General features: G+C 73.4%; 106 protein-coding genes (2 of these 106 only partly in view). 64 read left to right on the top strand and 42 right to left on the bottom strand.

The features are described from left to right. From RM445_RS18000 to RM445_RS17980, 5 genes are all read left to right on the top strand, one after another. On the top strand, positions 1-556 hold the 3' portion of the coding sequence (locus RM445_RS18000; protein WP_311557729.1) for a hypothetical protein. It extends 179 nt beyond the left edge of the window; only the last 556 of its 735 coding nucleotides appear in the window; its start codon lies off the left edge, out of view; its stop codon occupies positions 554-556. An 87-nt stretch (positions 557-643) separates the two neighbouring features. Further along, a complete protein-coding gene (locus RM445_RS17995; protein WP_311557727.1) occupies positions 644-2,032 on the top strand; it encodes an ABC transporter substrate-binding protein in 1,389 nt (462 codons plus the stop codon). Next, positions 2,029-3,006 carry a carbohydrate ABC transporter permease gene (locus RM445_RS17990; protein ID WP_311557725.1) on the top strand — a complete coding sequence of 326 codons (978 nt, stop codon included), beginning with the start codon at positions 2,029-2,031 and terminating at the stop codon, positions 3,004-3,006. The genes RM445_RS17995 and RM445_RS17990 overlap by 4 nt, the downstream gene beginning before the upstream one ends. Then, complete coding sequence (locus tag RM445_RS17985) at positions 3,003-3,878, top strand: carbohydrate ABC transporter permease (RefSeq protein ID WP_311557723.1); 876 nt, start codon at positions 3,003-3,005, stop codon at positions 3,876-3,878. Before RM445_RS17990 ends, RM445_RS17985 begins: the two co-directional genes overlap by 4 nt. A gap of 31 nt (positions 3,879-3,909) precedes the next feature. Continuing rightward, positions 3,910-4,371: a cupin domain-containing protein gene (locus RM445_RS17980; RefSeq protein ID WP_311557721.1), complete on the top strand. Its 462-nt coding sequence runs from the start codon at positions 3,910-3,912 to the stop codon at positions 4,369-4,371. A gap of 244 nt (positions 4,372-4,615) precedes the next feature. On the opposite strand, the gene RM445_RS17975 is transcribed toward RM445_RS17980, so the two are convergent. Continuing rightward, positions 4,616-7,450, bottom strand: coding sequence for an aconitate hydratase (locus RM445_RS17975; protein WP_311557720.1), 2,835 nt, complete (start codon positions 7,448-7,450; stop codon positions 4,616-4,618). A gap of 315 nt (positions 7,451-7,765) precedes the next feature. Here RM445_RS17975 and RM445_RS17970 point away from each other — a divergent pair, with 315 nt between their 5' ends. Next, complete coding sequence (locus tag RM445_RS17970; protein WP_311557719.1) at positions 7,766-9,100, top strand: NlpC/P60 family protein; 1,335 nt, start codon at positions 7,766-7,768, stop codon at positions 9,098-9,100. A gap of 58 nt (positions 9,101-9,158) precedes the next feature. Here the strand turns inward: RM445_RS17970 and RM445_RS17965 are convergent, their stop codons facing one another. Further along, positions 9,159-10,565 (bottom strand): FAD-binding oxidoreductase, encoded by a 1,407-nt coding sequence (locus RM445_RS17965; RefSeq protein WP_311557717.1) that lies wholly within the window; start codon positions 10,563-10,565, stop codon positions 9,159-9,161. Between the two features lie 245 nt (positions 10,566-10,810). On the opposite strand from RM445_RS17965, the gene RM445_RS17960 reads away from it, so the two are divergent. The 7 genes from RM445_RS17960 to bktB all read left to right on the top strand — a co-directional run bounded on the left by RM445_RS17960 (position 10,811) and on the right by bktB (position 17,924). Beyond that, entirely contained in the window at positions 10,811-11,851 is a 1,041-nt protein-coding gene (locus RM445_RS17960) for an AAA family ATPase (RefSeq protein ID WP_397469344.1), read from the top strand. After that, entirely contained in the window at positions 11,848-12,870 is a 1,023-nt protein-coding gene (locus RM445_RS17955; RefSeq protein WP_311557713.1) for a DUF58 domain-containing protein, read from the top strand. Before RM445_RS17960 ends, RM445_RS17955 begins: the two co-directional genes overlap by 4 nt. A gap of 4 nt (positions 12,871-12,874) precedes the next feature. After that, positions 12,875-13,855: a VWA domain-containing protein gene (locus tag RM445_RS17950; protein WP_311557712.1), complete on the top strand. Its 981-nt coding sequence runs from the start codon at positions 12,875-12,877 to the stop codon at positions 13,853-13,855. 71 nt (positions 13,856-13,926) lie between these two features. Continuing rightward, the gene (gene fabG / locus RM445_RS17945; RefSeq protein ID WP_311557711.1) at positions 13,927-14,655 is read left to right on the top strand and encodes a 3-oxoacyl-ACP reductase FabG; all 729 of its coding nucleotides are present in this window, start codon (positions 13,927-13,929) and stop codon (positions 14,653-14,655) included. A 34-nt stretch (positions 14,656-14,689) separates the two neighbouring features. Beyond that, a complete protein-coding gene (fabI, locus tag RM445_RS17940; protein ID WP_311557709.1) occupies positions 14,690-15,466 on the top strand; it encodes an enoyl-ACP reductase FabI in 777 nt (258 codons plus the stop codon). Positions 15,467-15,512: 46 nt separating this feature from the next. Beyond that, positions 15,513-16,625, top strand: coding sequence for a ferrochelatase (locus RM445_RS17935; protein ID WP_311557707.1), 1,113 nt, complete (start codon positions 15,513-15,515; stop codon positions 16,623-16,625). Between the two features lie 111 nt (positions 16,626-16,736). Then, entirely contained in the window at positions 16,737-17,924 is a 1,188-nt protein-coding gene (gene bktB / locus RM445_RS17930) for a beta-ketothiolase BktB (RefSeq protein WP_311557705.1), read from the top strand. 122 nt (positions 17,925-18,046) lie between these two features. Here the strand turns inward: bktB and RM445_RS17925 are convergent, their stop codons facing one another. From RM445_RS17925 to RM445_RS17910, 4 genes are all read right to left on the bottom strand, one after another. Next, positions 18,047-18,361, bottom strand: coding sequence for a MerR family transcriptional regulator (locus RM445_RS17925; RefSeq protein ID WP_397469343.1), 315 nt, complete (start codon positions 18,359-18,361; stop codon positions 18,047-18,049). A gap of 176 nt (positions 18,362-18,537) precedes the next feature. Then, positions 18,538-19,782, bottom strand: coding sequence for a tyrosine-type recombinase/integrase (locus tag RM445_RS17920; RefSeq protein WP_311557703.1), 1,245 nt, complete (start codon positions 19,780-19,782; stop codon positions 18,538-18,540). Positions 19,783-19,830: 48 nt separating this feature from the next. Then, the gene (locus RM445_RS17915) at positions 19,831-20,325 is read right to left on the bottom strand and encodes a DUF427 domain-containing protein (protein WP_311557701.1); all 495 of its coding nucleotides are present in this window, start codon (positions 20,323-20,325) and stop codon (positions 19,831-19,833) included. A 1-nt stretch (position 20,326) separates the two neighbouring features. Beyond that, on the bottom strand, positions 20,327-20,977 hold the full coding sequence (locus RM445_RS17910; RefSeq protein ID WP_311557700.1) for a DUF4383 domain-containing protein: 651 nt from the start codon (positions 20,975-20,977) through the stop codon (positions 20,327-20,329). A gap of 795 nt (positions 20,978-21,772) precedes the next feature. Between RM445_RS17910 and RM445_RS17905 the strand changes: the two genes are divergently transcribed. The 14 genes from RM445_RS17905 to RM445_RS17840 all read left to right on the top strand — a co-directional run bounded on the left by RM445_RS17905 (position 21,773) and on the right by RM445_RS17840 (position 40,220). Next, positions 21,773-23,968 carry an ATP-binding protein gene (locus RM445_RS17905; protein WP_311557699.1) on the top strand — a complete coding sequence of 732 codons (2,196 nt, stop codon included), beginning with the start codon at positions 21,773-21,775 and terminating at the stop codon, positions 23,966-23,968. A 15-nt stretch (positions 23,969-23,983) separates the two neighbouring features. Continuing rightward, positions 23,984-24,613 (top strand): DUF1326 domain-containing protein, encoded by a 630-nt coding sequence (locus RM445_RS17900; protein ID WP_311557698.1) that lies wholly within the window; start codon positions 23,984-23,986, stop codon positions 24,611-24,613. 1 nt (position 24,614) lies between these two features. Beyond that, positions 24,615-25,634, top strand: coding sequence for a DUF2182 domain-containing protein (locus RM445_RS17895; RefSeq protein ID WP_311557697.1), 1,020 nt, complete (start codon positions 24,615-24,617; stop codon positions 25,632-25,634). Positions 25,635-25,644: 10 nt separating this feature from the next. Then, the gene (gene sbnA, locus RM445_RS17890; RefSeq protein ID WP_311557695.1) at positions 25,645-26,664 is read left to right on the top strand and encodes a 2,3-diaminopropionate biosynthesis protein SbnA; all 1,020 of its coding nucleotides are present in this window, start codon (positions 25,645-25,647) and stop codon (positions 26,662-26,664) included. Positions 26,665-26,794: 130 nt separating this feature from the next. Beyond that, the gene (locus RM445_RS17885; RefSeq protein WP_311557694.1) at positions 26,795-29,923 is read left to right on the top strand and encodes a Pls/PosA family non-ribosomal peptide synthetase; all 3,129 of its coding nucleotides are present in this window, start codon (positions 26,795-26,797) and stop codon (positions 29,921-29,923) included. Positions 29,924-29,958: 35 nt separating this feature from the next. Then, positions 29,959-32,496, top strand: a complete 2,538-nt coding sequence (locus tag RM445_RS17880) for a non-ribosomal peptide synthetase (protein ID WP_311557693.1) — start codon at positions 29,959-29,961, stop codon at positions 32,494-32,496. 12 nt (positions 32,497-32,508) lie between these two features. Further along, positions 32,509-33,513, top strand: coding sequence for a TauD/TfdA family dioxygenase (locus tag RM445_RS17875; RefSeq protein ID WP_311557692.1), 1,005 nt, complete (start codon positions 32,509-32,511; stop codon positions 33,511-33,513). A 103-nt stretch (positions 33,514-33,616) separates the two neighbouring features. Then, positions 33,617-35,212 carry an acyl-CoA ligase (AMP-forming), exosortase A system-associated gene (locus RM445_RS17870; RefSeq protein WP_311557690.1) on the top strand — a complete coding sequence of 532 codons (1,596 nt, stop codon included), beginning with the start codon at positions 33,617-33,619 and terminating at the stop codon, positions 35,210-35,212. Between the two features lie 185 nt (positions 35,213-35,397). Beyond that, positions 35,398-35,718 carry an acyl carrier protein gene (locus RM445_RS17865; protein ID WP_311557688.1) on the top strand — a complete coding sequence of 107 codons (321 nt, stop codon included), beginning with the start codon at positions 35,398-35,400 and terminating at the stop codon, positions 35,716-35,718. After that, complete coding sequence (locus RM445_RS17860) at positions 35,715-35,918, top strand: hypothetical protein (RefSeq protein ID WP_311557687.1); 204 nt, start codon at positions 35,715-35,717, stop codon at positions 35,916-35,918. The genes RM445_RS17865 and RM445_RS17860 overlap by 4 nt, the downstream gene beginning before the upstream one ends. A gap of 23 nt (positions 35,919-35,941) precedes the next feature. Next, entirely contained in the window at positions 35,942-36,937 is a 996-nt protein-coding gene (locus RM445_RS17855; RefSeq protein WP_311557685.1) for a TauD/TfdA family dioxygenase, read from the top strand. Then, complete coding sequence (sbnB, locus tag RM445_RS17850; RefSeq protein WP_311557683.1) at positions 36,937-37,968, top strand: 2,3-diaminopropionate biosynthesis protein SbnB; 1,032 nt, start codon at positions 36,937-36,939, stop codon at positions 37,966-37,968. The genes RM445_RS17855 and sbnB overlap by 1 nt, the downstream gene beginning before the upstream one ends. A gap of 105 nt (positions 37,969-38,073) precedes the next feature. Beyond that, positions 38,074-38,799 carry a response regulator transcription factor gene (locus tag RM445_RS17845; RefSeq protein WP_311557682.1) on the top strand — a complete coding sequence of 242 codons (726 nt, stop codon included), beginning with the start codon at positions 38,074-38,076 and terminating at the stop codon, positions 38,797-38,799. Between the two features lie 11 nt (positions 38,800-38,810). Continuing rightward, complete coding sequence (locus RM445_RS17840) at positions 38,811-40,220, top strand: sensor histidine kinase (RefSeq protein ID WP_311557680.1); 1,410 nt, start codon at positions 38,811-38,813, stop codon at positions 40,218-40,220. Here the strand turns inward: RM445_RS17840 and RM445_RS17835 are convergent. Beyond that, positions 40,118-40,588, bottom strand: coding sequence for a hypothetical protein (locus RM445_RS17835; protein WP_311557678.1), 471 nt, complete (start codon positions 40,586-40,588; stop codon positions 40,118-40,120). The genes RM445_RS17840 and RM445_RS17835 overlap by 103 nt on opposite strands. Before the next feature lie 395 nt (positions 40,589-40,983). On the opposite strand from RM445_RS17835, the gene RM445_RS17830 reads away from it, so the two are divergent. Then, complete coding sequence (locus tag RM445_RS17830) at positions 40,984-41,238, top strand: hypothetical protein (protein ID WP_311557676.1); 255 nt, start codon at positions 40,984-40,986, stop codon at positions 41,236-41,238. On the opposite strand, the gene RM445_RS17825 is transcribed toward RM445_RS17830, so the two are convergent. Beyond that, positions 41,235-42,530, bottom strand: coding sequence for a M23 family metallopeptidase (locus RM445_RS17825; RefSeq protein ID WP_311557674.1), 1,296 nt, complete (start codon positions 42,528-42,530; stop codon positions 41,235-41,237). The two genes, RM445_RS17830 and RM445_RS17825, sit on opposite strands and share 4 nt — an antisense overlap. 167 nt (positions 42,531-42,697) lie before the next feature. On the opposite strand from RM445_RS17825, the gene RM445_RS17820 reads away from it, so the two are divergent. The 3 genes from RM445_RS17820 (at position 42,698) to RM445_RS17810 (ending at position 47,185) form a co-directional block, all read left to right on the top strand. Continuing rightward, a complete protein-coding gene (locus RM445_RS17820; protein ID WP_311557672.1) occupies positions 42,698-45,541 on the top strand; it encodes an ATP-binding protein in 2,844 nt (947 codons plus the stop codon). A gap of 82 nt (positions 45,542-45,623) precedes the next feature. Continuing rightward, positions 45,624-45,812 (top strand): hypothetical protein, encoded by a 189-nt coding sequence (locus RM445_RS17815; RefSeq protein ID WP_311557671.1) that lies wholly within the window; start codon positions 45,624-45,626, stop codon positions 45,810-45,812. A 437-nt stretch (positions 45,813-46,249) separates the two neighbouring features. Continuing rightward, a complete protein-coding gene (locus tag RM445_RS17810; protein ID WP_311557670.1) occupies positions 46,250-47,185 on the top strand; it encodes a coiled-coil domain-containing protein in 936 nt (311 codons plus the stop codon). Between the two features lie 154 nt (positions 47,186-47,339). Here RM445_RS17810 and RM445_RS17805 read toward each other — a convergent pair whose 3' ends face one another. Continuing rightward, complete coding sequence (locus RM445_RS17805) at positions 47,340-48,149, bottom strand: hypothetical protein (protein WP_311557668.1); 810 nt, start codon at positions 48,147-48,149, stop codon at positions 47,340-47,342. A 140-nt stretch (positions 48,150-48,289) separates the two neighbouring features. On the opposite strand from RM445_RS17805, the gene RM445_RS17800 reads away from it, so the two are divergent. The 3 genes from RM445_RS17800 (at position 48,290) to RM445_RS17790 (ending at position 51,110) form a co-directional block, all read left to right on the top strand. Then, complete coding sequence (locus tag RM445_RS17800; protein WP_311557666.1) at positions 48,290-49,144, top strand: DUF3097 domain-containing protein; 855 nt, start codon at positions 48,290-48,292, stop codon at positions 49,142-49,144. 64 nt (positions 49,145-49,208) lie between these two features. Next, positions 49,209-49,652 (top strand): NfeD family protein, encoded by a 444-nt coding sequence (locus RM445_RS17795; RefSeq protein ID WP_311557665.1) that lies wholly within the window; start codon positions 49,209-49,211, stop codon positions 49,650-49,652. Positions 49,653-49,679: 27 nt separating this feature from the next. Then, positions 49,680-51,110, top strand: coding sequence for an SPFH domain-containing protein (locus RM445_RS17790; protein ID WP_311557663.1), 1,431 nt, complete (start codon positions 49,680-49,682; stop codon positions 51,108-51,110). A 7-nt stretch (positions 51,111-51,117) separates the two neighbouring features. On the opposite strand, the gene RM445_RS17785 is transcribed toward RM445_RS17790, so the two are convergent. From RM445_RS17785 to RM445_RS17765, 5 genes are all read right to left on the bottom strand, one after another. Continuing rightward, positions 51,118-51,906: an energy-coupling factor ABC transporter ATP-binding protein gene (locus RM445_RS17785; protein ID WP_397469351.1), complete on the bottom strand. Its 789-nt coding sequence runs from the start codon at positions 51,904-51,906 to the stop codon at positions 51,118-51,120. Positions 51,907-51,908: 2 nt separating this feature from the next. Next, entirely contained in the window at positions 51,909-52,673 is a 765-nt protein-coding gene (gene cbiQ / locus RM445_RS17780; RefSeq protein ID WP_311557660.1) for a cobalt ECF transporter T component CbiQ, read from the bottom strand. 6 nt (positions 52,674-52,679) lie between these two features. After that, entirely contained in the window at positions 52,680-53,048 is a 369-nt protein-coding gene (locus RM445_RS17775; protein ID WP_311557658.1) for a PDGLE domain-containing protein, read from the bottom strand. Then, on the bottom strand, positions 53,045-53,734 hold the full coding sequence (locus RM445_RS17770; RefSeq protein ID WP_311557774.1) for an energy-coupling factor ABC transporter permease: 690 nt from the start codon (positions 53,732-53,734) through the stop codon (positions 53,045-53,047). The genes RM445_RS17775 and RM445_RS17770 overlap by 4 nt, the downstream gene beginning before the upstream one ends. 189 nt (positions 53,735-53,923) lie before the next feature. Then, positions 53,924-54,787, bottom strand: coding sequence for a glycosyltransferase family 2 protein (locus RM445_RS17765; protein WP_311557657.1), 864 nt, complete (start codon positions 54,785-54,787; stop codon positions 53,924-53,926). 441 nt (positions 54,788-55,228) lie between these two features. Here RM445_RS17765 and RM445_RS17760 point away from each other — a divergent pair, with 441 nt between their 5' ends. The 5 genes from RM445_RS17760 to RM445_RS17740 all read left to right on the top strand — a co-directional run bounded on the left by RM445_RS17760 (position 55,229) and on the right by RM445_RS17740 (position 60,807). After that, positions 55,229-56,317 carry a glycosyltransferase family 2 protein gene (locus RM445_RS17760; protein ID WP_311557656.1) on the top strand — a complete coding sequence of 363 codons (1,089 nt, stop codon included), beginning with the start codon at positions 55,229-55,231 and terminating at the stop codon, positions 56,315-56,317. Positions 56,318-56,386: 69 nt separating this feature from the next. Next, positions 56,387-56,764, top strand: coding sequence for a hypothetical protein (locus tag RM445_RS17755; RefSeq protein WP_311557655.1), 378 nt, complete (start codon positions 56,387-56,389; stop codon positions 56,762-56,764). A gap of 122 nt (positions 56,765-56,886) precedes the next feature. After that, a complete protein-coding gene (locus RM445_RS17750; protein WP_311557654.1) occupies positions 56,887-58,272 on the top strand; it encodes a hypothetical protein in 1,386 nt (461 codons plus the stop codon). Next, positions 58,269-60,464 carry a hypothetical protein gene (locus tag RM445_RS17745; protein ID WP_311557653.1) on the top strand — a complete coding sequence of 732 codons (2,196 nt, stop codon included), beginning with the start codon at positions 58,269-58,271 and terminating at the stop codon, positions 60,462-60,464. The genes RM445_RS17750 and RM445_RS17745 overlap by 4 nt, the downstream gene beginning before the upstream one ends. 1 nt (position 60,465) lies before the next feature. Then, positions 60,466-60,807, top strand: coding sequence for a hypothetical protein (locus tag RM445_RS17740; protein WP_311557652.1), 342 nt, complete (start codon positions 60,466-60,468; stop codon positions 60,805-60,807). A 19-nt stretch (positions 60,808-60,826) separates the two neighbouring features. Here the strand turns inward: RM445_RS17740 and RM445_RS17735 are convergent, their stop codons facing one another. After that, the gene (locus RM445_RS17735; RefSeq protein ID WP_311557650.1) at positions 60,827-62,302 is read right to left on the bottom strand and encodes an NAD-dependent succinate-semialdehyde dehydrogenase; all 1,476 of its coding nucleotides are present in this window, start codon (positions 62,300-62,302) and stop codon (positions 60,827-60,829) included. A gap of 58 nt (positions 62,303-62,360) precedes the next feature. On the opposite strand from RM445_RS17735, the gene RM445_RS17730 reads away from it, so the two are divergent. Then, the gene (locus RM445_RS17730; RefSeq protein WP_311557648.1) at positions 62,361-63,689 is read left to right on the top strand and encodes a lipopolysaccharide biosynthesis protein; all 1,329 of its coding nucleotides are present in this window, start codon (positions 62,361-62,363) and stop codon (positions 63,687-63,689) included. Positions 63,690-63,787: 98 nt separating this feature from the next. Here the strand turns inward: RM445_RS17730 and RM445_RS17725 are convergent, their stop codons facing one another. Further along, the gene (locus RM445_RS17725; protein WP_311557647.1) at positions 63,788-65,026 is read right to left on the bottom strand and encodes an FAD-dependent monooxygenase; all 1,239 of its coding nucleotides are present in this window, start codon (positions 65,024-65,026) and stop codon (positions 63,788-63,790) included. Between the two features lie 71 nt (positions 65,027-65,097). On the opposite strand from RM445_RS17725, the gene RM445_RS17720 reads away from it, so the two are divergent. Beyond that, positions 65,098-65,703: a TetR/AcrR family transcriptional regulator gene (locus RM445_RS17720; RefSeq protein WP_311557646.1), complete on the top strand. Its 606-nt coding sequence runs from the start codon at positions 65,098-65,100 to the stop codon at positions 65,701-65,703. Positions 65,704-65,813: 110 nt separating this feature from the next. Here RM445_RS17720 and RM445_RS17715 read toward each other — a convergent pair whose 3' ends face one another. Continuing rightward, the gene (locus tag RM445_RS17715) at positions 65,814-67,370 is read right to left on the bottom strand and encodes an FAD-dependent oxidoreductase (RefSeq protein ID WP_311557644.1); all 1,557 of its coding nucleotides are present in this window, start codon (positions 67,368-67,370) and stop codon (positions 65,814-65,816) included. Between the two features lie 184 nt (positions 67,371-67,554). On the opposite strand from RM445_RS17715, the gene RM445_RS17710 reads away from it, so the two are divergent. Next, complete coding sequence (locus tag RM445_RS17710; RefSeq protein ID WP_311557642.1) at positions 67,555-68,394, top strand: LLM class F420-dependent oxidoreductase; 840 nt, start codon at positions 67,555-67,557, stop codon at positions 68,392-68,394. Here the strand turns inward: RM445_RS17710 and RM445_RS17705 are convergent. Then, positions 68,391-69,848 (bottom strand): MFS transporter, encoded by a 1,458-nt coding sequence (locus RM445_RS17705; protein WP_397469350.1) that lies wholly within the window; start codon positions 69,846-69,848, stop codon positions 68,391-68,393. The genes RM445_RS17710 and RM445_RS17705 overlap by 4 nt on opposite strands. Before the next feature lie 81 nt (positions 69,849-69,929). On the opposite strand from RM445_RS17705, the gene RM445_RS17700 reads away from it, so the two are divergent. From RM445_RS17700 to RM445_RS17680, 5 genes are all read left to right on the top strand, one after another. After that, a complete protein-coding gene (locus RM445_RS17700) occupies positions 69,930-70,301 on the top strand; it encodes a hypothetical protein (protein ID WP_311557639.1) in 372 nt (123 codons plus the stop codon). Between the two features lie 103 nt (positions 70,302-70,404). Continuing rightward, positions 70,405-70,953 (top strand): L,D-transpeptidase, encoded by a 549-nt coding sequence (locus RM445_RS17695; RefSeq protein WP_311557637.1) that lies wholly within the window; start codon positions 70,405-70,407, stop codon positions 70,951-70,953. A gap of 51 nt (positions 70,954-71,004) precedes the next feature. Further along, a complete protein-coding gene (locus RM445_RS17690; RefSeq protein ID WP_311557636.1) occupies positions 71,005-71,343 on the top strand; it encodes a BlaI/MecI/CopY family transcriptional regulator in 339 nt (112 codons plus the stop codon). Between the two features lie 41 nt (positions 71,344-71,384). Beyond that, positions 71,385-72,281, top strand: a complete 897-nt coding sequence (locus RM445_RS17685; RefSeq protein WP_311557635.1) for a M56 family metallopeptidase — start codon at positions 71,385-71,387, stop codon at positions 72,279-72,281. Between the two features lie 75 nt (positions 72,282-72,356). Then, positions 72,357-73,265: an SDR family oxidoreductase gene (locus RM445_RS17680; RefSeq protein ID WP_311557634.1), complete on the top strand. Its 909-nt coding sequence runs from the start codon at positions 72,357-72,359 to the stop codon at positions 73,263-73,265. On the opposite strand, the gene RM445_RS17675 is transcribed toward RM445_RS17680, so the two are convergent. Next, on the bottom strand, positions 73,266-74,585 hold the full coding sequence (locus RM445_RS17675) for an MFS transporter (RefSeq protein WP_311557633.1): 1,320 nt from the start codon (positions 74,583-74,585) through the stop codon (positions 73,266-73,268). It lies immediately after the preceding gene. Positions 74,586-74,623: 38 nt separating this feature from the next. Further along, on the bottom strand, positions 74,624-75,505 hold the full coding sequence (locus RM445_RS17670) for an NAD-dependent epimerase/dehydratase family protein (RefSeq protein ID WP_311557632.1): 882 nt from the start codon (positions 75,503-75,505) through the stop codon (positions 74,624-74,626). Positions 75,506-75,601: 96 nt separating this feature from the next. On the opposite strand from RM445_RS17670, the gene RM445_RS17665 reads away from it, so the two are divergent. After that, positions 75,602-77,002 (top strand): ATP-binding protein, encoded by a 1,401-nt coding sequence (locus RM445_RS17665; RefSeq protein ID WP_311557631.1) that lies wholly within the window; start codon positions 75,602-75,604, stop codon positions 77,000-77,002. Positions 77,003-77,047: 45 nt separating this feature from the next. Here the strand turns inward: RM445_RS17665 and RM445_RS17660 are convergent, their stop codons facing one another. Further along, complete coding sequence (locus RM445_RS17660) at positions 77,048-77,500, bottom strand: DUF6069 family protein (RefSeq protein ID WP_311557629.1); 453 nt, start codon at positions 77,498-77,500, stop codon at positions 77,048-77,050. A 62-nt stretch (positions 77,501-77,562) separates the two neighbouring features. Between RM445_RS17660 and RM445_RS17655 the strand changes: the two genes are divergently transcribed. Beyond that, positions 77,563-79,263 carry a YncE family protein gene (locus RM445_RS17655; protein WP_311557628.1) on the top strand — a complete coding sequence of 567 codons (1,701 nt, stop codon included), beginning with the start codon at positions 77,563-77,565 and terminating at the stop codon, positions 79,261-79,263. A 27-nt stretch (positions 79,264-79,290) separates the two neighbouring features. Beyond that, positions 79,291-81,252 carry a VWA domain-containing protein gene (locus RM445_RS17650; protein ID WP_311557626.1) on the top strand — a complete coding sequence of 654 codons (1,962 nt, stop codon included), beginning with the start codon at positions 79,291-79,293 and terminating at the stop codon, positions 81,250-81,252. 5 nt (positions 81,253-81,257) lie between these two features. Here RM445_RS17650 and RM445_RS17645 read toward each other — a convergent pair whose 3' ends face one another. Beyond that, positions 81,258-81,830 (bottom strand): PadR family transcriptional regulator, encoded by a 573-nt coding sequence (locus tag RM445_RS17645; RefSeq protein ID WP_311557624.1) that lies wholly within the window; start codon positions 81,828-81,830, stop codon positions 81,258-81,260. An 89-nt stretch (positions 81,831-81,919) separates the two neighbouring features. Here RM445_RS17645 and RM445_RS17640 point away from each other — a divergent pair, with 89 nt between their 5' ends. The 5 genes from RM445_RS17640 to RM445_RS17620 all read left to right on the top strand — a co-directional run bounded on the left by RM445_RS17640 (position 81,920) and on the right by RM445_RS17620 (position 85,135). Beyond that, the gene (locus RM445_RS17640) at positions 81,920-82,519 is read left to right on the top strand and encodes a DUF4232 domain-containing protein (protein WP_311557623.1); all 600 of its coding nucleotides are present in this window, start codon (positions 81,920-81,922) and stop codon (positions 82,517-82,519) included. 55 nt (positions 82,520-82,574) lie between these two features. Further along, a complete protein-coding gene (gene mgrA, locus RM445_RS17635; protein ID WP_311557621.1) occupies positions 82,575-83,627 on the top strand; it encodes an L-glyceraldehyde 3-phosphate reductase in 1,053 nt (350 codons plus the stop codon). 114 nt (positions 83,628-83,741) lie between these two features. Continuing rightward, complete coding sequence (locus tag RM445_RS17630) at positions 83,742-83,939, top strand: hypothetical protein (RefSeq protein WP_311557620.1); 198 nt, start codon at positions 83,742-83,744, stop codon at positions 83,937-83,939. Next, on the top strand, positions 83,936-84,328 hold the full coding sequence (locus RM445_RS17625) for a hypothetical protein (protein ID WP_311557618.1): 393 nt from the start codon (positions 83,936-83,938) through the stop codon (positions 84,326-84,328). The genes RM445_RS17630 and RM445_RS17625 overlap by 4 nt, the downstream gene beginning before the upstream one ends. A 252-nt stretch (positions 84,329-84,580) precedes the next feature. Then, positions 84,581-85,135, top strand: coding sequence for an ester cyclase (locus RM445_RS17620; protein ID WP_311557617.1), 555 nt, complete (start codon positions 84,581-84,583; stop codon positions 85,133-85,135). 160 nt (positions 85,136-85,295) lie between these two features. Here RM445_RS17620 and RM445_RS17615 read toward each other — a convergent pair whose 3' ends face one another. Genes RM445_RS17615 through RM445_RS17605 form a run of 3 tightly spaced genes read right to left on the bottom strand, consistent with a single transcriptional unit; the run spans position 85,296 to position 88,640 of the window. Next, on the bottom strand, positions 85,296-87,728 hold the full coding sequence (locus RM445_RS17615; protein WP_311557615.1) for an excinuclease ABC subunit UvrA: 2,433 nt from the start codon (positions 87,726-87,728) through the stop codon (positions 85,296-85,298). A 34-nt stretch (positions 87,729-87,762) separates the two neighbouring features. Continuing rightward, positions 87,763-88,185, bottom strand: coding sequence for a VOC family protein (locus RM445_RS17610; protein WP_311557613.1), 423 nt, complete (start codon positions 88,183-88,185; stop codon positions 87,763-87,765). Positions 88,186-88,190: 5 nt separating this feature from the next. Next, positions 88,191-88,640, bottom strand: coding sequence for a helix-turn-helix transcriptional regulator (locus RM445_RS17605; protein WP_311557611.1), 450 nt, complete (start codon positions 88,638-88,640; stop codon positions 88,191-88,193). A gap of 70 nt (positions 88,641-88,710) precedes the next feature. On the opposite strand from RM445_RS17605, the gene RM445_RS17600 reads away from it, so the two are divergent. From RM445_RS17600 to RM445_RS17590, 3 genes are all read left to right on the top strand, one after another. After that, positions 88,711-89,592, top strand: a complete 882-nt coding sequence (locus RM445_RS17600; protein ID WP_311557609.1) for a glycerophosphodiester phosphodiesterase family protein — start codon at positions 88,711-88,713, stop codon at positions 89,590-89,592. Positions 89,593-89,617: 25 nt separating this feature from the next. Beyond that, positions 89,618-90,931, top strand: coding sequence for an MFS transporter (locus RM445_RS17595; RefSeq protein WP_311557608.1), 1,314 nt, complete (start codon positions 89,618-89,620; stop codon positions 90,929-90,931). 248 nt (positions 90,932-91,179) lie between these two features. Further along, positions 91,180-91,524, top strand: a complete 345-nt coding sequence (locus RM445_RS17590; protein WP_311557606.1) for an RNA polymerase-binding protein RbpA — start codon at positions 91,180-91,182, stop codon at positions 91,522-91,524. Between the two features lie 107 nt (positions 91,525-91,631). Here RM445_RS17590 and RM445_RS17585 read toward each other — a convergent pair whose 3' ends face one another. The 4 genes from RM445_RS17585 to RM445_RS17570 all read right to left on the bottom strand — a co-directional run bounded on the left by RM445_RS17585 (position 91,632) and on the right by RM445_RS17570 (position 95,921). After that, a complete protein-coding gene (locus RM445_RS17585) occupies positions 91,632-92,417 on the bottom strand; it encodes a polyprenol monophosphomannose synthase (RefSeq protein WP_311557605.1) in 786 nt (261 codons plus the stop codon). Next, a complete protein-coding gene (gene lnt / locus RM445_RS17580) occupies positions 92,410-94,062 on the bottom strand; it encodes an apolipoprotein N-acyltransferase (RefSeq protein ID WP_311557603.1) in 1,653 nt (550 codons plus the stop codon). Before lnt ends, RM445_RS17585 begins: the two co-directional genes overlap by 8 nt. A 127-nt stretch (positions 94,063-94,189) precedes the next feature. Further along, positions 94,190-95,014, bottom strand: a complete 825-nt coding sequence (locus RM445_RS17575) for a PIG-L deacetylase family protein (RefSeq protein ID WP_311557601.1) — start codon at positions 95,012-95,014, stop codon at positions 94,190-94,192. 214 nt (positions 95,015-95,228) lie between these two features. Continuing rightward, the gene (locus tag RM445_RS17570) at positions 95,229-95,921 is read right to left on the bottom strand and encodes a winged helix-turn-helix transcriptional regulator (protein ID WP_311557600.1); all 693 of its coding nucleotides are present in this window, start codon (positions 95,919-95,921) and stop codon (positions 95,229-95,231) included. A 74-nt stretch (positions 95,922-95,995) separates the two neighbouring features. Here RM445_RS17570 and RM445_RS17565 point away from each other — a divergent pair, with 74 nt between their 5' ends. Beyond that, a complete protein-coding gene (locus RM445_RS17565; RefSeq protein ID WP_311557599.1) occupies positions 95,996-97,177 on the top strand; it encodes an acyl-CoA dehydrogenase family protein in 1,182 nt (393 codons plus the stop codon). A 29-nt stretch (positions 97,178-97,206) separates the two neighbouring features. On the opposite strand, the gene RM445_RS17560 is transcribed toward RM445_RS17565, so the two are convergent. Beyond that, the gene (locus RM445_RS17560) at positions 97,207-97,398 is read right to left on the bottom strand and encodes a PspC domain-containing protein (RefSeq protein WP_311557598.1); all 192 of its coding nucleotides are present in this window, start codon (positions 97,396-97,398) and stop codon (positions 97,207-97,209) included. A gap of 210 nt (positions 97,399-97,608) precedes the next feature. Here RM445_RS17560 and RM445_RS17555 point away from each other — a divergent pair, with 210 nt between their 5' ends. Then, complete coding sequence (locus tag RM445_RS17555) at positions 97,609-98,652, top strand: GDSL-type esterase/lipase family protein (RefSeq protein WP_311557597.1); 1,044 nt, start codon at positions 97,609-97,611, stop codon at positions 98,650-98,652. A 91-nt stretch (positions 98,653-98,743) separates the two neighbouring features. On the opposite strand, the gene RM445_RS17550 is transcribed toward RM445_RS17555, so the two are convergent. Continuing rightward, entirely contained in the window at positions 98,744-99,886 is a 1,143-nt protein-coding gene (locus tag RM445_RS17550; protein ID WP_311557595.1) for a M24 family metallopeptidase, read from the bottom strand. Positions 99,887-100,101: 215 nt separating this feature from the next. On the opposite strand from RM445_RS17550, the gene RM445_RS17545 reads away from it, so the two are divergent. Then, on the top strand, positions 100,102-101,064 hold the full coding sequence (locus RM445_RS17545; protein WP_311557594.1) for a 5'-3' exonuclease: 963 nt from the start codon (positions 100,102-100,104) through the stop codon (positions 101,062-101,064). A gap of 7 nt (positions 101,065-101,071) precedes the next feature. Here the strand turns inward: RM445_RS17545 and RM445_RS17540 are convergent, their stop codons facing one another. From RM445_RS17540 to RM445_RS17505, 8 genes are all read right to left on the bottom strand, one after another. Then, positions 101,072-102,232, bottom strand: coding sequence for a GNAT family N-acetyltransferase (locus tag RM445_RS17540; protein WP_311557773.1), 1,161 nt, complete (start codon positions 102,230-102,232; stop codon positions 101,072-101,074). A gap of 53 nt (positions 102,233-102,285) precedes the next feature. Beyond that, positions 102,286-102,807, bottom strand: a complete 522-nt coding sequence (locus RM445_RS17535) for a DUF4333 domain-containing protein (protein ID WP_311557593.1) — start codon at positions 102,805-102,807, stop codon at positions 102,286-102,288. A 106-nt stretch (positions 102,808-102,913) separates the two neighbouring features. Beyond that, the gene (locus RM445_RS17530) at positions 102,914-105,685 is read right to left on the bottom strand and encodes a DEAD/DEAH box helicase (RefSeq protein WP_397469342.1); all 2,772 of its coding nucleotides are present in this window, start codon (positions 105,683-105,685) and stop codon (positions 102,914-102,916) included. A gap of 58 nt (positions 105,686-105,743) precedes the next feature. Beyond that, on the bottom strand, positions 105,744-106,853 hold the full coding sequence (gene tatC, locus RM445_RS17525) for a twin-arginine translocase subunit TatC (protein ID WP_311557591.1): 1,110 nt from the start codon (positions 106,851-106,853) through the stop codon (positions 105,744-105,746). Positions 106,854-106,906: 53 nt separating this feature from the next. Beyond that, positions 106,907-107,257: a Sec-independent protein translocase subunit TatA gene (gene tatA / locus RM445_RS17520; protein ID WP_311557589.1), complete on the bottom strand. Its 351-nt coding sequence runs from the start codon at positions 107,255-107,257 to the stop codon at positions 106,907-106,909. Between the two features lie 82 nt (positions 107,258-107,339). After that, positions 107,340-107,588, bottom strand: a complete 249-nt coding sequence (locus tag RM445_RS17515) for a hypothetical protein (protein WP_311557587.1) — start codon at positions 107,586-107,588, stop codon at positions 107,340-107,342. A 13-nt stretch (positions 107,589-107,601) separates the two neighbouring features. Then, on the bottom strand, positions 107,602-108,645 hold the full coding sequence (locus tag RM445_RS17510; RefSeq protein WP_311557586.1) for a helix-turn-helix transcriptional regulator: 1,044 nt from the start codon (positions 108,643-108,645) through the stop codon (positions 107,602-107,604). Continuing rightward, positions 108,642-109,685, bottom strand: a complete 1,044-nt coding sequence (locus RM445_RS17505) for a helix-turn-helix transcriptional regulator (protein WP_311557585.1) — start codon at positions 109,683-109,685, stop codon at positions 108,642-108,644. Before RM445_RS17505 ends, RM445_RS17510 begins: the two co-directional genes overlap by 4 nt. Positions 109,686-109,878: 193 nt before the next feature. Between RM445_RS17505 and RM445_RS17500 the strand changes: the two genes are divergently transcribed. Next, positions 109,879-110,127 (top strand): hypothetical protein, encoded by a 249-nt coding sequence (locus RM445_RS17500; RefSeq protein WP_311557584.1) that lies wholly within the window; start codon positions 109,879-109,881, stop codon positions 110,125-110,127. Between the two features lie 18 nt (positions 110,128-110,145). Here the strand turns inward: RM445_RS17500 and pafA are convergent, their stop codons facing one another. Then, positions 110,146-111,513, bottom strand: a complete 1,368-nt coding sequence (gene pafA / locus RM445_RS17495; RefSeq protein WP_311557582.1) for a Pup--protein ligase — start codon at positions 111,511-111,513, stop codon at positions 110,146-110,148. A gap of 126 nt (positions 111,514-111,639) precedes the next feature. Between pafA and RM445_RS17490 the strand changes: the two genes are divergently transcribed. Together RM445_RS17490 and RM445_RS17485 are read left to right on the top strand one after the other, a co-directional pair. Continuing rightward, the gene (locus RM445_RS17490; protein ID WP_311557580.1) at positions 111,640-113,199 is read left to right on the top strand and encodes a phosphatase PAP2 family protein; all 1,560 of its coding nucleotides are present in this window, start codon (positions 111,640-111,642) and stop codon (positions 113,197-113,199) included. A gap of 150 nt (positions 113,200-113,349) precedes the next feature. Next, entirely contained in the window at positions 113,350-113,529 is a 180-nt protein-coding gene (locus tag RM445_RS17485) for a hypothetical protein (protein ID WP_311557579.1), read from the top strand. A 64-nt stretch (positions 113,530-113,593) separates the two neighbouring features. Here RM445_RS17485 and RM445_RS17480 read toward each other — a convergent pair whose 3' ends face one another. Then, positions 113,594-114,112, bottom strand: a complete 519-nt coding sequence (locus tag RM445_RS17480; RefSeq protein WP_311557577.1) for a PepSY domain-containing protein — start codon at positions 114,110-114,112, stop codon at positions 113,594-113,596. An 88-nt stretch (positions 114,113-114,200) separates the two neighbouring features. Next, positions 114,201-115,343 carry the 3' portion of a sensor histidine kinase gene (locus tag RM445_RS17475; protein WP_311557575.1) on the bottom strand. It continues 138 nt past the right edge of the window, so the window shows 1,143 of its 1,281 coding nt (coding positions 139-1,281); the start codon falls outside the window, past its right edge; it ends in the stop codon at positions 114,201-114,203.

Genomic DNA, 115,343 nt, shown 5'->3' with positions numbered 1-115,343 from the left:
CGCGGTGGGCGCCGACCTCGCCCGCAGCGCGCTGTTCGCCGTCTGGGACGACGACGCCGCGCTCGCCGCCTTCGAAGACGGCTGGTTCGCCGAGCGGGCGGCACGGGTGCGGACGAGCGGGGGAGAGGTGTACGGCGTCCGGCTCGCGCTGCTGTCCGGCCACGGCCGGTGGGGTGGGCGCGACGTGCTCACCGACCTGCGCCGGCCGCAGCCGCTCGCCGCCGACGGCCCCGTCGCCGTCCTCACCCGCGCCACCGTCCGGCCGTCGCGCTGGCACCGGTTCCGCGGGTCCCGACCGCCGGTGTCGGAGGAACTGGCAGGGGCCGACGGACTGCGCGCGGCCGTGAGCATCGGTGAGGCGCCCGTCGGCCTGCAGGCCACGTTCAGCATCTGGTCCGACGTCGCGGCCGTCGTCGCCTTCGCGCGCAGTCCCGAGCACCGCGCGGTGGTCCGCCGCACCCGCGAGGAGGACTGGTACGGCGAGGAGTTGTTCGCCCGCTTCGCCCCGCTGGGCGCGACGGGCACCTGGGACGGGCGTGATCCGCTCTCCGGCTGACGCGCCGTCGTCGACGCAGCTGCGCCTGTCGAAAACCGTCGGGGTGGGGGTTTACCCTCCGATCACAATCCCGGGGGAAGAGGGTCGATGACGACACGCACCCGCACCATCGCCGTCCTCGCGGCGGCGTTGCTCGGCCTGGTATCCGCGTGCGGCGGAGGCCAGTCCGCCGCACCGGCCGACAACGCGATCAAGGTCTGGACGCTGGAGAACCTGCCGGACCGGCTCGAGGCGCAGAAGGTGCTCGCGCAGCGGTTCACGCAGGCCACGGGCATCACCGTCGACCTCGTGGGTGTGGACGAAGACCAGTTCCAGCAGCTGATCCGGTCGTCGTCGGCGTCGGACGCCCTGCCGGACGTCGTGGGCGCGGTGCCGCTCGCGGCCGTGCGCTCGCTGGCGGCGGACCAGCTGCTCGACACCGACGCGACGGGGAAGATCGTCACGGACCTCCAGCCCGGCACGTTCTCCCCGCGCGCGCTCGAGCTCACGCGCGACGGCGACGCGCAGCTGGCGGTGCCCAGCGACGGATGGGCCCAGCTGCTGCTCTACCGCAAGGACCTGCTCACGGCGGCCGGGCTGCCGATCCCGCGCAACTACGCCGACTTCGCGGCGGCGGCGAAGGCGCTGAACAAGGACGGGGTGGCGGGGTTCGTCGGTGCCACCGCGGCGGGCGACGCCTTCACCCAGCAGACGTTCGAGCACGTGGCGCTGGCGAACAACTGCGAGCTGGTCGACGCCGCGGGCACCGTCACGCTGGACAGCCCGCAGTGCCAGGCGTCGTTCGCCTTCTACGACGACCTGGTCCGCACCGCCTCGGTGCCCGGTGCGCAGGACGCCGACACCACGCGGGCCACCTACTTCGCGGGCAAGGCGGCGACGATGATCTGGTCGTCGTTCATCCTCGACGAGCTGGCAGGCCTGCGGGCCGACGCGGCGCCGAGCTGCCCGGAGTGCGCCGCGGATCCGCGTTTCCTGGTCGACAACACCGGCGTGGTCACCGCGCTGTCCGGCCCGGACTCGACGGAGCCCGCCCAGTTCGGCGAGATCGTCTCCTGGACCGTGGTGGCGGGTGCCGCGGCCGATCCGGCCACCCGCTTCGTCGAGTTCATGATGAACGACGGCTACCCGGACTGGCTGGGCTTCGCCCCCGAGGGCAAGATCCCCGCCCGCACCGGCACCCCGCAGGAGCCGGAGAAGTTCTCCACGCTGTGGCGCACCTTGCCCGCAGGGGTCGACACCAAGAAGCCGCTGGCCGAGTTCTACCCGCCGGACGTGCTCGACGGCCTGGCGGGCAGCCTCGACACGTTCCGCCGATGGGGCTTCACCCAAGGCCAGGGCCAGTTGGTCGGAGCCACGCTCGGCGAGCTGCCGGTACCGCAGGCGGTGGCCGCGATGACGTCGGGCGAGGTCGACGCGGCGCAGGCGGCGAAGCAGGCCGACGACGCCGTGACAGAGCTGCAGAAGTCCCTGCGTTGAGCGAGCGAACCATCGGCACGGCGGGGCCGCGGGGGCAGCAGCGCACGGTCGCGCAGCGCGATGCCCGGTTCGGGCAGCTGCTGCTGGCGCCGACGCTGCTCGTGGTGGTCGTCGTGGTGGTCCTGCCGATCCTGTGGACGTTCGTGCTCGCGTTCCAGGACCTGCGGGTGATCGACCTGCGGCGCAAAGGGATCTTCGGGTCGTTCACCCTCGACAACTTCGCCGCGGTGTTCACCTCGCCCGGCTTCTGGACGGCGCTGCGGACCACCCTGCTGTTCTCGGTGGTGGGCACGATCGGCTCGATCGGTGTGGGGCTGATCGCGTCGCTGGCGCTGCGGCGCGGGTTCCCGGGGCGGACGTTCGTGCGCGCGTCCATGCTGCTGCCGTACGTGGCGCCGGTGGTGGCGGTGACGTTCGTGTGGCAGACGATGCTGAACCCTCAGTTCGGGATCGTCAACGCGGTCGGCACCTCGGTGCTGGGCTGGGACGACCCCGTGGCGTTCCTGTCGCAGCGCTCGACGCCGGTGTCGGTGTTCGGGCTCGAGATCGACGTGCCGGTGGCCCTGCTGACCGTCATGGCCTTCGAGATCTGGCGCTACTTCCCGTTCGCCTTCCTCTTCCTGACCGCCCGGATTTCGGCGCTGCCGGGCGACCTCGAGGAGGCGGCGGTGGTGGACGGGGCCACGGTCAGCCAGCGCTTCCGCTACGTCGTGTTTCCGCAGCTGCTGCCGACGATCGCCCTGCTCGCCGTGCTGCGGTTCATCTTCACCTTCAACGAGTTCGACGACATCTACCTGCTCACCGGCGGCGCGGCCGGTACCCAGGTGGCCAGCGTGCGGGTGTACGACCTGCTCACCGCCCGCGGCGACATCGGTGCGGCGTCGGCGCAGGCGCTGGTGCTCGCCGGCGTGCTCGTGGTGCTGCTGGCGGTCTACTTCCGGTTCGTCGGCCGGCCGACGGAGGCGGACACGTGAGCACGCGGCCATGGACCCGCGACCGCATCGAGAACGTCGTGTTCGGCGTGCTGCGGTGGGTGGTGATCGCCGTCCTCGTGCTGGCGACCCTCCTGCCGTTCTACTACATGATCATCCTGTCGGTGCGGCGCCTGGACGAGGTCGTGCAGCGCCCCGGACTGCTCTGGCCGGGGTCGTTCGACCTCTCGACCTACGTCTCCGTCCTGGCGTCCCCGGACGCCGGCGGCCAGGGTTTCGTGGTGTTCCTGCGCAACAGCGCCGTGATCGCGCTGCTGACGGTGGTGTTCACGCTGCTGGCGGCGATCCCAGGGGCGTACGCGATCAGCCGGTTGGAGTTCTTCGGGCGCAGGCAGGTCAGCACGCTCTTCCTCGCGGTGTACCTCTTCCCGGCGATCCTGCTGGCGGTGCCGCTGTTCGTGTTCTTCTCCGCCGTCGGCCTGCGCGGCTCCCGGGTCGGCCTGCTGGTGGTCTACGTGGCGCAGACCGTGCCGCTGTCGATCTACATGTTGCGCAACTACTTCGAGACGGTCCCGGTGTCGCTTGAGGAGGCGGCGGCGATCGACGGCGCCTCGCGGTGGACGATCATGCGGCGGATCAGCCTGCCGCTGGCGATGCCCGCCGTGGTGTCGAACGCGCTGTACGTGTTCATGATCGCGTGGAACGAGTTCCTGTTCGCGCTGCTGTTCCTCGCCGAGGACCGCCCCCGGTGGACGGTATCTCTCGGGCTGGCACAGCTCGCCGGGAGCATCGAAATCCCCACCACCGTGCTCATGGCCGGATCGGTGCTGCTCACCCTGCCGATCATCGTGCTGTTCTTCCTGACCGAGCGGCTGCTGGTGGAGGGGCTGACGAGCGGCGCCGAGAAGGGCTGACGGACCGGCGGATCCGCCCTAGCCTCGGCACATGAGCATGCGCGACTGGCGCACCGACGGCGTCCGGGCGATCCCGGCCGACGCGCTGGACCCGAACACCCCGCAGACCCCCGGCATGCAGCGCGCGGTGGCGGTCAGCGGCGAGCGGGTGGGGGCCCAGGGGCTGTGGGCCGGCACCGTGACGATCCTGCCGGGCGCGCGGACCGGCGCCCACCACCACGGCCCGCTGGAGAGCGTGATCTACGTGGTCAGCGGGCTGGCCCGGATGCGCTGGGGGGAGCGGCTGGAGTACACCGCCGAGGTCGGGCCGGGCGGCTTCGTCTTCGTCCCGCCGTACGTCCCGCACCAGGAGATCAACGCCCTGGACGACGAGCGGCTGGAGTGCGTGCTGACCCGCAGCGGGCAGGAGGCCGTGGTGGTCAACCTCGAGCTCGACGCGGTGTCCGAGCCCGAGCGCGTTCCGTGGATTGACCCGGGTCACCCGCTCCGCTGAGCACGGGCAGGACCGGTGGCCCGTCTTCCTTCTGTGTCAATGAATCAATGACGCATCCAAAACGACGACGGTTCATTGACGAGAAACACCGCCTTGGCGAGGTGGGGCCGGCTCGGGGGAGGAGGCACCGCCGTCGGACAGAGGAGCGAAAACAAACGGCGGGTGCCCGGAGAACCGGGCACCCGCCGTCAGGCCGTCGGGAGAGGGGCGTGGGCCCCCCGATCAGCTGCTGATCAGCTGTCGATCAGCTCCGCAGCATGCCTCGCAAGACGTACTGCATGATCCCGCCGTTGCGGTAGTAGTCGGCCTCGCCGGGGGTGTCGATGCGGACCACCGCGTCGAACTCGACCTTCTCGCCGTCGTCCTTGGTGGCCGTGACGTGCACGGTCCGCGGGGTGGAGCCGTCGTTGAGCGCGGTCACACCGGCGATGTCGAAGGTCTCGGTGCCGTCGAGGCCCAGTGACTCCGCCGTCTCGCCGGCCGGGAACTGCAGCGGCAGCACTCCCATGCCGATGAGGTTCGAGCGGTGGATGCGCTCGTAGGACTCCACGATCACGGCCCTGACGCCCAGCAGCGCGGTGCCCTTGGCCGCCCAATCGCGCGACGAGCCCGACCCGTACTCCTTGCCGCCCAGCACCACGAGCGGAATGCCGGCGTCGATGTAGTTGCGCGAGGCGTCGTAGATGAACGCCTGCGGCGCGCCGTCCTTCGTGAAGTCGCGGGTGTAGCCGCCCGACACGCCGTCCAGGAGCTGGTTGCGCAGGCGGATGTTGGCGAAGGTGCCGCGGATCATGACCTCGTGGTTGCCGCGGCGGGAGCCGTAGGAGTTGAAGTCGCGCTTCTCCACGCCGTGCTCGACGAGGTACTGCCCGGCCGGGGTGTCGGCCTTGATCGACCCGGCGGGGGAGATGTGGTCCGTGGTCACCGAGTCGCCGAGCTTGGCCAGTACGCGCGCACCGGAGACGTCGACCACCGGCGACGGGTCCGGCGCCATGCCCTCGAAGTACGGGGGTTTGCGGACGTAGGTCGACTCCGGGTCCCACTCGAAGGTCTTGCCCTCGGGAGTGGGCAGCGACCGCCAGCGCTCGTCGCCGGCGAAGACGTCCGCGTAGTCGTTGGTGAACATCTCCTCAGTGATCGAGCTGTCGATGGTGTCCTGCACGTCCTTGGCCGTCGGCCAGATGTCGCGCAGGTAGACCTCGGTTCCGTCCGGGCTGGTGCCCAGCGGCTGGGTCTCGAAGTCGAAGTCCATCGTCCCGGCGAGCCCGTAGGCGATCACCAGCGGCGGGCTGGCCAGGTAGTTCATCTTGATGTCCGGGTTGATTCGGCCCTCGAAGTTCCGGTTGCCCGACAGCACGGACACCACGGCGAGGTCGCCCTCGTTGACCGCCGCGGAGATCTCCTCGGCCAGCGGCCCGGAGTTGCCGATGCAGGTGGTGCAGCCGTAGCCGACCAGGTGGTAGCCCAGCTTCTCCAGGTACGGCCAGAGACCGGCGCGCTCGTAGTAGTCGGTGACGACCTTCGAGCCGGGCGCCATCGACGTCTTCACCCAGGGCTTGATCGCGAGGCCCCGGTCGACGGCGTTCTTGGCCAGCAAGGCGGCGCCGAGCATGACCGACGGGTTCGAGGTGTTGGTGCACGAGGTGATCGAGGAGATCACGACGGCGCCGTGGTCCAGCTCGAAGGACGCGCCGTCGGCGAGGGTGACGGTCACCGGGCGGCTGGCACGGCCGTCCGCCCCTTCGGCGGCAGAGAACGTCGTGGCGTGCGGGGCCTCGTCCTGGGTGTCGCTGCCGGGGGCGGCCGGGTCGCTGGCCGGGAAGGTCTCCTCGACCGACTCGTCGACCGACGGGCGCGGCGTCGAGGCGGCGTCGTCCGGGTCGGTCTGGTCCGGCGCGCCCGCGTAGTCGACGAGGACGGTCCGGAACGCCTGCTTGGCCGACGAGAGCTCGATGCGGTCCTGCGGACGCTTGGGGCCCGCGATCGACGGGACGACCGTGGACAGGTCGAGGGTGAGGGTCTCGGAGAAGACGGGCTCGCGCGACGGGTCGTGCCAGAGACCCTGCTCCTTGGCGTAGGCCTCGACCAGTTCGAGCTGGGCGGCCGGGCGGCCGGTGAGCTTGAGGTAGCGGACGGTCTCGTCGTCGATCGGGAAGATCGCGGCGGTGGAGCCGAACTCGGGGCTCATGTTGCCGATCGTCGCCCGGTTGGCGAGCGGCACCGCGCCGACGCCCTCGCCGTAGAACTCGACGAACTTGCCGACCACGCCCTGGCGGCGGAGCATCTCGGTGATCGTCAGCACGACGTCGGTGGCGGTCGCTCCCGGCGGGATCTCGCCGGTGAGCTTGAACCCGACGACCTTGGGGATGAGCATCGAGACCGGCTGGCCGAGCATCGCGGCCTCGGCCTCGATGCCGCCGACGCCCCAGCCGAGCACGCCCAGGCCGTTGACCATCGTGGTGTGCGAGTCGGTGCCCACGAGGGTGTCCGGGTAGGCCTGGCCGTTGCGGGTCATCACGACGCGCGCGAGGTGCTCGATGTTGACCTGGTGCACGATGCCGGTGCCGGGCGGCACCACCTTGAACTCGTCGAAGGCGCCCTGGCCCCAGCGCAGGAACTGGTAGCGCTCCTTGTTGCGCTGGTACTCGAAGTCGACGTTGCGCTCGAAGGCGTCCGGTCGCCCGAACACGTCGATGATCACCGAGTGGTCGATGACCAGCTCGGCGGGAGCGAGCGGGTTGACCTTCGTCGGGTCGCCGCCGAGCTCGGTGACGGCCTCCCGCATGGTGGCGAGGTCGACGACACAGGGGACGCCGGTGAAGTCCTGCATGATCACCCGGGCGGGGGTGAACTGGATCTCCGTGTCCGGCTCGGCCGCGGGATCCCAGCCGGCCAGGGCACGGATGTGGTCGGCGGTGACGTTCGCACCGTCTTCGGTGCGCAGGAGGTTCTCGAGCAGCACCTTGAGACTGAACGGGAGCCGCTCGGCCCCCTCGACGGCGGAGAGCCGGAAGATCTCGTGCTCGGCTCCGCCTGCCTGGATGGTTCCCTTCGCTCCGAAGCTGTCGGTGCTGGCCACGATGGCGGTCCTCCTGCGGTGGTGGGCGCTTGGGATGCTTCCCCGGAGTCTCGCGCACGGTCAGGCCTGAGGCAGCGCGAGTCCCGAGAAGTTAACAGTACGCTCGTACTGCTATCGGGTCGAGCGCGGCGCCGCGATCGTGAGCAACGTTCCCGGCCGGGGTATTCACGTCCCCCTCATGGGTGGAGGTTGCTCGCCGCGGCCGCGCGGCGCACCTCCTCGCCGCTGCCCGATGGCAGTCTCCGGCGGTCAACCCGGCGCGGACCGGCGCCGGGCACGGCCGCCCACCCGTGGCGGCTCACCGGAGGGGGTCTGGTGCGACGGGGACGAACCGCGCTGCGCAGTGCGCCGCTGGTGTGCGCGCTCGTGGTGGGCGCGCTGCTCGCGGGAACGGCGACCGCGGCGGCCGCGCCGCCACCGACGGATCCCGGCGACGGGGCGCTGTCCCGCAGCCGCACCCAGGTCACGGAACGCGCCGCCGAGGTCGGGCAGCTCACGGGCCGCCTGGCTGAGCTCGACGCCCGCACCGACGACCTCCAGGCCGACCTGGCGGCCCGGCGGGAGGACGCCGCGAGCGCGCTCGACGACCTGACCGCGGCCCAGGCCGCGGCCGTCGAGGCGGCTCGGCGCGCCGACGAGGCCGGGGTCGCCACCGACGCCGCGAGCTCGGCGGTCGACGACGCGCGGGCGCGCATGGACGTCTTCGTCTCCGCCACCTACCAGGAGGGCCTCGACACGGGCCCGTTCGGCCTGCTCACCGGCGCCCAGAACCCCGCCGACCTGGTCGCCCGGGCCGAGTACAGCGAGATCGTGGCCCGCTCGGAGCTCGCCGCACGCGACGGTCTGGAGCGGGCACGGGTCGCGCGGGCGAACGCCGAGTCGACCGCGAAGGCGGCGCGGGCCGAGGCCGAGGCCCGGCGGAGCGCGGCGGCCGCGGCGAAGCAGGCGTCGGACACCGCGCTGGCCGCCGCGGACGCCGCCGCACAGGAGAACGTCCGCGCCCTGGCGGAGGTCGACGCGCAGCGGGCCGAGGTGCAGGCGCAGCTGGACGCGGCCGAGGCACACGACTCGGTGCTGCATGTGCAGCGCGACCGGTTCCGGGCGTGGCAGCGGCAGATGGCGGCCGAGCAGGCGGCGCGGGAGGAGGCGGCCCGGAGGGAGGCGGCCGATCGCCTCGCGCGGCTCGACCGCCCGGGCCGTCCCGGCCGGCCCCCGGTGTTCACCCCTCCGCTCCGCGGTGGCGGCGTACAGCGGGCGATCGACCGGGCGCTCTCCCAGGTCGGCGTGCAGTACGTGTGGGGCGGGGGCAACGGCCGTGGACCGACGACCGGCATCCCGGACGCGTTCGGCTCCCCGCTGAACCGGATCGGTTTCGACTGCTCCGGGCTGATGCTCTACGCCTACAGCGGCACCGGGGTGGCGCTGCCGCGGGTGAGCCGCAACCAGTTCAACGTCGGCCGCAAGGTCCCGGTATCGCAACTACGGCCCGGTGACCTGGTCTTCTACAAGCGGGGCGGCCGACCGATCCACCACGTGGCGATGTACATCGGCCGCGGCAACATGGTGGAGGCGCCCTACACGGGCGCCAACGTGCGGGTGGTCCCCCTGCGCCGCGCGGGCCTCATGCCCCAGGCCACGCGCCTGATCTGACGTCCCGTCGGCGGGTCGGGACGTCCGGCGCCCCGCTCGGGGCGTGACGCGGCGGCGGTCAGGCGGGGGAGGGGGCGGCGAACATGCCCCCCGGGTCGACCGCCTGCCGCAGCAGGTGCAGCCGGGCCTGGTCCCGGGGCGACCACAGCTCCACGGGCTCGCCCGCGCCCGCGAAGGTGGGCAGCGGGCCGCCGAGCGACCACGGCCCGACGGCGTCGACCACCGCCGCGACGGCGTCGGCGACTCCCGTCGTGGCGCCCGGCACCGCACCGGGGCGGTCCGCCGGTGCTGGGACGGCTGCGCGTCCCCGTACGTGCAGCGCGTAGGCGGCCGACCGTCCCGCCACGGCAGCGGGCACCGCGGCGGCCCGGCTCAACGCCCCGCCCAGCGCGCGCAGCTCCACCAGCGTCAGCGGGCTCGCGACGTCCACGTCGGCGGCGGCCAGCAGGGCGTCGACGGCGGTGGTGGGCAGGTCGCGGAGGGCCGCACCGCCGTCGTGCACGGGCGCCGGGGCGGTGGGCTCGCGGTGCACGGCGTCCGTCGCCGTGGGCGACAGCTCACCGACCTCGTCCAGGAGCGGTGTGCCGAGGGCGCGCATCGGGGAGAGCAGGGCGTCGCCGGTGGTGGCTTCGACGTCGGCTCCGGCGAACCGCAGGTGCACCACGGTCTGGTCGTGCAACGGCGCGGGCCACCCGGCGTCGCGCGGCACCCGCAGCAGCGCCACCGACGTCCCGAGCTCGTCGGGCAGCGTCGGCGCCCACTCCCGCCAGGCGTGCAGCACGTCGGCGGCGGCCGCGGCGGGCCAGACGATCCCGCCCCCGTACAGGCGGACGAGGGGGAACAGCGCGAACTCCAGTTCGGTGACGACGCCGAACCCGTTGCGGCCCGCACCGCGCAGAGCCCAGAACAGCTCGGGGGCACGGTCGCCGTCGATCTCGTGTGCGCGCCCGTCCGCGGTGACGAGGCGCAGGCGCTGCAGGTGGTCGGCGGCGAAGCCGTACCGGCGGGCGAGCAGGCCCACGCCCCCGCCCAGGGTGTAGCCGGCGACGCCCACCCGGGTCGACGAGGGGACGAGCGCCGTCAGGCCGTGCGGGGCGGCCGCGGCCAGGACCTGCCCCCAGGTGGCACCCGCGCCGACGCGGGCGGTGCGGGCCCGCGGGTCCACGACGACGGCGTCGAGGCGGCGGGTGGACAGGAGCACCGGTGCGGCCGGGTCGGCGCAGAAGCCGTGACCGGCGCCCTTGATCCCGACGGGCAGCCCGTCGGCTCCGGCACCCACGACGGCGGCGACGACGTCGTCTTCGGACCGGGCGCCGACCACGATGCCGGGGCGGCGGGCGACGGCGGGGTTGAACCCGGCGATCTCGGCCGTGTAGCCCGCGTCCGCCGGGCGCAGGACGGGTCCGGTGATCGCCGCGAGACCGCGGCGGCGGTGGCCGCGGTGGAACGCACCGAGCAGGTTCACGGCTCGCTCCCGGACGGGGTGCGGACGGGACGATGCCACCACTGTGCCGCGGACGGACCCCGCCGCGCGACCCCAATACGGGCCGCCGGAGCAGGCGGGTGCGCCACGGGGAAGGGGTCGTTCACCGACACGTGTTTCGTTACGGGTCCGGCGCAGGAAAAGGAGTTCACCTCCGTCACACCGTGTGCGGGCGAGGCTGCACCCCGAACGCTAGCGCGCCGACACCTGTGCCCCGAGGGAGAACGATGCCCCCATCCGTGACCGCCCCTGCGCACGACGGCGAGCTGCTCGAACGTGTGGTGTTCGAGATCAAGCGCGTGATCGTCGGGCAGGACCGGCTGGTCGAGCGGATGCTCGTCGGCCTGCTGGCCCGGGGGCACCTGCTGCTCGAGGGCGTGCCCGGAGTGGCGAAGACGCTCGCGGTGGAGACGGTCGCGAGGGTCGTGGGCGGCACCTTCGCGCGTCTGCAGTTCACCCCGGACCTCGTGCCCGCCGACATCCTCGGCACCCGCATCTACCGGCAGGGCCGCGAGGAGTTCGACGTCGAGCTCGGCCCGGTGGTGGCGAACTTCGTGCTCGCCGACGAGATCAACCGCGCCCCGGCGAAGGTGCAGTCGGCGATGCTGGAGGTGATGGCCGAGCGGCACGTGTCGATCGGCGGGCGCACCTTCCCGATGCCCGACCCGTTCCTCGTGCTCGCGACCCAGAACCCGATCGAGAACGAGGGCGTCTACCCGCTGCCCGAGGCGCAGCGCGACCGGTTCCTCTTCAAGATCATCGTGGACTACCCGGGGCTGGAGGAGGAGCGCGAGATCGTCTACCGGATGGGCGCCGAGCCCCCGGTCGCGCAGCAGGTCATCGGGCCCGAGGAGCTGGTTAGGCTCCAGGGCGTCGCGTCGCACGTGTTCGTCCACCACGCGCTGGTCGACTACGTCGTGCGGCTCGTGGTCGCCACGCGCACGCCGGCCGAGCACGGGCTCGGCGACGTCGCCGGCTGGGTGGCCTACGGCGCGTCGCCGCGCGCCACTCTCGGAATCGTGAGCGCCGCCCGCGCGCTGGCACTGGTCCGAGGCCGCGACTACGTGCTGCCCCAGGACGTGCTGGACGTGGCCCCGGACGTGCTGCGGCACCGGCTGGTGCTGTCGTACGACGCGGTGGCCGACTCGGTGCCGGTCGACCACATCATCAGCCGGGTGCTCGCGACGGTCCCGCTCCCGCAGGTCACGGCCCGCCCGCAGACGGCCCCGCCCCAGACCGGCTACACCCCGGCGGGCGCCCAGACATGAGTGCGCCGGCGCCGCCCGGTGGCGCCGCCCATCCGGGGCGCCAGGAGGGGCATCTCGAAGACGTCCAGAGGCCGGAGCCCGGTGTGCCCGACCCGCGGTCGCGCCGCGCGCCGACCGCGCCCCCGTCCCTGCGCGACGGGCGGATCGAGGCGGCGTTGCGGGCGCTGGAGCTGACGGTCCGCGGCCGGCTCGACGGGCTGCTGCAGGGCAACCACCTCGGGCTGGTCCCCGGCCCGGGCAGCGAGCCGGGGGAGGCCCGGATCTACCAGCCGGGCGACGACGTGCGCCGGATGGACTGGGCGGTCACCGCCCGCACCACGCAGCCGCACGTGCGGCAGACGGTGGCGGACCGGGAGCTGGAGACCTGGGTGGTGATGGACCTGTCGCCCAGCCTGGACTTCGGCACGGCCGTCTGCGAGAAGCGCGACCTCGCCGTCGCCGCGCTCGCGGCCGTCACCCACCTGACTGCGGGCGGCGGCAACCGGATCGGCGTGGTGGTCAGCACCGGCGCGGAGACGGTCCGGATCCCCGCCCGCGGCGGGGTGGAGCACGCGCGCGGCATGCTGCGGCGGGTGGCCCGCACGCCGCGCGCCCCGGTCGGGACCCGCGGCGACCTCGCGGCCGCGGTCGAGACCCTGCGCCGCCCGCCGCGACGGCGCGGCCTGGCGGTGGTGATCTCGGACTTCCTCGGCGAACCCGAGTGGGAACGCGCCATGCGGGCGCTGTCGTCGCGCCACGAGCTGCTGGCGGTCGAGGTGCTCGATCCCCGCGAGCTCGAACTGCCGGAGGTGGGGACCGTCGTCCTCGCCGACCCCGAGACCGGACGCCAGCGCGAGGTGCAGACGACGCCGTTGCTGTGCCGGGAGTTCGCCGCGGCGGCGTCGGCGCACCGCGACCGGGTGGCGGTGGCGCTGCGCCGCTGCGGTGCGGCGCACCTGCGGCTGCGTACGGACTCCGACTGGGTGGCCGACGTCGTGCGGTTCGTCCTCGCCCGCAAGCGCACCTGGTCGGGGGGGTGAGCCGATGTCCTTCGCCACACCCTGGTGGCTGCTGCTGCTCCTCGTCGTCGTGGCCCTGGCCGCCGGCTACGTGCTGCTGCTGCGCAGGCGCCGCCGCGACACCATCGCTTTCACGAACCTCGAACTGCTCGACCGGGTCGCCCCGCACCGGCCGGGGCGGTACCGGCACCTGCCGGCCGCCGCGCTGATCCTCGCGCTGGCGCTGCTCACCGTGGCGTTGGCCGGCCCGACGGCCGAGGCGCGGGTACCGCGCAACCGGGCGACGGTCGTGCTGGTGATCGACGTGTCGTTGTCGATGCAGGCCACGGACGTGGAGCCGACCCGTCTGGCCGCCGCGCAGGCCGCGGCGAAGTCGTTCGCCGACCAGCTGACACCCGGGGTGAACCTGGGGCTGGTGGCGTTCGCCGGCACCGCGGCGGTGCTCGTGTCGCCGACGACGGACCGTCCGTCGATCAAGCGGGCCGTCGACTCGCTGCGGCTCTCGGAGTCGACCGCGACCGGCGAGGCGATCTTCGCGGCGATGTCGTCGGTCGACACGTTCTCCCAGTCGGTGTCCGGGACCCAGGACGGGCCGCCGCCGGCGCGGATCGTGCTGATGAGCGACGGCAAGCAGACCGTGCCGGGCCCGGACGGTGAGAACGAGCCGCGCGGGGCGTTCACCGCGGCCCGCAAGGCCGCCGAGGCGAAGGTGCCGGTGTCGACGATCTCGTTCGGCACCGACTACGGCTCGATCGAGATCGACGGCGACCGCACCTCGGTGGCCGTCGACGACGCGTCGATGCGGGAGATCGCGGAGCTGTCGGGCGGCCAGTTCTTCACCGCGGCGACCGAGGGCGAGCTGCGGCAGGTCTACGCCGAGCTGGGCGAGCAGATCGGCTACGAGATGCGGCGGGTCGACGCGAGCAGGCCCTGGATGATGGGCGGGGCGTTGCTGCTGGTCGCGGGCCTGGGCGCAGGTATCGCGCTGGGGCGCCGGCTGCCCTGAGCCGGGCCCGAACGGGTGTGCGGGCCGTCCGCCGGCAGCGTGCGGTACGCGACTTGTCTAGGCTGCCCGCCGTGGCAGACGGACGCAGTGTGCTGGTGACCGGGGGCAACCGGGGGATCGGGCTGGCGATCGCGAAGGCGTTCGCCGCGCAGGGCGACAAGGTGGCGGTGACGCACCGCAGGGCGGGTGGGGAACCGCCTGCGGACCTGCCCGAACGCCTGCTCGCGGTGCCGTGCGACGTCACCGACGCCGCGGCCGTCGACGCCGCGTTCGGGAAGGTCGAGGCCGAGCACGGGCCGGTGCAGGTGCTGGTGTCCAACGCCGGGATCACCGACGACGGCCTGCTGATGCGGATGAGCGAGGAGTCGTTCATTCGGGTCGTCGACGCGAACCTCACCGCCGCCTACCGCGTGGCCAAGCGCGCCTCGCGGGGCATGCTGAAGGCCCGCGCCGGCCGGATGATCTTCGTCTCGTCGGTGGTCGGCCTGACCGGCTCGGCCGGGCAGGTCAACTACGCGGCGTCGAAGTCGGGCCTGGTGGGGCTCGCCCGGTCCGTCGCCCGTGAGCTCGGGTCGCGCGGGATCACCGCGAACGTCGTGGCGCCGGGGTTCGTCGACACCGACATGACCCGCGCGCTGCCCGACGCCCGGCGCGCAGAGATCCTCACCCAGGTGCCGCTGGGTCGCTACGCCACCGCGGACGAGATCGCGGCGGCGGTGACGTGGCTGGGCTCCGACGCCGCCGCGTACGTCACGGGTGCGATCATCCCGGTCGACGGCGGCCTGGGAATGGGCCACTGACGGCCCCTCACGGCCCCCCCGGAACAGGAGAGACATGGGACTGCTCGACGGCAAGCGCCTGCTGATCACCGGCGTGATCACCGACGCCTCCCTGGCGTTCCACGCCGCGAAGATCGCGCAGGAGCAGGGCGCGCAGGTGGTGCTCACCGGGTTCGGCCGGATGCGGCTGGTGGAGCGGATCGCGCAGCGGCTGCCGCAGCCCGCGCCGGTCGTCGAGCTGGACGTGTCCGACCAGGGGCAGCTCGACAGCCTCGCCGACCGCGTCACCGAACATCTCGGTGACCGCCCCGGGCTCGACGGGGTGCTGCACTCCATCGGCTTCGCCCCGAAGACCTGCCTCGGCGAGGGCGCCTTCATGTCCGCGCCGTGGGAGGACGTGGCGCAGACGATCCAGGTGTCGGCCTACTCGTTCAAGTCGCTGGCCGGCGCGACGTTGCCGCTGCTGGGGCCGGGGTCGTCGATCGTCGGGATGGACTTCGACAACCGGCAGGCCTGGCCCGCCTACGACTGGATGGGCGTCGCGAAGTCGACACTGGAGTCGGTGACCCGCTACCTGGCCCGCGACCTGGGACCGCAGGGGATCCGGGTGAACCTGGTGGCCGCCGGTCCGGTGCGGACGATGGCGGCGAAGTCGATCCCCGGGTTCTCGGCGTTCGAGGACGCGTGGGACGGCCGGGCGCCGCTGGGCTGGGACGTGAACGACCCGGTGCCGGTGGCGAAGACGGTGTGCGCGCTGCTGAGCGACTGGCTGCCGGTGACGACGGGGTCGATGGTGTGGGCCGACGGCGGGTTCCACGCGATCGGCGTCTGACGTCGCCGGCGCGCGGGGGTCCGGGCGGGCGGTGTTGAATCGGGTTGTGCTCGATCCCGTCCCCTCGTCCCACGGCCCCGTCGACGCCCTGCTCGTCCTGTCCTTCGGCGGCCCCGAGGGGCTCGACGAGGTCCGCCCGTTCCTGGAGAACGTCGTGCGCGGCCGCGGCGTGCCGCCCGAGCGGCTCGACGCCGTCGAGGAGCACTACCGGCACTTCGGTGGGGTCAGCCCGCTGAACGCCCGCAACCGCGAGCTGATCGCCGCCGTCCGCGAGCGGACGACGCTGCCGGTGTACTTCGGCAACCGCAACTGGCACCCCATGGTCGAGGACACCGTCGCCGAGATGGCGCGCGACGGGGTGCGGCGGGCGTTGGTCTTCGCCACGAGCGCCTACGGCGGCTACTCGGCGTGCCGGCAGTACCACGAGGACATCGCGCGGGCCCGCAAAGCCGTCGGCGACTCCGGATTCCTCACAGCGCCGGAGCTGGTGAAGCTGCGGCACTTCTTCGACCACCCGGCGTTCGTCGCGGCGAACGCGGACGCCGTGAGCGCGGCCCGCGCCACCCTGCCCGCCGCCGTCCGCGACCAGGCCCGGGTGGTGTTCACGGCGCACTCGGTGCCGACCGCCGCCGACGCCGCCGCCGGCACGCCCACCGACGGCGGGCACCGCTACTCGCGGCAGGTCGCGGAGGCTGCCCGGCTGGTGGCCGAGGAGCTCGGGGCGGGTGTGTTCGACGTCGTGTGGCAGTCGCGCTCCGGGCCGCCCCAGGTGCCGTGGCTCGGGCCGGACATCGTCGACCACCTCGACACGCTGGCCGCCTCCGGTGTCCCCGCCGTGGTCGTCGCGCCGGTCGGGTTCGTCTCCGACCACGTCGAGGTGATCTGGGACCTCGACACCGAGGCCCGGGAGCGCGCCGACGAGCTGGGCATCGCGTTCGTCCGGGCAGCCACGGCCGGCCCGGACCCGCGCTTCGCCGACATGGTGATCGAGCTCGTGGACGAGCACGTCGACGCCGCCGCGCCGCGTGCACTGTCCGCGGTGCCGTCCGCGGGGTGCACCGTGAACGGGATGCCGTGCGCAATCGACTGCTGTGTGCCGACCCGGCGACCGGTCGCCGCAGGGGCGGGTCGCGGACAGGTGAGTTCGTCGTCATCGTGACCGGCCACCTCCCGCCGGGCTAGGGTCGCCCCAGGGTGTCGCGCCGTCGCGCGGCGGCCTCGGGCCGGTCGGGGACGGCGGCGCGCAACGAGGCGAGAGGATAACCGGGACATGAGTGAACGGGATGTCGTCGTACTGTCGGCCGTGCGGTCGGCCGTGGGTGCCTTCGGTGGTGGGCTGTCGGACATCGAGCCGCCGGAGCTGGCCGGGACCGTGATGAAGGAGGCCGTGACGCGCTCGGGCGCGGACCCGGCCCGGATCAACTACGTGACGGTGGGCAACTGCATCCCCACCGAGAAACGCTACCCCTACGTCGCCCGGGTCGCGGCCATCCAGGCCGGGCTGCCGATGGAGTCCGTGGCGATGGCGGTGAACCGGCTCTGTTCGTCGGGCCTGCAGGGCGTGATCAGCACGGCACAGAACATCAAGCTGGGCGACTGCGACCTCGGTGTCGGCGGCGGTGTCGAGGTCATGTCGCGGGGTGCGTACCTGTCGCCCGCCATGCGCAGCGGCGCCCGCATGGGCGACACGACCATGGTCGACGCGATGGTGTCGGCGCTGACCGACCCGTTCGGCGTCGGGCACATGGGTATCACCGCGGAGAACCTGGCCGAGAAGTGGGGTATCAGCCGCGAGGAGCAGGACGAGCTCGCCGCGGAGTCGCACCGCCGGGCCGCCGCGGCCATCGACGAGGGCCGGTTCACCGACCAGATCGTCCCGATCGTGAAGAAGACCCGCAAGGGTGAGGTCACGATCGACACGGACGAGCACGTCAAGCGGGGCACCACCGTGGAGAAGCTGGCCGGGATGCGGCCGGCGTTCAAGAAGGACGGCGGCACGGTGACCGCCGGCAACGCGTCGGGCATCAACGACGGCGCCGCGTTCCTCGTGCTCGCCGAGGCCGGAGCGGCCCGCGAGGCGAACGCGACGCCGCTGGCCCGGCTGGTGTCGTACGCGGTCGCGGGCGTGCCGAACCACATCATGGGCGAGGGGCCGATCCCAGCGACGAAGATCGCGATGGAGAAGGCGGGCATGGGGCTCGACTCGATCGACGTGATCGAGTCGAATGAGGCCTTCGCCGCGCAGGCGATCGCCGTGGCCCGCGGGCTCGAGCTGGACATGAAGAAGGTCAACCCGAACGGCGGCGCGATCGCGCTGGGCCACCCGATCGGCGCCTCGGGTGCCGTGCTGGCGGTCAAGGCGATCCACGAGCTGCACCGCGCCGGCGGGCGCTTCGCGCTGGTCACGATGTGCGTGGGTGGCGGCCAGGGCATCGCGGCGGTGTTCGAGCGGCTCTGACCGCTGCCGCGGATGTAGCGAAAGCGGCGTTCGGTGCACTCAGTGCACTCAACGCCGCTTTCGCTACATCCGGCCCCGGCCCCGGCCCCGGCCCCGGCGCGCCGGCGGCGGGGTCGGTGCGTTCAGGAGGTGCCGAGGCGCCCTTCCAGCTCGGCGATCCGCGCCCGCGCCGCGTTGAGCTCGTCCTGCAGGGCGACGATGCGAACCGCGGCGTCGAGGTTCAGCCCCTCGTCGAACAGGGCGCGCACCCGCGCGGCCGTGGCGAGCTGGCGGCGGGAGTAGCGGCGGTGTCCGCCGCCGGAGCGGTGCGGGGTGAGGATGCCGGCCGCGTCGAGGCTGCGCAGGAACGCCGGCTGCACCTCGAGCAACTCGGCCGCCTGGCCCATCGTCACGGCGGGGTAGTCCTCGTCGTCGAGCCGGGAGACGCCTCCGGTCACCTGTGCCCTTCGCTCCTCGGGAAGTGAAAGGGCCCGGCCTGGGTAGGCCGGGCCCGTCGTCATGACAGTTGTTCCGATGATCTGATTGTGCTGTGCCTAGCCAGGCGATCACCTCCGCCGCGTCATGAAACGGTCCGGAACTGCGCCTCTATTTCTAGTCCGCACTGCAGATCTTGTCAATCCCCTGACGCAGAGACTTGCCGATCGTCGCCGTGTGGTTCGGGAGAGCACGGTCCTGCGGCGGCGATGGCCGCCGCCACCAGGTCTGCGGCGGTGGTGGCCCGGGTGCGCAGGCCGCGGTCGTAGTGCTGGGTCGTCGCGATCGAGGCGTGTCCGACGTCGGCCTGCACGTGGTGGATCCGCGCGTCCTGCTCGAGCGCGATCGTCACGTAGGCGTGGCGCAGCGCGTGCGGGTGCACGCGGTCCGCGACACCGTCGAGCTCGGGCCCGGCATGGGCGGCGATGCGGCGCAGCAGCGTGTAGAGGTCGGCGCGGGCGCACCGGCCGCCCGCGCGGGTGGCGATCAGGGGGCTCGCGCCCGCCGCGGTGCGGCCCCGCAGTGCCGGGGCGGTGGCGTCGGCGACCCGGTCGCGCTCCGCCAGGTACTCCGCCACGGCGGTGGCGACCAGCTCGGTCACGTACACCTCGCGGTGGTGGCCGCCCTTGCCGAGCACGCGCAGCACGTCGTCGCCCCCGCTGCGGTACAGGTCACCGCGGTTGCACCCGACCAGCTCGGAGATCCGCAGGCCGAGGGTGAGCAGGGCGACGAACGCGACGGCGCGGGTGGCGTAGAGACGCCGCAGCCGTGGGTCGCGGGTGTTCGGGAGCGTGCCCGCGGCGAGCAGCAGGGCCCGCAGCTGGGCGGCGGTGAGGCGGACGGTGGGGGAGGCGTCGCGGGCGGTGCTGGACAGCCCGAGGCGGCCGCGGTGCAGCGCCGCCGGGTTGGCCGCCACCGCACCGGTCTCGGTGAGGTGGCCGTAGAGCGCCGACAGGGTGGAGAGCATCCGCTGCCGGGTCCGGCGGCTCGCCCCGGTGGCGTCCAGGGCGTGCAGCCAGGTCTTGACGTCGCGTCCGGTGGCGGCGCGGGGATCGAGGGTGCGGGCCGCGCACCAGCGGAACCACGCCAGGTGGTGCAGTGGGCCGCGGGCCGCCGGGGGAGGGGAGGAGCCCGCAGGTTTCGCCACGGCGGGGTCGTCCGGCTCAGGAGCGCCGCCGATCAGGTCGACCCAGGCGACCGGCAGGCCCAGCGCGTAGGCGTAGGTGCGTCGGGTGCCCGCGTTGGCGTACTGGGCGAGCCAGTCGGCGAGCTGGGCCCGCAGGGCGCCCGGGTCGGCGACGCCGGGCCAGTCGTCGTCGCGCAGCTCCGGAGCGGCCTCGGCGTCGAGGGCTTCCCAGACCACCAGCGCGCCGTCGGAGTCCACCGGATCATCCTCGCGTGCGCCGCGCCGGCGGGTGCCGCGACCCGCCGGTCACCAGCCCCAGGTGCCGGGGCCACCCTTGACCGGGCCGACGATCTCCGCGGTCATCCACCCGCCGTAGAACCCGCCGGGCTGAGGTGTCACGCGCTCGCCGTCGAGGGTGATCTCGTCGAACGGCCCCGCGTAGACGGCCACGCGGTCGCGCAGCTGCGGGTAGCGGGGGTCGGGCTCGGCGTACCACCAGCCGATGTCGCGCAGCGGGGCGGACCCCGGGACGACGAGGTCGACGTAGCGGGCCACGCCCTTCCACTCGCACACCGTCGTCCGCCGGGCCGGCACCAGGTAGCTGCCGAAGGCCGTGCGGGGCAGATAGAACGTGGGCGGGTGGCTGGTCTCGAGGATGCGGACCAGATCGGTGGTGTCGGCGACGACCACGCCGCCGTGGCGGAGCACGGCGCGGCGGTGGTCGGGCTCGGCGCGCGGCGGACGCGGGTAGTCCCAGACGGACTCCGGCGGTCGGACGGGACGGTCGGGTGCCGCGGTCACGTCAGGCGTTGCTTCCACGCCACCGCTGCACGCGTTCCCCGGACTCCCGGACGTCGCGCAACGCGTCGACACGCGCCACCACGTCTGGCGGGGCGGCGTGCTGGGCGACCGCGCGCTCGGCCTCGGCGAGTTCGCGGGCCGCGGCGATGTCGCCGGGATCGCGGAAGGTGGTGGGCAGCGGATCGGGCCTGGCGTCGTCGTGATGGCGTTCCTGCTGATAGGGGTTGTCGTCGGGCAGGCGCCCGGTGAACCGGCCCCAGGCGCCGAGGAACAGCAGCAGCGCCCCGGCGATGAAGCTGAACACGACGTTCGGGATGCGGAACGCCAGCAGGTTCAGCGGCGTGCCCAGAACCAGGGTGTTCACCAGCCCGGACGCCACGAAGGCCGCGCCGACGACCACCAGCACGGTGGAGGCGAGCCGCCCGCCGCGCACCCCGGCGGCGACGAGGACGACCGCGACGACCACGGAGACGGTCGACAGCAGCCCGTTGCTCGAGAGACCGAGCACCGGTTGCCCGGTGGTCGAGAACATGTCGAGCCGGTTGACGAACCCGAGCACCCCGAAGGCGCCGATGCCGAGGCCGAACACCACGGCCCCGGTCCGGTGGAGATGGTCGAGCTGACGAGGCGAATCGCGCCGGACCTGGTTCATGTGACGATGGTCGCCCTGCTTGGGCCCGCCCGCCAGTCGATCGGCGCGGACACCGGCCTGCAGCCCCTACCTCATGGCACCTGACGCGATCAAGGGCCCGACACCTGCTGGTCCGGATCGGCCGACCGATCGGCGAAGTCCTGATTGGACGTAAATGACCTGAGGACGCTTCTGGGCCCGCAGAGTTGTGACCGACGTCGGTGCGCAACCGATGCCACCCGCGATTACCGCGAGTTCGGGAACCGTCCAGGTGCCGTTTCGTCTCTCTGGAGCGCGACGCGCTGATACGTCTCCCGAGATCACCAATTCGTCGAACACCCGGATGGTCGCGTCGGTCGCCGCGTCTCGGCCCCGTTCCACGTCAAGGGGCGTAGGCCGTTCGGGGGTTTTCCCCCATGACGTGCCGGGCGTACCCTCCGAAGTTCGGACCGACGCCCGCGTGGAGCGCTCCGGGTAATTGCGGAACGAGACATCCACAGGCGGCGCGACATTCGCGTCGGAGTCGGACCGATGTGCTTCTCGGGCGGTAATGGGGGAGAAGCCATAGGGGGTGAGAGGAACGATCTTCGCGGACCGACGCCGCCGCCGGACGGGGTGAACGGGATCGCGCGCGGCACATGATTGATTGGCAAAAAATTCGTCGAGGGGGCGAGCGATTTGCCAACGACGGACGAGGGAAGCCGTTCGCGGCGACCGACGAGAGACGGGCCCCGACCCGGTGGGCGACACGGGGCCGATGTGCGCGGGACAGGACGACGACTCCGTCGACCGCTCCCGACACCGACGGACCCGCTGGTGGGGCGGGCCGGCGAGCTGCTGACGATCCGGCGGCTCCTCGAGGACCCGGCCGGGGGCGTGGTCACGGTGACCGGCCCGCCGGGCGTCGGCAAGACGCGGCTGGCCGTCGCCGCGGCGGCGGCCGCTGCGGCGGACTACGTCGACGGCGTGGCGTTCGTCGACCTTGCCGAGGTCCGGGATGCGGCCCTGGTGCCCGCGGCGGTGCTGGCAGCCGTCGGCGTCGATGACGTCGACCTGCCCGAGACGACCGAGGAGCTCCGCCGAACGCTGATCGACAAGAACCTGCTCCTCCTGATGGACAACTGGGAGCACGTGCTCGACGCCGGTCTCTCGACGGCGGCGGCGCTGGCCGGGTGCCCCGGGCTCCGCCTGCTGGCGACGAGCCGGGAGCGGCTGCACCTGCGCGCGGAACGCGAGGCTCCGCTGCGCCCACTCGGGTTGCCGCGTGAGGACGACGACCTCGGCCGCCTCGCCGCCGCGCCGGCGATCGAGATGCTGGTGCAGTGCGTCCGACGGTTCGAGCCGGGGTTCGAGGTGACGCCGGACAACCGTGCCGCGCTCGTCGAGATCTGCATACGACTCGACGGACTGCCGCTGGCGTTGGAGCTCGCCGCAGCCCGACTGAAGCTCTTCACCCCCGGTGAGCTGACCTTCCGCCTGCGGCACCGCATGAGCATCCTGATCGGCTCCGTCCGCGACGTGCCCCCGCGGCACCGGACCCTGCGCGCTGCTCTGGCCTGGAGCCACGACCTGCTCAGGCCCGACGAGCGGGCTGCGTTCCGGCGGCTCTCGGTGTTCGCAGGCGGTGCCACCCTGGAGGCGGCAGGGCAGGTGTGCGCGCTCGGCGACCCGGTCGCCACCATCACCTCACTGGTCGACAAGAGCCTGTTGCAGCGCCGGATCCGGCCCGATGGCGTCACCGAGTTCGTGATGTTGGAGAGCCTGCGCGAGTACGCCGGCGTCCTGCTCGCGGAGCACGGCGAGCAGGAGGAGGTCGAGGCGCGGCACGCCCGGTACTTCGCGGACTTCGCGATCCTGGTCGACACGGCCGTCGGTGAGGCCGGCCGAGCCGAGTGGGCGGAGTCGGTCGGCATCGAGCAGGGCAACCTGTGGAAGGCACTTGCCTACGCCATGGCCGTCGCGGACGCCGGCCTGTCGCTGCCGCTGGCGGCGATCCTCGGCTGGTACGCCTCGGTACCGGCCGGGGACAAGCCGACGCTCCCGGGTCGCGCACCCGTCGTCGTCGACCCCGGACACCGTCGCGGGGCGGGCGAATCGCTGAGCCACGCCCTGCTGGCCGCCGCCGCGCCGGCCCTCGGGCAGGGCGATCTCGACGACGTCGAGGTCCTGCTCGGTCGCGTGCTCGCGGTCGACGAAGACCGGCAGTGCACGGCGATCGCCGCGGCCGTCCTGGGACATGTCGCACGGGCCCGTGGCCATACCGACCGGGCCGTCGGCCATCACGTCCGGGCTGCCGACCTGTTCGGCGCGCTGGGGAACCTGCCCGGACTGGCCTGGTCGCGGTACGACCTGGCGCTGCTCGCCCGTCACCAGGGCGACGCGGCCCGGGCCGCGGGCCTCCTTCGGGAGAGTCTGACCCGGTTCCGGGAGACCGGGGACGTCCGGGCAGCCGCTTGCGTGGCCTGGGCGTTGACGGTCGTGGAGGAGTCGCCGCGCGGGCGCGCGGACGGTGTGGAGCGGCTGCTGGTCGAGGCCCGGGGCTGCTGCGGGGTGGCCCGGGTCCGTCCGGGTATCGCGACGTGCCTCGCCGAGACCCCGCCGGAGGGTTGCGCCCGTCGTCAGCCGCGGGTGTTCCCGTCGAGCCTCGGCCGGGTAGAGGTGCCGCCGATGCTGACGGCCGTCCCTGGAACCGGCGGCGACCGCGGCCCGGCCCCGTCGGCCGACGACGCGTGGTCGGTCCGCGGGCTCACCGTGCGGGAGTGGCAGGTCGCGCGCCTGGTCGCCGACGGCTCGACGAACCGGCAGATCGGCCGGGCACTCGGTATCGCCGAGAAGACCACCGAGGCGCACGTGCACAACATCATCCGCAAGCTCGGCGCCCACAACCGGGCCGAGGTGGCGGCGCGCGTGAGCGTCCACGACGACGCGGACAGCAGGGCTGCGGGTGACCCCTTAGATGGTTCTCCCGATACCGGGGAGGGGACCGGGAGGCGTACTACGGACGCGGTATGACGCAGGGGGGCGATCATGGCCGCGACCGCAGAGACGACGTCCTATGCGGTCGAGGGCCGGGTTCTGGAGGTCTGCACCTGCAAGGTGTTGTGCCCGTGCTGGGTCGGCGCCGACCCGGACGGCGACGGCACGTGCGACTCGATCATCGGGTGGTACGTCGACCGCGGCACCGTGGACGGCCTGGACGTCTCCGACCGCTGCCTGTGCCTCTCGGTGCACATCCCGGGGAACGTCCTGGCCGGGAAGTGGCGGGCCGCGCTGCTGGTCGACGACCGGTGTGACGACGGGCAGCTGTGCGCGCTGCTCGACGTGTTCACCGGCCGGCTCGGGGGCCCGATCGCGGACCTGGCCGCCCTGATCGGAGAGGTCGTCGCCGTCGAGCGGGTGCCGATCGTCTTCGAGGTGGTCGACGGCCGCGGCCGGATCGAGATCGGCGACGTGGCCCACGCGCGGATCACACCGTTCCTCGGCGCCACCGGGCTGAACACCTCGCTGCACGACACGGCGTTCTCCACGATCCCGGGATCGCCCGCGTTCGTCGCCCGGGCGGACTCGTTCCGTCGCGACGGCCGCAGGCACGGGCTGCCCGACGTCGCGATCAGCGGGCACAACGCCGTCCAGGGCTCGTTCCGGTTCTCGGGCTGACATGCGCGCGCTTCTGGACACCCACACCGGCCGCGACCCGGCTGTCGTCATCTGGGCCGCGGCGGGGACGTGCTGGGCCGTGATGGCCGCGCTCGTCCTCGCGGGTGCCTCGGGGTTCTGCCACGACGGCGTCGTCACGGACGGGACCAGCGAGCCGCCGGGGACGGTGTTCGCCGTCTGGCTCGTGATGATCGGCGCGATGATGCTGCCGACGACGGTGCCGCTGGCGCGGATGTTCGTCGTCGTGACCGCCCGGGTCCCGCGCCCGACCGGGGTCCGTGTGGCCTTCCTCGCCGGCTACCTCGCGTTGTGGAGCGGGTTCGCCGCAGCGGCCGTGCTGGGCGACCGCGGCGTGGACGCGCTCCTGGGCCCGGCGGCTCCGTCCGGGCTCGCGCTGGGCGCCGTGCTCGTCGTGGCCGGGGTCTTCCAGCTCACCCCGTGGAAGCACCACTGCCTGACGGCCTGCCGCAGCCCGTGGATGTTCCTCTGGCAGTACTACGGCCGGGGCGTCCGCGGAGCCTGGATGCTCGGTGTCCGCCACGGCGCGTTCTGCCTGGGGTGCTGCTGGGCGCTGATGCTCGTGATGCTCGGCACCGGTATGAGCAGCATGCGCTGGATGCTCGCGCTGACCGGTGCCATGCTCGTCGAGAAGACCGCGCCCAAGGGTTCCCGGTTGGCGGTGCCGTTGGGGGGCGCGCTGATCCTGGCCGGCGTCGCCGTCTTCCTCCCGGCCGTGGGGGCATCTGCGGCCGTCCCCGCCGAGAACGCTGCGCGTCCCGGCGGGGACGCGGCCGCAGGGGAGGTCGCCCTGGTGGTGGCGGCGGTCAGCCTGGCGATTCTCTGGCCGGCGGAGGCGCTGGCCAGACCGCGGCGTGCGGGCCGCACCGGTTCCCGACGGGACCACAGGCCTGCTCGAACCAGCAGTTTCTCCGTCACGGGCTACGGCGGGGCGTCGACGGCAACGCACGCTCGAACGAGCTGCGCGTCTGCGTCGCCCGACAAGCCGGGCCGAATCGGCTGAGGGGGCCATCGTGACAGTCATCTCCGCTCCGTACGCGTTCAACGAAGAGGATCTCTACGTCGACCTGTTCCCGATACTGGGGCAGTCGCTGTTCCTCAAATGCGAAGGGTTCAACTTCGCCGGTTCGATCAAGCTGAAAGCCGCGGCCGAGATGGTGGAGGCCGCCGAGCGGGACGGCCTCCTGACTCCGCGGTCGATCCTCGTCGAGTCGTCGTCGGGCAACCTCGGCGTCGCTCTCAGCATGATCGCGGCCAGCAAGGGCTACCGGTTCCTGTGCGTCACCGACTCCCGCTGCAACCTCTCGACGAGGCTGCTCATCGAGGCGCTCGGCAGTCAGGTGCATCTCATCACCGAGTCCGATCCGGTCACCGGACTGCTCGGTGCACGCCTGGACTTCATCCGAGCCCTCTGCGCCGCCGACGACCGGTTCGTGTGGCTCAACCAGTACGCCAACCCCAACGCCTGGAGGGCGCACCACCGCACGACGGCACCGGCGATCGCACGTGAGTTTCCGCACCTGGACGTCTTGTTCGTCGGCGCAGGCACCACCGGCACCCTGATGGGCTGTGCCCGCTACTTCCGGGAGCGGCACCCCCGCGTGCGGGTCGTCGCCGTCGACCCGGTCGGCTCGGTGTCCTTCGGGACGCCCGCAGCTCGTCGCATGATCCCCGGGCTCGGCATGGCCGTCCGGCCCCCCCTGCTCGACGAGTCCTACATCCATGAGGTGGTGCACGTCGAGGAGCCGGACGCCATCCGGACCTGCCACCGTCTCGCCCGCCGTGGGTTCCTGTTCGGGGGTTCGACCGGCACGGTCGTCAGCGGCGCGGTGGACTGGCTGGCCCGGCACGACGCGGACGGCCTCACCGCGGTCGCCCTTTCCCCGGACCTCGGCGACCGCTACCTGGACACCATCTACCAGACGAACTGGGTGGCCGGCCTGTACGGCGAGGGCGTCCTGACCTCCGACCTCGGCAGCGCGCCGGTCCCGTCCCCGGCGTCCAGCGCCCAGATTCCCGCTGTCCGCCGATGACGCGCCCGGTGAACGTCGTGGAGCCGCTCCCCGCGATCCGACCGCTGCTCGGAGGACATTCGCTGGCGCTCTTCCGGGTGCCCGTCCCGCAGCGGTCCAGGCAGTTCACGGACTTCGTCCAAGTACCTCAGTGCGCCTGCAACAACCACTCCGATTCCTGGTCCAAGGGGTCCATCTGATGGGGAACTCCCACAACGTCCTGACCGCTGACCCGGCTGACATCGTGGCCACTTCCGCCGATTCCGAGCGGCTCTTCGCGGAGGTGTTGGCCGACATCGTGGGAACCGAGCAGGTGTCGGTCGACGACCACTTCTTCGACGACCTCGGTGCCGACTCCATGCTGATGGCCCGATTCTGCGCCCGGGTGCGTAAGCGGGCCGACCTGCCGTCGGTGTCGATGCCCGACATCTACAAGCACCCGACGATCCGAAGCCTCGCAGCGATCTTCACCGACGACGTCCTGATCCCTGACCGGCCTGACACCCTGGCCACTTCCGCCAATTCCGAGCGGCTCTTCGCGGAGGTGTTGGCCGACATCGTGGGCACCGAGCACGTGTCGGTCGACGACCACTTCTTCGACGACCTCGGTGCCGACTCGATGCTGATGGCCCGGTTCTGCGCCCGGGTGCGCAAGCGGGCCGACCTGCCGTCGGTGTCGATGCCCGACATCTACAAATACCCGACGCTCCGGAGTCTCACAGCCGGCCTCGCCAGCGACGTTCCGACCGGTGACATCACTGGCAAACCGACCCCTCTCGCGGAATGCGAACGACGATTCGCGGAGGTGCTGGCCGACATCGTGGGCACCGAGCACGTGTCGGTCGACAGCCACTTCTTCGACGACCTCGGTGCCGACTCGATGCTGATGGCCCGGTTCTGCGCCCGGGTGCGCAAACAGGCCGACCTGCCGACGGTGTCGATGCCGGACATCTACGAGCACCCGACGATCCGGAGCCTCGCAGCGACCCTTACCGACGCCGAAACAGACAGCACACCCGCGCCCGCCGCAGAGTCGGAAACTTCGGCGGCTCTCATCGACCGGGCGAGGCGGGCCCGTAACGGCGAGTACGTCCTCTGCGGGGCGTTGCAGCTCCTGTTCCTCCTCGGCTACCCCGCCCTCACCGCGATGGTCGCGGTGACGGGCTTCGAGTGGGTCTCGGCCGGCCCGAACCCGGTCGGCATCTACCTGCGGGCAGTCGCGTACGGAAGTGCGATGTACCTCGGCCTGGTTACCCTTCCGATCCTGGTTAAGTGGGTGCTCATCGGCCGGTGGAAGCCGCAGCAGATCCGGGTCTGGAGTATGGCGTACTTCCGCTTCTGGCTCGTCAAGACCCTGGTCCAGCGCAACCCCATGGCGCTGTTCGTCGGTTCACCGCTCTATCCGCTCTATCTGAGGGCGCTGGGCGCGACGGTCGGGCGCGGTGCCGTCGTCCTCTCCAAGAACGTGCCCGTGTGCACCGACCTGCTCAGCATCGGCGATGGCGCAGTGATCCGGAAGGACTCGTTCTTCAACGGGTACCGGGCCCACAACGGCATCATCCAGACGGGCGCGGTCAGCGTCGGCAAGGACGCGCTGGTCGGCGAGGCGACGGTGCTCGACATCTGGACCTCGCTGGGTGACGGGGCCCAGCTGGGGCACTCCTCCTCGCTACACTCCGGACAGACCGTGCCGGGCGGTGAGCGCTGGCACGGCTCCCCGGCGCAGCCGACCGACGTCGACTACCAGCAAGTTTCCACAACGGAGATCAGCATCCGGCGACGGGTCGTCTTCGCGACCGCGCAGCTGGCGAACCTGCTTCTGCTGGGTACGCCGCTGGCGTTCGTCGTCGCTGTCCTCGCGCTCACGAAGGTCCCGCAGCTCGCTACGCTGATGGACGAGGGACCGGTGGCCTTCACGAGCTGGGCGTTCTACCGAAATGACCTGGTCATCTCCGCCGTGCTCTTCTTCGGCGCCGCGCTCGTCGGCCTCGTGTATGTGAGAACCATCCCGCGCGCGCTGAACCTCTTCATCACGCCGGACAAGGTCTATCCGCTGTACGGATTCCATTACTGGGTCCACCGCGCGATCGCCCGCACGAGCAACAGCAAGTTCTACATGCGTCTCTTCGGTGACACCTCCTACATCGTCCACTACCTCTGCTGGGTGGGCTACGACCTTCGGGGCGTGCGGCAGACCGGTTCGAACTTCGGCGAGATCATTAAACACGACACTCCGTTTCTCAGCGCAGTCGGGAGCGGAACGATGGTCGCGGACGGGCTGTCCATCATGAATGCCGATTTCTCGAACACGTCCTTCCGCCTGTCCCGCGTGTCCATCGGGGCGGAGAACTTCCTGGGAAACGGCATCGCCTATCCCGCACAGGCCAAGACGGGGGACAACTGCCTCCTTGCAAACAAGGTCCTGGTTCCCCTCGACGGACAGGTGCGGGAAGGCGTGGGCCTGCTGGGCTCGCCCAGCTTCGAGATCCCGCGGTCGGTCAAGCGCGACGAGCAGCTCGACGTGACAAGCGCGGACGAGCTGCGCCGCGGCCTCATGGGCAAGGACGTCCACAACACCATCACCCTGGCGCTGATGCTGCTGGCGCAGTGGATCTTCTTCCTTGTTGTCACTGTGCTCTACTCGGCCGCTCTCGACCTGTGGGCCTCCGTGGGTGCGCTGGCGTTCGCACTTGCCACCGCCGGCGTTGTCGTCTTCACCGTCGCCTTCAACGTTGTGGTCGACCGGTTGGTCCGGCCGCTGATGGCCTTACGCCCCCAAGGCTGCTCGATCTACGATCGCGCCTTCTGGCGGCACGAACGCTTCTGGAAAATGTCTATTGGCACTTTCGTCAACGCCTACAACGGCACTCCGTTCAAGAACGTGCTCTGGCGGCTACTGGGTGTGCGAATCGGTCGTCGGGTCTTCGACGACGGCGCTGGCCTGGTCGAGCGGACGTTCGTCACGATCGGTGACAACTGCACGTTCAACGCGGGCAGCATCATCCAGTGCCACTCTCAGGAGGATGGCGGATTCAAGTCCGACCGAATCGTGATCGGTGCCGGCTGCACACTCGGAGTCGGCGCATGGGTCCATTACGGCGCGACGATGGGCGACGGTGCGGTGCTCGCCCCCGACTCCTTCCTTATGAAGGGTGAGGAGGTGCCACCGCACGAGCAGTGGGGCGGAAACCCGGCTAGGACGATGCGCAAGCACTCGGGCGATCTGCCCGTCCGAAAGACCAGTATCGACGACAACCACGCTGCCTTGCTCGCTCGGTAACTGACACCCGCACACGTGAAACGTAGGGACATTCAATGGACGATCGGGTTGAAATCGGCCGAAAGTTCTGGCGGGCTGTCCTGCTCGCGGGCGGTGCGACCGCGATCCCGCGGTGGACGCTCGACCCGGCACCGGGCGTCGCCGAGCACGTCGCGACCCTCGATGACGACCTCGCCGCAGCGGTGCGCCGGCTGGCCGACGGGCTGGAGTTGCCGCTGCACTCGGTGGCGCTGGCCGCGCACGCGAAGGTGCTGGCGGCGCTGTCCGGCGAGCAGGACGTGGTGACCGGCTACGCGGCCGGGCCCGGTGGGCGGCCGCTGCCCTGCCCGCTCACGACCGAAGCCCGCTCCTGGCGGTCGCTGCTGCGGGACACCTCGCGGGTCGAGTCGGACCTGTCGAGGCACAGGGACTTCCCGGTCGACGAACTCATGCGTGAGCTGGGCGTGGCCGGGCCGGCGTTCGAGACCGAGTTCGACCCGGTCGGCAGGCTCGTTACCGACGGCAGGATCAGTACCGACCTCGCCGCGGACTCCGTGCTCCGGGTGGCGCTCACGACCCCCGGCGGCCGGCTCGCGCTGCACCTGCGGTACCGCACCGACGCGCTCGACGCGGACAGCGCCGAGAGGATCGCCGGCTACCACCTCAACGCCCTCGCGCTGATGGTCCAAGACCTGGGCGGCGAGCACCAGCGGGCGAGCCTGTTGTCGGACGAGGAGATGCGCTTCCAGCTCGATGGACTGGCCGGGCGGCGCCGGGAGCTGCCGGACCACCGGTTCCACGAGTTGTTCGAGCAGCGCGTGCGGATGCACCCGGACGCCGTCGCGGGCGTGTACCGCGACGGGCAGCTGACCTACCGGGAGCTCAATGCGCGCGCCAACCGGCTGGCGCGCGCGCTGCTGGTGCGTGGGCTGCGTCGCGAGGGCGTGGTCGCCGTGGTGACCGAGCGCAACCTGGACTGGATGGCCTCCGTCCTGGCGATCTTCAAGGCCGGTGGCGCATATCTGCCGATCGAGCCGCACTTTCCGGCCGACCGGATCGGCACCACGCTGGCGCGTGCCGAGTGCACGCTGGTGCTGACCGAGCTCGGCAGCACCACGATGCTCGACAAGGCCCTGGACACGTTGCCTGACGTGCAGAAGATCATCATCGAGGAGGCCTGCGCCGAGGGCCATCCCGACGACGACCCGGGCGTGTCCGTGGCGGCCGATCAGCTCGCCTACATCTATTTCACCTCCGGCTCCACCGGCGAGCCCAAGGGGGCGATGTGCGAGCACGCGGGGATGCTCAACCACCTCTACGCGAAGATCGACGACCTGAGGGTGGGCCCGGCACGCGGTGCGCCCGTGGTCGCCCAGACCGCGCCACAGTGCTTCGACATCTCGCTGTGGCAACTGGTGTCGGCGCTCCTGGTCGGGGGACGAACCCTGATCGTCGAGCAGGAGGTGATCCTCGACGTCGCGCGGTACGTCGACACGATCGTCCGCGGCCGGGTCGGCGTCCTTCAGGTCGTCCCGTCCTATCTCGAGGTCGTGCTGACCTACCTCGAGCAGCATCCTCGGAAGCTTCCCGACCTGCGGTGCGTGTCGGCCACCGGCGAGGCGCTGAAGAAGGAGCTGGTGCAGCGCTGGTTCGGGTTGCACCCCGAGATCAGCCTCGTCAACGCGTACGGGCTGACCGAGACCTCCGACGACACCAATCACGAGGTCATGAGGCAGGTTCCGGACTCCGAGCGGATCCCGCTCGGACCTCCTGTCCACAACGTGCGCGTCTATGTTGTGGACGAGCACCTGTCACCGGTGCCTCTCGGTGCCCCTGGCGAGATCGTCTTCTCCGGCGTCTGCGTCGGCCGCGGGTACGTCAACGATCCCGAGCGCACCCGGCGAGCCTTCGTGGCCGACCCGCACCGGCCGGGCCAACGGCTCTACCGCGGCGGCGACCACGGCCGCTGGTTGCCCGGGGGGAAGCTGGAGTTCCTCGGCCGCCGGGACACCCAGGTCAAGATCCGTGGCTTCCGGATCGAGATCGGCGAGATCGAGAACGCGTTGTTGCGCGTGCCGGGTGTCCGCGACGGGGCGGTGGTGGTGGCCGAACGGGTCGACCAGGGCAAGCACCTGGTGGCCTTCTACAGCGGCGAGCGGCCGATCGAGGTCGAGGTCCTGCGGGACCGGCTGGGCGCGTCGCTGCCCACGTACATGGTCCCGTCGGCATTTCACTGGCGCGACGGCCTTCCGCTGACCGCGAACAGCAAGATCGATCGGAAGGCGCTCACCACGCTCGCCGCCGAGCACGACGCGGTCGACCTGGCTTCCGAGGCGCCGAGCACGCCCACCGAGCGGCACCTTGCTGCCGCATGGGCGCAGGTGCTCGGCATGCGCGAGGACCAGATCGGCCGGTGGGACCACTTCTTCGACCTGGGTGGCACGTCGCTCTCGGCGGTGAAGCTCGCGATCGCCCTGGACCGAGCGTTGTCCCTCCCGGACATCGCCGAGCACCCGATGCTCGCGGATATGGCAGGGGTGCTCCACCGAGAGCACGCCCCGGAACTGCTGATCTCCTGCTCTGGCGGGAACTGAAAGGAGACGGAGATGTCGTCCTCAACAGCCTTTTCGTTCGATGTGGATCTGCAGCCCGGCAGGATCCCGATGCTGCAAGCCGATTCCATCGGCGACGGACCGCGCTGGGCAGCCCTGCACCGCGACGCTTTGGCTGCGGTCGTCGCCGAGCACGGGGCCGTCCTAATCCGCGGTCTCGGGCTACGCGACGCGACCGAGGTCGCTGCAGTGTTCCGAGGACTGGCCACCGGTGGGTTGATGACCGAGAGAGAGGCGTTCGCGGAGCGGCAGACCTACGGCGAGGGCGTGTACTCCTCATCGAAGTGGCCGCCGAACCAGCCGATGTGTATGCACCACGAACTCAGCTACCGGCTCGAGTTTCCCGGCCAGATGCTGTTCGCGTGCCTGTCCGCGCCCCCAAAGGGCGGGGCGACCTGTGTGGCGGACTCGACGGCCGTGCTCGACGCGTTGCCCCGCGACCTCGTCGAACGGCTCGAGCGAGAGGGCTGGATCCTCGTCCGCAACTACAACAAGGAGATCGGCGCGTCGGTCGCCAACGCGTTCGGCACCGAGGATCGTGGCGCGGTCGAATGCTACTGCCGCGCCAATGCCATCGAGTTCGAGTGGCAACCCGATGGAGGGCTCCGCACCTGGCAGCACCGGAGCGCAGTGGTACGGCATCCGGTCACCGGTCGGCGCTGCTGGTTCAACCAGATCGCCTTCCTCAACGATGAGACGCTCGACCCCGAAGTGCGCGAGTTCCTCGTCGACACCTACGGCCCCGAAGGGCTGCCGTTCACCACCCGCTTCGGGGGCGGCGACGCGATAGGCGGGGACGTCGTCGCGCTCATCAACGAGGTGTACCAGGCCGAGACCATGCGGGAGCCCTGGCAGGCGGGCGATCTGATGCTCGTCGACAACATCGGCAGCGCACACAGCCGGGAGTCCTTCACAGGACCGCGAACAGTCCTGGTCGGGATGGCCGACCCGGTGCGCCTTGCCGACTGCTCGCCGACCGTCACAGTCAACGCCGGATGACCACCTCTCTCGGGCGACCGTGCCCGGCCATCTCCGACATCGACGGTGTGGCCCGCGTCGACGAATCCACGGGGGGCGCAAGGAGCAGGAAGGAATTCACCGAATGATCATCCGGTTGTCGGACCTCGTTGCGAGGTCCGCCCGACGCACCCCCGGTGCGCCCGCGTTGACCGCGCGGTCGACCACGATCTCCTACACCGATCTGCACGAGCGGACCGAGCTCGCGGCCGCTCGACTACGCGACCTCGGGCTCGATCGTGGCGAGCGCATCGCGGTCTTCCTCGATAAGAGGATCGAGACCGTCGTGGCAATGCTCGCCTGCTCGCGGGCCGGTGGGGTGTTCGTCCCGGTGAATCCCGTGCTGCGGGCCAGGCAGGTGAGGCACATCCTCGACGACTGCGCCGCACGGGTACTGGTGACCTCCACGGACCGGCTGCGGGCTCTGCGGAGCGACCTTGCTGCCTGCAAGTCGCTCTCCCACATCCTCGTGCTGGGTGACTCGCTCGTCGAGGACGAAGGCGCCCCTTACCGCGTGCTGCCCTGGTCGTGGACCGCCGAGCGCGCGAGCCAGGTCGCGTGTCCTGCGACGGGTGGCGTCGACACGGATGTGGCCGCAATCCTCTATACGTCGGGGAGCACCGGGGCCCCCAAGGGCGTCGTACTGTCGCACCGCAACCTCGTCGTCGGTGCGGAGAGCGTCAGTACCTATTTGAACAACACCGCAGACGACCGGATCCTTGCCGTCCTCCCGCTGAGCTTCGACGCCGGGCTGAGCCAGTTGACGACCGGCTTCTGCGTCGGCGCCCAGGTGGTGCTCGCCGATTACCTCCTGCCGGGAGATGTCGTCCGGCTGTGCGCAGAACACCGCATCACCGGGCTGGTGGGCGTACCGCCGCTGTGGATCCAGCTGGCAGCCCAGACGTGGCCCTCCGAGGCTGTGGCCGAGGTGCGTTACTTCGCCAACACCGGGGGACGACTTCCGCGCGTCACCTTGCAAAGACTGCGAGCGATCTTCCCGACCGCGGCGCCATACCTCATGTACGGCCTCACTGAGGCGTTCCGCTCCACCTACCTGGACCCCCGCGAGGTGGATCGGCGGCCCGACTCGATCGGAAAGGCCATCCCCAACGCCGAGATCCTCGTGGTCCGGGAGGACGGCGGCCTCTGTGGTCCGGGCGAGCCGGGTGAGCTCGTGCACCGAGGACCGCTCGTCGCGTTGGGCTACTGGAATGACGCGGAGCGCACGGCGGAGCGGTTCCGGCCGGCGCCGAACTGTGCGGGCGAGCTGTGCAGGCCCGACGTCGCGGTCTGGTCCGGCGATGTGGTCGTCCGCGACGAGTGGGGCTTCCTGTACTTCGTCGGACGGCGTGACGACATGATCAAGACATCGGGGTATCGGGTCAGCCCGCAGGAGATCGAGGAAGTGGCGTACGAGACCGGCCTGATCCAGGATGCCGTCGCGCTCGGCCTCGAGGACGAGACACTCGGCCACCGGATCGTCCTCGTCGTGACACCGTGCGATCCCGCCGACTTCGACCCGGCCGCGCTGAACGTACGCCTGCGACAGGTACTACCGGCGTACATGGTGCCCGCCGAGGTGCTGGTCCGCGGCGTCCTGCCCCGATCCCCGAACGGCAAGTTCGACCGGGCGCTCCTCCGCCACGAGCTCATGGCCTCCCGCTCCCAGGAGGTCGCATGACCGGCGCCGGCCCGTTTTCCGCTGACCAGCGCACCAGCGTCACCCGCCGCGGCGAGGAACTACGCCGCGCCCTCCCGGACGACATCCACCTCAGCTACGCGGGCTCACCCAGGACCAGCAGGACTCCCACGGAGCTGTTGTAGATCGCAGGCCGCGGGACTGCACTACCGATCAGGAGAAGTCATATGACTCGCTCACCGAGGATCCCGAAGGCGCTCTTCGCGGATGTCAAGGCTGTCGTGGTGGCCACTTTAGACATCGAGGACCAGGCCGATGACCTCGAGCCGGAAACGGGACTGTACGGCAATCTTGCTGAACTCGACTCGCTCACCGTCGTCAGGCTCATCGTCGCCTTGCAGAAACGCTTCGGAATCGAGATCAAGATCGACGAGATCGCGAGCGACGTATTCGAGACTCTCGGGCGACTCACGGCTTTCGTGGAGTCCAGGGTGCGCTGCGAGCCGCTCTGTGGAGCCACGACCGCCGCTCCAGGAGGCGCACGATGACGACGTCGACCACGGGCTTCACACGCTCAAGAGCTGCATTGACCGAGTCCGGCGGCGCGTTCTGGCAGGGCATGCTCGACTCCCACCTCACCGCACTTAGACAGATCATCGCGGACCCGCGTGCCGAGCACCGACGGCAGAGCCAGCTGTCGGCCCACCGGCACCCGTCGCGCACCGCCGAACCGGTGCCCTCGCGCTGAACCGCGATCTCAAGGAGAGGGACATGTCGTCCTGGATGTTTCTGCTGGACGTCGACCGGGCGCCCGCTGCCCCCTTGGCAATCCTGCCGACGAACACCGACGATCCGGCCGGTTGGGCACTCGAGCACCGCGACGCGCTCCGCGAGGCCGTGGTCGAGCATGGTGCGGTGCTCGTGCGCGGCCTCGGGCTGCGCGACCGCACCGAGGTCGGTGCGGTGTTCGCCGGGCTGACGGGCGGACTGATGACCGAGAAGGAGGCCTTCGCACCGCGGCAGCGCTACCCAGGCGGGATCTACTCCTCCACGAGGTGGCCCGCCGGCCTGCCGATGTGCATGCACCACGAGCTGAGCTACGTCCTCGAGGTTCCCGGCCTGCTGCTGTTCGCCTGCCTCACAGCCTCTGTTGAGGGCGGGGCGACCGTCCTGGCGGACGCTCGGACGGTGCTCGAGGCCCTGCCACCTGCGCTGGTGGCGCGGTTCGAACGCGAGGGCTGGTTGCTCACCCGTAGCTACAACGACGAGATCGGGGCGACCTTCGCCGAGGCATTCGGCACCCGCAGCCTCCCGGACGTCCAGCGCTACTGCCGGGCCAACGCGATCGAGTTCGCCTGGCGGGCCGACGGGGGGCTGCGCACCCGGCAGCGGCGCCCTGCGGTGGTGCGGCACCCCCTGACCGGCCGCCGGTGCTGGTTCAACCAGATCGCCTTCCTCAACCAGTGGACGCTCGATCCGGCTGTGCGCGAGCAGCTTGTCGAGGTCTACGGGGAGGACGGGCTGCCGTTCAACACCTTCTTCGGGAACGGGGACCCGATCGACGAGCGTCTTGTCGCGTTGCTCAACGACGTCTACGAGGCGCACACGGTCCGTGAGCCGTGGCAGGACGGCGACCTGATGCTGGTCGACAACATCCGCACCGCCCACGGCCGCGAGGCCTACGCCTGGCCGCGGGAGGTCTACATCGGCATGGCCGACCCGGTGCGGATCGCCGATCTCCCGCTGAGATGTGGAGGTGATTTCTGATGTCTCCGATGGCGGCGCCGCAGTTCGGCGTGATCTCCGGCGCGCAGGTGCAGGGCGCACTAGCGGGACGGGAGAAGCAGCTCGTGGAGTTGGTCGAGGCCGCGTACCGGTGGCACGGCGTCGGTGAGTCGGTGAATCCCCCCTCCTACTTCCTACGCTTCCCGGACCGCCCGACCGCGCGCATCATCGCGCTGCCCGCCTCGCTCGGCGGTGACGTCCGCGTGGACGGCCTGAAGTGGATCTCCAGCTTTCCGGACAACGTGCAGGTCGGGCTGCCGCGGGCGTCGGCCGTGCTGATCCTGAACGACCCCGCCACCGGCTACCCCTTCGCTTGTCTGGAGAGCTCGATCATCAGTGCTACCCGCACGGCCGCCTCGGCCGCGCTGGCCGCGAAGCACCTCACCCGCGGGCGGGCGCGGCCGGCCCGGGTCGGCTTCGTCGGCACGGGGCTGATCGCCCGCTACGTCCATGCGTTCCTCGTCGGCACCGACTGGTCGTTCGACGAGGTCGGGATCCACGACCTGTCCGCCGACAGCGCCGACGGTTTCCGCCGTTACCTGGACCGGGCAGGCACCGCCGGCCGGATCACGGTGCACGACAGCGCTAAGGGTGTGCTCCTCGCGAGCGACCTGGTGGTTTTCACCACGATCGCGGCTCGGCCGCACGTCCATGATCCCTCGTGGTTCGACCATGGCCCGGTCGTGCTGCACGTCTCGCTGCGCGACCTCGCGCCGGAGGTCTTGCTCCGCGCAGTGAATATCGTCGACGACATCGAGCACTGTCTGAAGGCGGAGACCTCGCCGCACCTGGCCGAGCAGCTCACTGGCAACCGGGACTTCCTCGCCGGAACACTGGCAGATGTGATCTGCGGACGGATCACCGTGCCCGAGGACCGGCCGGTGGTGTTCTCCCCGTTCGGCCTGGGCGTGCTCGACCTTGCCGTCGGAAAGTACGTCTATGACCAGGTGGCGCACTCGGGAGACCTGCACGTGGTCGACGACTTCTTCCACGACCTGAACCGGTACGGATGAGCGGGGCCTGGCGGACCGGAAGGAGACCGGCGCAGTACGCGGTGGCGGGCGCGCGCTGAGCCAGGGACGTCCCCACCCCGCCGTGCAGGGGACTGCGAGGTCGACATGGTCAACCAGATCCTTCTCGTCGAGGACGACTCGACGATCGGGGAGGTTCTCACTGCGACACTGGGCAGCCATGGTTACGACGTCGCGTGGGAGCGGACGGGTACCGCGGCGCTCGCGCGGGCCGGTGGTGGTCCCGTCGACCTCGCTCTGCTGGACCTGGGGCTGCCGGACCTCGACGGCATCGAGGTTTGCCGGCGGCTTCGGCGCTCCCAGCCCGGATGCGTGCTCGTCATCCTCACCGCGCGCGCAGCCGAGATGGACGTCGTGGTGGGGCTGGAGGCGGGCGCCGACGACTACCTGGTCAAGCCGGTCCGGCTGGCCGAGCTGCACGCCCGGGTGCGCGCGCACCTGCGCCGCAGCGACGCCGGCTCGACCGCTCCACCGGTCCGCCGCCTCGGTGGCCTGACCGTGGACCTGCGGCGGCACCGGGCCACGGCCGCGGGACGGGAACTCCACCTGCGCCCGAAGGAGTTCGACCTGCTGGCCCGCCTGATGGCGCAGCCCGACGTGGCGCTGCGCCGCGACACGCTCATGGCCGACGTGTGGGATGCGTACTGGGGCAGCTCCACCAAGACGCTCGACGTCCACGTCGCCGCCATCCGGAGGAAGATCCTCGAGGCCGCCGGGTCCGCCCGAGCCGAGCTTCCGGAGATCGTCACGATCAGGGGCTACGGGTACCGGCTTGAGCTGGCGCCGGATGCTCCCAGCACCCCTTCCTCGTAGACGGAGGAAGCGTGCGCTCGCGAATCGTCGGTCTCGCCATCTTGGCCTCGGTGCTGGCCATCGGCCTGTTCGGCGTGCCGCTGGGGGTGGCGGTCCTCCGGTACGCCCTGCAGGCCGAGCGGAGCGAGCTGCAGGGCGTCGCCGACGCGGTCGCGATCGTCGTGGCCGGTGACGTCTACGACGACGAGCAGATCGACTACGTGAGCCGGCAGGGTGCAATCGAACTGGCGGTCTACGACGACGACGGCGAGCTGTTGGGTGGCCGTGGCCCGACCGGTGCCGGGCCTGAGCTCGCCGATGCGCTGGCCGGCCGGGTGGGCACCGGAACCAGGGACGACCGCCTGGTCGTGGCGGTACCCGTGACCCACGACGGCGACATGATCGGCGCGGTGGAGGCCACCGCCCCGCACGCCGTCATGCAGCGGAAGGTGGCCGCCGTGTGGACGGCGATGGCCGCACTCGCAGCGCTGGCGATCGGAGCCACCTGGCTCGTCGCGCGTCGGCAGGCCCGACGCCTGTCGCGCCCGCTCGAGGAGCTCGCCGTCGGTGCGGGCCGGCTGGGTGACGGCGACTTCAGCGTGCGCGTCCGACGGGGCGGTGTACCCGAGATCGACGCGGTGGGTTGCGCCTTGAACGACACCGCCGGCCGGCTCGACGACCTGCTCGCGCGCGAACGGGCATTCTCGGCCGACGCGTCGCACCAGCTGCGGACACCGCTCGCGGGCCTGCGGCTCCGCCTCGAAGCCGGTCTCGAGGGGCCTGACGGGGACCTGCGCTCCGCGATCGGCGCGAGCCTGGTCGACGCGGACCGCCTGCAGGCGACGATCGAGGAGCTGCTCACGCTGGCCCGCGAGCGCAACGAGCGGGTCGAGCCGCTCGACCTGGTTGCGCTGCTCGCCGAGCTGTCGCCCGAGTGGGCCGGCCGTCTGGCCCTGCACGGCCGTGACCTTGATCTTCGGATCGCCCCGGGGGCGTCGACCAGGCCGTGCGCTTCGGCCGCCGCGGTCCGCCAGGTGCTCGCTGTGCTCGTCGACAACGCCACGACCCACGGTGGTGGAACGGTGACGATCACGATCCGCGACGCGGCGGAGGCAGTGGCGATCGACGTCTCCGACGAGGGACCCGGGGTGGAGGTGTCCGAAGGCGTCCTGTTCACCCGGCGGGTGCAGACCGCGAACACGCACGGCATCGGCCTGGCGCTCGCGCGGCGCCTCGCCGAGGCCGAGCACGGTCGGCTGGTGCTGACCCGATCGTCGCCGCCTGTGTTCACCCTCCTGCTGCCGCCCACCGGGTTGGCGGCGACGAGCAGGACCGACGATCACCTGCCGTCGCCCGGGGCGCCGGTGGTCCCGGAACCGGTCGCCCCGTGGTCGATCGGGTACGCCGGCCCAACTGGCCGCGGCACCGGTGAGATGTCGTAGGTCGTGGTCTTGAAGATCGTGTCCGCGCCGCTCTCCACGACCTCAGGGGACCGCCGGCGCAGGATGCTGATCGAGCCGTCCGCTCCGCCCGCGGCCAGAGCCGCCTCGAGTCTGCACATGACGACGTCGAGGCACGAAGCCCCCTCGCGATGGTGACGAGGTACGTGCGCCCGGAACGTCACCGATTCGGCTTCGGGAGGCGCGGTCGTCCGGTCGTCGGCCGACCACTCGAGGGTCAGGTAGCAGGTGTCGCTCGCGGTGCCGTCCCCGACCGCGAGATCGTCGAGGCGGTCCGCGTAGTTCACGAGAAGCCGCTTGAGCACGTCGTCCCGCGCGATGCGCGTGAACACCGCGAAACGGAGGTCCACCGCGATCCTCCCGTCGGGTCCGCAGCACGGCCCGGATGTGCATCTGAGCTGTGCCGGACGCTACGCCGTGGGCGGCAAGCGTTGGACTCACGCCGGGCAAGGTGAGGGTAAATGCGGAGCGATACTGCGGACGGTCGCGCACGCCTCGTTCAACGCCGTGAACGACCTGGGGCTCGTCGGCAACTGGCAGGCTCTGCCGGCCCTCGCCCTTCTCGTCGGAGCGCTCGCCGCCGTGCGCCGGTGGCGGGCCAGGTGAGCATGCCCTGCATCTCAGTACCTGGGCACCGCGGGCCCGCTCCGGCATTCTGAGTTCTCGGCCGCGGTATCACGTGCCGACCCTGCAGGTCCTTCCCGATACGGACGCTCTCACCAAGCACCCGACGTCAGGAGGACGCATGTTCGCGCCGGCCCGCCATCTCGACCCGCTGCGGATCGTGCACGGCACTCGCGGCGCCCGCTACGACTGCCCCGACGTCGCCACGGTCGACGGCCACCTCGTGCGGCTGAGCCGTCGCGTCGCCACGGGCGGTGTCGAGTCGCCGGACTTCGTCGAGGTCTGCCGCACCGACATCGACCGGCTGCTCGACCGCCGCGCGTGGCTCACCCTGCCGGTCGCCCCGAGGGGGTTCCGGCTGCGGCTGGCCGGTTAGCCGGCGGAGACGCGGACGACGGCCCGGTCCAGCGGCATCTCGTCGGTCCGCGCGCCGCCGTCGGCCGCCGCCTCGAACGGCATCGTGCCGTCGGGCTGCAGGCCGATGATGTCGTCCCAGATCCGCTGGGTGACCCGACCGGTCAGCTCGAAGCGGTCGAACGCGAACGGCGTGCTGTCCGCGGGGAAGAACGTCGGCTCGGTGAGCACCTGGAAGTGCAGATGCGGGACCGTCGAGTTGCCACTCGTCCCGATCCGGCCCAACTGCTGGCCCTTCTCGACCCGGTCCCCGACCTTCGTCGCGACCGACCCGGTGTCCATGTGGGCGTACAGCAGGTACTGCCCGGGGCCGATCTCGACGATGACGTGGTTGCCGACAGTGTGGTCGATGCTCGGGATGGCCGGTGGCTTGGGCAGCTGGTCGTTGTTCGGCAGGCCGTCCAGGGCCGCGACGACCGTGCCGGCTGCGGCGGCGAGGATCGGCTGGTTGTACGTCACGTAGCTCGCGAGCTTCGACGGGTCGCCGACCCAGGCCCGGTGCTGGTCGTCGAGCTTGTAGAAGTCGATGGCGAAGCGCTGCGGCACCATGTAGGACCCGTTGATGGGGGCGAGCCCGCGGCGGTGGTGGGTGTCGTCGGCGCAGCAGCCGTCGCTCATGTACCAGTCGCCGGCGTCCACCGGCCAGGAGAGCACGGGAGCGGTCTGCTTCGCCACGTCGACGGTGCCGACCACGAACTCGGCGTGCACGGGCGCTGCGCCCGGAGGCTGGATCGACCCGACCACCAGGTGCTCCAGCCGTTCGGGCGGCGGGCCGCCGTCCGGGACGGTGACGTCCAACCAGACGACCGAGGTGCTCGACGGGGCGATGGGCTCGGTCGTCGGGGGTGGCGGGTCGCCCGCTTCCCGGCTCGTGTGGATGAGCTGCGTGACGTCGGCGCCGAGCGCCGCTCCGGATTCCGAGGTGATCGGCGCGTGGGTGGCCGCGTCCCGGATGTCCACCCGCTCGAGCTGGAACGGGATCGGGAGGGCGTTCGTGAGTGCCAGTTCGTACGCCAGGTGCGTCGCGCCGTCGGTCCCGCGGACGGGCGCCGGGGTCGTGTACGTGGACGCGACCAACGGCGTGAAGAGGGTGCCGGGGGCGATGCCGCCGCCGGACGGGTTCGCCGCCGACACCGCGCCGGAGGTCGGCGAGGCTGCCGCACCGGAGGTCGGCGATGCCGCGGGCGCGGGATTCCCGGCGCCCGTGCAGGCCGCCGTGGCGGAGACGACGGTGAGCGCGACCGTCGCGGTCACGGTGCGGAGGGCCGAGGAACGAGGCATCGGGACGCCTTTCGGGGCGCGATGAGTGGTGATCCTCGACCGTGCCGCGATGACGTGTCGCGGGCATCAGGGCCAACCCGAAACCTCTACCCCTAACGTGTCCTCGAAGATCAGGAGCCGTCCGCGGCAGTATGAGCGTCATGGGGAACGTCAGGGGGCAGGCCCGCTCCCCGCTTCCCCGCGCCCGGCTGATCGAGCGCGAGGCGCAGCTGCGCGTCCTGGAGGAGGCCGAGCAGACCGCCGGAACGGGCGACGGGCGGCTGGTTCTCGTCGAGGGCCCCGCAGGCATCGGCAAGAGCGCCGTGCTCGCTTCCGTGCGCGACCGCAGGCGACGAGACGGCACGGCCGTGCTGTTCGCACGGTGCAGCGAACTCGAGAGCACCTATGCGTTCGGGGTGGTGCGCCAGCTCTTCGAGACGCGGCTCCGCGCGACGACGCCCTGGCTGGAGGGGTCGGCCCACTCCGCGGCGGCGGTGTTCGACGCGCCGGTGGAGCCCGCGCCGGGCGGTGTCGCCGACGACGTCTCGCACTCGGTGTTGCACGGGCTCTACTGGCTGACGGTCAACGTCTGCGCGGAGCAGTCCGTGGCGCTCGTCGTCGACGACGCCCAGTGGTGCGACCGCCCGAGCCTGCGCTTCCTGGCCTATCTCGCGGGCCGGCTCGACGGCCTGACCCTCGTGGTCGTCGTCGGTGCGCGGACCGGGGAGCGGTCGGAGCAGGCGGCGCTCCTCGCGGAACTGGCCCGTGAGGAGCGGGCCGAGGTGGTGGCGCTCGAGCCGCTCTCCTTGGCAGGAGTCACGGACCTGCTCGCCGTACGCCTGGGCGTCGCGCCCCGCGCGGACTTCGCGCAGGCCTGCCTGCGGGCCACCGGCGGCAACCCGCTCCTGCTCGACGAGCTCAGCCGGGCGATGCGGGCCGACGGCATCAGCCCGGACGTCGCGCCCGTCGACGTGGTCGCCGACCTCGGCCCACGAGCGGTGTCCCGGACCGTCCTGCTGCGGCTGGCCCGGCTCGATGCCGGCGCCGTGGCGCTCGCCCAGGCCGTCGCCGTGCTCGGCGAGGCCGCAGACCTCGCGGTGCTCCGCGGGATGACGGGGCTGTCGACCGCCGGGGTGGAGCAGGCGGCCCGGTCCCTCGTGCACGCGCAGATCCTCCGCCCGCAGTCACCGATGGGCTTCGTCCACCCGCTGCTGCGCGACGCGGTCTACCAGGACCTGTCGCCCCTCGAGCTCGAGGCCCGGCACGGTGAGGCGGCCCGCCTGCTGCACGCCGCCGGGCGCAGCGCCGAGGAGATCGCCGCGCACGCGCTGCTGCTGCCGCCCGGCGCCCGGTCGTGGATCGTCGACGTGCTGAGCGAGAGTGCTGCGACGGCGCTCAGCCGCGGCGCGCCCGACGTCGCGGTGTCGTACCTGCGCCGTGCCCTCGCCGAGCCCGCGACGGCGGACCGCGAACCGGGGCTCGTGACGCGGCTGGGACTGGCGGAGGCGCTCGCGAACGAGCCGCAGGAGGCGACGGTCCATCTCGCGGCGGCGTACGAGGTCTCCACCGATCCCGAGGCCCGCGCCCGCATCGCCGAGGTCCTCGCCCGGATGCTCCTGTTCACCCGGCCGCCGGACGAGGCGGTCGCCGTCGCGCAGCGGGCCCGGATGCAGCTGCCGCCGCACCTGGCGGACCGGCGGGACGCCCTCACCGCCCTCGAGCTGTACGCGGTCGCCTTCGGCGCCACGGACGACGGCCGTGCCCTGGCCGCCTCGGCTGCCGTGTCCGGCTCGGACGGCCTCGGGGCACGGATGCTCGCCGCCGTCCGCGCCTGGGACCTCGCGCTCACCGGCGGGTCCGCGGCCCGGTGTGTCGAGGAGGCGCGGTACGCCCTCCGCGACGGCGTGCTGCTGCGCCACGACCCGTCGTTCATGACCCACATCCCCGCCGGGGTGCTCGCGCTGGCCGATGACGCGGGAGCCGTGGAGGTGTGGTCGCAGGCGCTGGCAGAAGGACACACCCACGGGTCGCAGATGACCATCTCCGGTGTGCTGCTGTGGCAGGGGTGGGGCCGGCTGCAACGCGGGGACCTCGAGGACGCGGAGGAGAGCCTGCGGCGCTACCGCGTGGCGACGCAGCGGCGCGGTGGCGATCACGAAGCCGGCGCGGCGTACGGGATCGGCTTTCTCGTCCGGGTCCTGGTGGCGCGGGGGAAGCTGGCCGAGGCGCGTCGACTGGCTGGGCTGACGCGGGAGTGGCCTGCGGGTTCGGACGGTGACCTGCAGCAGATCCGCGGGATCGTCGAGGTGCTGCTCGCGGACGGGCGGTGGAGCGAGGCGCTCGCGGTGCTCGACGAGGTTCCGCAACGCCGGCGGCCGGTCGTGAACCCGGTCTGGGCGCCGTGGGGATCGCTGTCGGCCCGGGCGCTGGGCGGACTGGGACGGACGGAGGAGGCACTGGCGCGAGCCGCCGACGAGGTCGCGGCGGCCCGGGTATGGGGAGCGCCGACCGGGCTGGGGGCCGCGCTGCGCTCGCTCGGAGTTGCGCTGGACCTGGCCGGTTCGTCGGAGGCGCTGCCCGCGCTCGAGGAGGCCACCGCCGTGACGGAGGGGTCGTCGGCGCGGCTGGAGCACGCCGCGTCCCTGCTGGCCCACGGCGGCCTGTTGCGGCGCAGCCGGCAGCCGACGCCGGCCCGTCCGCTGCTGGAGCGGGCGGCCGGTCTCGCCCGGGCGTGTGGGGCCGCTCCGCTCGCGGACCGGGCGATCCAGGAGTTCCGGGCCGCCGGTGGGCAGCGGCTCTCCCGGCACGCGACGGGCGTCGACGCGCTGACTCCGAGCGAACGGCGGGTGGCGGCACTGGCCGCATCCGGCCGCTCGAACAAGGCGATCGCCCAGGAGCTGTTCGTCACGACGAAGACGGTCGAGATCCACCTGTCGAACACCTATCGCAAGCTCGGCGTGGCGTCCCGCGGGGACCTTGCCGGCCTGATCGTCGTCGACGGCTGACGCGGTCCGACCCTGCCTAGGGGACGAGGTTTCGGGGCCGTCCCTGACGCCGCTGCCCCTCGCCGCGACGACAGTGCGGGAGATGGAAGCGCGGACCGTCCACCTGCACGTCGACGTCGTCGTCGAGGGATCGGTGATCTCCGGGGAGGTCACGGTCCTCGAGGGCGGTCCGGTGCGGCGGTTCAGCGGCCGCCTCGGGCTCATCACGGCGATCGAGCAGGCCTTGAACGTGCCCGACGGCGAGGGGGCCGGCTCCGAGTCGGGCTTCTGAACAGACGGCGGCCGAGCAGCGACTGCTCCCGGGCCCGGCCCTAAGGCGCTGGCCCGTCCCGACGACGTGCTGATGATCAGCTGGACCGACGCCGTCGTCCCTCGGGCCTTCGCCGTCTTCGCAGCATTCTTGGGGTTGGGTGACTGGGATGGGGCGCCCCCTCACCGGCTCCCGCGCGGATCACGGATCGCGGATCGGGGCTCGACTTCCGCCAACGAAACACTGGTTTCGTTGGTGAGTAGTTCTACGCGTAGAAACCAATAACCAGTTCTAGTTCTGATTTCGCAACTGATACCGTCCTCGTCGTGATCGACACCGCCGCACGATGCAGCTACAGCCGTTGCCGGGCCGAGCTCCCGACTCCGGGGCCTCAGGGCGGGCGACCCCGGTCGTTCTGCCGGGACACCCGCTGGGAGGGCGGCCGCACATGCGCGCAGATGGCGCGGAACGAACGCGACGCCCTCGACGCGCTGGGCCTCGACGGTGGCGGGACGACGTTCCGGCTCGACGCCGACCGGTTGCGGGAGCACGTCGACGCCGTGCGGGCACCGGTGGGAGCGCTGGCCGGCGCGCTCGACGCCGTGTCGGCCCGGCTGGACGAGGTGCAGCGCGACGCCGTCGCCGCGGTCGAGGTCGCGCACCGGCGGGCGGCGGAGTCGGACACCGAGCGGGTGGCCGCCGAGGCCGCCCGCGAGCGGGCCGACGAGCTGGCGCAGCAGGCGCGGGTGGCCGCCGAGCAGGCCGGTCAGGACCGCGAGGAGGCCGTGCGCCGGGCCGCGGCCGCGGCCCGGCAGGCGCTGGAGGCGACCGAGGCGCTGGGGGCCGCCAAGCAATCGGCCGAGGAGGCCTCCGCCACCCGCGCCGCCGCGGAGCGGCAGTCTGCGAGGGCGGGACAGCAGGCGGCGGAGGCGGCGCGCCGGGCCGAACGGGCCGACACCGAGCGCGACGCCGCGGTGGCCCGCGCGGGCGAGCTGCGCGACGAGCTCACGGCCCTGCGGTCGGAGAACGACCGTCTGCGCGGCGAGGTGGGGGAGCTGCGGGCCACGGCGTCCGCCGCCGAGGCCGAGGCGCGGGACCGGGTGGCCGTGGCCGTCGCCGCGCGCGACGACGCCACCCGGCGGGCCGCGGACGCCGGCCGGGCCGCCGCGGCGGCGGAGGAGGCCCGCCGCGCGGCCGAGGGCGGTCTGCGGACGACGCTCGAGCGGGTGGAGTCGGAGTCGGCGCTCCGCGCGCGAGCGGACGCCGAGGCGGACCGGCTGCGGGCCGAGCTGGAGACGGTGCGCGCCGAGCTCGCCGCCGCCCGCCTCCGGTCCCTGCCGGCCGACGAGCTGCGGGCGGTGCTCACCGAGGCCCTCGGCGCCGCCCCCCGCTAAGGGCGCCCACGGCTGTGGCGGGCGCGGTGGTCACCGGCTGAGGGTGCTGACGGTCGTGGTAGCCGCCACCGACACCCGAGGCGGACGATCACCAGCCACCAGCACCCGTAGCGGCGGATCACTCACTCGTGCCCCAGCCCCGCCCGGTCGAGCGTCAGACCAGCGGGCTCGCCGCCAGCACCCGGACGGCCTCCGTCACCGCCGCGCGGCGGGCCACCCGCACCGCGGTCTCCAGCGGGCGCAGGGCCTCGCGGCGGGCGGCGGCCGCCGATGCGGACAGGGCTCCGCCCGGTTCGTCCACCGACGCCGCGGCCAGGATCGCCTCGACCTCGTCCGCGTGCTGCAGCACCCGCAGCGCCGGGGCGGGCATGCCCGCGGGCCACAGCGTGCGGGGCCGGGCGCGCAGCTTGGCGGCGATCTCCTCGCGGACCCCGGGCCGGTGCCGGGCCACCCCGAGGGAGGTGAGCACCGAGGCGGACTGCCGGACCTGGTCGCGCAGGTCGCGCTCGGCCTGGGGGAGGGCGACGTGCTCGGGCGCGGGGCCCGGGTCGACCACCGGGTGCACCGTCCAGCGCAGCACCTGGTCGGTCGCCCTGTTGTCCACCGCACCGGGCACGATCCCGAGGCCGGCGTCGGTGAACAGCACACCCTCGCCCGCCGCCATCGCCGCCCGGCTGAACGGTCCGGGACCGGGCAGGCCGCGCGGGTCGCCGGGGGCGGGCAGCACCACCCGGCCGGGCCCCCGGGGGGCCGCGCGGCGCAGGGCGGCGAGCAGGAAGGTCACCGAGCCGGGCGGGGTGCCGGGGGCCGACAGCGAGTGGGCGTGGGCGGTCTCGGCGTCCGCCGCGACGACGTCGTGCGTCTGCGCCCACGGCCCGAGCGCGTCGAGCACGTCGTCGGGAGCCGCGGCACCGGCCAGCCAGGCCGAGGACCACACGGTGAACGTCGCGGAGGCGCAGGGCACGACGTCAGGCTAACCAGTGGCCCGCCGGGCGGCACGCTTACGGTCCGCCTGAAACCGGACACGGTGGGTAGTTGCTGGTCACGAGCAACAACCGGCGTGTCGTCCCCCGCGGCCGCCGTCCGCCGCGGTAGAACCGCGCGATGTCCCCGCGCGACACCGGTCTGCCGAGCGCCGCCCGCACCCACGACTACCGCGGCGCGTTCGGCGCCGACGGCACACGGGTCGTGCGCAAGCGCGAGATCCCCGAGGTCCCCGCCGAGCGCGGCACCGTCGTCGAGGACCCGGGCAGCGGGTTCTGCGGGGCGGTGGTGCGGGTCGACATCCGCGAGGTCACCCTCGAGGACCGGCACGGCCGCCACCGCGTGTTCCCGCTGCGTGCGGGCGCGTTCCTCGTCGACGGCCGGCCCGCCACGCTGGTCGTCCCGCCGCGGGCCCCGACCGGGCCGGTGATCTCGGCGTCGGGGTCGGTCCGGGTCGCGAACGTCGCCGCCCGCACGGCCCGCGCGAGCCGGATCTGGGTCGAGGGCATCCACGACGCCGCGCTCGTCGAGACCGTGTGGGGCCACGACCTGCGGGTCGAGGGCGTGGTCGTGGAACCGATGCACGGGATGGACGACCTGGCCGCCGCCGTCGCCGACTTCGGCCCCGCCGCGCACCGGAAGCTCGGGGTGCTCGTCGACCATCTCGTCGAGGGCAGCAAGGAGACCCGGGCGGCGCACGCCGTGGCCGGGCCGCACGTGCTCGTCACCGGCCATCCCTTCGTCGACGTGTGGCAGGCGGTCAAGCCGTCGGTCGTCGGCATCCGGGCGTGGCCCGCCGTGCCGCGGGGGACCGACTGGAAGACCGGCGTGTGCGCGGCGCTGGGCTGGGGTGAGCCCGCCGACGGCGCGCGGCGCGTGCTGGGCGCGGTGCGCAGCTACCGGGACCTGGAGTCGCCGTTGATCGGCGCGGTCGAACGGCTGATCGACTTCGTGACCGTCGACGACGCGGGATGAGAACCGGCCGCCCGGTCGTGGCGGCGGAGCAGGCAAGTGCCGTGCGTTCTGGCAGGATCCGGTCATGACCGCGCCCCTGGTGTGGCTCGTGGTGGGGCTGGTGCTCGTCGCGGCCGAGCTCGCGTCGGGCGAGTTCGTGCTGCTCATGCTCGGCGGAGGCGCGGTCGTCGCGGCCGGGGCGTCGCTGGTGCTCGGGACCGTGGGCAGCGCCCTGGTCTTCGCGGTCGCCTCCGTGCTCCTGCTGCTCGGGCTGCGCCCGGCGCTGCGCAGGCGGCTGGACCGCAGCGTGCCGCACACGCCCACGCGCACGGAGGCGCTGGTCGGCGGCACGGCCACGGTCCTCACGCGGGTGGACGGGCACGGCGGCCGGGTCCGGATCGGCGACGACGACTGGTCGGCGCGGTCGTTCGACGGGGCACAGGTGATCGAACCGGGCGAACAGGTCACCGTCGTGCGGATCGCCGGCGCGACGGCCCTGGTGCTCGCCCACCATCATTCCGCCGGGTAGGCGGTCGAGAAGAGAGGGAGGGACAGCGTGGACGGTGGAACCGTTCTGCTCGTCGTCGTCCTGCTGTTCGTGCTGCTCGTGATCGTCTCGGTGGTCAAGGCGGTGCAGATCATCCCGCAGGCCCAGGCCGCGGTGATCGAACGGCTGGGCCGCTACCAGAAGACCCAGACGCCGGGGTTGGCCTTCCTCGTGCCGTTCATCGACCGCATCCGGGCCCGGATCGACCTGCGCGAGCAGGTGGTGTCGTTCCCGCCGCAGCCGGTCATCACCCAGGACAACCTGACGGTCAACATCGACACCGTCGTCTACTACCAGGTGCTCGACCCCAAGGCCGCGGTCTACGAGATCTCCGACTACATCATCGGCGTCGAGCAGATCACGATCACCACGCTGCGCAACGTCGTGGGCGGGATGAGCCTGGAGGGCACCCTCACCTCCCGCGACGAGATCAACGACAAGCTCCGCGGCGAACTGGACAAGGCCACCGGCAGCTGGGGCATCCGGGTCGGCCGCGTGGAGATCAAGGCCATCGACCCGCCGGCGTCGATCCAGGAGTCGATGGAACGCCAGATGAAGGCGGACCGCGAGAAGCGGGCGACGATCCTCACCGCGGAGGGCCAGCGGGAGTCGGCCATCCGCAGCGCGGAAGGGCAGAAGCAGGCCCAGATCCTCACCGCAGAGGGCCGCAAGCAGGCCGCCATCCTCGAGGCCGAGGCCGACCGGCAGTCGCGCATCCTGCGCGCACGGGGTGAGCGGGCGGCGCAGTACCTGCAGGCCCAGGGCGAGGCGAAGGCGATCGAGAAGGTGTTCGCCGCGATCAAGGCGGGCCGCCCGACCCCGGAGCTCCTGGCCTACCAGTACCTGCAGACCCTGCCGGAGATGGCCAAGGGCGAGGCCAACAAGGTCTGGATGGTGCCCAGCGACTTCGGCAAGGCGCTGGAGGGCTTCACCCGGATGCTCGGGGCACCGGGGGAGGACGGGGTGTTCCGGTACGAGCCGTCCCCGGTCGACGACGTCCCGGCGAGCCGGCCGGAGGACGACGACGAGTCGGTGCGCGACTGGTTCGACATCGCGACGAACCCGGAGATCGCGAAGGTCGTCGCGGACGCGGAGGCCCAGGCCCGCCGGTCGGTACCGCCGCCGGGAATGCCCGACCCGGGGCCGACGGCCGTGGCCCCGCCCCGGCCGGCACCGCGGGGGATCCCGGCCTCCGGCTGGCCCGCGCCCCCGGGGCTCCCGGCCGCGCCGTCGGGGAGCACACCGGCCCGGCCCGCTCAGCCGCCGCGCCCGCACCCGGCGTCGGCGCCCACCACACCGCTGTCCGACGACGACGGGTCGGCGGACACCCCGCCCGGCGGGATGCCGGTCGGTCCGGGGGAGGCGGCCGACCGCCGCGACACCGGGAACGGCGACGGCCCGCCGCGTCCGGGCTATCCGTCCCCGCCGCCGCGCAACTGACAGCGCATCAGGGGTTGAGCGTGAACCCGAAGGGCAGCTCGAGGCGGTGGCGGGCCAGCAGCGCCGGGTCGGCCAGCAGCTCGCGGCTCGGCCCGTCGGCCACCACCACGCCGTCGTCGAGGATCACGCTGCGCGGGCACAGCTGCAGCGCGTAGGGCAGGTCGTGGGTCACCATCAGCATGCTGGTGCCCCACCCCTGCGTCTCGAGGCCCAGCAGCACCTCCGCCAGCTCGCGGCGGGCCACCGGGTCCAGGTTGGACGACGGCTCGTCGAGCACGAGGATCTCCGGGCGGCAGGCCAGCACGGTGGCCAGCGCCACCCGCCGCCGCTGGCCGCCGGACAGGTGCAGGGGGGAGCGGTCGCGGTAGTCGAGCATGTCGACGGTGCGGAGTGCCGCGTCGACCCGTTCGCGCAGCGCCGGGCCGGTGACGCCGAAGTTGGCGGGTCCGAACGCGACGTCGTCGCCGACCGTCGGCATGAACAGCTGGTCGTCGGGGTCCTGGAAGACGATGCCGACCCGGCGGCGGATCTCCCGCAGGTTCGCGGGCGCCACCGGGAGACCGCCGACCTCGACGCTGCCGGCGCCGGCCCGCAGGATGCCGTTGAGGTGCAGCACCAGTGTCGTCTTGCCCGCCCCGTTGGGGCCGAGCAGCGCGACCCGCTCGCCGGGCTCGATGCGCAGGTCCACCCCGTGCAGGGCCTGGTGCCCGTCCGGGTAGGCGAACGCGAGGCCGCGGACCTCCAGCGAGGGCGGCCGCCCGGGCGTGGATCGGGCACCGGCCGCGGCGTCCTGCACGCTCACGCAACGCTCCAACCCGCGGCCGCGAGCAGCACGGCCACGCCCGCCGGCGCCAGGCCCGCCACCCACTGACGGCGGCTCGGCGCGCCCTCTGCGTCCTGCAGCAGCGCGCCGTCGAACCCGCGGGAGAGCATCGCCAGGTGCACCCGCTCGCCGCGCTCGTAGGCGCGGATGAACAGCGCCCCCACGCCCCGCGCGGTCGCCCCGACCTGCCACAGGAACCGCGGGTCGTGCCCGCGGGACAGGCGGGCGCGGTGCATCCGGCCGGCCTCGGCGACGATCAGGTCGGCGTAGCGCAGCATCAGCGTGGCGATCGTCACGACCAGGGCCGGGGCGTGCAGCCGCTGCATCCCCGACAGCAGGTCGCGCAGGGGAGTGGTCGCAGCCAGGGTCAGGGAGATCAGCACGCCCAGCGTGCCCTTCACCACGATGTTCCAGGCGCCGAGCAGGCCGGGCTCGGACAGGGCCAGCCCCAGCACGTCGATCCGCGGGCCGGGCCCGGTGAAGGGCAGCAGCACCGCGAGCACGACGAACGGCAGCTCGATCACGGCGCGGCGCAGGATCCAGCCGGGCCGGATCCCGGCCACGGCCCAGACGACGGCCAGCACCGCCAGGTGCCCGGCGAACACCCCGAACGCCTCCCGCGGCGTCGCCACCACGCAGATCGCACCGAGCACCGCCGCGACGATCTTGACCTCGGCCGGCAGCCGGTGCACCGCCGAGCGGCCCGGCAGGAACAGCGGGTGGGCGTGACCTGCGCCCACGGCCGGTCAGCGCTCCCCGGGTGACGAACCGGCGCGGCGGCGCCGTCCGCTGCGGCTCAGCAGCCGGAACAGCAGCCCCGCGACGAGCGCCGTCACCAGCACGCCGGCGATCCCGGCGAGCCCGGTGGTGCCCTCGCGGCCGCCGACGGCGTAGTCGGCGAGCGGGCTGCCCACCGTGTGCGACTCGATGGCGTTCTGGGCGATGCAGGTGCCGTCGAGCTGTTCGCCGCCTGCCGTCTCGCTGACGGTGCAGCCGTGGAGGGCCACCGAGTCGAGCCCGTCCGGGTCCGGGCTGGCGAGGTACGACAGCCCGCCGGCGATGACCAGGGCCGCGAGCAGGAAGCCCAGCAGGAACCGGGACCGGAGGGCGTTCATCGGGTGGCCTCGCCGGGGGTGCGCAGGGTGACGGCGGGACGGGTGCCGCGCAGCAGGTAGACGAGGTCGGGCCGGACGGCCGCGACGGCGCCCACGGTGGCGGCGGTGATGATCCCCTCGCCGATGCCGACGAGCACATGCAGGCCGACCATCAGCGAGAAGACCGTGCCGAGTCCGGCGCCCCCCGCGCCGCCGACGGCGTACTCGAACACGAACGCCAGGGACGCGGCGACCGTGTTGATGAGCGCCGCGACGAACGACACGGTGAGCAGGGCGCCGCGGGAGCGGGTGGTGAACCGGCGCAGCGCGTACGCCACCGCGAAGCCGGTGAACGTGCCCACCAGCGCCATGTTCGTGATGTTGGTCCCGAGCGCCGTCAGTCCGCCGTCGGCGAAGAGCAGCGCCTGCACGACCAGCACGATCGCGATGCACAGCGACCCCACCCACGGCCCGACCAGGATGGCGACCAGCGCGCCGCCGAGCAGGTGGCCGCTGGCGCCGGGCAGGATCGGGAAGTTGATCATCTGGACGGCGAAGACGAAGGCCGTGACGAGCCCGGCCATCGGGGCCGTGCGCTCGTCGAGGTCCGAGCGGGCCCGGCTCGCCGAGATCGCCAGCCCGATCGCGGCGACAAGCCCGAACACCGCGGCGGTGGGGGCGTTCACCAGCCCGTCGCTCATGTGCATCGCGACGGTCAGCCCGGGATCGGCGAGCGGCCCAGGAAATGTCAGGATACCGCCTCCGGCGCTTCCCGGCGGTAGGGCGTCGACCACGGAACGCTCCTCTCAGACCCGGTGGTGCACCCGTGCGGGTGACCGGACGAACCCAGGCTAAGCGCGTATCCGTGTCAGCTGCAAAACATGTGCGACTAAGGGTCAGGCCGCCACCTGCTCCAGGCGCGCGTCGCGGCGGGCCGCGCGGCGCGACATCCGGAACAGGGTGCGGCGACGCATCCGCCCCAGCGGCACCCGCATCCGTCCCAGCGCCAGGTCCGACTTGCGGACCTGCAGGTGCGGGGTGGCGGCGAGCTCCTCGATGTAGGCCTTCTGCTCCGCGTAGATCGTCGCCTCGTTGTCGGCCGACAGACTCTCCCGGCCGATGCGGAACGCTGCGAGCGTCTCGGGCAGCCCGAGGAACTCGCCCTGCTGCAGCAGCCGGATCCACAGGTCGAGGTCCATGACGAAGCGGTGGTCGGGACGCCAGCCGCCGACGGCGAAGTAGTGCTCGCGGCGGAAGAGCACGCCGCCGGGCTCGCCGATGGGGTTGGCCCCGCTGCGCACCACGTGCCGGGCGACCTCGACGCTGGACCGCATCCCGGTCAGCCCGGTCAGGCCGCGGCGGGGGACGAGCACCCGGCTGCGCTCGTCGATCATGTGCCTGCGCGCCGCGACCACGGCGATCCCGGGGTCGGCCTCCATCGGGCCCACCTGGTACTCCAGGCACCGCGGGTGCAGCAGGTCGTCGGCGCACACCAGCTTGATCAGCGGGGCGCGGCACAGCCGCATCACCTCGCGCCAGTTCTCCGGCTGGGGCAGCGTCGTCGCGTTGGTCTCCACGCGGATCCGGCGGTCGCCGAAGGAGCGCGCGATGCGTCCCGACTCGTCCGGGCTCGCGTTGTCGAGGATGACGAGCTCGAAGTCGCGGTAGGTCTGGTCCAGCACACTGCGGATGGTCTCGGCGAGGAACTCCTCGCCGCGGTAGACCGGGATGCATACGGACACGCTCGGCAGCGCTCGCATCGTTCGGTGATCTCCTGGCCCCCGGCGCCCGCCCGCTACCCGGTCCCCACCGGTACGGGTCGTGCGCACAACAGTCGTGGTCGGGCACGGCAGTGGTGGCACCGGCCCGGTCGGACCGCCGACGCTACCGCTCCTGCGCGACAACAGGTTCGGTGACCCGCGCTCCGGCGCTTCTGCCCGATCGACGCCGATGATCGTCGTACAGTGTCGCCGCAGCGGGCGCGGACCTCGACCGATTTCCCCGACGGGCAGGGTCCGACGGGGGAGGGCGGTGCCGGACGGTAACGTCACGCTGCGCCGGACCGGACAGGCAAGAGGCACAGCTCGGCACGGAGAAGAACCCGCAGGGCTGGTCAGGGCCGTACGTACCCGGAAGGAGGGTGCGGGGCGCCGGGTGGACGGTGTCGGGCGGACGTTGGTTCAACACGCACCGTGATGACGGTGAGGGGGAGAACGACGATGCAGCGCAGCGCCGGTCCACGGGTGTCCGTGGTGGTGCCGACCCGCAACGAGGCGCGCAACCTCGAGGTCGTCCTGCCCGCGATCGCCGCGGTCCGCCCTGCCGTGCACGAGATCATCGTGGTCGACGGCCACTCCGTCGACGGCACTCTGGAGACCGCCGAGCGGGTCCTGCCCTGGGTGCGGGCGATCACCCAGACCCGTAAGGGCAAAGGCAACGCCATGGCCTGCGGCTTCGCCGCCGCCACCGGCGACGTCATCGTCATGTTCGACGCCGACGGCTCCGCCGACCCCACCGAGATCCCCGCCTTCGTCAACGCCCTCGTCGCCGGCGCCGACTTCGCCAAAGGCTCCCGCTTCGCCCCCGGCGGCGGCAGCGACGACATCACTCTGCTCCGCCGCAGCGGCAACGCCGGCCTCAACGGCGTCGCCAACGCCCTGTTCGGCACCAGCTACACCGACCTCTGCTACGGCTACAACGCCTTCTGGGCCGACCTGCTCCCCCTCCTCGACCTCCCCGACCCCGCCGCCCCCGCACCCACCGACGGCATGCTCTGGGGCGACGGCTTCGAAATCGAGACCGTCCTCAACTGCCGCATCGCCGCCGCCGGACTCCGCATCACCGAAGTCCCCTCCGTCGAACGCCAACGGATCTTCGGGCAGACCAACCTGCGGACCTTCGTCGACGGCACCCGCGTGCTGCGGACCCTCGCCGCCGAGCGACGTCGCGCGGTCGGCAGGCGGGCCCGCAGCGCCGGCCGGCTCGTCCCGGGGTTCGCGACGCTCGGCGCGCCGGTGACGGAACGCCTCGGCGATGTCGAGTCCCTCCGACCGGCCGGGGTCTCCGCCGACCGTTCCCCGGCCGGTGATGTCGACGGGTCGGCGCGTACCCCGGTGAGTGGCCTGCCGCTGACCCCGCGCGAGCCGATTGACGCCGCAGGCGAGACCGGCGCCGGATGCCCCACGCGCCCGGCGGTCCGCCCGCACGGGTACACCGGAGCCGTGCCGGCCACCCCGGCGAACCGTGATCGCTCCGGCGTTCGTTACGTCCTGGAGGAGGAGCCGTCCTGACCGGTACAGGCGCGGCTTCTCCGACGACCCCGCCTGCGGCGACGAGCCGGTGACGAACGGAGCATCCCGGTGACCATGCCCTCCTCGGCGGAGCTGACCCGGGCCCGCCGCGCGCGGCGTGCCGTCGCGATCCTGCTGGTCGTGGCGGGCCTCGCGGCGTGCGCCATGTCGCAGCTGCAGGTCACCGGCGGGACGGCCGGCGAGGCCCGGCTGGTCGTGACGATGATGTTCCTGCTGCTGGGGCCCGGCTGGGCTGCGGCAGGCTTCCTCCGGCGCGCGCCCGCGGCGCACGTGTGGCTGCTGACGGTGGGCGTCGGCGTGGCGACCACGCTGCTGATCGGGCAGCTGATGGTCATGACGGGGACCTGGGCACCGGTGGGCGCGCTGTACGCCACCACGGCGCTGAGCGTGCCATTCCTGCTGCGTCACGCCGTGGTCGCGCAGTGAGTCCCGCGCGCCCGGCACCCTCGGATCCGACGGCGCGGGCGTCGCGGTCGCTGCCGCCGCGGTCCGGCGCTCCGGCGACCGGGCGGCCCGAGCGTCCCGACCCGTGCACGGACCCGCCGACCGTGGCGATCGATCCGACACGGGTCATGCCGGCCGTTCCTGGTGCCGGCGGCGACGACCCGGCGGCGGCGACCGTCCCGCGGCTGCGGTCGGTCAAGCCCGCCGGTGGCGGAGCCCTGGGCGACGGGCGGGTGCTGGTCGCGGCGTCCGCGCTCGGCGCGCTCGGCAGTTTCGCCGGCTGGCTGCTGGCCGCCCGGACGCTGCCGCCGGACCGGCTGGGGGCGGCGGTGGCGGTCGTGGCCGTCGTGGCCGTTGCCGGTTGCGTGGCCCGGCCCGACCGCGGAGCGGCCCTGGTGCCGCGGCTCTCGGCGGCCGGGCGCCGGGCCGGCCGGGTCGTGGTCCGCAGTCTCGCGACGGCGGTGGCGCTGGGTGCCGGGATGGGCGCGGTCCTCGCCGTGCTCGTTCCCGGACCGGCCGCGACCCTGACCGGCCTGCTGTCCGGGCCGGTGACCGGCGTGCCCTGGCCGGGCGTGCTGCTCGTCGCCGCGGCGACCGCGGCGTGGGCGGCGGGCGCGGTGTTCGACGGCGTCGTCGTCGCCCTGGACCGGCCGTGGTGGGCGACCACGCACGTCGCGGTGCTGGTGACGGGGCGGATCGCGCTGATCGCCGCGGCCGCTGTGCTCGTCGGCGCCGCGCCGGATGTGGCTGCGTCGGACGGGTTCGGGGGAGGCTGGCTGGCCGCCGCCTGGCTGGCGCCGGTGCTGCTGTGGGCGCTCCCGGGTTCCGCGGCCGTCGCCGTGCTCGCCCGCCGCCACGGCCGCCGGGTCGAGACCGCCTCCCCTCCGCAGGTGCTCGGGCCGATGGCCGTGGCGCGGCTCGGGGCGACGCTGCTGCACCAGGTGGCACCGCTGCTGGTCGTCCTGGGTCTGGGGCCCGGCCCGGGCATGGTGTTCTTCGTCGCCTGGCAGGTGGTCACCGCCGTCGACCTCGCCACGGTATGGGTGCTCGGCCGGGCGGGCGGCACGGGCAGGCGCCGGTTGCTGCTGACCGTCGGGCCCGCGCTCGCGGTGGTGGCGGCGTGCGCGGGGCCGCTGCTCGGGGTGTTCGGCCCGGAGTACGCGGCCGCGGCGGACGTGCTGCGGGTGCTGCTGCTCGGTGCGGCGTTCCGGCTGGTCGTGGTGCACGAGCTGGGCGCTCTGGAGGCGGCCGGCCGGGCCTGGTCGTCGGCCCGGCTGCACCTCTACACCACCGTGCCGACGCTGGTCGTGGTCGGGATCACCGTGGCCGCCGTCGCCGCGACGGGGCTGACCGGGATGCCGTCGGCGGTCGCGGGCACCGTCCTGCTGCCCGTCGCGATGGGCTATGCGCTGGTCCAGGTAGCGTGCTGCGTGGCCGTGCTCGTGCCGTTCCCGATGTGGAGCCGCACCCGACCGGAGGAGCAGCCGTGACGACGACGGGCACCCGTCACCCGGGGGAACGTCCTCCCGGTGGTGCGGGCGCCCGTGGCGGTGTCCCGGCGCGCGACGTCCCCGCCGCAGGCGGGGCGGGCCCCTCTCCGGCGCCCCGGCGGCCTCCGGAGGTCGAGACCGCGGTGCTGCGCACGCCGGTGCCAGGACGGACGCCGTCCTCACCGTCGACGTCGTCCGGGCCGTCGGAGCAGTCGCAGTCGGCACCGCCGAGGCGGTACGCGGAGCCGGCGACCGTCGTGATGCCCGGCATCCCCCCGGCCGCGAGGCCGAGGTCCACCGTCGGCGACGTCGTGAGCAGCCGGTTCCCGGAGGCCCGGGTGGCCCGACCCGGCCCACCCGCACCGCCACCTGCCCCGCCGGTGCCGCTCCGGTGGCGGTGGTACTCGCCGGTCCTCGTGCTGCTCGCGCTCGCGCTGCTCCCGGTCGCGGCGGCGACCACGGATCTCGACGCCCTCGACGGCTGGGGTCTGGCGAAGGTCCTGGGCCCGGCCGCGTGGGCGGCGCTGGCGTGCGCGGTCGGCGCGTGCATCGCCGAGTTGTGGTCGCCGCGCCCGCGCGTGCCGATGCTCGCGACGGCGACCGGGGTGCTCGTGCTGTGCAGCACCGGCCTGCCGTCGGTGGTGGAGCCGGTGGCCCGGTTCACCACCTCGTACGTCATCGTCGGGTTCGTCGACGCGATCGCCGGCGACGGTGTCCCGGCGCTGGACGTCGACGCCCGCTTCTTCTGGCCCGCGTTCTTCGCCCAGTGGGCGTGGTTCCGCGACGCCGCCGGGGCGGGCGATCTCGACGTCGTGCTGCGCTGGTTCCCGCCGGTGGTGGTGTTGGTGTGGACCATCGGCGTGTACGCGCTGGCCCGGTCGATGCTCGGCGGCACCCGGGCGCCGTGGGTGGCGGCCTGGCTGTTCGTCGGCCTGAACTGGATCGAGCAGGACTACTTCTCCCCGCAGGCCATCGGGATCGTCCTGCTCCTGACCGTGCTGACCTTCGCGCTCGGCCCGCTGGCGACCCGGCGTACGGACGCCGCGGGGGTGCCGGGCTGGCCGCCGCCGCATCCGGGCGCGGCGCGGCTGCCGCTGCTGCGCCGCTGGATGGTCGCGTTGATGACGCCGCCGAACCGGCCGACGCTGCCGCCCCGGCAGCTGCTGCTCATCTACTTCTGTGCGGCGCTGTGCCTGATCGCGCTCGCCCCGGAGCACCAGCTCACCCCGTTCGCGATCATCGGCCAGCTGACGCTGCTGACCGTCGTGGGCCGGTTCCGCGGCCGGGGCCTGGTGTTCGTCGCCGTCCTCGCGCTAACCGTGTACTTCATCGTCGGCGCCCGCGACTTCTGGACGGGCCAGATCGGCCTGCTGCTCGGCAGCGGCGACGGCGGCAACGCGCTGCAGACGGGGATCGCGGACCGGCTGGCGGGCGACACCGGGCAGGTCGCGGTCAAGCTGCTGCGCATCGCCGTGCCCGGCCTGACGTGGCTGCTCGCGATCGCCGGGGCGTGGGTGTACTGGCGGCGTCGCCGGGACCTCGTGCCGATCTTCCTCGCGGCCGTGCCGATGGCGTTCGCGGCGGTGCAGAGCTACGGCGGCGAGCTGTTCCTGCGCATCGTGCTCTACGGGCTGCCGGTGCTCACGATCCTCGGCGCGGACGCGCTGCGCACCTACGCGCGCCGCAAGCCCGGGCGGGAGAAGAAGCTGGCCGTCGGCATGCTGGTGCTGTTCCCGGTGCTCGTGCTCATCCGCGGGGGCAACGAGGCCTACATGGTCGTCACCCCGGAGGACATCACGATGACCCGGGCGGCGTTCGCCGAGACCCCGCCGGGTAGCAAGATCGTTCCGCTCGACGACACCGGTCCGTACGCGATGCAGGGCATCGGCACGTACGAGCGCGAGGGCGATGCCGTGACGTGCAAGGACAACGCGAAGAAGACCCCCGACGACTACACCCGCTGCATCCTCGACGACGAGCCGGACGTGCTTCTCGTCTACACCTCGACCGAGAAGCAGGGCGTGGTTCTGGACAACCTGCCTCCGGGCTGGTCGCGGCAGGTCGTCGACCAGCTGGTCGCCACGGGGGAGTACCGCGTCCGGTACCAGAACGGGTTCAACGCGGTGGTCGTGAAGACCACGCCGACGGTGGTCAGCGGACCGGCCGCGGCGGCACCCGGCGGCGGGAACTGACATGACCGCCGACGGCTGGGTGTGGGTGTCGCTCGGCCTGCTCCTGGCGCTGCTGGGCGCGCGGGCGTGGGTGGTCGAGACCGGCCACGCGACGCTGGGCCGCACCCCGGTCAAGGTCAAGGTGCTCACGGGCGCCTGCGGGCTGGCCGTGGCGCTGGTGGTCGGGCTCGTGACGGCGAACGGGGGCGCGCGGCTGGTCTGGATGGTGCTGCACCCGGTCGAGGCGCAGGCGCAGCAGGAGGCCGCGAAAGCGGCGGAGAGGGCGGCGAAGGCGTCGGCGGCGCTCGCGCCGCCCGCCGCCCCGGCTCCCACCCCGACGGCACCGGCGCCGCCGCCCCGCTGAGGGGCCGGCGGGGTCTGGCCTACAGGTTGACGGCGACGTACTTCGTCTCGAGGTACTCCTCGATGCCGACGGACCCGCCCTCGCGGCCGAGCCCGGACTGCTTGATCCCGCCGAACGGCGCGGCCGGGTTGCTGACGAGGCCGGTGTTGAGCCCGACCATGCCGGACTCCAGAGCCTCGCTGACGCGCAGCGCCCGCGACAGGTTCTCCGTGAAGAGGTAGCTGACCAGCCCGAACTCGGTGTCGTTCGCCGCGGCGACGGCCTCGTCGTCGGTGTCGAAGACGCTGATCGGGGCCACCGGCCCGAAGATCTCCTCCTTGGTCAGCCGGGCTTCGAGCGGGACGCCGGTGAGCACGGTGGGCCGGTAGAACCAGCCGGGCCCGTCGACGGCGTCGCCGCCCACGCGGACGGTCGCACCCCGGTCGACGGCGTCGCCGACGAGCTCGACGACCTTCTCCCGGCTCTTCGCGTCGACCAGCGGGCCCACCTGCACGCCGTCGTCGGTGCCGCGGCCGACCCGCAGCGCGGCCATCCGTTCGGCCAGCTTGTCGGCGAACGCGTCGGCGACGGAGCGGTGCACGAGGAACCGGTTGGCCGCGGTGCACGCCTCGCCCATGTTCCGCATCTTGGCCGTCATCGCGCCCTCGACGGCGGCGTCGAGGTCGGCGTCGGCGAACACCAGGAACGGGGCGTTGCCGCCGAGCTCCATCGACGTCCGGAGGACCTTGTCCGCGGCCTGCTCCAGCAGCGCGCGGCCCACGCCGGTCGACCCGGTGAACGACAGCTTGCGGGCCCGCCCGTCGCGGATCAGCGGCTCCATCACCTTGCCGGCGCTGGAGGTCGTCACGACGTTGAGCACCCCGTCGGGCAGGCCCGCCTCGGTGAGGATCGCCGCGAGAGCGTGCATGGACAGGGGCGTCTGCTGGGCGGGCTTGATCACCATCGTGCAGCCGGCGGCGACCGCAGGCCCGATCTTGCGGGTGCCCATGGCCATCGGGAAGTTCCACGGCGTGACCAGCAGGCACACCCCGACGGGCTGGCGCATGACGAGGAAGCGGCTCGCGCCGTTCGGCGCCACCGCGTACTGCCCGTCGATCCGCACGGCCTCCTCGGCGAACCAGCGGAAGAACTCCGCCGCGTAGGTGATCTCGCCCTTGGACTCGGCGATCGGCTTGCCCATCTCGAGGGTCATGAGCAGCGCCAGGTCGTCGATCCGCGACATGATCAGGTCGAAGGCGCGCCGCAGGATCTCGCCGCGCTCCCGCGGCGGCATGGCGGCGAAGCCGGGCTGGGCGGCGACGGCGGCGGCGAGCGCGGCCCGCCCGTCGTCGGGGGTGGCGTCGGCCACCTCGACGAGCGTCTTGCCGGTGGACGGGTCGTCGACGGCCAGCTTCGCTCCCGAGGTCGCGGGCCGCCAGGAACCACCTACGAACAGGCCGGTGGGGACGGCGTCGAGGACGGCCTGCTCGCGATCACTACCGGGAGTCTCGGACATGGCGCCGATGCTGCCACCGCGGCCGGGCGGGCGCAGCCCCCGGCGATAGGGTGCCCGGGTGCGGGTGGACGAGAAGGTGGTGCCCCCCGCGGGCCGCGCCGGTCGGTTGGCGCGGTTCTCCCCGTCGGGGCTCTCCGGCCGTATGAATGTGGCAAGGATCAACCCGGTCGCCCGCGACGGCCTCGCGCTGGTGCTCAGCTCGGGGCTGACCTCGGCGGTCGGGCTGCTGTACTGGGTGGTCGCCGCGCGGCTGTTCGCACCGGCGACCGTGGGCGTCAACTCCGTGGCGCTCTCGACGATGCAGCTGCTCGGCGGCATCGCGCACCTCAACCTGACCCAGGCGCTGCTGCGGTTCGGTCCCGTGGCCGGGCGGCAGACCCGGCGGTTGATGCTGGCCTGCTACGCGGTGGCTTCGGTGGTCGCGGCGCTGGTGGGGCTGGGCTACGCGGCGGGCGCGCCCCGCTGGGCCCCGGAGATGGTGGAGACGGTCGGGTACGTCCCGCTGCTCGTGTTCTTCGCGATCGCCACCCCGGTGTGGGCGATCTTCACGATGCAGGACTACCTGCTCACCGCGCTGAAGCGCGCGGCGGTCGTGCCGGTCGAGAACCTCGTGTTCGCCCTGCTGAAGATGGGGTTCCTCGCGGCGGCGGTGGGGTTGTCGTACGTCTTCGGGATCGCCGTCTCGTGGCTGGTGGCGACGGTCCTGATCGTGCTGGCCGTGAACGCGTGGCTGCTGCTGCGGGCGATCCCGCAGCAGGCCGTCGGCGATCCGGTCGAGCCGATTCGGCCCAGGGCAATCGCCCGGTTCGTGCGCAGCGACTACGCGGGCGCGACGCTGTGGCAGATCGCGATGAACGGGCTCCCGGCCCTGGTGCTGGCCCGCCTCGGCGCCGACGACGCCGCGGTGTACGGGATCGTCTGGACGATCACGATCTCGCTCTACCTCATCCCGTCCGGCATGGGCCAGTCGATGATCGCCCACACGGCCGGCGATCCGGCGCAGGCCGCGGCCGCCCGCCGGGCCATGGTGCGCCGGTCCCTGACGCTGGTGGTGCCCGCCGCGGTGGTGCTGTCGGTGGGCGCGTACCCGGTGCTGTGGTTGTTCGGCGAGCACTACGCCCGGCAGGGGGCGTGGGCGCTGGCCCTGGCCGCGCTGTCGGCGATCCCCCAGGTGATCACCGCGTCGACGGTGGCGCAGGCGCGGGTGCAGCAGCGGATGCGGGTCCTGGTGCTCGTCCCCGGATCGCTGGCGGTGGCGGTGCTGGTGTCGGCCTGGCTGCTGATGCCGGTGCTGGGGATCACCGGAGTGGCCCTGGCGTGGCTGGTCGTGCAGACGCTCGGCGCCGCGGTTCTGCTGACGCGCGAGCACCGGACCCGCACGGCCTGACCGGCCCGTGCCCCGGCCCATCGCGGTACCCCGGTGGGCGGGTCTTGCGTTCCTGTACGCGAGTCTTGCGTTGGTGCTCGGTGCGTCGCTCCTGTGTCTCAGGACTGCGCGGCGTCGAACGCGAACTGCCGGGCGAGCGCCGGGGTCGCGAGCCCCTGCGGCACCGCGCGGAGCACCGCGTCGCGCAGCCGGCCTGCCGGGCCGTGCAGTCGGAGCAGGCGGTTCATCTGCCGGGCCTGCCGCTGCAGCGCGGTGGTGCGTGGCCGACGCAGCGCGTCGTAGCGCGCCAGCGCCCTGGGGACATCGTCGGCGCAGGCGAGCACGTTCCCGAGCGCGACGGCGTCCTCGAACGCCTGGCAGCCGCCCTGCCCGAGGTCCGGAGTCATGGCGTGCGCGGCGTCGCCGAGCAGGGCCACGCGCCCGACCGCCAGTGCGGGCAGCGGTGTGACCAGCCGAACCGTCTCGGCCACGTGCACGGCCGCCGGATCGGTGGCCGCCAGGAGCGCGGGGACGGTGGGATGCCAGTCGGCGTAGTGGGCGCGCAGCATGTCCAGCCGGGCGACGGGTTCGCTAGGGACCGTGCGGGTGGCCGCCCAGGTGGCGTACCAGTAGGTGCGGCCGTCGGCGAGGAGCATGCAGCCGAACCGCTCGCCGGTCCGGTGGTCGAGCAACTCGCCCGCCACCGGCTCGAGGCCGGGCCCCGCCGGAACGAGAGCGCGGGCTGCGTACTCGCCGGAACCCTCCAGTCCGGGATGGCCGGGGAAGAGCGCGGTGCGCAGCCGGCTACCGGCGCCGTCGGCAACCACGACCAGATCGGCCATGAGGTCAGCGAACGGAGCACCGGTCGGGTCGTCGCACGTGTGGTGCTCCGTTCGCGGGCCGCCCACCCGCTGCGCCACACGATCACCCCTCGTGGATCGCGTGGCGAGGCGGATCCGCCGGCCGTCGTCGTGCACGGCGTCGGCGGTCGTGCCGGTGCGCACGACGCCGGAGGGCAGCGCGGCGGCGAGCAGCCGGTGCAGCCAGGTGCGGTCCACCACGACGAGGGGCGCACCCGCCCGGGCGTGGATCGCCGCCTGGTCGACGGTGAGGAGCGGCCGCCCGGCGCGGTCGCGCAGGCCTCCGCCCACCGGGAGCGGCGAGGCGCGTTCGCGCACAGGGTCACCGAAGCCGAGGGCGTCGAGGGCGCGCACGCCGTTGGGCATGAGCCCGATCCCGGCGCCCGTCTCGCGGAGCTCCGCGCCCCGCTCGAGCACCGTGACCACATGGCCTGATCGGTGCAGAGCCACCGCTGCGGCGAGCCCACCCAGTCCGGCCCCGACCACCACCACGTCCATGAGCGCCCCTTAGGCTCTACGTTTGTAGAGGCAGGCTAGCACCAATTCCTCTACAGACGTAGAGGAGTGACATGGATCGACGGAGCACGATCCTCGACGGCGCCTTGGCGGTGCTCGCCGAGCAGGGGATGCGAGGGCTCACGCATCGCGCCGTCGACGCCGCGGCCGGGCTCCCGTCGGGAAGTACGTCGTACTACTTCCGCAGCCGCGCGGCCCTCGTCGCCGGGTGCGTGCAGCGGTTGCTGGAGTGGGATCTCGCGGAGGACGTGCCGGACGTCGAGGCTGCGCTCCTGACCGCAGGACCCGACGTGCCCGGGGCCCTTGCCGCGGTTCTCACGGCTGTCGGTGTGCGGATGGCGACCACCGAGCGGTGGCGCACACTGGTCCGTTACGAGTTGAGCCTCGCCGCCGTCCGCGATCCGGCGCTGCGCGACGACCTGATCGCCGGCGGCGACACGATCCGACGGCGTGGGGCGGCGCTCCTGGCGATGGTCGGTGCCGTCGAACCCGAGACGGCGTCGGCGCAGCTGGCGGCGGTGCTCGACGGGCTGGTCTACACCGCTCTGGTCCGTGGCCCGCACGACCCCGAGGCGCTGGCGGCGTGGCTACGGCCGGCTCTCGAACAGGTGGTCCACGGCGTGCCCGGGCTCGCAGCGGGCTCGTCGGCGGAGGCCTGAGCGCGCGGTGGACAACAACGCAGAACTCGTGTGCCGAAACGCAAGACTCGCGTGCACGAACGCAAGACTCGCCGAGCAGGAACGCGCAACTCGCCGGGGTCGGTTGGGCGTCAGCGGGGCGGGCGGGTGCGCACCAGACCGGCGAGCAGGCCGCGTTGGGGGACGGCGCGGATCGGTTCGGGGCCTGAGCCGACCTCGCCGAGCACGTCGTTCGCCGCCAGCACCCCGGATGCCGACGCCCGCTCCATCAGCCCGGTGAGGAACGGCGTCTCGACGTAGTCGCCGGCCACGCGGATCCCGCGGGCCTCGCCGGAGGGCAACGGCCTGCTCCCGGCGCCCCCCGGCGGGAACGTGGGCGCCGTCGCCTCCATCCGCTGCTGCAGGTGGACGACCTGCGCGTCGGCGGTCTCCGGCCACAGCGCCGCCAGCTCGGCGCGCATGCGGGCGGTGGCCGTGTCGACGTCCGGGGCGGTGCAGGCGTAGGAGTGCAGCTCGACGACCGCGCCGCCGGTGTGCTCCGCCCACTGCGCCGACGGCCGTTCCAGGCGCGAGTAGACGGTGACGGAGTCGAGCGTCGGCTCCCGGCTGATCGCGCTGAACGTGGGCCGCTCGGGCGCGACGTCGCGGTCCAGCCACATCCGGGTCACGGCGAACGGTGGTGCGACCGCGACCTGCGCGGCCTTCGCCGCCAGCCGTGGGGCGGCAGCGGCGGCGTCCGGTGAGGCGGCGAACAGGTCGCGCAGGGAGCCGGGCTCGGTGGCGAGCACGAGATGCCGCGTGGTCAACGGCCCGTCGTCGGTCTCGACCCGCCAGCGGTGCCCCTCCGCGGGGACGATCGCGCGGGCCGGCCGGGCGGTGTGCACCGTCGCGCCGTGCTTGTCCAGGTACGCCGCGAACGGGGCCCAGATGCAGGTCAGGTAGTCGGTGTCGGGCGCGTCGAAGCCGATGCCCTCGGGGTTGCCGAGGAAGTAGTAGTGGAACATCGCGACCAGTTCGCCTGCCGACAGCGCCCCCGGCTGCGCGAAGAACGAGCGGGCGAAGGCCTCGAACAGCATCGCCTGTGCCCGGTCCGACATGCCGAGCCCCGCGAGGAACTCCGCGGCCGGCATGTCGTCGAACAGGGCGGTGGTCCGCTCCCGGTCGTACGCCAGCAGCTCGGAGGCGAGCCCGGTGTCGGAGCCGAGCAGGTCGCGCAGGCCGAGGCTGGGGGAGCGGGCGAACAGCGCGAGCAGGTTCAGCGGCGGCGCCGCCGGCAGCCCCGTCAGGTCTTCGGGCGCCCACGTGCGCGACAGCACCGGGTAGCCCCCGACCGGCCGCAGGAAGCCCAGCTCCGGGTCGATTCGGCGCAGCACGTCGCGCCAGGTGTAGTAGTGCCGGAAGAACGCGTGGAAGCCGTGCTCGACGACCTGGTCCGTGCCGTCGGGCAGCGTGTGCGGCCACGCCCCGAGCCGCCCGCCGAGCGTGGGGGCGGCTTCGAGCAGGGTGACGGCGACCCCCCGCTCCGCCAGCACGACCGCCGCGCTGACCCCGGCGATCCCCCCGCCGACGACGACGGCCTCGGTGCCGTCCGGGACCGCGCGCGGCAGGCGCGGATCTGCGGCGACGACGACGCGCGGACGCATCCGCAGCGGCGCGGCGCGGGAGGTCAGCGAAGGGGAGCCGAGCACGCCGTCGAGCCTAGGTGTGCCGCCGCGGCCCCGCGCTCCCACCTGCCCCGCGCGCGGCAACGCCAGAACGGATGTAGCGAAAGCGGCGTTCGGTGCGCTCAGTGCACCCGAAGCCGCTTTCGCTACATCCGGTGGCCGAGCCGGCGGCCGGAATGCGCAGCACGCCCGGGAGGTTGCCGCCCACATGACCGTCGAACTGGGCCGCATCGGGATCTGGCGGCGTCGGGATCAGCTCACCCCTCGCCTGGCGAAGGAGGTCGAGGCCCTCGGCTACGGCGCCATCTGGATCGGCGGGTCCCCACCCGCCGACCTGTTCCTCGCCGAGGAGCTGCTCGACGCCACCAGCCGCCTCGCCGTCGCCACCGGCATCGTGAACATGTGGTCCGCGCCCGCCACGGAGGTCGCCGCGTCGCACCACCGGGTCGCGGCGACCCATCCCGGCCGTTTCCTGCTCGGCGTCGGCATCGGCCACCCCGAGGCCACCCAGGAGTACCGCAGTCCCTACGACACGATCGTCGACTACCTCGACGTCCTCGACGCCGAGGGCGTGCCCGTCGAGGACCGCGCGCTGGCCGCGCTCGGCCCGAAGGTGCTGGCGCTGGCCGCCGAGCGCACCGCGGGCGCGCACCCGTACCTCACCACGCCGGAGCACACCCGGTACGCCCGCGAGATCCTCGGCGACGGCCCGCTGCTCGCTCCCGAGCAGAAGGTGGTGCTCGACACCGACCCGGTCGCGGCCCGCGCGCTCGGCCGGCCCGCCGTCGACCAGCCCTACCTGCACCTGCGCAACTACACGAGCAACCTGAAGCGGCTGGGCTGGACCGACGCCGACATCGCCGACGGCGGCAGCGACGCGCTGATCGACGCGCTCGCCCTGCACGGCGATCCCGCGACCGTCGCCGCCGGGGTCACCGCCCATCTCGACGCGGGCGCGGACCACGTGTGCATCCAGCTGCTCACCGCACCGGGCGCCGACCCGCTGCCGGGCCTGCGCGCGCTGGCCGAGGCCCTCGAGCTCGGTTAGGCCGAGCTCTCCGCGGGGTGCACCTGCGGGGCCGACGTCCCGCAGTGGTGACACCGCTCCACCGGGAGGCGCTCGCTCGTCGCGGTGCTCATCGGCCGCCGGATGAGCAGGAACGACACCACGCCCGCGACGACCAGCAAGCCGGTGGCGATGAGCATCGCCATCTGATACCCGGCGGCGAACGTCGCCGGGTCGGCGTAGTCGGCGCCCCCGATGCCGGCCAGCCCGGGCACCAGCGCCACCGACAGCAGCCCGGCCGCCCGGGCCACCGCGTTGTTCACCCCCGACGCGGCGCCGACGAACCGGTCCGGCGCCGAGGCGAGCACGGTGGCGGTCAGCGGCGCCACGGTCAGTGCCAAGCCGGCCCCGAAGACGGCGACGCCGGGGACCACGTCGGCCAGCCAGCTCGCGCCGGGCCCGATCCGCCGGAGCAGGAGCAGCCCGGCGGCGCTGACCAGCGGCCCCACCGTCATCGGCAGGCGCGGCCCGATCCGCTGCGCGAGCGCACCGGCGCGGGCGGAGAACACCAGCATGATCACTGTCACCGGCAGCAGCGCGGCCCCGGCGAAGGTCGGGCTGAAGCCCGCCACCACCTGCAGGTGCAGCACCAGCAGCAGGAACACCACGCCGAGCGCCCCGTACACCAGCAGCGTCGCGATGTTCGCCGCGGTGAACTCCCGGTCGGCGAACAGCCGCGGCGGCACGAGCGGATGCGGCGACCGGTGCTCGACGGCGACGAAGGCGGCGAGCGCGGCCAGCCCGGCCGCCAGCACCACCAGCGGCACCGGCGCCGCGCCGTCGGCGCCGAGCGCGGTCAGCGACCAGGTCAGCGCCGCCAGCGCAGCGGCGGCCAGCACCGTGCCGGGAACGTCCAGCCCCGGCGCGGCGTCGGGGTCGCGCGACTCGGGCACGTGCCGGAGCGCGACCACGACCACCAGCGTCGCGAGCGGAAGGTTGATCAGGAAGACCGCCCGCCAGGACCACTCCACCAGCCAGCCGCCGAGGAAGGGCCCGACCGCGCCCGCGATCCCGCCGAGCCCGGACCACGCGCCGACGGCGGCCGCCCGGTCCGGTCCACGGAACGACGCGGAGATCAGCGCCAGGCTGCCCGGCGTCAGCAGCGCCCCGCCCACGCCCTGCAGCGCGCGGCCCGCGATCAGCAGCTCCAGGTTCGGCGCCAGCCCGCAGAGCAGCGACGCCACCGCGAACCACACGACCCCGGTCACGAACACGCGGCGCCGCCCGTAGCGGTCGCCCAGCGAGCCCCCGAGCAGGATCAGCGAGGCGAGGGTGAGGGTGTAGGCGTTGACGGTCCACTGCAGGCCGCCGAAGCTCGCACCGAGGTCCGTGCCGATGCGCTCCAGCGCCACGTTGACCACCGTGCCGTCGAGCATGACCACACCCGAGCCGAGCACGGTCGTGAGCAGCACCCACCGCGCGGCGGGCGTGCCCATCCGCAGGCCGACGGGCCCGATCGCTTCGCTCACCACGTGCCTCCCGGGTCACCGACCGCGCCAGCCTGCCAGAATGCCGAAGTGCCGGCCGACCGGACGATCTATGCGGGCGTCGTGCTCGCCCTGCTCCTCACGGGTTGCGGCACCACTGCCGCACCACAGCCGGCCGCGCCGACCACGCGGAACACCCCGCCCCGGCCCGATCCCGTCACCGCCTGCGCCCAGCAGCTCACCTACTGGGCGGAGCAAGACCTGCGTGGCGCGCCGGACCAGGGTTTCGACTACCAGGAACGCGGCCTCACCGGGGCGCAGGCCGACGCGCTCGCCGACCTGGTCGCGCAGGCCCGCACCCAGGGTGACGCTCTGCCCCCGGACTGGGTCGCCGGGCAGGCGCGGGAGCGGTGCGTCGCGATCGTCGACCAGCCGCCGAACACCGGCGGCAGCTGGCCCTAGCAAGGTTGTTCACCCGATCGGGTCGCGTGCGTCGCCCACCCGCGGCATGGCTCGTTTGCCTGTCGAGAGGAAGGGGAGCGCACATATGCCATACCGGGGAAGGATGGGTCCTCGCGGGCTCCGCGCTGCGGTCGCCGCGGTCGTGGTCCTCGTCGCGGGCGTCGTGCTCGCCGGCGTCGCGGCCGCCGCACCACCGCTGGCCGGAACCCCGTTGGGGTCCGTCACGGGGTCGCTGCCGGACACGTCGCTGCTGCCGGCGGACCCGGACGAGTTCGCCCGCGACCAGGGCGTGCCGGTCCCCGAGCTGCCGCCGTGCCTCCCGACGGTCCGGGCGTGCGTCGAGCTCGCCGCGAACACCGCATGGTTGCTCGACAACGGCAAGGTCGTCCGCGGCCCGGTGCCCATCACCCACGGCGACACGGAGACCCCCACGCCCCGCGGGAACTTCAAGGTCCAGTGGAAGGCCGAGACCTACACCAGCCGGGAGTACCTCGTGCAGATGCCGTGGTCGGTGTTCTTCGCCGACGGCGGCATCGCCTTCCACGAGGGCAACCCGGCCACGTTCTCGGCGGGCTGCGTCAAGCTCGACGCGGAGGACGCCCGGGCGTTCTTCGGTTTCCTGCAGGTCGGCGACCCCGTCCAGATCGTATGAGCACTACTACGCGACGTAGAAGCGTCGGCGGCGCGCGGTAGAATCGTCGTCGTGCCGAACCTTGGCGAGCTGGAGCGCGCGGTCATGCACCGCCTGTGGGCGGCGCCGGGTTCCCTGACGGCCCGCGACGTCCAGGAGGGGCTCACCACGAACCCCGCCACCACCACGGTGCTGACCGTCCTCGGGCGGCTGGAGCGCAAGGGCCTCGTCACCCGCGAGCGCGACGGGCGGGCCCACCGCTACCGCGCCGTCGGCAGCCGCGAGGACCACGTCGCCGAGCTGATGAACGTGGCGTTGGACGCCGCGGGCGACCGGAGCGCCGCGCTCGCCCGCTTCGTCGGCTCCATCCCGCCGGAGGAGCGCGCCCGGCTGCGCGACCTGCTCGGTTAGTACAGCCTGCGCCGGGCCCGCGTTCTGGCAGCATCGACGTCGTGGAGATCGCGGCGGTGGGGCTGCTGGTGATCGGCGTGGCACTCGCCGAACCGGTCAGCCGCGCCCTGGCGGCCGCCCGCTGGCCCGCACGGGACCCCGTCGGGGCGTTGCTGGTGTGGCAGGCGGTCGGGCTCGCCGGTGGGCTCGCGCTGGTCGGCGCGGGCACCGTGTACGGCCTGGCCCCGCTCGGGCCGGACCTGTGGAGTGCGCTCGCCGTGCTCGCCGTGAGTCCCGCGGCGGTGCTCGCGATCGGCAACGACCACCTCCTCGCGCTCGCCGTCGGACTCGGCCTGGCCTGCTGGCTCCTCGGCGTGATGGCCGCGACGACGTCGCGCACCCTGCGGGCCCGCCGCCGCCACTGCGACCTGCTCGACGTGCTCGCCACGCCGTGGCCCGCCGTGCCCGGCGCCCACGTGCTCGATCACGCCACCCCGGTGGCGTACTGCCTGCCCGGCAGGCGCTCCCGCCTCGTGCTGTCGGTCGGCACCCTCGAGGCGCTCGACCCCGGCCAGGTCGTCGCCGTGCTCGCTCACGAGCGCGCCCACCTGCGGGAACGCCACGACCTCGTGGTGCTGCCCTTCGTCGCGTGGGGGGCGACGGCCCCCTTCGTGCAGGGGATGGTCCGCGCCCAGGTCGCGGTGGCCGCGCTCATCGAGATGCGGGCGGACGACGTCGCCGCCGCGCACACGCAGCCGGCCGAGCTGGCGTGCGCGCTGCGCACAGTCGGCGGCGCGGCTCCGGCGGCGGCGCTCGGCTCGTTCGTCACCGCCCTCGACCGGCGGCTCGCCCGGATCACGACACCTCCCGCACCGTTGCCGGGCCCGGTCTGGGCGCTGGTCCGGGTGGCCGCCGCCGTCCTGGTCGCGTTGCCTCCCGTCGCGCTGCTCGTCACCTGACGACCACGGCGCGGGTGGTTCCGGACGTCCCCGGTGGGAACCCGCCTCTCGTACGCCACCAGGAGAGGACGCAACGTGCCCGAGAAGGCGAGCGGCGACCAGTTCAGCGCCGAGGACCCCACCACCCGCTACCCCTCGCCGGGCAGCGGCGAGAAGGAGGTCGAGCACCCGGGCCTCACCGACGACATGGACGTCCGTCCCGACCACGGGGAGAAGACCTACCGCGGCTCCGGCCGGCTCGAGGGCCGCAAGGCCGTGATCACCGGTGGGGATTCCGGGATCGGGCGCGCCGTCGCGCTGGCCTTCGCCCGTGAGGGCGCGGACGTGCTGATCTCCTACCTGCCGGACGAGGAGAAGGACGGGCAGGAGACCGTCCGGCTCGTCGAGGAGGCCGGCCGGACCGCCGTCGCGGTGCCCGGCGACCTGGTCGAGGAGGCCGACTGCCGCGCCGTCGTGCAGCGGGCCGTCGACGCCTTCGGGCGCATCGACGTGCTCGTCAGCAACGCCGCGCACCAGATGGCCGCCCCGGGCGGCATCGAGGACATCAGCACCGCGCAGCTCGACCGCGTGTTCAAGACCAACCTGTACGCGCTGTTCTGGCTGTGTCAGGCGGCGATCCCGCACATCCCGCCGGGCGGCAGCATCATCACCTCGTCGTCGGTGCAGGCGTTCAACCCCTCGCCGCACCTGCTCGACTACGCCACCACGAAGGGCGGCATCGTCACCTTCACCAAGGGGCTGGCCGCCCAGCTCGCCGAGAAGGGGATCCGGGTCAACTCGGTGGCGCCGGGCCCGGTCTGGACGCCGCTGATCCCGGCCACGATCCCGGGCGAGCAGCTCGGCGACTTCGGCGCGCAGACGCCGCTGGGCCGGGCGGCGCAGCCCGCCGAGCTCGCGCCGTTCTACGTGTTCCTGGCCTCGGGGGAGTCGGGGTACATGACCGCCCAGGTGCTCGGGGCGACGGGCGGCACGCCCATCACCTGATCACGCCGTCGCGGGGCCGGGGGCGCCCCGCCCGCCGATCAGCAGCGTGGCGACCCCGGCCACAGGCAGGGCCACGAGCAGGCAGAACGCCACCGGGACCCCGACGACCTCGGCGAGCCCGCCGACCAGGGCCGCGCCCACACTCGCGCCGGTCAGGAACACCAGCGTCGCGACCCCCAGCGCGACGCCTCGCCGGGCCGGCGACACGGCGGCACCGACGGAGGCGATCATCGCCGGCTGGCCCACCCCGAAGGCCGCGGTCACGAGCGCGACGGCCACCGCCAGCAGCACGGGTGACTCGGTCGCCCCGCCGAGCGCGGCGACGAGCAGTGCGACGACCGCGGTCGGGCACGCCACCGCGATCGCGCGTCGCGGCCCGAGCCGGCCGATCAGGGCTCGTGCGATGCGGGGCGAGACGAACCCGATCACCGCCGACGGAACCAGCAGCAGACCCGTGGCCAGCGGCGTCCAACCCCACGACGCCGCGGCCAGCGGCACCCCCAGCAGCAGCGCGAACCAGCTCGCCGGCACCGCGGCCGTGGCGAAGGCGCTGCGCAGCACGGTGCCGTTGGTGATGATCTCGCGGGGAAGGAACCCGTCCGGGCGGGCCCGGACGCGGGCGGCGACCGCCGGCACGCCGACGACCAGCAGCACGGCGCCGACCGCGGCGGTCACGACACCCGCCGACGGCGACTGGATGAGCAGCACCAGACCGGTGGCGGCCATCGCGACGAACACCGCTCCCGGCAGGTCGATGCGCTCACCGCTGCCCCCGGCCGGGGCCGCGCGCCACAGCAGGGGCAGCGCCAGGGTCCCGACGACCGGCAGCGCCACCGACCAGCGCCAGCCCCCGGCAGCCTCCAACGCGCCACCCGCGAGCGGCCCGAAAGCGCTCAGCGTCGCCGCGACCCCGGCGATGCGCCCCAGGGCCGACGCCTGCTCCGTGCCGCTCCACCGGGCGCTGACCAGCGCGGTGGCCAGTACCGGGACGGAGGCGGCGCCGACGCCCTGCAGCACCCGCGCACCGATCAGGACCGGGAAGGACGGGGCCAGCGCGGCGGCCACCGCGCCGACGCCCATCGTCGCCACGCCGACGCACAGCGGCAGCCGGATGCCGAGCATGTCGCCCAGGCGGCCGTGGGTCGCGGTCGCGACGGCCAGCGCCACGGTGTAGCCGCTGATCGCCCACGCCGCCGTCGACGCGGTGACGCCGAGGTCCGCCGCCATCTCGGGCAGCGCGACCGTCACCGCCGACGTACTGGAGCCGGCGAGGCCGAACAGCAGCCCGAGGAGGACCGCGATGCGGCCGGACGACAACACGCTCTGGTGCAACACCGTGCCGCGGCGGGACGTTCCCGTCAGCCGGAGGTGTCCCGCCAGCTGTGCGCCGGGGCGTAGCCGAGCACCCGGCGGGCCTTCTCGATCGACAGCAGGGTCTCGTGCTCGCCGAGGGCCCGCGTGACCGGGACGTCCGGGAACACCTCGGCGGCCAGCTCGGCGCTGGACCGCGACATGACCGTGTCCGCGTTCGCGATCACGAACACCTCGACGCCGCCGGTCCCGCGGGCGCAGTGCTCCAGCGCCAACCGCACGGCCTGCGCCCCGTCGCGGCCGTCGATGTAGCCCCAGAGGTTCCAGCTGCGCGCCCGCGCATCGGCGTCGAACCCGGGGAACTGCGCGTAGTCCCGCTCGTCCATGACGTTGGAGAACCGCAGCCCGACCATGGTCAGGTCCGGCTGCCACCGGCAGAACTGCCGCGCCATCTCCTCCTCGAGCGTCTTGACCAGCGAGTACGTGCTCTCCGGGCGCGGGTGGTACTCCTCGTCGACGGGGATGTAGGGCGGGGGCGTCTCAAAAGGGAGGCCCAGGACGGTCTCGCTGGACGCCCACACGATGCTGCGGATCCCCGCCCGGCGGGCGGCGGCGAAGACGTTGTACGTCGCGGTGATGTTGTTGCTGAACGTCGCGGCGTTGGTGGTGAGGCCGGGCGCCGGGATCGCCGCCAGGTGCACCACGGCGTCGATCCCGTCGTGCACGTCGTCGACGTGGGTGAGGGCCTCGGTCACCTGCCCGAAGTCGGTGAGGTCGACCCGGACGAAGGCCGGTGGTTTCGGCAGGGCGGACGAGCTCGGATCGGGGACGCGGTCCAGTGCGATCACCCGGTGCCCGTGCTCCGCGAGGTGCGCGACGACGTGGCGGCCGAGCTTGCCGCTGCTTCCGGTGACGGCGACGGTCGACATGCGCCCATCCTGGGCCGCGCTCGGCCGTCGCGCCGCATGAGCGCGGCGTCCGTGATCGGAGCGCCCGTCCGGAGATCGCGGCGTAGCGTGGTGCGGGTGCCGTTCACACCCCCCGCGCACCTTCCCCGCACCCTCGGCGCGCTCCGCTCCTCGGAGCCCGCCGCCCCCCGCAGCGTCAAGGCCGAGATCCGCGACAACCTGCTCGCCGCGCTCCGCGCCGGCACCGACCCCTGGCCGGGCATCCTCGGCTTCGAGTCGACCGTGCTCCCGCAGCTCGAGCGCGCCCTGCTCGCCGGGCACGACGTCGTCCTGCTCGGTGAGCGCGGCCAGGGCAAGACCCGCCTGCTGCGCGCCCTCGCCGGCCTGCTCGACGAGTGGACGCCAGTGATCGCCGGTTCCGAGCTCGGCGAACACCCGATGGAGCCGATCACCCCGGCGTCCCGCCGACGGGTCACCGAACTGGGCGACGGCCTGCCCGTCGACTGGCGCCACCGCAGCGAGCGCTACACCGAGAAACTGGCCACGCCGGACACCGCCGTCGCCGACCTCATCGGCGACGTCGACCCCGTGAAGGTCGCCGAGGGCCGCTCGCTCGGGGACCCCGAGACGATCCACTTCGGCCTGGTGCCGCGGGCGCACCGGGGCATCGTCGCGATCAACGAGCTGCCCGACCTCGCCGAGCGGATCCAGGTGGCGCTGCTCAACGTCATGGAGGAGCGCGACATCCAGGTCCGCGGCTACACGCTGCGGCTGCCGCTGGACGTGCTGCTGGTGGCGAGCGCGAACCCCGAGGACTACACGAACCGGGGCCGGATCATCACCCCGCTCAAGGACCGCTTCGGCGCCGAGGTGCGCACCCACTACCCGCTGGAGCTCGCGGACGAGCTGGCGGTGATGGGGCAGGAGGCCGACCTCGTCGCCCCCGTGCCGATGTTCCTGCTGGAGATCATCGCCCGGTTCACCCGGGCGCTGCGCGAGTCGAGTGCCGTCGACCAGGGCTCGGGGGTGTCGGCCCGGTTCTCCGTCGCCGCCGCCGAGACCGTGGCTGCGGCCGCGCTGCGCCGGTCGGCGCTCGCCGGGGAGCCGCACGCGACGGCCCGGCCGGTCGACCTCGAGTCGGTGCCGACCGTGCTGCGCGGCAAGCTGGAGTTCGCCTCCGGCGAGGAGGGCCGCGAGACCGAGACGCTGACGCACCTGCTGCGCCGCGCCACCGCGGACACCGCCCGCGCCCGGTTGCGCGGGCTCGACCTGACCCCGCTGACCGAGGCGGTCTCGCAGTCGCCGGTGCGGACGGGGGAGCGGGTGCCGGCCGCGGCGGTGGTGTCCGCCCTGCCGCGCTCGCCGGTGCTGACGGAGGTCGCCCGGCGGCTGGACGCCGCGGGCACCGAGGACCCGGGCCCGATGGCCGCCGCGGCGGAGTTGGCGCTGGAGTACCTGTTCCTCACCCGCAAGCTCGCCAAGGACGAGAGCGACGACGAGACCGTCACCTACGGCTGACCGCCCGGCGACCGGCACCCGTCCCGCGACGGGTGCCGGCCCCGGCTAGGTGCGCCGGCGGATCGCCTCGAGCGCCGCCACCGCCGCCACGCCGACGACGAGGTGCATCAGGGCCAGCGCGATCCGTGTGCCGGAGTCGGTCACCGCCATCATCGGCCCGGCCACCGACAGCAGGGCCAGCAGGCCGCCCACCGCCTGTCCGGTCCGCAGCAGCCAGACCCGGAGGCGGCCGAGCAACGCGGCGAGCAGCACCCCGACGACCATCGGCCAGATCGCGACGACGACGTCGACGGCTCGTACGACGTGCGGCGTGCCCCGGTCGTCCAGCACGAAGGAGGCGCCCGCCGCGTGCCCGGCGAGCATCACCACCCAGCTGGTCACGATCGCCGCGGCGGCGGCGACGAGGGTCGTGAGGAACACGTACGGCCAGGTCGCGACGACCCGCGGGGGCCGGACGAGGCCGGTGGTGGCGAGGGCTGCGGACGGCGTGGGGGACACGGTGACCTCCTCGGTACCGGGCCGCCGATCGGCGACCCTCCGCCCAGCCTGCGACGTGAACCATGCTCGAGGTCAAGGCTCGGGACGGCTGGGCGCACGCACGGGACCGCCCGACGCGCTGCGCGGCGGTACAGCGTCATCGGGCCGTTACCGTCGCGGCGCCCGGCACCGGCCGGGCACCCACGGCGGTGACCCGCGGCCCTCCGGTGGCCGCGACCTCCCCGGTCCCGCCGCGCGGGATACCGGAGTGGTGGAGCGTGATGCGCGAGCTCGGGCAGATACGGATCGAGGAGCATTCCGGCGAGACGGCCGTCGGCCCGGGCGACGACCGGGACGACCCGCCGGTCGTCGTGCCGGCCCAGGACCGCGAGCGGTCATCGGCCGCCCTGGAGATCCCGCCGGGCGAGGCCCCGCCGGACGACACCGCGCCGGACGACACCGCGCCGGACGACACCGCGCCGGACGACACCGCGCCGGACGACATGGCACCGCCTGCGGACCCCTCGCCCGTCGCCGCGGCGCCGGCTCCCGTCGAGCCGCGCGGCCCCCTCGACACCGCGGGCTTCCATCTCACTCCGGGTGCGGCGCGGACGCGGGAGCCGGCGCCGCTGTTCACCGAGCCCCTGCCGGTCGGGCCCCCGTCCGCCGCAACGCAGCCCCGGACCACGCCGCCCGACGACCCGTCGACGCCCACCCGACCCGTGACCGGCGAGCCGCCGCAGCGTCGCCTGGGCCGGATCGCCGCCCTGCTCGCGGTGCTCGTCGTGGCCGCCGCCGGGGTCGTCCTGGCGCTGACGCTGCTGGCGCGCCCGGCGGCGCCCGAGGTGGCGACTCCGCTCGCGGTCCCGGCCAGCGCGGCCGTACCGACGGTCGCGGCCACCGTCCCCGTCGGCCCGGCACCGGGCTACATGGAGCTCGCACCGAACGGCGCCTACGCCTACATCGCCAGCCGGGCCTCGGGCACGTTGACGATCTTCGACACCGCCCGCGACGTCGTCACCGGCCGAATCCCGGTGCCCGACGGCGGACCGCAGTTCGTCGCCTTCTCCCCGGACGGCGCGCGGGCGTACGTGAGCATCTACTCCGAGGACGGAGCGGTGAACGAGGTCGGCGTGCTCGACACGACGACCGCCCGGTTCACCGCGCGGATCCCCGTCGGCGTGCGACCCTTCGCGCTGGACGTGCTGCCCGACGGCAGCCGCGTCTACGTCCCCAACCACGACTCCAGCTCGATCTCGGTGATCGACACCGCCCGCGAGGCCGTCGTCGCGACCATCGCCGTGGCGCCCAACCCACACTGGGTCGACGTCTCCCGCGACGGCACCCGGCTCTACGCCGCCAACCACGAGTCCAACGTCATCTCCGTGATCGACACCGCCACGAACCGCGTACTCGCCACCGAGCCGGTCGGGGTCAGTCCGCACAGCATCCTGGCCCACCCGGACCTGCCGTACGTCTACAACGTCAACTACGACGACAGCACGCTCTCGGTCACCGACACCGCCCGCGCCGCGGTGGTGGCGACCGTCGCGACCGGCACCCACCCGCAGGACGTCTCCCTCGCTCCCGACGGGCGGCACGGCTACGTCGTCGCCGTCGACGCCGACACCGTCCAGGTGTTCGACACCGCGGCGTTCCGCGTGACCGCGACCGTGCCGACCGGGAACAGCCCCACCAGCGTCGCGGTCGCCCCGGACGGGCGGCGCGCCTACGTCACGAACCTCAAGGACGGGACCCTGACGATCCTCGACACCGTCAAGTAGGCCGTTCGCGGGCGTAGCCTCGCCCACGTGCCCCGTCACGATCGCCGGTACGCCTACGGCCCCTACACCGACGGACCCGACCCCCTCGCCCCGCCCGTCGACCTGCGCGCCGCGCTCGACGCGATCGGCCGCGACGTCATGGAGGGCTCCTCGCCGCGGTCCGCGCTGCAGGAACTGCTCCGCCGCGGCATGGACGACCCCAACAGGAATCCGATCAGGGGCCTCGACGACCTGACCCGCCAGGTGTGGCAGCGGCGCAGCCGCCTGCAGCGCGACAACCGCCTCGACGGCACGCTGCAGGAGGTCCGCGAGCTGCTCGAGCGCGCCCTGGAGGCCGAGCGCACCGCGCTGGCGAACGAGAACTCCGACGACGCCCGCTTCCGCGAGATGCAGCTCGACGCGCTCCCCTCGGACACCGGTGGCGCGGTCCGCGAGCTCGACTCCTACGACTGGCGCTCCGCCGAGGGCCGCGAGGCCTACCAGGAGATCCGCGACCTGCTCGGCCGCGAGATGCTCGACCAGCGCTTCGCCGGCATGAAGCAGGCGATGCAGAACGTGACGCCGGGCGACGTCGAGCAGATCCGCGAGATGCTCGACGACCTGAACTCCCTGCTCGCGAACCACGCGCAGGGCCAGGACACGCAGGAGCAGTTCCAACAGTTCATGCAGAAGCACGGCGAGTTCTTCCCGGAGAACCCGCAGAACACCGACGAGCTGGTCGACCTGCTGGCCCAGCGCGCCGCGGCCGCGCAGCGGATGCTCAACTCGATGAGCGCCGAGCAGCGCGCCGAGCTGGCCGAGCTCTCCCAGCAGGCGTTCGGCGACCCCCGGCTGGCCCAGGCGCTGGCCCAGCTCGACGCCCAGCTGCAGGGCATGCGGCCGGGGGAGGACTGGACGTCGCCGGGGCGGTTCCGGGGCGACAACCCGCTCGGCATGGGCGAGGCCACCCGCGCCATGGAGGAGCTGGGCCGGCTGGACGCGCTGGCCGAGCAGCTGTCGCAGTCCTACCCGGGCGCCACTCTGGAGGACATCGACCTCGACGCGCTGGAGGCGCAGCTCGGCGAGCAGGCCCGCGTCGACGCCCGCGCGCTCGCGGAGCTGGAGCGCGAGTTGCGCCGGCAGGGGCTGTTCGAGCGGATGCCCGACGGCTCGCTGCGGCTGTCGCCGAAGGCGCTGCGCAGGCTGGGGGAGTCGGCGCTGCGCGACGTCGTCGACCGGCTCGGCAGCCGCCGCGGCGAGCGCGAGACCCGCCGCTCGGGTGCCTCGGGCGAGCCGACCGGCGCCACGCGGCCGTGGGCGTTCGGCGACACCGAGGCCTGGCACGTGCCCAGGACCCTCATCAACGCCGCGCTGCGCCGCGCCGCCGGCGACACCCGGCGGCTGGACGTCACGGACGTCGAGATCGTCGAGACCGAGCAGCGCAGCCGGGCCGCGGTGGCGCTGTGCGTCGACACGTCGTGGTCGATGGTGCAGGACGGGCGCTGGGTGCCGATGAAGCGCACCGCACTGGCCCTGCACCAGCTGATCTCCACCCGGTTCCGCGGCGACGCGCTGAAGCTGATCACCTTCGGGCGCCACGCCCGCGACGTCGAGCTCGGCGAGCTGATCGGCCTGGACGGCGCCTACGAGCAGGGCACGAACCTGCACCACGCCCTGCTCCTGGCCGGACAGCACCTGCGCCGCAACCCGGACGCGCAGCCCGTCGTGCTGGTGGTGACCGACGGCGAGCCGACCGCGCACCTCGAGCCCGACGGCTATGCCGCGTTCGACTACCCGCCGTCGCCGCAGACGTTGGCGGCCACGGTGGCGGAGGTGGACCGGCTGACCGGGCTGCGTGCGTCGTTCACGTTCTTCCGGCTCGGCGACGACCCGCGCCTGGCGCGGTTCGTCGACTCGGTGGCGCGGCGGTGCGGGGGCAAGGTCGTGGCGCCGACGCTGGACGGGCTGGGGGCCGAGGTGGTGGCCGACTACCTGCGGGTGCGCAAGTAGCGCCCTCAGGGCACGTTCCAGCTTCCCGGCCGTCCGGGCGAGCCCGGTTCGCCGGCCATGGGGTAGGCGCCGTCGGTCAGGCGTTCGATCAGCCCGCGTGTCCACTCGATGCCGGCCGCGGCGCCCGCCTCCCACAGCCCGAACAGCTCGCGGACGTGCGGGGGATCGGTCCACCCGTCGAGCTGGGCCTGGGCCTTCTCCCGCCGCTGCTCCAACGCGGCGAGCCGCTCCTGCAGCAGCGCCAGTGCCTCGGGGCGGGGGAGGGCGGGCAGGAGCGCGAGTGCGGCCCCGATCAGATCCGGCCGGGGCTGGGGCTGGCGCAGGGCGTCGCGCAGCAGCCGGCGGAACTCGGCCAAGCCCCGCTCGGTGAGCTCGTAGTCGGTGCGCCCGGGGACGTCGTCGTGCACGCGCAGGAGTCCGGCACGGGTCGCCTGGCGCAGCGCGTGGTAGATCGACCCCCACTTGACGTTCGCCCACTCGCCCGCACCCCACGACAGCAGGTCCGCGCCGACGCGGTAGCCGTGCACGCGGCCGTAGCCCCGCACGACCCCCAACACCAGCAACCGCGTGGCGGACACCCCGTCAGGGTAGGGCGCGCCGCCCACCGTTCCGCCCCCGACAACTCCACGATGTGCGCTGATCGATCTTCGGACGAAGGAGCGGTGCAATGAGCCGGACGTGGGCGGCGCTGGGCGTGGCTGTGGGTGTCGGGCTGGGTGTGGTCACCGCGGGCTGCGGGGCGCCGGCCGCGTCGCCCCCGGCCCCCGAGACGGTCACGGTCACGGCGCCGGCCCCGGTCGAGCCCCGCCCCGCGAGCTCGGCCGCGACGCCGGCCGCCGGCGGCACGCCGCGCTGCACCACCGCCGGGCTGTCCGCCGCGCTCGGTGAGGGCGACGCCGCGGCCGGTTCGGTCACCCGGCCGCTCGTGTTCACCAACACCGGAGCTGCCCCGTGCGAGCTGCGCGGGTTCCCCGGGGTGTCGTACGTGGCGGGCGCCGACGGCCACCAGGTCGGCCCCGCGGCCCAGGAGACGGGGGAGCGGGCGGGCGAAGTGGTGCTGCGGCCCGGCGGGAAGGCACAGGCCCTGGTGCAGTTCGTGCAGGTCGCGAACTTCGACGCCGCGGTCTGCCAGCCGACGCGCGTGCGCGGTCTGCGGGTCTACCCGCCGGGCGACACCGCCTCGCTGTTCGTGGCGGCCGACGGCACCGGCTGCGCGGGAACCCCGCCCGGACCGCAGCTCTCCGTCCGGACGATCACCGCGGTGTAGGACTCAGAGGCGGCAGGACCCGCGAGGGGCGGCGAGTCCTGCCAGGATGGCGGACATGGCGACGCCCCCTCCCTACGCCCCCGACCCCGACCGCTACGCCGGCTTCGAGTCCGGCACCACGTTCCGCCGCTGCGGGCGCAGCGGCCTGGACCTCCCGGCGATCTCGCTGGGGCTGTGGCACAACTTCGGCGACGACCGGCCGCTGGAGACCCAGCGGGCGACCCTGCGCCGGGCGTTCGACCGCGGCGTCACCCACTTCGACCTCGCCAACAACTACGGCCCGCCCTACGGCAGCGCCGAGGCGAACTTCGGCACGCTCTACGCGCAGGACTTCCGCCCGTTCCGCGACGAGCTGGTCCTCTCGACCAAGGCCGGCTACGACATGTGGCCCGGCCCGTACGGTCAGGGCGGCGGGGGCCGCAAGTACGTCCTCGCCAGCCTGGACCAGTCGCTCGCACGGATGGGCGTCGACTACGTCGACATCTTCTACAGCCACCGCTTCGACCCCACGACACCGCTCGAGGAGACGATGGGGGCGCTCGACACGGCCGTGCGCTCCGGGAAGGCGCTGTACGCCGGCATCTCCTCCTACGGCCCGGACCGCACCCGCGAGGCCGTGCGCATCCTGAACGAGCTGGGTACACCCCTGCTGATCCACCAGCCGTCGTACTCGATGCTCAACCGCTGGATCGAGGAGGAGCTGCTCGACGTGCTGGAGGAGACGGGCGTCGGCTGCATCGCCTTCTCGCCGCTCGCCCAGGGCATGCTGACGAGCAAGTACCTCGGCGGGATCCCCGAGGGCTCACGGGCGTCGCGCGAGTCGTCGCTGTCGCCGGACCTGTTGAGCGACAAGAACATCGAGCACGTCCGCGCGCTGAACGCGATGGCGAAGGAGCGCGGCCAGACCCTCGCGCAGATGGCACTGGCGTGGGCGCTGCGCGACCCGCGGGTGACGTCGGTGGTCATCGGGGCGAGCAGCGTCGCCCAGCTTGACGACAGCCTGGGCGCGCTGGACACCCTGGCATTCGACGACGCCGAGCTGGCCCGGATCGACGAGCACGCCGTCGACGCCGGGATCAACCTGTGGGCACGGTCGGCGGAGGCGTGAGCCTTGGCCGGTGAGGTGGCCGAATACCAGCCTTCCCCACGCGCCTCTGACGCGCGAGCAGGCTCTCCGCCGGGTTCCTGTGACGTGTGGCCGCCGGGCCGCTACCCTCCCCGTATGACGTCCGAGGAGCCCGCGGCGACGGATCCCGGTGCGCTGCGCGCCGAGCTCGGGTTGCCGCCGGTCGGGGTCAAGCTGAACCGCGAGCAGTCGCTGCGCCTGCTCGCCGCGCTCGACACCGGCCGCGAGCCGATCCCCCCGCACGTCCGGGCGTGGTCCCACCAGGTGCTCGGGCTCCACGCCCGCACTGCGTGACGGGACTGGTCGGCGACACCGGCGCCGTCGTCGCGCTGGCCACCGGCTCCACCCTGCACGCCCGCGACCTGCTCCAGGCCGCCGTCGCCGAGGGCATCACCCTCGCCGTACCCGCCGCCGCGTACGCCGCGGCGTGGGCGAGCTCGGCACCGTTGGGCCGGATGCTGCTCGACGGGTTCCTGGACCTGTCCGTGGTCGTCGTCGATCCCCTCGACGCGCAGACCGCCCGCGCCACCGCCGTGGTGCTCGCCCGCGCCGGCGGGCGCGCGTCGCTGGACTTCAGTCAGGTCGTGGTGTCGGCCCAGGCCCGGAGTTGGCCGGTCATCACGGCCACGCCCGGCCCGCTGTTCGCGCTGGCGCCCGACGTCGCGGTCGAGGTTCTGCCGTAGCCGCAGCTCATGCGGGAGCCGTCACAGACCCAGCAGCAGGTCCCGGACGGCGGCCGGCTGGGACAGGAACGGGTGGTGGCCGGCGGCGAGCTCGACGTACACCACGACACTGGCCGCCGCCTGGTCCGCGTTCACCGGGCCGCTCGGCCGGCCCTACCTGCCGCTTTCTCGACACCCTCGCAGCCCGCCGTGCGGACATCTGGGTGCCGACTACCGATGTCCGGGCGTCACGACCGCCGTAGAAAACGGGGTATGGCACAGACCGATCTTGATCCGTGCGCCATCGCGCGCCGCTCCGTCCAGATCATGGCGACGGGCAGCTTCGCCGACTTCGAGGAGGTCGTGCACCCGGCCGCCCGCAACCGTGAGGACGTCGACGAGCCTCCGGCGAGCCGTGGCCGCGGTCCGGCGGCGTTCTACGCCACGGCGCTCTGGCTACGTGGGGCGTACTCCGACCTGGCGTGGGAGGAGCACGACGTGGTGCAGGACGGCGACCTCGTCGTCATCCACGTCACGATGTCCGGCCGCCACACCGGCGAGTTCGTCTCCTACGGACCGGACGGGCGGCCCGCGCAGGCCTTTCCGGCCACCGGACGAAGGTTCGCCACCACCCAGAGCCACTGGCTCCGGATCGCGGACGGCAAGGTGATCGAGCACTGGGCGAACCGGGACGACCTCGGCACCGCCATGCAGCTCGGCTGGACCCCGCCCTCGCCGCTCTACCTCGCGCGAATGATCATCGCAACTCGGCGGGCCAAGCACGGCGCCGGGGGAGCGGCGGCGTCGTCGGCGCAGGTGGGGAAGTAGCAGTACGCCGGGCGGGCCCACGGGGAAGCCCCCAGCACGCCACACTTGTCATAACGGCGATTATCGGCTCAACGTCGTCGCAGGGTTGGTGGCGACTTCGCACAGGCAATGGCCTCTGCGGAGACGACGGCATCTCTGCGGAGAACGCCGTCGACGGTAGTCACGCGCCGACGTAGGCCGCGAGGTGCTCGCCCGTGAGGGTCGAGCGATCGGCGACCAGATCCGCCGGTGTTCCCTCGAAGACGATCCGGCCGCCGTCGTGGCCCGCACCCGGACCCAGGTCGATGATCCAGTCGGCGTGCGCCATGACCGCCTGGTGGTGCTCGATGACGACCACCGACAGACCTCCGTCGACGAGCCGGTCGAGCAGGCCGAGCAGGTTCTCGACGTCGGCGAGGTGCAGGCCGGTGGTCGGCTCGTCGAGGATGTAGACCGACCGGAATCCACCACGGCCCTTCTCCCCCATCCGTGTCGCCAGCTTGAGCCGCTGCCGCTCGCCGCCGGACAGCGTGGTGAGCGGCTGGCCGATGGTGAGGTAGCCGAGCCCGACGTCGGCGAGCCGCTCGAGGATCTTGTGCGCCGCCGGGGTACGCGCGTCGCCGCTGCCGAAGAACGCCTCGGCGTCCGTCACCGACATCGCGAGCACCTCGCTGATGTCTCTGGCATTCTCGGGGCCGCCCAGGTGGTACTCCAGCACCGCGGCGTCGAACCGCTTCCCCTCGCACAGCTCGCAGGTGGTGGCGACCCCCGCCATCATCGCCAGGTCCGTGTAGATCACGCCGGCGCCGTTGCAGGTGGGGCAGGCGCCTTCGGAGTTCGCGCTGAACAGCGCCGGCTTCACGCCGTTCGCCTTGGCGAACGCCTTGCGGATCGGCTCGAGCAGGCCGGTGTAGGTGGCCGGGTTGCTCCGGCGCGAGCCGCGGATCGCGCCCTGGTCGATCACCACCACGCCATCGCGGCCTGCCACCGAGCCGTGGATCAGCGAGCTCTTGCCCGAGCCCGCCACGCCCGTCACCACGACCAGCACGCCGAGCGGGATGTCGACGTCGACTCCCCTGAGGTTGTGGGTGTCCGCGCCGCGCACCTCCAGCGCACCCGACGCCGCCCGCACCGAGGGCTTGAGGGCGGCGCGGTCGTCGAGGTGCCGGCCGGTGAGCGTGCCGCTGGCCCGCAGGGCCTCGACGGTGCCCTCGAACACCACCTCGCCACCGGCGGTCCCGGCGCGGGGGCCGAGGTCGACGACGTGGTCGGCGATCGCGATCGCCTCCGGCTTGTGCTCCACGACGAGCACCGTGTTGCCCTTGTCGCGCAGCTGCTGCAGCAGGACGTTCATCCGGGCGATGTCGTGCGGGTGCAGCCCGATGGTGGGCTCGTCGAAGACGTAGGTGACGTCGGTGAGCGAGGACCCGAGGTGGCGGATCATCTTGGTGCGCTGCGCCTCGCCGCCCGACAGCGTGCCCGACGGCCGGTCGAGCGAGAGGTAGCCCAGCCCGATCTCCACGAACGAGTCGAGGGTGTGGCGCAGGGTCGCGAGCAGCGGCGCCACCGACGGCTCGTCGAGGCCGCGCACCCAGGCGGCAAGGTCGCTGATCTGCATCGCGCACGCGTCGGCGATGCTGATCCCCTCGATCTTCGACGAGCGGGCGGCCTCGCTGAGCCGGGTGCCGTCGCACTCGGGGCAGGTGGTGAACGTGGCAGCACGCTCGACGAACGCGCGGACGTGCGGCTGCAGCGAGTCGATGTCCTTCGACAGCATCGACTTCTGGATCTTGGGGATCAGACCTTCGTAGGTCAGGTTGATGTTGTCGATCTTGATCTTGGTCGGCTCCCTGTGGAGCAGGTCGTGCAGTTCCTTCTTCGTGTAGTCGCGGATCGGCTTGTCCGGGTCGAAGAAGCCGGAGCCGATGAAGATGCGCCCGTACCAGCCCTCCATGCTGTAGCCGGGGATCGTGAACGGGCCCTCGTTGAGCGACTTGTCCTCGTCGTAGAGCGCGGACAGGTCGATGTCGTTCACCCTGCCCATGCCCTCGCAGCGCGGGCACATGCCGCCGGTGATGCTGAACTCGCGGCGCTCCTTCACCTTCTGCCCGCCGCGCTCGAGGGTGACGGCACCCGCGCCGCTGATCGAGGCGACGTTGAACGAGAACGCCTGGGACGAGCCGATGTGGGGCCGGCCCAGCCTGCTGAACAGGATGCGCAGCATCGCGTTGGCGTCGGTGGCGGTGCCGACGGTCGAGCGGGGGTTGGCGCCCATCCGCTCCTGGTCGACGATGATCGCGGTCGTCAGACCGTCCAGCACGTCGACGTCCGGCCGGGCCGACGTCGGCATGAAGCCCTGCACGAAGGCGCTGTAGGTCTCGTTGATCAGCCGCTGCGACTCGGCGGCGATCGTGCCGAACACCAGCGAGCTCTTGCCCGAGCCGGAGACGCCGGTGAACACCGTCAGCCGGCGCTTGGGGATGTCGACGCTGATGTCCTTGAGGTTGTTCACGCGGGCGCCGAGCACGCGGATGAGGTCGTGGCTGTCAGCCGGATGCGATACATCGGCGTGCTGCGCCGGCAGCGGCGACTCCGTCCGCGTGGCGGTGCTCATCGGATCTCCCTCGCTCGGGTGGTGGCCGGACGCGTCAGCGCAGCTCGTTGATGCGGATGTGGTTGCCCGCGGGGTCGCGGAAGGCGCAGTCGCGCACGCCGTACGGCTGCTCGGTCGGCTCCTGGACGACCTCGGCTCCGCCATCACGGCAGCCGGCCTGCAGGCGCTCGAAGGTTCCGTCGAGGTCCTTGGTGGCCAGGATGATCCGGGCGTAGGTGCCCTTGGCCATCATCTCGGCGATGGTGCGGCGCTCGTCGTCGGTGACGCCCGGGTCGGCCTCCGGCGGGTACAGCACGATGGACGTCTCAGGCTGGTCGGTGGGGCCGACCGTGATCCAGCGCATGCCGCCGTACCCGACGTCCTTGCGGACCTCGAAGCCGAGGACGTCGCGGTAGAAAATCAGCGCGGCCTCAGGGTCGTTCTGCGGGAGGAAGGTGTTGTGAATGGTGATGTCCATGACGGTCACGCTAGGTGCGGCTCGGTGGGCCGTGCTTCTCGATTCCTGACCGGTCTGGTCACCTGCTTGGCGACGCACGCCGGCATGCCCTCCGTCGCCTGCGCGGCGTCGCGCCGGTAGACGCTGGGCGGCACGCCCACGAGCTCGGTGAAGCGGGTACTGAAGGTGCCCAGCGAGGAGCAGCCGACCGCGAAGCAGACCTCGGTGACGCTCAGGCCGCCCTGGCGCAGCAGCGCCATCGCGCGCTCGATGCGCCGCGTCATCAGATAGGAGTACGGCGACTCGCCGTAGGCCAGCCGGAACTCCCGGCTGAGGTGCCCGGCCGACATGTGCGCGCCGCGGGCGAGCGCCTCGACGTCGAGCGGCTGCGCGTACTCCCGGTCGATCCGGTCGCGGACCCGGCGCAGCCGCGCGAGGTCGCTCAGCCGCTGCCTCTCCGGAGATCTGCCGGTCACCTCCGAGATCGTGCCACGTCCCGCCCGGGATGCGGCATTCGCTCCGTCGGCGGACCCGTACGCTGATGCCATGCCGGTGTCCCGACGGCCAGGGCATGCGCCGGTCCTGCACCCGTACCTCGCCGGCCCGTACCCCCGCGCCTACGCCCACCGCGGCTGGCATCTCGACGAGCTCGCCGGGCTGGAGAACACCACGGTGGCGTTGGGCCGGGCCGTCGCCGAGGGGTACTCCTACCTCGAGCTCGACGTGCACGCCACCGCCGACGGCGTCGCCGTGGTCCATCACGACCGCTCCCTGGACCGCACCACCGACGCCTCCGGTCCGCTCGCCGCCCGCACCGCCGCGGAACTGTCCCGGGTGCGGGTCCGCGGCCCGTACGGGCAGGAGCCGATCCCGCACCTGGACCAGGTCCTCGAGGCGCTGCCCGACACCCGGATCACCGTCGAGCTCAAGTCGGGCGCAGCGGTCCGCCCGGTACTCGACGTGCTCGCCCGGCTCGACGCGTGGCACCGCGTGTGCCTGGCCGGCTACCACGACCCGTGGCTGCGGATGGCCCGCCGGCTGGCTGCGGCCGGCGGCGCACCGCTGTTCACCTCGATGGGCCACACCTCCGTCGTCGGGCTCCGCCTGCACGGCTGGGCGCGCCCGGGACGCGGCCGCCCGGACCGCGACGGCCACGGCGGGACGCGGCCCGGTACCCGTCGACGCACGAGGCTGGCCCCGGTGGTGCGTGGCGACCTCGCCCAGCTCCCCCACCGCTTCGCCGGGCTGACCGTCGTCGACGCCGACGTGCTGCGGGTCGCCCACGGGAGCGGCCGCGAGGTGCACGTGTGGACCGTCGACGACCCGGCCGTGATGGCCGGGCTGCTCGACGCGGGCGCCGACGGCATCATCACGGACCGCCCCGACCTGCTGCGTGAGCTGCTCCGGTCCCGCGGCACCTGGTCGTAGCGGCACGGGTCCTAGGCTGGCCGGCATGACCGCAGCCTGCCCGGCGACCCGCGGCCAGGTGCTGGCCTGGGGACTGTGGGACTGGGGCTCCGCGGCCTACAACACGGTGATCCTGACCTTCGTGTTCTCGGTGTACCTCACCGACACCGTGGGTGCGGACCTGCCGGGCGGGGTGAGCGCCAACAGCTGGCTGGCGTGGTCGATCGGGCTGGCCGGGCTGGTGCTCGCGGTGCTGGCCCCGGTGCTCGGGGCGCGGGCGGACGCCGCGGGACGGCGGCGCCGCTCCGTCGCGGTGTGGACGGCGGCGACCGTGGTGACCATGACGGGGCTCGTCGCGGTCCGCGACGACCACCGCTACCTGGCGCTGGGGCTGGTGCTGCTCGGACTCGGGTCGATCTTCTTCGAGCTGGCGTCGGTGTCGTACAACGCGGTGCTGCGGCAGGTCTCGACGCCCGCGACCATGGGCCGGGTCTCCGGGTTCGGCTGGGCCATGGGCTACTTCGGCGGGATCGTCCTGCTGCTCACGGTCTACCTGGGGTTCATCGCGGGCGACGGCCCGCTGCGCGGACTGCTGGCCGTCCCGGTGGCGGACGGCTGGAACATCCGGCTCGTCGCGCTGGTGGCGGCGGTGTGGTTCGCCGTGTTCGCCGTGCCGGTGCTGGTGGCCGTGCCCGAGCCGCCGCCGGCCCCTGACCGCCGCCCGGCGGCCGGGATCGTCGCCTCCTACCGCGCCCTGGCGCACGACCTGCGCGTGCTCTACCGGGCCGACCGGCACACCGTGTGGTTCCTCGGGGCGTCGGCGCTGTTCCGCGACGGGCTCGCGGCGGTGTTCACCTTCGGCGCGGTGCTCGCGGTGACCGTGTACGGGATCGGCCAGGGCGACGTGCTGGTGTTCGGGGTGGTCGCGAACGTCGTCTCCGCCCTCGGCGCGCTGACCGCCGGGCGCATCGACGACCGGGCCGGGCCGAAGGTCGTCATCGTCGGCTCGCTGCTCGGCATGATCGCCTGCGCGACCGTGCTGCTGTTCGTCTCGGGTCCCGCCGCGTTCTGGGTGTTCGGGCTGGGACTGTGCCTGTTCGTGGGGCCTGCGCAGTCGTCGTCGCGGACGTACCTGTGCCGGCTGGCGCCGCCCGGGCGCGAGGGCGAGATGTTCGGGCTGTACGCGACCACGGGGCGGGCCGTGTCGTTCCTGGCACCGACGCTGGTGGGCGTGTTCACCTACGCCTTCGGCTCGGACCGGGCCGGCATCGTCGGGATCATCGTGGTGCTCGCGGCCGGGCTCGCCGCGCTGTGGCCAGTGCGGCCACCCGTCGACACGGCCACGACTTCTGCGGGCTGAACGAACCCTGTGTGAACGGTCGGTGACCATCTCGTGACCAGCGTCATCGTGGCGTAACACGTCACATTCAGGTGTGGGAGTCGTTCGCGTGGGGCACACTCAGAATTCAGGGCGCAGCCATGTCGCCGGCACGTGTCGACGCGCCGACGGCAGGAACCCACCACGGGAAGAAACGACAGCAACGCCGACGTTACACCTGGTGTTGTGTCCGAGGGAGATCCCCTCGGAGCAGGAACGGGAGGAAAGCCATGGCCGACCGCGTGCTACGTGGCAGCCGGCTCGGGGCCGTCAGCTACGAGACCGACCGCAACCACGACCTCGCGCCGCGGCAGTCGATGCGCTATGCCTGCCCGCGCGGACACGAGTTCGACGTGCCGTTCGCGAACGACGCCGAGATCCCGGCCACCTGGGAGTGTCGCCTGCACGGCAGCATCTCCCGCCTGGTCGACGGCGCGCCGCCCGAGCAGAAGAAGGTCAAGCCCCCGCGCACGCACTGGGACATGCTCCTGGAGCGCCGCTCGGTCGCCGACCTGGAGGTGCTCCTCAACGAGCGCCTCGAACTGCTCGCGGAGCGACGCGCCGAGATCGCCTGACAAAGGCTGGATCGCCGAGGGGGCGGATCGTCTTCGGGCAGGGGCCGCACAGCCTGCGGAAGACAGCGAGACACGAAGGGCCGGACCGCACAGGTCCGGCCCTTTCGTCATCTCCGGGTGTAGTTCCCCGTGTCGACCGGTGTCGCCCGCCGACGCAGCTGGCGCCAGCGACGCTCCACGCCCCACTGGGTGACCTTCCACAGCGCCTCGGCGACGATCGCGTTGCTCATCTTCGACGAACCCCGCTCGCGTTCGGTGAACGTGATCGGCACCTCGACGACGCGGAACCCGGACTGCAGCGCCCGCCACGCGAGGTCGATCTGGAAGCAGTAGCCCTGCGACTCCACCTCGTGCAGGGTCAACGTCTCCAGCACCTCGCGGCGGAACGCGCGGAACCCGCCGGTGATGTCGCGGATCCGCACCCCCAGCGCGAGCCGGGAGTACAGGTTGCCGGTCCGCGAGATCCAGTTGCGGTAGGCGGGCCAGTTGACCACCTTGCCGCCGGGCACGTACCGCGAGCCCAGCACGACGTCCGCCCCGTCCGGGCCCTCGAGCGCCGCGAGCAGCGTCGGGAGGTCCTCGGGCGCGTGGCTGCCGTCGGCGTCCATCTCCACGATCACCCGGTGCTCGCCCTGCAGCGCGACGGCGAACCCGGCCAGGTAGGCCGCGCCCAGCCCCTCCTTGGCGGTGCGGTGCAGCACGCGCACACGCGAGTCGTCCGCCGCGAGCTTGTCGGCCAGCTCCCCCGTGCCGTCCGGGCTGCCGTCGTCGACGACCAGGACGTCGGCGTCGGGCACGACGGCGTGCATCCTCGCCAACAACGGCTCGAGGTTGTCCCGCTCGTTGTAGGTCGGGATCACCACCAGCACCGACCCCGCCGGCCCCTCAGCCATTCTCGTCCTCTCCTGCCCGCGCCCGCCCCGCGCCCCGTCGTCGTGCGAGCCCGTGGGTCGCGCGCCCTGCCGTCCCGATGCGGGCCAACCCGACCCCGACCAGTCCGGCTGCCAGCAACATCCCCTCGGGCGCACCCCGCAGCCGATCTGCGAGCGTAGTGGTGGCCCGCAGCGGCGTTGCGGCGACCAGGACATCGGGGGTGAAGCTGCTGGTCGTGGCGGTGACGGTGCCGTCCGGCGCGATCGTGGCGCTGACCCCGCTCGTCGTCACCACGAGCACGGCCCGGTCGTGCTCGACCGCGCGCACCCGCGACATCGCCAGCTGCTGGTAGGTCATGTCGCTGCGCCCGAAGGTGGCGTTGTTGCTCGGCACCGCCAGCACCTGCGCGCCCGCGGCGACGCTTTCGGCGACCAGGTCGTCGAAGGCGATCTCCCAGCAGATCGCGATCCCCACGCGGATTCCGGCCGCGTCGACCGCCCCGGCACCCGTTCCGGGCACGAAGTTCCCGGCCCGGTCGGCGTAGTCGGACAGGAGCCGGAAGAAGGGCCGCCACGGCAGGTACTCGCCGAAGGGCTGCACCCGCCGCTTGTCGGTCCGGTCGACGACCCCGACCCCGGGCTGCCAGACCAGCACCGAGTTCGTCGCGGTGGGAGTGCCGTCGGGAGCGGGCGCGCCGGCCAGGACGGTGCCCAGCACGATCGGCACCCCGACCGCGCGGGCGGCCTGGTCGATCGCGGCGGCGGCGTCGGGGTTGCGCAGCGGGTCGATGTCGGAGGCGTTCTCCGGCCACAGCACCACGTCGGGACGGGGTCGGCGACCGGCGGCGACGTCCGCGGCGAGCTGCTCGGTGACCCGCACGTGGTTGTCGAGCACCGCGCGGCGCTGCGCGTTGAAGTCGAGGCCCAGGCGCGGCACGTTGCCCTGCACGGCGGCGATCGTGACCGTCCGCACGGGAGGAGCCCCGGCGGGCAGCAGCAACGCGGACAGCGGCCCGGTGGCCAGCGCGGCGAGGGCGAGCAGCGCGGGGACGGCGGCGGCCCGCATCTCGCCCCGAGCCAGGCGCCGCCCGGCCTCCCCCAGCGCGAGCCCGGCCAGCACCGTGACGAACGACAGCAGCGGTGCGCCCCCCACGGCCGCCACGGGCAGCAGCGGCCCGTCGGGCTGGCCGAAGGCGACCCTCCCCCACGGGAACCCGCCGAACGGCACCCGGGCGCGCAGCGCCTCCGCGCCGACCCACACCGCGGCCGCCCAGAGGGGCGCTCCGCGCAGCCGCGACACCACGGCCATCCCGGCACCCGCGGCCCCGATGAAGACGGCCTCGGCCGCCGAGAGCGCCAGCCACGGCACCGAGCCGACGTAGATGCCGGTCCACCGCAGCAGCGGCAGCAGGAAGCCGAGCCCGAACAGCGCGCCGTAACCGAACCCGGCGCGGGCGCGGCGGCCGTGCAGGGTGGCACCGAGGAGCCCGAAGGCCGGCAGCGCGAGCCACCACTGGGTGCTCGGGGCGAACCCGAAGTAGAGCAGCACCCCGCCGCCCGCCGCGGCGGTGAGGCGGGCCAGGTAGGTCGCGAGGGGCCGCCCGGGGCGCCGCGCCCAGCGCCGGACGCGGCCGGAGGCCGCGGGGTCGGCGGTCGGGGCTGCCACAGGATGAGCGTACGTGGCCCGTTCGGCAGGCCGGGCGCACGCCGGATGGGCGGCCGGATGGAGCGAAAGCGGCTTTGGGTGCACTGAACGCACCGAACGCCGCTTTCGCTACATCGGCGGCGAGCGGTCAGACGGCGACGAGGTGGGCGTTGCCGAGGTGGTCGAGCACCCCCGGGGCACCGGTGCGGCGGTACCACTCGTAGCCGTACGCCGCCGCGAAGGTGTCTTGCGGGACGTCGTCGGGGCCGACCTGGCTCGCGTGGGCGAGGATCGCCGCCCGCTTGTGCTCGAGGTCGGCCGCGGTGCCGGAGACGGCCAGCGCGATCTCCGCGGTGACCCGCCCGTAGCCCACGGCGGCCGCTCGGGCCGCCCCGTGGACGAGGTGCAGGTCGCGGGCGACGACGTGCAGGTGCTCGCGGTCGATGGTCACCGCGTAGCCGGTGGCCCCGACCATCTCGGCGGCCGTCGAACCGATCCGCCAGGTCGCGCGGTGGTCCGGGTGGCCGTAGATGCCCTGCTCGTCGTCGTGCACGACGGTGCCGGCGCCCTCGGCGTCGGCGATCTCCGCGACGCGGCGGGCGAGCGCCAGCGGGTCCGCCGCGGCCAGCGCGCGGCGGTGCGTGGCGTCGGGCCAGCCCGGCAGGCCGGAGTCGCGGTGACCCAGGAGCACGAGACGGGCCACGCCGAGCATCCCGGCGACCTCCTCAAGCTCGGCGCGGCGCCGCTGCCCGACGGTCTCGCCGCGCCGCAGCGGGACCCGCGACCCGCCCAGGTCACCGTCCGTGGCGACGACCAGGACGGTGCGCGCGCCGGCGTCGGCGAGGCGGCGCAGCGTCAGGCCGGTGAAGATCGCCTCGTCGTCGGGGTGTGCGTGCAGGACGAGGACGGTCTGGCCCGAGAGATCCGGTGTGGGCAGGAGCGGGGAGGTACGGGGCAGCTCAGGGGCGCTCATGAGGTGATCGCAGACTCGTGCGGGCCGCGGGTGCGGCGGTGTCGGACGGGACCGGGGGCGTCAGCTGTGACAACGACAGCGACAGCACCCCGGACAGCAGCCGGCGCCGAGCGGCGGGCTGGTCCGGACGATCACGGGGCGTAGTGTGCCACAACGGGTGGTGGCACCGCGCGGGGGTTGACCCGAATGTGTTGCCACCAGTGATCGACCACAGCTATCGGCCGGCCGCGACCCGGGCCCGCTCGACGTACGGAGCGGCCGGGCTGAGCTTCAGCGCGCCGGGCAGCCGGCGTACCGCCTCGCGCGGGCCGGTGAGTGTCACCCGGCCGCTGCGCACCGCGTCGGGCAGCGCCAGCGCACCGAGCCAGATCTGGTAGAGCACGCCGAGCTGCGACTCCAGGGTCACGTCGACCTCGAAGCCGGGGTCGGTGAAGCACAGCGACACGTCACCGGGCGTGGCGACGAACCAGAACCGGCTCCGGCGGGCGTCGGGCACCCGCACGTGCAGCACGGCCCGCTCGCCGCCGGGCGCGGCGTCGATCAGCCGCTCGGGGTCGATGCCGGCCCGGATCCACCACATCAGCACCGTCGGGTCCAGCTCGTCAGCCCGCGGTTCACCGAACGCCCACCGCGCGCCCCACTCGGCCAGGCCGAAGATCAGCGGGCGCAGCTCCTCGCACGCGGGGGTCGGCTGGTAGCCGCCGTCGGCGCGCTCGACGAGACCGTCGCGTTCGAGCTGGTCCAGCCGCTTGGACAGCAGCCCGCGGGACATGCCCGGCAGGCCCCGGGCGAGCTCGTTGAACCGCCGCGTCCCGACCAGGAGGTCGCGGACGACCAGCAGCGTCCACCGGTCGCCCAGCACCTCGAGCGAGCGGGTGATCGGGCAGTACTGGCCGTAGCGCGACACGTATCGATGATGGACCCGACACCGGTGCAGATACAGAACTATCCGGTGAATCCGTACGGCGGAACCCTCGCCGCATGACGACGACTACTTCCGCCCCTGTCCAGACCACCGTCACCGACGACGACGTCGTGGCCCTCGCCGCCCGCGTGGGGCGCGTCGCCGCGGAGTTCGACGCCGGGCACGACCGCGACGCCAGCTTCGTGACCGAGGCCTACGACGAGATGCACGCCTGCGGCTACCTGCGCCTGCCCGTTCCCGTCGAGCTCGGCGGCCTCGGCGCCTCGATGCGGCAGGTGGTGCTCGCCGAGGAGGAGCTCGGCAGCCGCTCCGGTGCGGCGGCGCTGGCCGCGGCGATGCACCTGTACCTCACGCTCGTGCAGCGCTGGCGGTGGCGCCGCGGTGCACCCGACGCCGAAGGCGTGCTGCGCAAGGTCGCCGACGACCGCCTGGTGCTGGCCACCAGCGGCGGCTCCGACTGGGTCTGCCCGTCCACGACCGCCGTGGCCGTGCCGGGCGGGTACCGGCTCGACGGGCGCAAGCAGTTCTGCACCCAGGCGCCGGTCGCCTCGGTGATCTCGACGTCCGCGACGCTCGGCGAGCCGGGGCCCGACGCCGTCGTGCTGCACGCCGGGGTGCCGCTGTCGGCGCCGGGGGTCTCGATCGTCGAGACCTGGGACACGCTGGGCATGCGGGGCACCGCCAGCCACGACGTGGTGTTCGACGGTGTGTTCCTGCCGGCGGAGAAGGTGGTCGGGCAGCGCCCGTACGGCGTGCTGACCGGTCCCCTGCTGGCCGCGGCGATCCACTTCGCGCCGGTGGCCGGGGCCGCCTACCTCGGGGTTGCGCGCGGTGCCTGTGCTGAGGCGGTGCGGGTGGCGGGGCGTCGCGGTGAGCCCGGGCCGTCAACTGTCCGGCAGATCGGGGAGATGCGGGCGCGGCTGCAGGTGGCGCAGTGGGCGCTGCTCGGCGCCGTCGCCGAGATGGGCGACGACCCGGCGCTCGACGAGGCGACGCTGGCCGCGGTGATGACGGCGAAGCGGCACGCCGTCGTGGAGGCGCGTGCCGTGGTCGACACCGCGCTGGAGGTCGCCGGCGGGGCGGCGTTCTACCGGCGTTCACCGCTGGAGCGGGCCTACCGCGACGTGCGCGGCGGCCCGTTCCACCCGCTGACCCCCGAGGCGACGCTCACCCTGCTCGGCGAGCGGGCGCTCATCGAGGTCCCGAGGTCGGGGAACCACGAGAGCACTTCTCGTTGAGCGACTGGCCCCGACCTCTGCACCTCGCCTCAGTACGGGCGGCGGGGCATGATCACCCACAGCACCAGGTAGACGATGAACTGCGGCCCGGGCAGCAGGCACGACAGCAGGAACACGAGCCGGACCGCGAACGGGCTCCAGCCGAACCGCTCCGCGAGGCCGGCGCACACTCCGGCGATCACGGCCCCTTGCCGCGGCCGGGTCAGGGTCGTCGATGCCACCGAGGGCTCCTTTCACAGGTGACGGCGGATCTCGCCGCCGACGTCCATCCTGCGCGATGCGGGAGGCCGTCACCTCGGGGAACGCCCGGAGACGGCTCCCGGGTTCCCGGGCGATCCGTCCGGGGTGGCTCGTCCCGTATCGGGTGGTGTCGTCCGGGGGTCGGGTGAACGTTCTGGAGGCCCGGGCACGGCCGCTCTACCGTCGCGGCCGTGTCCCTCCCCCGGCGCGCCGCCGCCGTCTCCGCGCTCGCCGCCGCGGCGTGCGTCCTGCTCGCGGCCCCGGCGACGGCGGCACCCGCCGGCCCGAGCACGGTCGTCGCCCTGGGCGACAGCGCCGCGTCCGGGGAGGGGGCGGGCGACTACGAGCCCGGAACCCGTGGCGAGGCCGGCAACTGGTGCCACCGCTCCCCGCACGCCTACGTGCACCAGCTGGGTGCGGCCGAGAAGTCGGTGAACCTGGCCTGCTCCGGCGCTCGGTCCGCCGACGTCGCCCTGGGCGGCGGCCGCCGCTACGGCGAGGCCTCCCAGGCGGAGCGGCTGGGTGCGCTGGCCCGGGAGGTGCGCGTCACCGCCGTCGTGCTGCAGGTCGGCGGTAACGACGACCCGGCGCTGGTGCCCACCGGCATCACCTGCATTCGCGCGTTCCTCGACCCCGCGGTGCCGGACTGTCGGGAGACGGTCGGGCCGCAGTGGTCCTCGCGGGTCGCCGCGATGGCCCCGAGGGTGGAGGCGGCGGTGGCCGACGTGCGGGCGGCGATGCGTCGTGCGGGCTACACCGACTCCGGCTACACGCTGGTGCTGGCCTCCTACGCGGCCCCGGTCACCGAGCGCATGGTCGGCGCCCCCGCCCTGCAGGGCTGCCCGTACAGCCGTGTGGACGCCGCGTGGGCGCGCACCGAGGCGTTCCCCCGGCTGTCGGTGGCCCTGCGGCAGGTGGCCGGACGGTCCGGAGCCCGGTTCCTGGACCTGTCGCGGGCGACCGAGGGCCGCGAGGCGTGCAGCCGGGTGGTCGCCGCCGACGAGTGGCAGCGGCGGCTGACCGTCGACCCGGCGGCGTGGGTGTACGGCGGGCTCGACGCGTTCGGGGTGCACCTGGCCCAGGAGTCGTTCCACCCGTCGGCCGCCGGGCACGCCGAGCTGGGCCGCTGCGTCGGGGAGTTCCTGCGCATGTCGGGTGACGCCGCGACGTGCCGGGCGGGCGTGGACGGCCACCTGCACGTCGCACCGTCGCCCCCGGCGACGGCCGCCGCCTGACCCGCCGACGTACCCCGGCGCGTCCGCATCGGACGAGCGGCCCGTTCGTCGGGACCTATGCGCCGAGCGGCCCGCTCGTCGGATGCACCGGCTACAGGACGACGAGGTCGTGCGGGCGGTTGTTGAGCCGCTCGCAGCCGTGGTCGGTCACCACCACGATGTCCTCGATCCGGGCGCCCCAGTCGCCGTCGAGGTACACCCCCGGCTCGACGCTGAACGCCATACCGGGCTCGAGGGCCAGCGTGTTGCCGCCGACGATATAGGGGTCTTCGTGCACGTCGAGCCCGATGCCGTGGCCGGTGCGGTGCAGGAACCGCTCCCCCAGCCCCGCGTCGGTGAGCCGGGCCCGGGCGACCGCGTCGACCTGCTCGGCCGTCACCCCGGGCCGCACCGCGGCGACGGCCCGCTCCTGCGCGTCCTGCAGCGCCGCGTACGCGTCCTGCACGCGGGCGGGCGGCTCGGCGCCGACGGCGTAGGTGCGGGTGCAGTCGGAGTAGTAGCCGCTCGGCAGGGGGCCACCGATGTCGACGACCACGACGTCGCCGCTCTCGATCACCCGGTCCGACACGTCGTGGTGCGGGCTGGCGCCGTTCGGGCCCGATCCGACGATGACGAAGGCGGCCTCCGTGTGGCCCTCCTCGACGATCGCCGCGGCGATGTCCGCGCCGACCTGCGCCTCGGAGCGGCCCGCCTTCAGGAACTCGCCCATGCGGGCATGCACCCGGTCGATCGCCGCACCCGCGGCGCGGAGCTCATCCACCTCCGCGGCGTCCTTGCGCATCCGCAGCTCGGTCACGATCGGACCGGCGAGGTACTGCGCGGCCTCGGGCAGGGCCTCGCGCAGCCCGAACACGTGGCGTGCGGGCATCTCGTCGGCCACCGCGAGCCGGGTCGGGCCGCCGGCGAGGTCACTGACCAGCAGGTAGGGGTCTTCGCCGTCGTTCCACGTGACGACCTCGACCCCGAGCTCGTCCAGCGGGAGGTGCGCCCAGCCCGGCGCCTCCAGCCGGGGCACGACCAGCGCGGGCGGCGCGCGGTGCCCGGCCGCGGCGAGCACCAGGCACGTCAGCCGCTCGTGGCTGGCGCCGTCGGCGTCGAGCAGGTACCGCAGGTCGGTGCCCGGGGTGACCAGCAGGAGATCGACGCCGTGCTCGGCGGCTACCTCGCCCGCCCGCCGGATGCGGTCGGCGAGCAGCGCGGTGGGAACGGCCGATGACATGCCCCGCGAAGTCATATGCCGCAGTATGCCCCGACACCGTGTGTCATCCCGCCCACCCGGCGGAGATCCTCCGCGCCTGCCCAGGGCCCTGGCAGGCCGCTGGGGGCCGCTGCACGCGGTCACATCGCGTGGCGCGGCGAGTAGGCTGTCGCACCCCCAGGTGGGCCCGCACACCCTGCCTCGCATGACCGAGCGGCACCCGGAGCGGCCGCACTGGCACACTGCGGGCCGTGCCCGGACCGCTGATGCTGCTCGACGCCGCCAGCCTGTACTTCCGCGCGTTCTACGGGGTGCCGGAGTCGATCACAGCTCCGGACGGGACGCCGGTCAACGCCGTGCGCGGGTTCACCGACATGGTGTCGCGGCTGCTCACCGAGCGTCGTCCGGGCCGGCTCGTGGCGTGTCTGGACCTGGACTGGCGGCCGGCGTTCCGGGTGAATGCGCTGCCGTCGTACAAGGCGCACCGGCTTGCCGGCAACCCCGAGACGGCTCCCGCGGGGATCCCGGAGGTCGTGCCGGACACGCTGAGCCCCCAGGTACCGGTGATCCTCGACGTGCTCGCTGCGGCCGGGCTGGCCACGGCCGGTGCCGACGGCCACGAGGCCGACGACGTGATCGGCACGCTGTGCGCCACCGAGAAGACCGATCCGGTGGCGGTGGTCAGCGGCGACCGCGACCTCATGCAGGTCGTCCGCGACGAGCCGACCCCGGTGCGGTTGATCTACGTCGGGCGCGGGCTGTCCAAGGCGGAGACGCTCGGGCCGCCGGAGGTCGCGGCGAAGTACGGGGTGCCGGCTGCGCGGGCGGGTGCGGCGTACGCGGAGATGGCGATGCTGCGCGGCGACCCGTCGGACGGGCTGCCGGGCGTGCCGGGGATCGGCGCGAAGACCGCGGCGACGCTGGTGGGCCGGTTCGGGTCGTGGGACGAGCTGCGTGCGGCGGTGGACGACCGGTCCGACACCCGGATCAGCCCGCCGGTCCGCAGCAAGCTCGTCGCGGCCGGGCCGTATCTCGCGGTGGTCGAGCCGGTGGTGCGGGTGGCGCTCGACGCCCCCGTCCGGATGGGCCGCCCCGACGCGGTCCCGGCCGCCCCGGTGGACCCGGACCGGCTGGCGGAGCTCGCGGAGCGGTGGGCCCTCGGCGGGACGGTGGAGCGGCTGGTCGCGGCGCTGGCGGTGGCAGGCGGCCGCTAGTTGCGGTCTAGAAGTGGGTGCCGCACCACGGCACCACATCGGTGGCGAACAGCGCGTCCGCCCGGGGCATCGCCGCGGGGTCGTGCACCGTCCACCAGCCGGTGGCGGCCAGCGCCGACGGGCTGCGGTCGCCGAGGTAGGCCATCGCGAGTGCCGCGACGTCGCACGACAGCTCCGGGTCGCACGCACCCAGCGGCCCGACCCGCTCGGCCCCCTCCGCGGCGATCCGGTAGATCCCGGTGTTGTCCGGGAGCAGGGGGTCGTGGACGGCCAGGACGACGGGATCGGAGCCGGTCGCGAAGCTGCGTGCCGCCAGCGCGGCCGGCACGTCGACCAGCCGCAGCCACGTCTCGTCGGCCAGCCCGGTGACCAGCGCGTGGCGCGGGTCGTCGAGCAGCAGGTCCAGCGGGTCGTCCAGCGCGACGGCGGCCTCGACGTACCCGATCAGGTCGACGCCGAGCAGGAACCGCCACAGCCCGGCCGCCGCCGCGGTATCGGCGGCGTGCAGGTCCTCGACCCGCAGCGTGCCGCCCAGCGGGTCGCCGAAGACGCCGTGCGGCACGGCCAGGGCGAAGCCGTCGTCGCCCGCCTGCCCCGAGTGCACCGCGACGAGCAGCGGGTCGTCGTCGTGGCGGGCCAGGCCGACCTCCCACCAGCCCGGGGTGCGGGTGATCCCGCCCGGGCGGCGCAGGGCCAGCGTGTCGTGCACGGCCGTGAGCACGGGGACGATCTCGTGGCGGTCGAGCACCCGCACCGCGCCGCCCGACGGCGCCGACGGTCGCAGCGCCGTCCGCGAGGCCCGGACCCGGACGGAGCGGGCGCGGGTGGCGACGCCGTAGCCGTACCGGCCGTAGATGCCGCTCTCGGTGGCCCACAGCAGCGCGAGGGCGTCGCCGCGGGCCCGCAGGTCGTCGAGCTGGGCGCGCATCAGGGCGGTGGCCACCCCGCGGCGGGTGTGGTCGGCGCGCACGCCCACGCGGGTCACCGCGCCCAGCGGCAGCACCGCCCCGCCCGGCACCGCGGTCTGTGACGGGTACGACATCGTGGTGCCGACCAGCCGGCCCGCCGCGTCGAACACCCCGAAGGTGCGGCCGGGCGTGTACGACGCGCGCCGGCGCTCCCACTGGGTCTCGTCGACGGTGGTGTGGTGGAGGGTGCCGACGAACAGGTCGTGCGCCGCGCGCAGCTCGCCCTCGTCGAGCGCGCGGACCGGATGCCCGCTCAGGCCGGCCGGCCCACCTGGTAGCCGCCGCGGTCGTCGGTGACCGTGACCGGGATCGTGACCGGGTCGCCGTCGATCGTCGCGTCGCAGGTGAACGTGGCACCGCTCGTCACCTGCACGTCCTGCGGGCAACGGACGTCTGCGACCCCGTCCGTGGCGTAGTCGTTCGCGAGGATCTTCGCGACACCCGTCTGCACCGCGGCGGAGTCGAAGACGCGGGTGACGAACCACCCGGGGGTGAAGAACCCGAGCACGAGGACGATCACGACGACCAGCGCCGTCACGACCGCGACGAGCAGCCGCTGCCGGCCGCGCTGCTGCGCGGTCTTGCGGTGCGGCCGGGCCGGGTAGCCCCGGCCCAACGACGGCTCGTGCTGGGGCTGCCAGCCGTACTGCGGCTCGTCGCCGTACGGGCCCGCGGAGTCGCGCCGCCACGCGCCGGTGGAGCCGGGTTCCGGCGCCGCCGCGCCGCGCCCGTACGGGTCGGAGCCGTAGGCGTCGGGGTCGTGGGACCTGGTCATCGGCGCCCCTCCTCGTCGGCCGAACCCGCGCGATCCAAGCACACACGGCCGCCGCCGCGCGGGAGATCCGGGCGGAACACCCGGACGCGCGCCGTGCAGGTTCCGATCACGCCGTGCCGGCCGCGACCACCCCGCGCCGCACCGACTTCGCCGCCGCGGCCGCGGCCCGCCCCACCGGGGTGTCGCGCCCGGCGACGTCCGCGATCTGGTCGAGCAGGTCGAGCACCTGGCGGCACCAGCGGACGAAGTCGCCCGCCGACAGCTCCACGCCGTTCTGCTCGGCCGCCGTGAGCACCGCCGACAGCGACTCCCCGCGCGCCCACCGGTGCATCGGCCAGGCGAAGCCGAGGTCCGGCTCGCGGGTGCGGTCGACCCGGTGCCGGCGCTCGTCGTCGTCCAGAGCAGTCCACAGCCGCACCGTCGCGGCCAGCGACTCCGACACGCGCCCGCTCGGCACCCGCGGCACCGCTCCGAGGTCCCGGCGCGACTCGTACACCAGCGCGGACACGACCGCCGCCAGCTCGGCGGGCTCCAGGCCGTCCCACACGCCATGGCGCAGGCACTCGGCCGCGAGCAGGTCCGACTCGCCCCACAGCCGCGCCAGCCGCTCCCCCTGCGGGGTGACGGTCTCCCCGCCGTCGGCGGCGGAGAGGTAGTCGCGCTCCCCCAGCAGCGCGCGGATCCGGTCGAACGAGCGGGCCAGCGAGTGCGTGGTGGCCCGGACCTTCTGCCGCAGCTGCTCGGTCTCGCGCTCCAGCCGGGCGTGCCGCTCGGCCCACCGGGCGTGCGCCTCCCGGTCGTCGCACCCGTGGCAGGGATGGGCACGCAGCGCGCGGCGCAGCGTGGCGAGTTCCGGGTCGTCGTCCGGGGCGCCCTTTCCGGAGCGGCCGCGCCGCGGTGTGGTCGGGGCGACGATGCCGGTGTTGCGCAGGGACGACGCGAGGTCGCGGCGCACCGCAGGAGCCCGGTGGTTCACGTTCTTGGGCAGCCGCATCCGGCCCAGCGCCGAGACGGGCGTGGGGAAGTCGGCGGACGACAGGCGCCCGGCCCAGCGGTCTTCGGTGAGCACCAGCGGTCGCGGGTCGTCCCCGCTGTCCACCCCGGGGTCGAGGACGACGGCGAGACCGGCACGCCGCCCGCCAGGCACCGCGATGACGTCGCCGGTCCGCAGCGCGCGCAGCGCGTCCGTGGTGGCGTCGCGCTGGTGGGCCATCCCCTGGCGGCGCAGGGCCTTCTCCCGGTCGCCGACCCGGCGGCGCAGCGCGGCGTACTCGGTGAAGTCGCCGAGGTGGCAGCGCATCGCGTCGGCGTACCCGGCGAGGGTCTCGGTGTTGCGTTCGATCCGCCGGGCCAGGCCGACCACCGACCGGTCGGCCTGGAACTGCCCGAACGACTGCTCGAGCAGGTCGCGGGCGGCGGCGACGCCGAGCCGGCCGACGAGGTTGACGGTCATGTTGTAGCCGGGCCGGAAGGAGCTGCGCAGCGGGTAGGTGCGCGTCGAGGCCAGCCCGGCCACCTGCTGCGGGTCCACGCCGGGCTGCCAGACCACGACGGCGTGGCCCTCGACGTCGATCCCCCGGCGGCCGGCCCGCCCGGTGAGCTGCGTGTACTCGCCGGGAGTCAGCTCGGCGTGCGCCTCGCCGTTGAACTTGACCAGCCGCTCCAGCACGACGGTGCGCGCGGGCATGTTGATGCCCAGCGCGAGGGTCTCGGTGGCGAAGACGGCGCGCACCAGACCGCGGACGAACAGCTCCTCGACGGTCTCCTTGAATGCCGGCAGCATTCCGGCATGGTGCGCGGCCACCCCGCGCTCCAGCGCCTCGCGCCACTCCCAGTAGCCCAGGACGCCGAGGTCGGCCTGCGGCAGGTCGCCGGTGCGCCGCTCCACGACGCGGCGGATCTCGGCGACCTCGTCCTCGGTGGTCAGCCGCAGCCCGGCCCGCACGCACTGCTGCACGGCGGCGTCGCAGCCCGCGCGGCTGAAGACGAAGGTGATGGCCGGGAGCAGCCCGTCGCGGTCCAGCCGGTCCAGCACGGTGATCCGCGACGGCGGCCGGAAGCCGACCCGCCGGTTCGGCGCCGCGCCGCGGGTGCGGCGGGCCCGGTCCCAGACCGCGGTGGCGGACTGCCGGTCCAGCTCACGGGTGGCGCGGACCAGCTCCGGGTCGACCTGCAGCTCGCCGTCGCCCCCCGCCTCCAGGGCGAACAGGTCGAGCAGGCGGTTGCCGACCATCATGTGCTGCCACAGCGGCACCGGCCGGTGCTCGTCGACGACGACGGTCGTGTCGCCCCGCACCGTCACCAGCCAGTCGCCGAACTCCTCGGCGTTGCTCACCGTCGCCGACAAGCTGACCAGCGCGACGTGCTCGGGCAGCTGGAGGATCACCTCCTCCCACACCGCGCCGCGGAACCGGTCGGCCAGGTAGTGCACCTCGTCCATCACGACGTAGCCGAGCCGGTCGAGCTGCCCGGACCGCGCGTAGATCATGTTGCGCAGCACCTCGGTGGTCATCACCACCACCTGGGCGTCGCCGTTGACGCTGGTGTCGCCGGTGAGCAGGCCGACGGCCCCGGCGCCGTGGCGGGCGACGAGGTCGGCGTACTTCTGGTTGCTCAGCGCCTTGATCGGGGTGGTGTAGAAGCACCGCAGGCCCTGGGCGAGTGCGAGGTGGACGGCGAACTCGCCGACGACGGTCTTCCCGGCCCCGGTGGGGGCGCACACGAGCACCCCGTGGCCGTCTTCCAGCGCGGAACAGGCGGTGCGCTGGAAGACGTCGAGGGTGAACGGGAGGGTGCCGGCGAACTCGGCGAGGCGGGGGCGGGCTGAGCGGTCCCGGGCGGCCGCGTAGGCCTCCGCGGGTGCGGGGGTACTGCTCACCTCTCCACAGTGACACATGCCCGCGCTCCGCACCCCGGAGCCACACTGCTGTGAGGCGTCAGGTGACGTCGTCCAGCCGGCGCGGGGAGTCGGGCGGGGGCTCGGGACGGTTCGGGTCCCACTCGTCCCAGATCGGGGTCGGGTCGGAGTGGGCCGACCGGAACGACGAGTCGTACGTGGCTGATCCCGCGGCCGCTCCTGGCGTCGCGGCCCGGGCGGGCTCCTCCACCGGTGCCGGCGGGGCGACCGGCGACGGGGTGGTGTCGATCGTGCTGGGTGTGGTGTCGATGGGCGAGGGCTGATCGGGGTCCCAGCTGTCCCAGCCCTGCTCGGCGCGTTTGCGCGCGCGGCGCTTGTCGTTCACCCGGGCGATCTGGATGGCCATCTCGAACAGCAGCACCAGTGCCAGCGCCAACGCCAGCATCGAGAACGGGTCCTGGCCGGGCGTGGCGATGGCGGCGAACACGAACAGGCCGAAGATCAGCCCGCGGCGCCAGCTCTTGAGCTTGGCGTAGCTCAGCACGCCCACCAGGTTGAGCGCGACGACGATGAGCGGGATCTCGAAGCTCACGCCGAAGATGACGAGCAGGGCGATGAGGAAGCCGAAGTAGTCGTGCCCGGTCAGCGCCGTGGTCTGGACCTCGCCACCGATCGTCAGCAGGAAGTACAGGCCCTGGGTGATGACGAAGTAGGCCAGCACCGACCCGGAGACGAACAGCAGCGACGCCGCCGAGACGAACCCCAGCGCGTACTTCCGCTCGTTCGCGTACAGCCCGGGGGTGATGAACTGCCAGAGCTGGTAGAGCCAGACGGGGCAGGCGAGTACGACCCCGACGGTGGTGGCGACCTTGAGCCGCAGGTTGAACTGGTCGAACGGGCCGGTGCCCAGCAGGGTGCAGGAGCCGTCGGCGGTGAACGTGGCGCGCGAGGCCGCCGGGATGTTGCAGTAGGGCGCCTTGAGGATCTCCCCGAGGCTCGGGGTGCCGAACAGGCCGACGCCGAACCAGATGTAGCCGAGGATCGTGGTGACCCCGATCGCGACGAGCGCGATCCCGAGCCGGTTGCGCAGCTCGAAGAGGTGCTCGATCAGCGTCATCGTGCCGTCGGGATTGACCCGACGGCGGCGGCCCGGACGCAGCCGGCCCAGGACCCGTACCGGGGACTTCACCGTGCCGACCTCACTGGGCAGACCTCACTGGGCAGACCTCACTGGGCAGACGGTCAGCGCTCGGCGTCGCGCCGGACGGGCTCGGCGGGCGACTGGGCGGCCGCGCCCGTGCCGGGAGTCGTACCGGGAGTCGTGCCGTTGACGGGATTGTTGATCTGCGCGTCGACCGGCGGCAGCGCCGCGGGCTCGGCCGGCGTGGCAGGACGGGTACCCGACTGCGACGGGCGCTGTGCCGGATTCCCCTGGGCCGCGTTGTGGCCCTCGTCGTCCTTGAGGCCCTTCATCTCGCCCTTGAACACGCGGGCCGACTGGCCCACCGACCGCGCCATCTCGGGCAGGCGCTTGGCGCCGAACAGCAGCACCAGTACGCCGATGATGATCAGCCATTCCCAGCCGCCTGGCATCGCTTCCGCCTCCGAGGTCAATCCCGTGCGGGCCGGTCGGCCCACCTGCGGTGTTCTGTTCGAGGATCAGTCACTTCGGAGTCTACGGCGCGGCGTCGGCCCGGCGGTGACGTCCGGGGCCCCCAATGGGGGAGGGCTCCCCCGCCGCAGGTTGGGGATCGCGGCGCCGCCCGGCCCGGATCGTCCGCAGCTGCGCCAGCCCGGCGGTCGTGTCGGTGCGGAACACCGCCACGCTGCGGGTCAACCGTCGCACGTGTGGGCGGACGGCCAGCACGAGCAACAGCGCCACCACGACGGCCAGCGCGACCAGTGCCCCGACGACACCCGTCATCGCCCCACCTCCGTCATCCCGGCCCCACTCCCCTCGTGCCGCCGTCCGTCCGCACCAGCGCCTCCGACGCCCGCCGCGCCACCTCGGCCGCCAGCTCGGGCGGCTCCAGGATCCGGGCGCCCCCGCCCAGCCCCAGCACCAGCCGGACCAGCCACGCCGGGTCGGCGTAGCGCATCAGCACCCGGGCCCGGCCGTCGGCCCGGCGGCCCGGGCGACCGTCCGGACCGTGATCATGCCCGTTCCGCTCGTCCGCCGGGTCGGGGGGCAGCTCCACCACCTGCTCGACCGGGTAGTACTCGGCCACCCACCGGGCCCAGGGCTCCAGCAGCAGCACCGCGCTGCCGTGCTCGGGCCGGGCCGGGAACACCCCCGCCGACAGGTCCGTCGGCTCGGCGTCCGGTGGGGCGGCGGCCGGTTCGTCGAGCACGACGACCTCGTCGACGCGGTCCAGCCGGAACAGCCGTACCGCTCCGGCGCGCCGGCACCACGCCTCCAGGTAGCCGCGGCCCTCCACGAGCAGCAACCGCATGGGGTCGACGGTGCGGAGGGTGACGGCGTCGCGGCCCGCGGTGTAGTAGCGGATCGTCAGGGCCCGGCCGGCCTCCAACGCCTCCCGCACGGCGGTGGTGGTGGCCTGCTCCTGCCGGGAGACCTCGACGGCGACCCCGGCCGCTCCCGCGTCGCCGACGGCCCGCTCGATCTTCGCCGTCGCCCGCCGCACGGCGTCCGTGTCGACCATCCCCGGCAGGTCGCCCAGCGTGCGCAGCGCGACGAGCAGTGCGGTGCCCTCCGCGGTGGTCAACCGCAGGGGGCGGCGCAGGCCGGCGTCCTCGGTGACGGTCACGGTGTCGCCGGCGAACGACAGGTCGACCAGGTCGCCCGGGCCGTAGCCGGGCAGCCCGCACATCCACAGCAGCTCCAGGTCGCGGCGCAGCTGGCGTTCGCCGATCCCGAAGTCGGCGGCGACGTCGGCGAGCGGGACCCCGGGGCGGGCGAGCAGGTAGGGCACGAGCGTGAGGAGCCGCGGCAGACGCTCGGTGAGGCCGCTGCCCGTCACCGGGCCACGTCGCCCGCGGTAGCCGCCACGTGGTCGGGTGCGACGAGGGCGCCGGCGTGCGCCGCGGCGGCCGCCGCCCACGCCTGCCGCACCGCGGTCGAGAGCTCCGGCGGGTGCAGCACCACCACCTCGGGCCCGTACCCGGCGATCCAGCGCGCGACGATGTCCAGGCTGCGCAGGTCGATCTCCAGCTCGTCACCGTCGGCGTCGGGATGGTCGCCCGGGAGCCGCAGCGGCCGCAGCACCCGGCCCATCCGGCGCAGGCCGTGTGCGCGGCCCGCGGCGACCCACAGCCGGGCCGTGCCGATCACCGGGGGCAGCGCGACCCCGCGGTCCACCACCGCGAGCAGGTCCATCCCGGGCGGCACCTGCACGGCGCCGGGCGGCCCGAGCGTGCTCACCGGCCCGGCGATCCGGGAAAGCCGGAACGAGCGGACGTCCGCCCGGTCGCGGTCGTGGCCGACCAGGTACCAGCGGCCCCGCGCCGACACCACACCCCAGGGCTCCACGGTGCGGCGCGAGATCTCCCCGGTCGGGCCGCCCCGGCGGTGCGGGAACGACACCACCTGCCCGGCCTGCACGGCCGCCAGCAGCGGGCCGAATGCCGGCTCGACCGCCCTTACCCGCGGCTGCACCGGCCCGGTGCGCGTCTCGTCGACCTCCACCCCGGCCGCCCGCAGCTTGAGCACCGCCCCGTGGGCCGCTCCGGCCAGGCCGGGGGTGTCCCACAGCCGCGCCGCCAGGGCGACCGCTGCCGCCTCGTCCGGCTCGAGGTCGATCTCGCCGAGCTCGTAGTCCTGGCGGGCGATCCGGTAGCCGTCGGTGGTGTCGAAGACGGAGTTTCGCCCGGTCTCGAGCGGGACGCCCAGCTCGCGCAGCTCGGTCTTGTCGCGCTCGAACATCCGGAAGAACGCCTCGTCGGTCGCCGCGTCGGCGTAGCCGGGGACGGTGGCGCGGATCTTCTCGGCGGGCAGGAACTGCCGGGTGGACAGCAGGCAGAGCACCAGGTTCACCAGACGCTCGGCCCGGGCGGAGGACACCCGGGCATCGTACGGCCGTGGTGCGCGGCGGGTGGCCGGATCAGGGTCGACAGTGGGCGGCGGCCTGATTGCAGGGAAGCCACGTTCATGCAACTCCGTTGCAGGAAAGTGGCTTTCCTGCACACGCAGCACACCGTCGTCTCATCCTGCGACATCCGTTGACCGGCGTGCCGCACCGGTCGACCCTTCGGGCATGAGCGCTGCGGAGGGCGACGCGCGGGAGACCTTCAACCCTTGGACCGTGGTGAACCTGGTGTTCCACCACTTGGCCGAGAACGGGCTGCATCCGGTGCTCGGTGAGACCGGCGACCCGGCCGTCCCGGCGACCGCGCTGCTGCGGTCGATGGGGATCGAGCCGGGCCGCAACGACGAGAGCGTCACCTCCGCCACGGTGCAGGACGAGCTCGCCGCGCTGCGGGCCCGCTACCTCGGCGAGGCGTAGCCGGCCGGGGAACCGCTCCTACAGCGAGGCGATCAGCCGGTCCACCCGCTCGTCGACCGACCGGAACGGGTCCTTGCACAGCACGGTGCGCTGCGCCTGGTCGTTGAGCTTGAGGTGCACCCAGTCGACGGTGAAGTCGCGGCCGGCGGCCTGGGCGGCGGCGATGAAGTCGCCGCGGAGCTTGGCCCGGGTCGTCTGCGGCGGCGAGTCCTTCGCCACCTCGATCTCGCCGTCGTCCGTGACCCGCTCGACCATGCCCTTGCGCTGCAGCAGATCGAACAGGCCCCGACCGCGGCGGATGTCGTGGTAGGCCAGGTCCAGCTGGGCGACGCGGGCGCTGGCGAGGTCCAGGTTGTTGCGCTCGCGGTAGCGCTCGACGAGCCGGTGCTTGATCGCCCAGTCGATCTCCCGGTCGATCTGCGACAGGTTCTGGCTCTCGACGGCGTCGAGCGTGCGGCCCCACAGGTCGAGCACCCGGTTGATCGTGCGGTCCGGCAGCGCCGAGCCGCGGGCGGCGACGTGCTCGACGGCGCGGGCGTGGTACTCGCGCTGGATGTCGAGCGCGCTGGCCTCGCGGCCTCCGGCCAGCCGGACAGTGCGGCGGCCGGTGAGGTCGTGGCTGATCTCGCGGATCGCCCGGATCGGGTTGTCGAGGGTGAAGTCGCGGAACTGCACGCCGGCCTCGATCATCTCGAGCACCAGGTGCGCGGAACCCACCTTGAGCAGGGTCGTGACCTCGCTCATGTTCGAGTCGCCGACGATGACGTGCAGCCGTCGGTAACGCTCGGCGTCGGCGTGCGGCTCGTCGCGGGTGTTGATGATCGGCCGCGACCGGGTGGTGGCGCTGGAGACGCCCTCCCAGATGTGCTCGGCGCGCTGCGAGAGGCAGTACACGGCGCCGCGGGGGGTCTGCAGGACCTTGCCGGCACCGCAGATGAGCTGGCGGGTGACGAGGAAGGGCAGCAGGACGTCCGCGATGCGGGAGAACTCCCCTGCCCGGGCGACCAGGTAGTTCTCGTGGCAGCCGTAGGAGTTGCCCGCGGAGTCGGTGTTGTTCTTGAACAGGTAGATGTCGCCGCCGATGCCCTCGTCCACCAGCCGTCGCTCGGCGTCGACAAGGAGGTCTTCGAGGATCCGCTCACCGGCCTTGTCGTGGGCGACGAGCTGCGACAACGAGTCGCACTCCGCCGTCGCGTACTCGGGGTGGCTGCCCACGTCCAGGTAGAGCCGGGCACCGTTGCGCAGGAACACGTTCGACGACCGGCCCCAGGACACGACCCGGCGGAACAGATAGCGCGCCACCTCGTCCGGGGACAGGCGCCGCTGACCGTGGAAGGTGCACGTGACCCCGAACTCGGTCTCGAGACCGAAGATCCGCCGCTGCATGCGCTCCAGCCTAAGCGGTGCGCGGCCCGCGGGGGCACCTCTGTGAGCGGCCGTTTCCCTTCCCGTCACGTCACGCAGTGTGAGAGCCGCTGCGCCGTGTGACGGACCGTCGATTATGGTCGCGCGGTGAAGCGGCTCCTGCGGCTGGTCGATCCCGTGAACGAGATCGACCGTGGCATCTCGCGCCACATCGGGACGATGCCCCCGTCCGGGCTCGACACGGTGATGAAGGGCCTGACGACGGCGGCCAACCACAGCGTCCTGTGGTTCGCCGTCGCGGGTGCACTGGCGCTGCGCCGCGGCGCCACCCGCAAGGCCGCCGCGCGCGGTGTCCTCGCGATCGCGCTGGCCAGCGGCAGTGCGAACGCCGTGTGCAAGCCGCTGCTCCCCCGCCGCCGCCCGGCCGCGTCCGAGCTGCCCGCCTACCAGACGCTGCCGTCGCCGCCGACCTCGTCGTCGTTCCCGTCGGGGCACGCGGCCTCCGCCGCGGCGTTCGCGACCGCGGTGAGCCTGGAGAGCCCGAAGGTGGGGCTGGTGATCGCCCCGGTCGCGGCGGCCGTGGCCTACTCGCGGGTGCACGTGGGCGTGCACTGGGCCTCCGACGTCGCCGCGGGTGCAACACTGGGCACTGGTGTGGCACTGCTCACGCGGCGGTGGTGGCCGGTGCGACGCACCGACGAGGCCCGCGCCCGGCCCGTCGACAGCGCCCCGGCGCTCCCCGGCGGCGACGGCCTGCTGATGCTGGTCAACCAGTTCTCCGGCGACCCGAACTACGACCCCCTCGGCGACGTCGCCCGGGTCCTGCCGCGCGCGGAGATCCTCACCGTTCAGCAGGGACGCAGTATCGAGGTGCAACTGGAGGCCGCGCTCAGGCGCCGCGACGGTGAGGTGGGCACGCACATTAAGGCGCTGGGGATCACGGGCGGCGACGGCTCGGTCGGCGCGGGTGCCGCGGTCGCGGAGCGGCACGGCCTGCCCCTCGTGGTGGTGCCGCTGGGGACGCTCAACCACTTCGCCCGCGACGTCGGTGTCTACGACCTGCAGGAGGTCGACGACGCCACCCGCGCCGGGCAGGCCGTCGCCGTGGACCTCGGGGTGGTCGAGGTCCACCCGGACACCGGTTCCGCCGACGCTGAATCGGACAAGGTCGTGCGCACCCGGACGTTCCTCAACACCGCGAGCATCGGTTCCTACCCGGAGCTCGTGCGGCTGCGGGAGCACTGGCAGCCGCGCTGGGGCAAGTGGCCGGCGTTCGTCGCGGCGCTGATGGTGGTGCTGCACCGGGCGCAGCCGGTGCGGGTGCGGTTCCTCGACGAGTGGCGCACGGTGTGGTTCCTGTTCGTCGGCAACGGTCCCTACCACCCGCGGGGCATGGTGCCCGCCTGGCGGCCGACCCTGGACTCCGGACTGCTCGACGTGCGCTGGATGCGCGCGGACGTGCGGTTCTCCCGGCTGCGCGTGACGGCCGCGCTGCTCCTGGGCGCGCTGGGGCACAGCCGCGTGTACGGGCAGTGCGAGGTGCCCGAGCTCGACGTCGAGCTCGAGGTGCCCGGGATGCTGGCCACCGACGGGGAGGTCGTCGAGAACAGCGGCCGCTACACGTTCCGGGTGGCGGCGGGGCAGGTGCCGGTCTACCGGCGCGACGAGCAGCGGTGGACGGGGCGTCCGCGGCCGTACGTGGGGTGACGCAACCGTTTGCGCGTGAGCCCGGTCACGACGGTTAACGCATGGCTTCCCGTCGCGCGATAGCGCTGGGGGCCACCGCCCCCGACCTGCCGGTACGGCCTCAACCCGGCCGTACCGGCGCTCACGTTCCGCATCTCGGAGACGATGGACATGATGAACATTTCGGTCTCGGCGCGCGCCCTGGTCGCCGCCCGTGCGGTCGACCCGCACGTCTCGACGGCGGCCGTCCGCGCCGCCGTGGAGGCGGCGCTCGCCGAGCAGCGGCGGGAGCTGGAGATCCGGCGCGTCGCGGTGTCCGACGACCCGGATGCGCTCAGCCCCCAGCCCTGAGAGCACGCGCATGACGGCGGGACCGGTGCTCCCGGTCCCGCCGCAAGATTCCGGGCCGATCCCCTCAGCGGTCGCCGCCCTTGTCGTCGAAGCGGTCGTGGCCGGGGCCGTCGTCACTGCCGTGCCGGCCGTGGTCGTCCCGGCGGTCGTCGCCCCGCCGGTGATCTTCGCCGTGCCGGCCCCGGTCGTCGCCGGTCCGGGCGCCCCGGCCGTCGTCCTCGACGCGGGTGACGGCGCCGTTCGCGACGTCGACGTGCACCTCGGTGACCCGGGTGTCGCGGCGGACGTCGACCTTCCAGACCGTGCGTCCGTGCTCGACCTCCCGTTCGACCTTCGTCACCGTGCCGCCGCCGACCCGCGCGACGGCGCGGGAGCCGGCCTCGTCGGCGGTGACGGCCGCGTTGCCCGCCGCCGGAGTGCTGGTGGACGTGCTCGTCGGCGTCGTGGTGCTCGTCTGCGCGACGACGGTCACCGGGGCCGCCGCTGGGGTGGGGTCGTCGCTGCCGAGCGCGGAGGCGGCGGTGCCGAGGCCGGCGAGGGTGAGGCCGGCGAGGAGGGCGGCGAGAACGCGGGTCCTGGTCATCGTGGGGTCCTTTCGGGTGGTCGGTCCGTCGGGAACCACCGTGGCGTGATCCACGCTGCGTCCGCGCTGCCGCGGCCCTAACGCCCGGCTAAGGCCGTGCGGCGGGGCCCAGGTTGACCGTCACCGCGAGCCCGCCCTCCGGCGAGCGACCCAGCGTCAGGCCGCCACCGGCCTGCTCGGCCGTGCGGCGGGCGATGTCGAGGCCCAGGCCGGTCGAGCCGCCGCCGCTCGCGCCGCGGCGCAGGACGTCGGCCCCGGCGGGCAGTCCGGGCCCGGCGTCGGCGACCAGGAGCCGTGCGCCGCCACCCGGCCGCGGCCCGAGCCGCACGGCGAACGCGCTGCCGTCCGGGGTGTGCGCGAAGACGTTCCCGAGCAGGGCGTCGACCAGCGCCTCGAGGTCGGCCCGACCGGCCGCCACCGGCAGCGGGCCCGTGGCGAGGTCGGTCCGCACGTCGCGCTCGGTGTCCTCGGCCAGCACCGACCAGAACGCCACCCGCTCGGCGACGACCACGGCGGCGTCGCACTCGGCGGTGTCCGTGGCGCGGCGGCGCGCGGCGTCGATCACGGAGCTGACCGCGCGCTGCACCGCGTCGACGCCCGCGCCGATCCGGGCCGCGTCCTCCGGCTGCCGTAAGGCCTCGGCGTCCAGCCGGAGCGCGGTGAGCGGGGTGCGGACGCGGTGCGAGAGGTCGGCGACGGTCTCCCGCTCCTCGCGCAGCAACTCGCTGATCCGCCCGGCCAGCGTGTTCAGCGCGCCGGCCACCACGCCCACCTCGACCGGCGCGGCGGGGTCGGCGCGGGCGTCGAGTTCGCCGCGGGCCAGCCGGTGCGACACGGCCGCCACGTCGATCGTCGCCCGGACCAGGCGGCGCGCGAGCCGGTCGGCCACGAGCAGACCCACCGCCAGGAGCACGACCCCGAGCCCGGCGAGCAGCAACCAGGCCCGGCCGACCCCCGCGGTCAGCGCCGCGTCGGTGACGAACGTGCGGATCACCCCGGTGCGCCCGGCCGGGTCGCGCACGGCGAAGACGATCTCGCGGCCGCCGTCGACGGCGCCGGAGGCGCTGCTCCCCCGCGCGGCGAGCTCCACCAGCGGGGTGCGGGGTGCCGGGGCGCCGAGCACGGCACCGTCGGCGGTGAAGACGCTGACCTGGCTCGGCGACGTCGCGTCGACCTGGGCGACCGCCACGGCCAGCGAGGCGGGGTCGGCGACGGCGACGAGCGCGGTGAG

The sequence above is a fragment of the Pseudonocardia charpentierae genome (assembly GCF_031845345.1).
Classification (GTDB): Bacteria; Actinomycetota; Actinomycetes; order Mycobacteriales; family Pseudonocardiaceae; genus Pseudonocardia; species Pseudonocardia charpentierae.
Note: the sequence above shows the minus strand (reverse complement) of the source record. Positions and strands in the feature narration are given on the sequence as shown.

Excerpts from the sequence above, each read along its gene's own strand:
- RM445_RS17795 (WP_311557665.1), top strand. The coding sequence starts at position 49,209 with ATGACCGCGCCCCTGGTGTGGCTCGTGGTGGGGCTGGTGCTCGTCGCG.
- RM445_RS17515 (WP_311557587.1), bottom strand. The coding sequence starts at position 107,588 with ATGACGGGTGTCGTCGGGGCACTGGTCGCGCTGGCCGTCGTGGTGGCG.
- fabI (WP_311557709.1), top strand. The coding sequence starts at position 14,690 with ATGGGACTGCTCGACGGCAAGCGCCTGCTGATCACCGGCGTGATCACC.
- RM445_RS17630 (WP_311557620.1), top strand. The coding sequence starts at position 83,742 with ATGACGTCCGAGGAGCCCGCGGCGACGGATCCCGGTGCGCTGCGCGCC.
- RM445_RS17845 (WP_311557682.1), top strand. The coding sequence starts at position 38,074 with ATGGTCAACCAGATCCTTCTCGTCGAGGACGACTCGACGATCGGGGAG.
- RM445_RS17500 (WP_311557584.1), top strand. The coding sequence starts at position 109,879 with ATGAGCGCTGCGGAGGGCGACGCGCGGGAGACCTTCAACCCTTGGACC.
- RM445_RS17705 (WP_397469350.1), bottom strand. The coding sequence starts at position 69,848 with ATGGGCACGCCCGCCGCGCGGTGGGTGCTGCTCACGACCGTGCTCGGC.
- RM445_RS17640 (WP_311557623.1), top strand. The coding sequence starts at position 81,920 with ATGAGCCGGACGTGGGCGGCGCTGGGCGTGGCTGTGGGTGTCGGGCTG.
- RM445_RS17535 (WP_311557593.1), bottom strand. The coding sequence starts at position 102,807 with ATGACCAGGTCCCACGACCCCGACGCCTACGGCTCCGACCCGTACGGG.
- RM445_RS17620 (WP_311557617.1), top strand. The coding sequence starts at position 84,581 with ATGGCACAGACCGATCTTGATCCGTGCGCCATCGCGCGCCGCTCCGTC.
- RM445_RS17950 (WP_311557712.1), top strand. The coding sequence starts at position 12,875 with ATGTCCTTCGCCACACCCTGGTGGCTGCTGCTGCTCCTCGTCGTCGTG.
- RM445_RS17895 (WP_311557697.1), top strand. The coding sequence starts at position 24,615 with ATGCGCGCGCTTCTGGACACCCACACCGGCCGCGACCCGGCTGTCGTC.
- RM445_RS17735 (WP_311557650.1), bottom strand. The coding sequence starts at position 62,302 with ATGTCCGAGACTCCCGGTAGTGATCGCGAGCAGGCCGTCCTCGACGCC.
- RM445_RS17720 (WP_311557646.1), top strand. The coding sequence starts at position 65,098 with ATGGATCGACGGAGCACGATCCTCGACGGCGCCTTGGCGGTGCTCGCC.
- RM445_RS17800 (WP_311557666.1), top strand. The coding sequence starts at position 48,290 with ATGTCCCCGCGCGACACCGGTCTGCCGAGCGCCGCCCGCACCCACGAC.
- RM445_RS17670 (WP_311557632.1), bottom strand. The coding sequence starts at position 75,505 with ATGTCGACCGTCGCCGTCACCGGAAGCAGCGGCAAGCTCGGCCGCCAC.
- RM445_RS17565 (WP_311557599.1), top strand. The coding sequence starts at position 95,996 with ATGACGACGACTACTTCCGCCCCTGTCCAGACCACCGTCACCGACGAC.
- bktB (WP_311557705.1), top strand. The coding sequence starts at position 16,737 with ATGAGTGAACGGGATGTCGTCGTACTGTCGGCCGTGCGGTCGGCCGTG.
- RM445_RS17855 (WP_311557685.1), top strand. The coding sequence starts at position 35,942 with ATGTCGTCCTGGATGTTTCTGCTGGACGTCGACCGGGCGCCCGCTGCC.
- RM445_RS17980 (WP_311557721.1), top strand. The coding sequence starts at position 3,910 with ATGAGCATGCGCGACTGGCGCACCGACGGCGTCCGGGCGATCCCGGCC.
- RM445_RS17880 (WP_311557693.1), top strand. The coding sequence starts at position 29,959 with ATGGACGATCGGGTTGAAATCGGCCGAAAGTTCTGGCGGGCTGTCCTG.
- RM445_RS17765 (WP_311557657.1), bottom strand. The coding sequence starts at position 54,787 with ATGCGAGCGCTGCCGAGCGTGTCCGTATGCATCCCGGTCTACCGCGGC.
- RM445_RS17590 (WP_311557606.1), top strand. The coding sequence starts at position 91,180 with ATGGCCGACCGCGTGCTACGTGGCAGCCGGCTCGGGGCCGTCAGCTAC.
- RM445_RS17655 (WP_311557628.1), top strand. The coding sequence starts at position 77,563 with ATGCTCGAGGTCAAGGCTCGGGACGGCTGGGCGCACGCACGGGACCGC.
- RM445_RS17775 (WP_311557658.1), bottom strand. The coding sequence starts at position 53,048 with ATGAACGCCCTCCGGTCCCGGTTCCTGCTGGGCTTCCTGCTCGCGGCC.
- RM445_RS17485 (WP_311557579.1), top strand. The coding sequence starts at position 113,350 with ATGATGAACATTTCGGTCTCGGCGCGCGCCCTGGTCGCCGCCCGTGCG.
- RM445_RS17815 (WP_311557671.1), top strand. The coding sequence starts at position 45,624 with ATGGAAGCGCGGACCGTCCACCTGCACGTCGACGTCGTCGTCGAGGGA.
- mgrA (WP_311557621.1), top strand. The coding sequence starts at position 82,575 with ATGGCGACGCCCCCTCCCTACGCCCCCGACCCCGACCGCTACGCCGGC.
- pafA (WP_311557582.1), bottom strand. The coding sequence starts at position 111,513 with ATGCAGCGGCGGATCTTCGGTCTCGAGACCGAGTTCGGGGTCACGTGC.
- RM445_RS17600 (WP_311557609.1), top strand. The coding sequence starts at position 88,711 with ATGCCGGTGTCCCGACGGCCAGGGCATGCGCCGGTCCTGCACCCGTAC.
- RM445_RS17860 (WP_311557687.1), top strand. The coding sequence starts at position 35,715 with ATGACGACGTCGACCACGGGCTTCACACGCTCAAGAGCTGCATTGACC.
- RM445_RS17725 (WP_311557647.1), bottom strand. The coding sequence starts at position 65,026 with ATGGACGTGGTGGTGGTCGGGGCCGGACTGGGTGGGCTCGCCGCAGCG.
- RM445_RS17810 (WP_311557670.1), top strand. The coding sequence starts at position 46,250 with ATGGCGCGGAACGAACGCGACGCCCTCGACGCGCTGGGCCTCGACGGT.
- RM445_RS17900 (WP_311557698.1), top strand. The coding sequence starts at position 23,984 with ATGGCCGCGACCGCAGAGACGACGTCCTATGCGGTCGAGGGCCGGGTT.
- tatA (WP_311557589.1), bottom strand. The coding sequence starts at position 107,257 with ATGCCAGGCGGCTGGGAATGGCTGATCATCATCGGCGTACTGGTGCTG.
- RM445_RS17595 (WP_311557608.1), top strand. The coding sequence starts at position 89,618 with ATGACCGCAGCCTGCCCGGCGACCCGCGGCCAGGTGCTGGCCTGGGGA.
- RM445_RS17740 (WP_311557652.1), top strand. The coding sequence starts at position 60,466 with ATGACCGCCGACGGCTGGGTGTGGGTGTCGCTCGGCCTGCTCCTGGCG.
- RM445_RS17695 (WP_311557637.1), top strand. The coding sequence starts at position 70,405 with ATGGGTCCTCGCGGGCTCCGCGCTGCGGTCGCCGCGGTCGTGGTCCTC.
- RM445_RS17875 (WP_311557692.1), top strand. The coding sequence starts at position 32,509 with ATGTCGTCCTCAACAGCCTTTTCGTTCGATGTGGATCTGCAGCCCGGC.
- RM445_RS17820 (WP_311557672.1), top strand. The coding sequence starts at position 42,698 with ATGGGGAACGTCAGGGGGCAGGCCCGCTCCCCGCTTCCCCGCGCCCGG.
- RM445_RS17910 (WP_311557700.1), bottom strand. The coding sequence starts at position 20,977 with ATGAACCAGGTCCGGCGCGATTCGCCTCGTCAGCTCGACCATCTCCAC.
- RM445_RS17865 (WP_311557688.1), top strand. The coding sequence starts at position 35,398 with ATGACTCGCTCACCGAGGATCCCGAAGGCGCTCTTCGCGGATGTCAAG.
- sbnB (WP_311557683.1), top strand. The coding sequence starts at position 36,937 with ATGTCTCCGATGGCGGCGCCGCAGTTCGGCGTGATCTCCGGCGCGCAG.
- RM445_RS17610 (WP_311557613.1), bottom strand. The coding sequence starts at position 88,185 with ATGGACATCACCATTCACAACACCTTCCTCCCGCAGAACGACCCTGAG.
- RM445_RS17960 (WP_397469344.1), top strand. The coding sequence starts at position 10,811 with ATGCCCCCATCCGTGACCGCCCCTGCGCACGACGGCGAGCTGCTCGAA.
- RM445_RS17995 (WP_311557727.1), top strand. The coding sequence starts at position 644 with ATGACGACACGCACCCGCACCATCGCCGTCCTCGCGGCGGCGTTGCTC.
- RM445_RS17955 (WP_311557713.1), top strand. The coding sequence starts at position 11,848 with ATGAGTGCGCCGGCGCCGCCCGGTGGCGCCGCCCATCCGGGGCGCCAG.
- RM445_RS17480 (WP_311557577.1), bottom strand. The coding sequence starts at position 114,112 with ATGACCAGGACCCGCGTTCTCGCCGCCCTCCTCGCCGGCCTCACCCTC.
- RM445_RS17830 (WP_311557676.1), top strand. The coding sequence starts at position 40,984 with ATGTTCGCGCCGGCCCGCCATCTCGACCCGCTGCGGATCGTGCACGGC.
- RM445_RS17770 (WP_311557774.1), bottom strand. The coding sequence starts at position 53,734 with ATGCACATGAGCGACGGGCTGGTGAACGCCCCCACCGCCGCGGTGTTC.
- RM445_RS17585 (WP_311557605.1), bottom strand. The coding sequence starts at position 92,417 with ATGGCTGAGGGGCCGGCGGGGTCGGTGCTGGTGGTGATCCCGACCTAC.
- RM445_RS17550 (WP_311557595.1), bottom strand. The coding sequence starts at position 99,886 with ATGACTTCGCGGGGCATGTCATCGGCCGTTCCCACCGCGCTGCTCGCC.
- RM445_RS17575 (WP_311557601.1), bottom strand. The coding sequence starts at position 95,014 with ATGAGCGCCCCTGAGCTGCCCCGTACCTCCCCGCTCCTGCCCACACCG.
- RM445_RS17710 (WP_311557642.1), top strand. The coding sequence starts at position 67,555 with ATGACCGTCGAACTGGGCCGCATCGGGATCTGGCGGCGTCGGGATCAG.
- RM445_RS17615 (WP_311557615.1), bottom strand. The coding sequence starts at position 87,728 with ATGAGCACCGCCACGCGGACGGAGTCGCCGCTGCCGGCGCAGCACGCC.
- RM445_RS17870 (WP_311557690.1), top strand. The coding sequence starts at position 33,617 with ATGATCATCCGGTTGTCGGACCTCGTTGCGAGGTCCGCCCGACGCACC.